The sequence below is a fragment of the Spectribacter acetivorans genome, assembly GCF_031846305.1.
Taxonomy (GTDB): Bacteria; Pseudomonadota; Gammaproteobacteria; order Nevskiales; family Salinisphaeraceae; genus Spectribacter; species Spectribacter acetivorans.
Map to the genome: position 1 here is coordinate 1 of NZ_JAVRHY010000006.1, position 109944 is coordinate 109944.

Sequence of the window (109944 nt, forward strand, 5' to 3'; positions counted from 1 at the left end):
ACCTGACCCGCTCCGGCCCGCGCCCACTTGGCGCCCTCGATCAAGGTCAGATCACCACGGTGAGGGGGCCAATCGTGCGCCTGGGCGCCGCGACGCCTGATACCCTCTCCCTGGTAGCCCTGCACATCCATCGCGGCACAGACGGCCGCTATGAGCCCGCTTACGCGCTATCGGTCCCCATCTCATCGAGGGGTTATCCCACCCCGCTGCCGACATCGGGCTGCCGCACCGCGGCCGGGTTGCTTCGCAGCCTGGCATCCGAGCTGCGTTCAGAGTCCGATCTCTCGGTCGGCATTCGAGCTGCGTATCCTGCCGGCCTCAATGCCCCTTGCGATCTCCAGGTCATCTCGACCGGGAAAGCCATGCCGCTGCTCACCGTGACAGCCACTTCGGATCCGGCTGCCCTCGAACGAGCCAAGACCGACACCTCCCTCGCGGTCTATCTGACCGACCGGGATGCGGAGGCGTGCAGTTCGGCATCGAGCACGGCGCGGCAGTACCGCGATCGCTTCCTCGGCCTCTGTCGAAAGCGTATCCACGCCTCGCTCGGTCGATCTTGACGCGCCATCATCGCGAGTCATAGGTGAAGTCCTTCCTGGCGGCCATCGAGAAATGACCCCTTTTTCAGGGGCACCGTGGCGCTATCCCGGACATCCCCATCCCGGTCGGGCATGGATCGGCGCGTGCCGCAACCCACTGCGGACATGTCTTGTCTTTTGTCTCTTCCAGCCCCATAATGAGTTTGTGGATGCGGAGATTATCCGCCCACCCCCCTAAATCCCAATTACACCGAACTGCCCTATCTCTCCCGAGAGTCGGCTCTGTTTGGGGCGTTCGCTTGAGCGCCTCAACCAGAGCAGTCCCTGCGTCTGGGATCACGGTTTCTCAGCCCTCGTGGCTAGAAAGGCCGGACCGCCTCAAGGTCAGCCATCGTCACCGCGACGCTGGTGTTATCCCAACCGACCCAACCTACCTAAGGGGACTGCTATGGTTATTCGCACTTCGACTGGCCGTAAGACTTTCCGCGGCAATTTTGCCGATGCCTACCGTGTCGCCAAGCACTGGTTCCGGGCCTTGCCCGCAACCGAAGCGGTCTACCTCATTGAGCAAGGCCGAACCCCGCTTCGTTTCGAAGCGGACCAGTTGGTGCCGGTCCCCTCGTTGGGGATTGGCTAGGCACAAACGCGATGGTGGTATCACACCACCATCGCAGCCTTGCCTTCCTGGTTAGTTCTTCGTCAGGCGATCCCGCTTTCCCCCTGACATGCGTCTGCCAGATCTACTGCCTTATCGCCGCCGGCGCCGTCGGTTCTCCGCCAGCATTCTCCTCGCATCTTTGTCCATCGGTCGCGCCCAGCCGGGCATCCCTGATCCGGTCATCTCTCGACCGTCGAGTATGCGGTAGCTACTCACGCCCTTACCCCCGTAGCTGTTGCCGCTGGCAGCGATTACCACGGTATCGAGGACCTTGCGCACTGTCTTCTCGTAGAATCGTTCGTACTGTCCCTGGATGCGACGGACCAGCAGGACATCGCCTGGCGCCACGTCGGACAGCACTGCGGCTTGTTCAGTCGTTGAGCGCCTTTCATCCATTCTGGACTCCCTGTCCTTTCCTGTTGCTCAGGTCGGGCCCTCGCCCACGCGCGATGGTGGCCGCGGCTCGGAACAGCACCGATCGCATGCCGGCATGGATCACGCCGGTGGCATCGGCCAGGTGTTCCAGCTCTCCGCTCGGTCGAGCCTTGCCCGTGGCGGTAGCTGCCCACCAGGCACTGGGGTAGCTCTGTCTGGCCCAGGCGATCATGTCCTGTTTGGACCCGAGGTAGCCCAGCGCGCTCATCTTCACCTCGTTAGGCGGCACCGGGATCACGGTGGCTGGCAGCAGCCCCAGTATCCCCAGGATCACGCCCTGGCTTCGAGCGCTCACCGCCGACTTCGAGCCGGCCGGCAGCTCCGTCATGATCATGTCGTGGCCGACAGCCCAGGCGTGGATCTCGGTGCCCAGTTCCCGGGCTCGCCGCAGTTCGTCCTGCATCACGCGCCCGGTTCGGTTCTGACCGACCTTGGCGCCGACCACTCCCATCGACTCGATCTCGACCGCCATCGTATGTGGATCAATGCAGGCTGACACGAGCCCCCATCGCACGATGCTGGGATCCATCCCCAGCACCCGCAGGCAGCTGGGGTCTCGATTTTCTGGCATTCGTCGCTCCTGTGTGGATCGCGGCCGCCGTCACAGCGACCGTTCGTTCCAGCCTATCCAGAAGCACGGAAATGCAAGGCCGGCCACCGCCTGGCGGCATCACCCCCTTTTTCACAGGCACCCGGGTTCGGCCCGGACACCCCCATACCGGTCGGGCATATCACCGGGCGTACCGCGGCCCGGTCGGACGCCTTTTTTTGGCTTGCTTCCCACGCGCATCGGGGATAATGGGCTCTCCACATCGAGCGCACCTCTATGCCCAACGACAACCCTCGCTTCGCCTTCTATTGCCACGCAATAGACATTACCGAGGACTCGCATCAGCCCTATGCGGATGTGTCGGTGGGTTACACCCTGGACCACCCCGACATGGAGCGCCGAAACGATTGCTGGCTTCGCCTTCGCGTATTCGGCAACCAGCCCTTGCTTGGCCCTCTCGCACTCATTCGTGGTTCTGGCTTCGACCGTGAGCGTCTTGCCTCGGTTTATTGCCTCGGTTTTGATCTGTCGCGTCCCACGGTGGACCTCACAGACAACAACAATGGCCTGGATATCTGGCTTGCACCGAAGGGCTACCTCGCTGTCGATCATCTCGACGGTCTCTTGACCGCCTTTGAACCGACAGATACCCGACCCCCACGGGGTCGCCTTCTCACGCCTCGGCTATCGGTCGAATGGCCACAGGACACCGGCTGGTTTGCCCTTTGAGTCTCGGCCCTTGCGTTCTGGCCAGACGCGGGATACTGGAGTGACCCAATCGGAGCGTTCCATGCACTATCCCAAGATCCTCATCCAGCTCGACCGTGTGATCGACAAATGGCCGCCCAGCGCCCACATGCGCCTGAGCGGGGCCTGCCTGGATCGCGAGATCAAGTTCGTGGCTCAGGTGGGCCACTTGTCCTTCAACAAGCCCCTGATGTCCGCCCTGCCGAAGTCATTGCAGCCCTATGTGGCCGCCATCAGTCTTGCCTCGATCAGCCCATCGCATCAGCTTAATCGCCAGCGGGTTTGTCTGACTCGCGCTCGCAGCGCCCCGCCAAGCTCTGGCCCATCCCACGTCGACCTCGAGCTGTTCGGCGGCACCTTCTGGCACTCCGCCAACCTCCACAACATCAGCGGCCACGCGGTCGATGTCTCGCTCAAACCTCGACGGCCAGTAAAGCGCCGCGTGGCCACGCGCAAATGGTCCTCGCAGGCCTCAGACCTCGGCTGGTTTGCGCTCTGAGCCCTTGCGTTCTGCCATCGCCCGGCATAATTGATCCCATGGACTATCCCCGCTTTCTCATCCAGTTCGATCAGGCCAGCGTTATCCGCACCCCTGCCGGCGCATTTAGGAACCTCGCCCAACTGCGCCTGGGCGGCACGTTCCTGTCCCGCGAAATCCGATTCACCACCGGCACTGGGCGCCTTGGCGATCACCGCGTCATTCAAGACGACGTCCCCCACTACTACCGGTCCTACTTTGAGGGTATCGAGATCGCCGGGATCTCCACCTTCGACCCCCAACGCGTGATCTTTCGGCTCGCGCTCGGCAAGGTCGTGGGCCCGACCCCGGACCTGTGCAATCTCAGCCTGACGCGCGGCACCTTCTGGGCGGGCGAGTCTCTGGCGCGTATTGATTCGCGCATTCACCCGCTTGCTGACAAGCCATCTCGCCGCAACGCCCGTCGTCGGGCGGCAGGCAGCCTTGCGCAAGGCTGGAGTGATCAGGCGCCATCAAGTGGCTGGTTTACCCTATGAGCGGCCCCATGCCTCGGTACATTCTCGAATACCTCGGCCGTGTTTCTCCCCAGCCGACAAGCTCTCCCTTGCGGCTGCGTCTGTCGGGTTCGGCCGTGGCCGCACCGCTGATTTTCTGCGCCCTGCGCGGACCCTTCTCGAATCAACCGGTCTTTGACCGCGTTCTGACCGATGTCGACCGACGCCGCCTGCGCTTTATCGAGGTCGACAGCGCCTGCTTCGACCCCGCCTTCACCCGCAAGAACGGTCAGCTCATCCAGCTTTTTAATGCCAGCACCGGATCTGTCATCCCGATGATGCCCGACGCCTTCATCGCGGCCGATACCATTCCGGAACTCATCGGCCCCGCCCGTCCCAGCCGTGATCTTCCCCACAGCCGCAAGCGCGCGGCCATTGACTGGGGTCAGTCAGGCAGCCCCGGCTGGTTTGCGATCTGAAACACCCTTTTTCACCGGCACCCGCGCCGCCACCTGGTAGCCCCGTTGCGGTCGGGCTTGTTTCCGGGCGTACCGCGGCTATGTCGGACGAGCCTTGATCGAGGGTCAGTTCCGAGTTCTGGTCATGGTTTGACCGGAGTAGTGCCCATCGATGCCGCGGATGCCGCGCGGGACTATTCCCTGGTGGCCTGACGCCCGACACCGGTTGCCCCGGGCTTGCGGTTTGGTGCATCCGTGGATAATTGAGGCATGCCTTATCCCCGCTACGTTCTCGAATACCACGGCAGAGTGCTTTGTGGCGACAAGGACTGGACCTCGGCCCTTCGATTTCGGCTTCATGGCCAGTGTGTCGCCACCCCCATCGACTTTCGCGCGGGAGTCGGCGGGCTGCATCATGCTCTCGACGTCTCCTCGACCTCCCTCGACCCCATTCACCGAGATCAACTGCGCGTGCTCGAGGTCATCGCCGATAACTTCGAGCCCTTTCTTCGGGACAAGCCCGGCCGACCGATCATCTTGCGCCATACCACCATCAACACCATCGAGATGGTCGAAGGCAGTTTCATCGCCGCGGACCGTGTCGCCCAGCTTGTCGGCCCCGGCCTGCCCCTGAGCCGGTGTCCGCAGCCACCGGTGCCGCGGGTGGTCGACTGGACTCAAGCCGACACCGCTGGCTGGTTTTCTCTCTGAGGCCCCCTTTTTCACCGGCACCCGCGCCAGCACCCGGCAGACGCTGTTTCGGTCGAGTCCTTTTCGGGGCGTACCGCCACTTTCTCGGACCGAGCTTGATCGAGCGCCGGCGCCCCGCTCATCTTCGTTTGACCTCGCCGCGCCGATTACCTGTTGATCTTTTCCCCGCGACGAGTCTTAACCGCTGGCATCCTCGCGCACTCTGTCATAATTCTCGTATGGTCTACCCCCGCTACGTACTCGAATATCATGGCCGTATCCCAGGCATCCATGACCGTTGGGCCCCGATATTCCGGTTCAGGCTTCACGGCCGAGCTGTGCGCAATCCCATCGACTTCGTCGCCGGGGTTGCCGTTTTCCACCACGGTCTGCCCGAGGACCCCACCTTGCTAGACCCGAAGGTCCGCCAGCGATTTTTCCCGATCAAGATCCACGCTGACAGCCTTGAGCCTGACTCGCTCTCCAAGCCGGGGCAGCCAATCACCGTTCGCAACCTCTCCCGAAAGACCATCTTCCAGATGCCAGAGGGCAGCTTCGTAGCCGCCGACTTGATTTACCACCTTTGCGCTCCGGCACGTCCCCTGAGCGATTGCCCCCAGCCACCGGTGCCGCGGATGGTCGACTGGAGCGTGCCGGCCACTACGCGGTGGTTTGCGGTCTGATCAATCCGCGTCGCCGCCACTATTAGGCGCGAAGGCGACACCTGCAGGCTTGACTAAAAGATAACCAAAAGATATCTTCACGATATAATTTCGACAGAGCCCGCCATGACCGACGCTTCCAGCACTCCCCGGCGCGTCTCGCCCAAGACCGCGGCAGGGCCCCGCGCGGCCAAGTCCACAAAGAGCGATGCGCTGTTGGTCCGTTTCGGTCAGCCTGAGGCCCGTCATACCGTGTCGCGTGACACCGTGCGGCGCATGAGTCAGGAACTTGGCCTGCGCAGCGAGACCCAGGTGGTCCAGTATGCGTTGGCCCAGCTGCGCGACAGCCTGCTACCGCGTTATGAACCCGATGACGGTCCGCTCTCGGCCCAGCAGCTTGAGGAGCTTCGTGCCAGCGTGGACCAGGAGATTGTCGGCGGGCGCTCGCTCGTTTGAGCGCACCTTCTCCCTGGCTGCCGCCACCAGACCCTGGCGACATTGTCTGGTGCCGGTTTCCTGAGCTCGAAAGCCCGGGCCCCGGCCCCAAGCCCCGCCCGGCGCTGGTGATCACCGTCTCTGACCCACCCGACGACACCGACACCCCGTACCGCGTCAGGGTGATCTACGCCACCTCCCGCTTGCGCGGGGCGCCGCCACCGCCTGCCTTCGACATCGAAACGGCAACGCTTGGCTTTGCCGCGTCCGGGCTCGACCGGACCACTCGCTTCGACTTTCGCCAGGCTGTCGTGCTCAACTACGACACGCTCTATTTCCAGGCTCGACCGACACGCCCCGGCCAGCCCAAGGCCACCTCCCCGGTGATGGGCAAGCTCCACGACAGTCTGCTCCCGATCGTGAAACGGGCTCACGACGCCGCCCAGCGCTGACCCTGGCGGCAAGCCCCCGTTTCTACCGGCACCCGGGTGTGTGCCGGGTAAACCCGATCCGGTCGGGCCTGGTACCCGGCGTACCGCCGCCCTTGTGTTTTTCTCTGGCCCCGGATAATGGACCTGACCTAACCCAGGAATCCCACCCATGTCCGATTCAAACCCCCGTTACGCGTTCTACTGTCACAGCATCGGCGTCGATCCGACCCGTTCCTTCCAGCAGGCTCAGTTTTCCATCGCCTTGCCCCGCGACTATCCCGGTAACTGGCTGACGGTGGACACCCCGCTTGGCGCTTGCCTTCTGGATCAGAAACAGGCGGGTCTTTGGCGCCTCGCTGCCGAGCGCGACGTGATGTCCACCCTCACCTTTGATGAATTCCATGATGGCCGCCTGCCTTTCGTGAGCCTGACCGACGACATCGGCAACCTCACGATCGACATTGCCCCGGGCAATCTGGTCCTGCTCGACGAGCTCGCCGGCAGCCATGAGTCCCGTACCTTGCGAGTGGCCCGCCCCGGAATACCGCTGGGTTTGTCGCCGGGCCAAACCCAGCCGCCGGGGCCGCGTCGCATCGATTGGCCGCAGCACGACGCCAAATGGTTTGCGCTCTGACCCGGGCCTTGCATATCCCCTGATACCCGGAGAATGGGAGTCACCTAACCCGGAGATTCCCCATGTCCTACCCCCGTTTTATTCTCGAATGCCAGTCCGTCGACGCGGTCAACCGCGGTCATGACCTTCGCGCCCGGCTCAGATTGAGCGGTGCGGGGGTACTGCGCACGGCGTTATTCTCGGTGGGCACCGGCCCGCTCATGTTCAGCAATACGCTCGCCAATGCCCTCCCTGAGGCCGATAAGCCGCTGTTCGAAGCGCTGTCCATCTTCAACATCTCTCGTGCCCGCGATTCCTCCAACTATGGCGTCATGATCTACGGCCCCGACCTCACCAAGCCCACCGGCGGGCTGGTCATGCTGGCCCATCTCAAGCCGGGCACGTTCTGCACCTTTGCCGAGCTCGCCGACTTTCCGGCAGCGGCGGTGCCGGTCAAACACAAGCCCCGGCGCCCGGCCACCCGTCGTGCGCGCCGCGCATCCCGCCCGGCCTTGTTCGCCGGCGCTGGCAATGCCCGCTGGTTCGCGCTATGAGTAATCCCCGGACCTTTGCCTTCTACCTGCATGCCCTGCGTGACGGGCCCACCACCGATTACTGGCCCATGGCCACCCTATCCATCGGTCTACCCCGCAACGACGACCAGATCGGCTGGCTGACGGTCAACGCCGAGCTCACCGGCCGTCTGCTCACCGACCAGGACCTTCTCAACTGGCCGGTCGGGGCGGTACGCGAAGCCATGCGCGACCTCTACTTTCAGGAAATACCCAAGAAGCAGCCAACCCCCTATATCCGGATCACGACCGGCAAACGCGCCCCCGGCGACTTCAGTCTGCGCATCGCGACCGGAAACCTCATCGAGCTTGATACGCTCAAGGGGCGTCACACCGCGACCGGGTTGGCCATGTCCCGCCCCCTTCGATACTGGCGCGACACATCCGAGGTATCCAACGCCCCGAGCGTTCGTCGCATCAACTGGCCGGCCACCGGCTGGTTTGCGCTATGACCGCACCTGATACTCCAGCACCTTTTGCCTTCTACCTGGAAAGCCTGCTGTGCGACGAGGGCACCCGTTATCAGGCCATCATGAAATTCTCGATCGGACTGCCCCGCGGCGTGTGTGAAAACGGCTGGCTTCATGTCTCGCGCAGCGAGGGCGAAACGCTCTTGAACCAGAATCTCACCCGCATCTGGCCCGACCCCATGCGGCGGTGCCTGGACAATCTCGTGTGTGCCACCCACCACGATGATGTCTCGGACTTTACCCATGCCCGTCTGTCCGATTTCAACCAGGGCTTCCATCTCACCATCGCGCCACGAAACCTCTTCCAGGCCGATCGCCTCAAGGGTATCCACCAGGCCATCGGCGACCCCCGCAACTTGCCGCCACGCCGCTGGCCGCCAACGCCGGCGGTCCGTCGCCTCGACTGGCCGGATTCCGGCTGGTTTGCCCTCTAGGCCTTGAAAAGGGTCATCGCATCTGATTAGGTAAGGACTCTGCACTGCCGAACAGGCAGCTTAGAAAATCATCGCTTTGTCGGTGAGGTATGTTTACTGCCGAATAGGCAGCTCAGAAAATGGCCCGGGTCAGGACTTCATCCACTGCCGAACAGGCAGTCAGGGCGCCTTCAACGGCGCCCTTTTTTGTGGGCACCGTCATGGGGTACGCCAGCGAAAGCCTGCCGGGGCAAGCCGCTTAACCTCTGCCCTCCCTACCGCGTCTGCTTACACTGGACCGAAGGATGCCAACCCTTCGAGACCTGCCATGACCCAGTCGGTCTACGAGATCCACTACGATCGCGGCCGCCATATCACCCGCGGTGACCAGTCCGTACCCGAGATGACGCTGCGCGTGCGCGGCCCCGGCATGACGGAGCTGGTCGAGATTGTTCACGACGGCGACAAGCCGCTGTTTGACCTGATCCTGGAGAAGGCCGGTGACAGCCCCGAGCTGCGGGCCAGTGAGCTTGCTCACCTCACCCTCGGCTGGGAGGACAACAACCTCTACCTGGTACTCATGGCCAACGACCCTCGGTCGAATCTCAACGGCATGGTCGCTCTGGCCATCGGCCAGGTCTGGCGCGGCGACACCTTTGACCGTGCCAGCCTGCCCTCGGTCCAGGATCGCTTCATCATCGGCACTGGCGTGGGATCGCACGACTATGCCGATCGTGGCCGCCATTACATCCTGCACACCCAGCTGCCGCGCTTTCGTGCTCGCGTGGTCATGCCCTACGACGACCCTGATCGCCTGTCCGATTTCGACCTCAGCGATGGGCAGACCTACCGACGTGCCCATCACAACCCCGGCCATCACCCCTTTCTCGCCGCCATCGAGTGGCAGGATGACCCGGAGGCGCACCTGAATGATCCGGCAGCCCGGCAGGTCCTGCTGCACCTGGCCCTGTCCATTGTCGACCGCACCCTCGGGTACCACCGCATTCATCGGCCCAATGCGGACCAGCCGGGTCTGTTCTTCGACCCGCTGGCCGATGCCGAGGCGCTGGCCGACACGCTCTCCCAACGCACCCCGGCCCACCAGCTGATCACCAGCAAGCAGCTCCCGCCTCTGACCCCCGCGAACTGGGAGGTGGATATCGCCAACCATCAGCTCACCCACACCAGCGGCATCGTCATGACGGTCAAACCTGAACCTGACGGCCTCATTCGCGCGGGGCACTGCCAGCTCCCGCCCGAGATCGGCGAGCACCTCGACGCCCAGGGTTACGAGCCGTTCATGCGCTACGCCTTCTCCTTCGCGATTCACGCCTACATGCTCGCCACCCAGGTCGCCAAGGCCCCGGCCGGGCCGCGCCCTCACTGACGCTGCCTGCCCGGGCGGCCGGGCTTGCGCTTTCCGGCGCCCGGGTGACACTGATCCCGTCAAGGAGATAAATCGACATGGGCATTGATCAGAATCAAGACGGGTGGTTTCGCGGCATTCAGTTTCTCGGCTTCACTCGGCACCAACAGCCGCGAGCCAAGCTTCGTATCTGGATCCCCAGTGAAGCCAGCATGAAGCCCTTTGAAATCCGACCCGACATCCTCTTTTCCGGCTCGCTCGCCCTGAAGCCATTTGCCGGTGAAGTGATGGACCTGTACGGGGACCTGCGGATTACCCAGTTCGATAGCAAGCCGGGAAACCACTTCGTGGTCGTCAACAACGTCAGCGACAACACGCCCAACCCGGACGGCCGACTGATTATCACCTTGCGCGAGAAATCCGCCTTCTTCGGAAACGCGGGCACCGACTACCTGATTGCGCTCAAGGCCGGCGAACAGCGCAACGACATCGACAGCCCGATCCCACCCCGACCGGTGCGTCCGGCCGCAGCCGCGCCGATCTTCGATCAGGTCACGGGGGGTTGGTTTGCGCTCTAGCCAACCCCCGACTGTTATGCCCCGCTACCTGCTGCTTTGTGACGAAGTCCGTGCCACATCGCGCGCACCACGCCGGGTAGCCAAGTTCCGCCTGAGCGGCACCTGTGTGCCCGCCGACCTGACATTCACGTTGGGCGAGGGTCTTCTTGTCGACAGCATTGTGCTTGTCCGACACCTTCCCGAGGCCACTTATGACGAGTTCGATCACATCCTGATCAGGGACATCGTCCCCAACCCTCCCAGCATCGAATCTGTCGTATTACTCTTAGACCAGAACCGTCACAGATCCCTGCGCCTACGCCCTCAGACCTTTGTCGCCGCCGACCGTGTTGAAGATCTGTTTTCGTCCCCGCTCCGGCCAATCGCCGAAAAGCCACGACGTGGCCGCTACGCTTACCCGGTCGGATCGCGACCGAGCCAATCGCAGCCTGCAAACCCACCCTCACTGACATGGGCTGATCGAGCGCCCGAAGGTGGCTGGTTCGCCCTGTAGCGGCCTTGCATTGTCCGGCTCCCGCGGATAATGGATCGGGTATCTCAGGAGACAGTCATGGCCATCATCAACGACGACAACGCTCAAGCCCGTGGCATTGAATTCCTCGGCTTCACCAAACACCGCAAGCTCAATCTGCGTTTCCGCATCTGGATTCCCAGCCTCGGCAAGGCCGTGGCAGCCAACATCCAGTGGCTGGATTACCTTCACCAGTCCCCCACCAGCAACCCCCACACCGAAGAGATTCTCACGGTCTACGGCGTGATTACGCCGGCGCTTGTCGAATGGCCCCGCCAGAATGGCGATCAGCGCGGCACGCATGTCACGATCAAGGATCGGGATGCCTCGCCCCCGCTTGCTGATCATCACGCCAACAATCGCTGGTGCCTGCGCATGGCCCCCGGCGCGACGTGGCTGGGCGCCCCCGGCGAGGATGTCGAGGCCGATGTCGAAGCCGGACAGCGCCTCGACCAGCGCTTTTCCGCCCTGCAAGTGCCCGGGCCGGCGCCACGTCAATGGGCCGATCAGGTGGCCAACGCGGGCTGGTTTGCCCTCTAGCCAGACCCTTGCGGTTTGCCGGCAACCCGGATAATGGGAGACACCAACCCGGAGATTCCCATGCCATTACGACCCAGCCACAGACCCGATACCGGCCGCGACGGCGTCAACGTCCGCAGCATCAGCTTCTACCGCTTTTCCCGCCACGACAAACCCAAGGCTATGTTGCGCGTCTGGGTCCCCAGTCAGGCCAAATACCTCCCGGTACTGACCGGATTCCGCGGCATGCTGCACGACCATAGGAACCTGCAGCCGCATCGCGATGAAATTCTTCGGGTCTACGGCGCGTTGCGACTCGTGGCGTTCACCTACAACGGCCGCACGACTGATGACGGCGATATCACCCTTCAGGCGCAATTGCCCAGCCGCGGGGAGCTGCTTGAGCACAACGAGAATTATCTCCACATCAAGCTCCATGCCGAGTCGGTTTTCCACGGTTGTATTGATCGGGAATACGATGTCGAGGTTCAACCGGGAAAGACCTTTGATGACCTGCTGCCGGCCGGCGGCGCCACGCCGACCCCGGCCCAGCGCCTGTCGTGGGCCGATGAGGTCACCGCTTCACCTTGGTTCGCCCTCTGACCCGAAAGCCGCGAAGACAGCCCCACGGCTTCTCTGGGAGCCCGGCGCGAAATCCGTCGATTACGGGGCTTTTTACCGGCCTTGCCGCTTGTCTCACCGGGTTAGGCTCGATCGAGGCACACAGCGGTTTAACAAGCCATGAATGACACCACCACCGAGGCGCCCGCGAACCCGGCACCGGCCACCAACCAAGGCCAGGAGCAGCACCTGTTCCGCGCCCATGTCGGCCAGATATCCCTGGCGGGCACCTACCTGCTGGTCGCCGGTCTTCTGCTGGCCCTGGCCCTGACCAACGCCCAGATTCCCGATCGCACCTTCACCATCGGCATTCACCTGATCTCCCTGTCGATCACTGGCTGGGCGCTCTACCAGATGCTCTACGCCTGGCTGCATACCTACGAGGCCTCCACCGAGCTGCTCAAGGAAAAGCAGGGTGTGCTCAACATCCGCACCGACCTGCTTGAGATCTACCGGATCAAGGACGTGACCGTGCGTGAGCCGCTGCACTACCGGTTCTTTGGCGCCGGCAACGTCATCGTCGAGTCATCGGATCGGACCACCCCGGTGATGACCCTCAAGGCGCTTCCCGATCCAAACACGATCGCCACAACCCTGCGGGATGCCGCCGAAAGCGCCCGGGTGCGAAAAGGCGTGCGCGAGATCGACTAGACGATGCCCTGTTACACCGGCATCGGCTCTCGACAGACACCCGCCGCGGTGCTCGATACCATGCGCCGTGCCGCCACCCTGCTCGGGCATGCGGTCTGGACGCTTCGCTCGGGTGGTGCGGCCGGCGCCGACGGCGCGTTTCAGGCTGGCGCCACCCTGATCGGCGGCAAGCAGGAAATCTACCTGCCCTGGCCCGGGTTCAATGCTGTCGAAAGCCCCTATACCTCACCCACGGAACAGGCCCTGGCGCTGGCCGGCGGCATCCACCCGGCCTGGTCACGTTGCCGGCGGGCCGTGCGCCTGCTTCATGCCCGCAACGTCCATCAGGTCCTCGGTCCCGATTGCACCGAGCCGAGTCTGGCCATGGTCTGCTGGACACCCGGCGGGCGCATCGCCGGCGGCACCGCCACCGCCATTCGCCTGGCCCATCAGCGCTGTGTACCCGTACTCAACCTCGGGGCGTCAGAGCATCAGGGCATGCGTGGCATTCAGGTCGCCGACTGGGTCAACCGGCGGTTGCGTCGCCACTAGGCCCCGCCACGCCCGGTATATTCCTCGGTCAACCCCGACCCCACCCAGGAAGTTCAATTCGATGATCTCCCGCGCAGCAATCTTCGTGTTCATGCTCATCACCGCGGCCGCCCAGGCGCAGAGCGGACAAAGCCAGGCGCTTGAGAAAGCCCTGCGCGCTGATCCGGACACCACATCACCCCAGCACGACTACATTCAGGCCATTCGCGAGCACCTCCAGCGCCACTGGCAGCGCCCGTCCGGACAGGACACAGCGTCTTGTCGAGTCCGTCTCGAGCAACGCCGTGGCGGCCATATCGTGGCTTTCGAGCTGCTCGAGTCCTGTGGCAGCGACGCGCTCGATCGCTCAGTCAAGCAGGCCATCCTCGCTGCCGACCCCCTGCCGCGCCCCCGTCGGCGCGACGCCTTCGTGCCGGAGCTCATCATCGCCTTCTGATCGGGAACGCTCCGCTTGCATCCGGCCAAGTTGCTGGATAATCGAAGGACAGTCAGGAGCCCAACATGCCGACCAAGCGAAAGATCAGCTTCGATTGTTTTATAACGCCCCCGGGGGAAATGCGAGCACGCCTTTATTTCCGGATTCCGACGGCAAGACTTGACGTGGGTGTTGGCCTTAGTGAAACACGCTCGCTGTCACAGGCATTCGCCGAAGTCATGCCACAGCATCAGGGCGAGGCGCTGGCCGTCTATGGCGACCTTCGTGTGGTGGAATTGAGCCCCCCGACCGCGGTGCCGGGTGAAGGCTTCGTTCGGCTCACCGATGGCACCGCCTTCTCTCCCATCGATCTGATCATGCACCCCGGCAGCAGCCTCACCTGGTCCGGCATTGCCAACGTGGTCGACCGCCTGGCCCCGGGCGAGAACAAGCGGTCATTCCCGGTCCTCGGTACCCGGGAACCCGCCGGCCTGTTTGCCGGCACTCCCGATCAGGGCTGGTTCAGCCTCTGACCGACGATCGCCCCTCACGAGTCAGGCTCGAATAGATCAGCTTGCGTCCACCGCCGCGGCACGACGCGCAGCGTCGGGCCTGTTCGTCGTGGCCGCTGCTTGCCGCAGGTCTGACACACGGGCGCATCGATCGGCCCGCCGGCCGTCTTGAACAGCGGGCAGGTCAGCACCTGTTCTGTGCACAGGGAGAGATCCACATCCTCCGGCTCGCACGCACAGTCACCGTGGGGATCGATCGACACCCCGCAGACCTTGCAGCGATCCATGCCCAGCCGTCACTCGACGGCCAGAGCCGACAGCTTGTTGAATCGCGCCTGGATCAGTCGGTGGATAGAAGGCGCTCTGGCTTCCAGCTGAGCCAGTCCTGAGCCGATACCCGCCGCCGGCCACACCACATCCCGGCCAGCCAGTATCACCTGCTCGAGCCCGTCGAAGGCCTCATGGATCGCCGGCACGGCCTTCTGATAGTCGCGCTCGTCGAAGAAGGCATCCTCACGCAACGACGGCTCCCACTTCGTCGGGATGCCCACGGCATTGGGCTCACCGCGCATCTGCGCGGCCTGCCCGCCCTTGCCCCGCCGGCACATGTTGTCGCCGAACACGTACACCCGGTCCGGGTTTGACTGCAGATCGCCTCGTCGGATGAAATCCTGGCGCAGCAGTTTGCCGCGGGTGGTCATTCCGGCAGACCCCGGCCCACCGGGACGCTCCATCGCATTCGCGAACCTGCGATGCGGCCTTCCTGGTAGACCTGGCCACGGGGCGACACCAGCCGGTACACCCGGTCAACCTGGGCAACGCCATCCAGGAATACGTCTTCCCGAGCCTGCTTCTTGAGCGCCCCGATGTAATCACGTCGTCCGATTTCATTGAACGTCATGCCGGCAATGCTCCGCTGCAGGACCCATTCTGGCGACTGACCGGGACGATGATTGCCATCACTCTTCATCATCACCTCCGAGTCCATCAGTCTCGGCCAGCGGCACCGACAGCCACTCGCCATCCACATACTCCCTGGGCCCGGAATCCTCGAGCCCCACGATCTGGATCATGCCGTCGTCGGCTGAGCTCAAATCGTCGTCCGATACCGTTCGGGCCTTCTTGATCGATCCATCCTCGAAAATAAGCAGATACATGGTTCACCGTGTCGTTGTTGATCGGACCGGGTAACGCCCGGCATGGGGTGACCCGGGGCGGCTAAGCCGCCACCCCGGTCTCCTCGCTGTCGTCCATAACTCGGCCTTCGGTGGCCACCCACCGCGGCACCTTGAGCTCGTAGCGCGCCAGCGCCTTGCCGTACTGGCGAATCGCGCAGTCCACTATCGCCCGCTCACGCCACTCCGGGTGGGTGATCAGATCGTGGAAATCCTCGTAGAAGGCCTGGCTATGCGTGTGCGTGTCATCCGCGCTGCTACTGTCGTGCATATATTCGTGCAGCAGAATCTTGGTCATCCGGGTGAATCCCTCCACCCCCTTGCAGGCATCGGCGACCGCGTCCAGGTCCACGGCGATGTAGGATGCACCGTCCGTCCAGGCAGTCGCGGACTCGCTGCGACCCGCGCGCAAGGCTCGTGAATAGCGCACCTTGCGGCGGATGCTGGCAATCTCGCCCGCCACGCCATCGTTAAGGGCCTTGACTGCCGTCAGCTGTGCCTTCTGGCGCTTCGTCAGGTCCTTGTCTCCGATTATCTCGTGGGTGAAGTTTTGCTCGGCACGCAGGCTCTCCCATTCGACGCCCTGCAGGCCGCGCCAGTGCCTCTCCAGCTTCCATAGCTGTCGCCGGGCTTCGTTTTTCGCCCGACTGTTGACATAGCTCAACGGCCCGAGTTCTTCCTTGATCCGCTCGTTGATCGCGTTGACAAGCTCCTGTCCGTCCTTGACCCCGAACCACTCGGCAATCTCCGGCGCCAGTACCAGCGCCATCTTCGATGCCAGCAGCTTGTCGGCCACCATTGAGCCGCGCTTGTCGGCAATGGCCACCCGATTGAAGCCGGTCACCGCACTGAGCTTTCGCGCCCGACCACGGCCGTCCACCAGCACCGCCTGATCGCAAATCTCGGTGTAGGGGATGTCGCCGGCGATCCAGTCTCGGATCAGCATGCAGCGGCTGTAGTCGTCGAGCCGCTCGCGTCGGGTCTTGGCTTTCAGGCCGGCGGCGGTGCGCAGGCAGTCACGAATCTTCGGCCACACCTTGCACTGGGCCCGCAGCACGTCGTTGCGGGCCATATTCAGCGACAGGGGCTTGCGGCTGACCACGATCCCGCCGATCCCGAACTCATAGGCACTCACCCGGCCCACGAAGATGCCCTGGTTGTAGATCAACAACGAGGACTGGTCCCGGAACTTGAAGTAGGCCTCCTCGGTAGTCTGATCCCACGACTGCTCTGCGGGGTCGGTCGAGATTGCTTCCCCGTTGAAGTAGATGGGGATGCCGGCATACTCCAGCCATTCCTTGAGGGTCCGCGCGACCGTCTGGATATCGCGTGGATCAAGCGGCTCGTAGAACTCGCCCTCGATCAGGCAACCCGGCCGGTGGTCGGCCTCGCGGATATCGTATTCGAGCCCTCGCTCGCGGATGTCGACATCCAGGGCGAACCCGTTCGTGCGATAGGTGGCGCGACAGTAATTCCACAGCTGACCACGGCCAAGCCCGAACTTGCCATAGGTCCGCTGGTTGTTATCGCCGTGATCGAACCCGAAGGTGCCGAAGGTCGCGCGAATCTCCTCCGGGTCTTTCCACCCGCGACCGTCATCCGACACGAAAAGCGTTTTGCCCTTGGCATCAATCCTGATGTCGATCCCGCTTGCACCGGCGTCGATGCTGTTCATCACGAGCTCGAGGATGGCTTTCTCGACCGATCCAGCCTGGGAACTGATCAGGTGCTGGATGATGTGGTTGTCGACGGTGAACTGTTCAGTTGCCATGGTGAGGCGCCGGGCTTACGCCCGGCCCTCCATGGTGATATCCCACATCGGCGACATATCTTCGTCGTAGGGGTTGTGATCGGAAGGGCCGGGGCTATCGAAATCATCCATATCCATCATCTTTCTCCTTGAGTTGAGCGGGTGAATTCACACCCGATAACTCCACGATACGGATGCCCGTGAAACCGCAACCCCAGAATTCGCTCCAGCCCTTATCCCTGCCCGTCTTTCGCCAGTGATACGATCTTTTTACCCCTTCACGGGGAATCCTCAACCGCTTGCGCGGCGCCATAACTGCCCGCCCTGGGCTGACACCAGCTCTCGACCTCGCGTTTAGTAGTTGTCACCACCATCACCGCCGTCAAATGAACCGTCGAGCAGCGCTACCTCGTTTTCCTCGGGACCGTGCCGCAACGACCGCGCGAATCGCAGTGAGCCCGAACCAGTCCCACCGAAAACGGTCAGGCCGATAGCGTCAGCCTCCCGCGCGGCCCGGCTCAACCGCGACGCAATGCTGGCCACCTTCCTCGGGTCCAGCCCGAACTCCCGGCACTTGTCTTCGTTCACAAACATGGCGCACCCATAAGTCGTTGAATTAGGCAGTGCCGGCTCAGCCAGACGTGTCCATGCCACAAAAGAGGCGGTGTATCAGCTGGTGGTAGGGGCACATGAATTGCCTCTCCCACTGATTCTTGGCCATCGCTTCGAGCGTCCCTCCCGAATACCAGGAGTCGGGCCAGGGCATGCACAGCTCACCGGTGAAGCCGTCAGACACACACCCGCCACACCACTCCCCATTTTCGTCTCGACAGACGAAAAGCCGACCGTGCACATCACAGAAATCCAGACAGGTGCACTCAACCATCACCCCATCACCCCATCACCCGGACGCGGCGACGATCTCCTCCAGAGTTGGTAGCGACCGGCACTCACCCAGACAGTGGTCGATGAACGCCTGCCCCTGCTCGCTGCCGACCCAGCGCATGACCTGCGCCAGGATCTCGTAGTCGGAGAATCTCAACTCAGGGTCGCGGGACATGGAGACGCCGCCGTTGTACTCGCAAAGGCAGTCATCCGGGGCGAGCAGATGTTCGATCAGCCGCATGCCGCCGTTGATGATGCGCATCCGTCGGTTCTCTTCCGACAGCGCCATCTCGAATACCGTCTCCCGCGGCGGCGGGTTGCTCACGATCGAGAGCTGCTCCCACAGCGCCTGAGCGCTCGCCAGCAGACCCTGGCCGCAGTTGGTGCCCAGCCACGCCACCATCGAAGCGGCGACCGTGGCGTGTCGCTGGTTCAGATTTTCCGCCACGGCATCCTCGAAAATGCTCACGAAACGCGCATTTGGTGGCGGATCGATGCTGCCGACATCGTCATCGAACGGATCAACGGGCGGCGTTGCCATGAGCTCGACCCAGCAGCGATGGAATACCGCCTCTGGGTGGTTGGCCCGCGGACCGCGCACCGGCGTGTGGTCGAACTCGGGCAGCTTATAGGTGTAGGGGTAGAATTCCATGTTGACTCCTTGCAGCACTGACTCAGTTGCCCATACCGGACAGACTGAATCGCCCGTCCTCCATGTCGGCGGCACACCTCACCCATATCTCGCCGCCCTCAACCGCGCGGTAGAGGTACGCCGGCTCACCCGTCGCCTCCAACCGGTAGACATCCGGCCCGCCAATTATCTGGTATCGCATGCCCTTTCGGTGCACCACCACGGCGCCTACTGGAAAGACGGGGTGCTTAATCAGCGACGGGAGCGACGCCCTCCCTTCCCGCTGTCCGATCTGGCCCGTTTCGTTACTGCCCGTGCAGGCAAACCGGTGGTCCTCGGCTTTCGGACATCGCTTGTTGCCACAGTCGCTGCACACGATCATCTGACAGGCGCTCAGCGGAAGGCCGCCGTCGCCTGTCAGTCCCTTCGCTTCGATACAGTGGTGACACTCGCACTGCCTGCCGTCATTGGCGTTGCCGGCGGGCGTGACCGCGGCATGCCAGTTGGCACAGGCCGCCGCGGTCGTAATGATGTGGTGCTGGCACTTATCCTGATCGCCATACCGCGCCGCCTGGCTTGCCTTGGTTGCCAGGTGGGCGATAAGCCACAGCCACTCATCGGCCGACTTGTTTTCATCATGACCGCCCGGCCAACGCTCGCGTTGATGGGCAGTCTCACGCAGCACTGCCTCGCGAAAGTCGATCAGCTCAGGGGTATGCAAAAGCGCGTGCATTCGAGCCAGCGCATCGGCCGCCTCGTGGCACTCCGGATCGGTGTCCGGGCTTCGGGCGCGCAACGCCTCGATTAACCCAACGATGGCGCCCGGACTACTCATCGGGGTCACGCCCGGGTAGCGGCGAAGACAATGGCTTGGTCGCCTGCTTGGCCTGAATCTGAGGAATCTTGCGCCACACTCGCGCCAGTTCATCTTCGCCGGCGGCGTCCATGTCCAGGCCCTGGGCCAGGCAAAGGGCCGCCAACGTAATCTGCACCCCGCCGACCTCTTGATGCGGCTCACCCACCGGGCGACCAAAGACGTAGTCCACCAGTTGATGGCAGCTCTCCGACGTCGCGCCGCAGGATTGGACCAGCTCGATGGCCTCCTCGAGGAACCGGTAATTTCGCTCTTCCGCGTCGCCGGCGACCATCTCGCCAAAGCATGCTTGCATCCAGGGCGCAACACGGGCCTGGAATGGCTCGTCCTTATAGGTCACGACGCAGTCCCCGCGAAATATGTCGTTCGTAGACAGCGCACACTTTCCAGCAGGCCGCCATCGGCGCCTTGTGCTTGCGCCAGACTGATTCCGACCGCTCTCCCGCATCCGCACTGAGATCCCACAGCGCCTCTGCGAGAGCCTCCCTAGCAGGCCGCGGCAAGCGCCGAAGTCGCTGGAAGGCCGGCAGGCCCAACACCGGATTGCGGACCTCGGCCTGATTCGACCGAACCAGATTGCCACGCGCCGCCATCACAAACCGCCCTTCGATGACGCAACAATATCGAGCGAAATGGCATTGGTGGCTTCCGGATGCACCGCAAGCTTGCCGCGACCAAGTGACCTGATCGTAACCGAGTCCTCCCCGTAGCCAGGGATGATCTCGAAAGCAGGCTTCCCCTCCTGATCGAAGATCAGTACGCGGCCCTCCTCAACAAAAACGCGAGACCCGGTCATGACTCGGCCCCACTCTCGCCTATCACTCCCATGACCGGTTTCCTTGCCGGCATCAGCCGATCATCGATGTCACTTCGATCGACCTTCACCTCAATGATCTCCGCAGCCACGAATTCGTCGCCTTCCAGGTGTTTCTTTCGAAGCGACTCCAGGTACCCGGGGTTCTCGGACATCTCGCCCTCCGACATCACACCCAGGCACTCGTAATCGAACTCGCCTTCGTAGTAACAAAGCCGTTGTGCGAAAAGAACGTGAATGGAATAAGCCATGTCAACTCCTGATCGGTTCACACCAGATTACCCCGGCCCCTGAAACTGCAAGCCCGCAAATCCCCCCGCCGGAATTGCCCTTTACCAGCCCCACTCCCTCCGTCCAGATGGCAGCCTGAAATCGATCTCTGCCCTCGTTTGGGCATCTCGCGCGAGCCATCGCGCACAGCCCTCACCCTGACCGGGTGACAGCACCACCCAACCTTCCCACCCAACCGGCTGGCCGATCTCCCGGCCCGCAGCACTGGAGGTATTCCCTATGGATATTCAGTCTTTCAAGGCGTTCAGCCGCTGGCTGGCAGACGATCTCACCAGCACCGAGGAAATTCTCGAGCGCCGATCCAAACTGGTCTTTGCTGTCGAGCAAGCGCTCGTGCGCGGTGAAACCGACCTCGTCTCGGCGGGCCGTCACTGGTTGAAGCTCATTGACGAGGAGATGGATGTGCGTGAGGAGTTATCCAGGCGCGCATGAGAAAAGGGGCCTCACGGCCCCTTTTTTTTCGGGTATGTGTAACGACGTGGTACAGGTTGGATGACGCATACCCACAATAAAAAAGGGAGGCCCGAAGACCTCCCTTTCACCCAACCCGCAACGGGTCCCACCCCGCTGCGATTCCCTAAGGATCGGTGGACGGTGGCTTAACGCACCGCTTTGAGCCGCCCTCGCGGCTTGAGCTTATCGGCCGCAGCCTCGCGATCGGCAAGCCGGGAAGCCGGATCGATCGCGGCCAGCATCAGCGCCTCGATGTCCTTGCGGGCCTGCTGCCCACCAGAGATCACCTGAAAGCCGCTTCTGCGGTTGTCGCTTGCTTGACTCATGCTATCCATCATACCGAGATTTCTCTCAATGCAAACCCCTATCGGCGGGCGCGTCGGTTCTCGGGACGACCCAGGTTGCAACGTGAATTCCGGTAGGTCATCACGTAGTAGTCCCCCATGCCCAGATAGAAATGAAGCCGCGACAATTTCCCGCTTTCCTCGCGGACGCGATAGTAGGCACAGCCCATCACATCATAACCGGCCAGCTCCACCCGTGTGCGCCAGTCATCCGTTGACTCGCTCGTATGACCATCGACCGGGACCGCAAAGGCCAGCGCCCAGGCGGCCAGCCACAGCAACCAGCCGCGGACAACGCCACTCTGTCGATCGGAATGGGATTCACTCAGTATCGTCTCGGGCATGAAGCTCTCCGGGTAGGGGGCGCCTGGCGCCGATGTCCCTTCGAAGCTATCCCGAGACCGGGAATATGCAACGCCCCAGCCCGGCCTGGCAGCACCCCGTTTCTCATGGGCACCCGGCCGCTGCCTGTTACCCGGAATTTGGGTCGGGCCTTCCGATCAGCGTACCGCCGCCGATCGCTTCCAATACCCCCGCAATAGGCTTTCCACCTCTCCCGCGTTGCGACAGACATGCACGATGTCTCCGCACTCCTGCACGATCACGGGTCGCCCACTCCCCGCCATTTCCATCAACGCGCGCTTCAGCATTTGCTGCTCATGCTCGCTTTGTGCATCGCGAATATGGTCTAGCTCGACGGTGTTCTTATCCCTTTTGTCCATGACGTCTCCTATTCAGGTCATCCGACAAGCGATTCCTGTCGGTTCACCCTCTATTTAGAGATCTGGAGTTTCTGATCACGCCGGTTTGTCGCCAGCGGACTTTCCCCGGGGTTCAGCGGCTGCCGATAACGCCATTCATCGCTTCAACGATCCGATCCAGGGTGTTTGCATCCCACAGCTCCGGCCCATGGACCACCGCCTTATAGGAGCCCACCTGCAGGCTTGCTGACTGCTGTCTGGCTTTTCTCGCCACCTCGATCCAGCTGATGGTTGCCGTGGCCTGAATGTCCTCGGGCGCATAGTCCGCCCAGGCCATGAGAATCGCGCAGTTGCAGGTAAATCTCGTCTCGGGCTGCTTTGGCCGCATACCTGAGGCCAGCAACAGGTCCTGGCTAAGCCATGCCGCCGCAGCGCCGTCGCTACTGCGAAAGCTCAGGCGGGCACTCAACACTGACATCAGGCGCGTGGAACGCTCCAGCACCTCGCAGGGCAGGACCCCTCTCTCGCCGGCGGCAACGAGGAAGATCGATTGGCCATTCAATCGATGGCCTACCAGCTCCGCGTTGGGTTGCTCGTGTACGGCTTCGGCTGGACGCATGAAACCCCTGTCAGTCAGGACTCGACAGGACGCGGACCGATCCAAACTCACAGGAATGCCGCACCCATTGACAAGCATGTTGCCAACCCAACCGCCGCAACAGGCCCCTTAATACCCCTGCAATAGGGCCGCATTTCCACCCAGGCGAGTGCTCGATCAGCAGATATCCATCACCAGTTGCTGGGTTTTCTTGCTGGCGCCTGCGGCGATGTGCCCGCTGGCAACGGCCTCGGCCTGCCAAACCGCCACGCTCTCGTCTGTCACGCCAGGCAGCTTGCACACCGTTCCCATTCTTGTGGCTGCCAGGCGCTGAGCGCGCATGTCTTCGTAGAACAGGTCGGCGCCGATGAAGGATCGCCCCTCACGCTTGGCGGTGGCCGTGGTAGTGCCGCTGCCATCGAACGCGTCGCATACCAATTCGCCCGGCATGGTGTAGAGGCGCACCGCTCGCTCGACCAGGGCGCTCGGAAACTGGGCCGGGTGCCCGGTCTTTTCCGGATGGTTGTGGCCTATGTTGGCGATGTCATTCCACACGTCGGTCGGGTGGGCCCCCAGAGGATGCCCAGAAAGCTGGCCGCGGCGAGGACCCTTGAAGGCGCGCTTGCCCGGCTGCTTCTGCGCGATCCGGGCAGCATTGACATTGAAGTGCGCCGGCTCACCCTTGCTGAGTATCAGGGCCACTTCGTGCCGGGCGGCCAGCCGCCGCCGCGGCGTCAGGCCGTGCCCAATAGTCCAAATCACGCGGTTCTGGAGCGTCAGGCCCATACCGCGCAGGTGCTCCAGCAGCAGGCAGCCCATCGGCAACAGGCGCCCCTGATCGTCCTTTGTGGCGCCGACCTGCAGGAACAGTACGCCGCCCTCGGCCAGCGTCCGCTCCATTCGAGAAGGCAGGACGCCTTCGAGCCCCCGGGTAGGCACGCGAAGCCCCGCGGCGCGGTCCGGAACAGGGGCCAGGTGGTGCCCGTGACACCCGTGATTCGCGCGGGGTTTTGGTGTAGCGTCGGCTTGTATGGGCATACAGCCTGACAGCGTCAGCCCCCGGCTGATCCAGCGCTCGTACAAGTTCCGGTGCTACCCCACGCCGGCGCAGCAGCGTGATTTGGCCTGCCACTTCGGCGCCGCCCGCTGGGTCTGGAATTTCGGCCTTAACGCCCGCGGCAAGGCCTGGCGCCGGCGCGGCGAATCTCGGTCCGGCGTGGACATCTCCCGGTTGTTGACGGTCTTGAAGCGCACCCACCGGTATGCTTGGCTCAAGGCCACCCCGGCGACGGTGCTCAGCCAGTCGCTTCGGGACCAGGATCGGGCCTTCAGCAACTTCTTCGCCGGCCGGGCGCGCTACCCGCGCTTCAAAAAGCGGGGCCATGCGCAGGCGATCCGCTTTCAGCTGGATCAGCGTCAGGTGCACCGGGCCTACCGGCCCGGTTACCTGAAGCTGCCCGGGCTGGGCGAGATCAAGCTGCGGTGGTCGCGCACCCCGGGCGGCATCCCGAAGATGGTCACCCTGCGTCGCGGCGCCACCGGCAAATACTTCGTCACCTTCATGTGCGAAGAAGCCGCCCCGGGCGTCGCCCCGGCCGCCCACGCAGCCGTGGGCATTGATCTGGGGCTTCGTGATCTCGTGGTCACCAGCCGCGGGGATCGGGCGCTGGCACCCCGGCACTACCGGGAGGATCGGCGCCGCCTCAAGCGCCATCAGCGGGCCCTGGCGCGCAAGCGCAAGGGCTCGGCCCGGTGGCACCGCCAACGCCGCAAAGTCGCCGCGATCCACGAACGCATCGCCAACCGGCGCACCGACACCCTACATCAGCTCACCCGGCGATTGATCGACGACAACCAAGTCATCGGCGTCGAGGACCTGAGCGTGCGGGGCATGCTGTCCAACCACCACCTGGCGTTATCGATTGCCGATGCCGCCTGGACCGAGCTGCGCCGGCAGCTCACCTACAAGGCCGCCTGGGGCGGCCGTGAGGTGGTGGTGATTGACCGGTGGGCGCCCACGAGCAAGACCTGCTCGGGGTGTGGCCACCGGATGACCGCGATGCCGCTGGCCACGCGGCACTGGGCCTGCCCCGCCTGCGGGGCGGCCCACGATCGCGACGTGAACGCCGCGATCAATATCCAGCGACTTGCTACCGGCGGGAGGCCGGAATGTCAGGCGCGTGGAGGCCGGACGATCCCGTGTGGTGACGCGGCGGATGCCGCGCTCACTCCGGCGGCCTGCGAAGCGCGAATCAATCCCGCCCCGGATGCCGCGGAACGGACCGCGGTGACGGGGTGAGGGTGGAACTCCAAGTGCTTGCGCCGTCCCAGGCGCACCGCGGGGCTGTAGACCCTTCCGCGCGACACGCCGAAGCGCTGGCTGACCTGCTCGTAGGTTGCGCCGTCCAGTGCCGCGGCCAGGGTCTCGTCGGTAATCTCTACCACGCTACTCATGCGCCATTTCCTCCCGTCGCAATCGATGTCAATGACTGGCCCTGCTTGAAACTGAAGCCACTCCGGCGTTCGATATCCATCAGCGCCGCGGCGGTGTCAGGGCGAAACTCCATGCCGTTCACCAGGTCCTGCCGGCACGCCAGCACGCACATCGCACAGCTCAGGCGGCTGTTGCCCAGGGCATAGGCCGGGTGTGCGCGAAACCCCATTCCCTGTACCCGCTGCATCAATGCAGCGCCGGCAAGCCCCTCGGCCCGCCATGCCCGAACCCGGGACCGCACTTCGGCAAGCTGGTCCGGGGAATAGCCGAGGGTCGACCACACGTCCGACTCGGTCAGATGCAGAATCGGATGCCAGTCGATCACCCGGCGGTTCTTCGTGGGCGCATCCGCCCCCGTCCGCGTCTGCCAGACCGGCTTCCGGGCCCGGGCCGAACTCTCTTCGGCGCGCAGACCCATGGCAACCACGCACGCTTCGCCCGGGCCGATATGATTTCGAATCCACCGGCTGGCCGGATCGCGCTTCCAGCCAGCCGTGCAGTAGCGCGCCGCCGAGCTGGGGAAGGGCGGCGCGTCAGCGCGCCTGGTCATCCTGTCCTCGATGCCACCCAGCAGATCGAATCTGGCATGCGAGACCGTCACCAGCTCACTGCCAAGCTCCGTGACGATCTGCCGGCAATGGCCGTGTGTCTCGTGCCACTCCATGCGACCGAGATCGCAGTGCATGTGCAGAATCCGGCAGCGCCAAGAGCGCGCCACAGCCTGCCGGTGCAGCAGATAGGCCATGGCCTGCGAGTCCTTGCCGGCGGAGTTCTGGATCAGCAGCGTCGTGCTTGGCAAGGCCAACAAGTCGCCGATCTCGTCACTCATCGGTAGTCGGCAGCCACCACCATCACCCCTGACCCGAGTCATTCGCCGAACTTCCGCTCTGTGCGCGCCCGCAGGTAACGCACATACCGCCAGTAGACCAGCGCGAGGACAGCCACCGGCACCGGCGCAAGCCACGGCTGGAAGAACAGCGCCGCGAGGGCCATGAACGCCAAGGGCGTGAAGACAAACAGCGCCAGCCCGTCATCGACGTTGGCGTCCTCGCTGCAGTCCACGCCCAGGCGCTCCAGGCCGGCGATCAGACCACCGAAAAGGCGGCGGGTAACGCTCATGCCGCTTTCGCCGGCTCGATCACCCGGGCCTCGGTGGGGGTGTACTCCACCGCGTAGTCCTGCGCCCAGAGCGTGCCGCAGTCGTCGCAGCTCCACTCCATGCAGAAATGATCCGGGCCATCGGCCGTGATCTCGTGGGATTCGGTGTTCTCGCTATCGCACTTCGGGCAGTTGACGTGTTGCATGGTCGTCCTCCTGTTGGTTGTCACCAGTATCGAACGGGCCGCGGAAAATGCACGCGCCTAACCACGTCCGTCGCCAGACCCGGAATCCATTACGCGAAAAGATCAGCCATCAGTCCGGCGCCGGCGGCGGCGGCCATGGGTTGCGGGACTCTCTCGCCGTGCCACCCGGGAAGGGCATAGGTCCCCGGCCCGGTCCGATCGCAGAAGGCATTGACCACCTTGCGCACCTGGGCCTGCCAGAACTCGTTAGGCGTCGGGCGCTTGCCCTGAAGCACGCCGTAGATTTCCGACAAGCTTGCCTCGCCTCCAAGCTCGACCAGCGCCGCGGCGATCGCCTCGCGCCAGACCGAGCCCTGGGCAGACTCCAGGATCGACCGGAATTTCTCTCGCACCCGGGCAATGCTTGCCGTCTCCTCGTAGAAGGCGAAGCCCACCAGCCTGCGCTCGCGCTCCTTCGTGAACACGGCAAACACCAGCGGTTTACTCAGGCCCGGGAAAAGCGTTCGTGGCAAATGATCCGCCTGGATGCTCCACTGCTCGTGGTAGCGCAGAGTCCTTGAGGGCGTCTGGAACGTGTAGGCCGGCAAGATGAAACCCGCCCGGGCGTCGTCGGGCAGCAACGCATGGGCCCGCTGCAGGACGCAATCCAGAATCGACATCTCGAAGGGTGGATTCCCGATCACACAAGACGGCTGAATACCCGACAGGTTCACGCTGCGGATATCGCCCTCGATCACAGTGGCACCGGTGCGCTCCCGAGCCCTGGCAGCCATCTCCGGGTCGATCTCGACGCCCACCCCGCGTACACCCGCCGGCAGCGCCTGGAGAAAGCGGCCCTCGCCGCAGCACATCTCCAGCGCCACATCGCCCGGCTTCAGATCGGGGAAAAATTTCTGCACGATCAGCTCGGCAGCCCAGGCCGGCGTGAAGTATTGCCCAAGTTTCTTCTGCAGCTTTTCCATGGGATTACGTCCTATCTCCGCTGTAGGAGATAGCATCGATCACGTTCACGGAAACGCAACGCCCGAAAGCCGGCCTTCGAGAGCCCGTTTACCCTCAGCCCCCCGCCTCCACCGATGTCAGAGTCCAACCAGAAACACAGGCAACGCACACAATGTTCGAAACTACCCTGCCCTCGGGCCTACTCACTCTTCTGATCCCCCTGGTTTTGGTTGCCGCGCTGGCTGGACTGGCCCGGCTGGCAACAATACTGTTGCGATCGTCAGGCGGCAGCCCTCTGCCGGCCTATCGGCTGACCGATAGCCTCCTGTCGAAGGCGGAGCAGTCGTTTTTCCGTGTTCTCACCCAGGCCATCGGCGGCGCAGCACTCGTCTTCGCCCAGGTTCGACTGGAAGACGTGATCAAGCTCCAGCGCGGACTCACCCCCAAAGCCCGCGGCCAGGCTCGCGGCCGTATCCAGCAGAAGCACCTGGATTTCGTGCTCTGTCATCCCATCACCTTTCGTCCACTCGGGGCTATCGAGCTCGACGACAAGAGCCACAAGCGCGACCGACAGAAAAAACGGGATCACGACAAGAATTTTGTCGCTGAGGCCGTCGGTCTGCCGCTGATTCGCATCCGCGCCCAACGCGCGTACTCGGTCCAGGACCTCCGCGACCAGCTTTTACCCATCATCAATGCTCGCGAGCCTGTCGAGACAGAACCAGTCGACGACACGCAGGCATTGCCGGCAACGAATCTCAGCAGCCAGAACCCTCACAAATCGCTCTGAGGTCGGATCGAAAACGACCGAGAAGACGCCAGAAGAATTCCCGCTTGCAGTTTCGTGTAGCCACCTAAGATTGACTTAAAGGAGGTTTACACAACATGCGAATCAAAGCGTCTTTCATCACTCACGAATGGGGCATTCCGCCGCGCTGCCGAAAGCCCCGCTGGCAGGAAAAGCACCACACCATCACCGTGGGCATCCCTGAGGCCAGCGTCATCGCCCCCCGGGTACTGGAGTATCAAACCCGTCTCCAAGGCACCATTGCCCTTTACGGCTACGAGGGGAAGCTATACCGCGAAGTCTCTGCGATCGACGTCTCTCCCAGTCGGCGTGGTTTCTACCAGATCGATCCGGGTCAGGAATCCATAGGCTCCTTCGGGCGCGACCCCGAATACCGCAACGAAGCCCCTTTCGACCGGACATTCCAGGACGCCAAAGCTGCGGCCGTCCAGGATATCCAGTCCCGGGCAAGTCAGTACCTCGTGATGGACGATCGATACTGGATCGAGGAGGACGAACCGGTCATCCAGTTCACGCACAACAGCAGCATAACCTGGGACGCCATCGAACTTGATTTCGTGAGTTCCCTTCAATTCTTGCAAAGCCACCCGCGCCATACGTGGCGACTGTCCGACCTTGATAAGGCTCGCGATTATATGACGTCCCAAGCCCGCAAGATTCGATCGGAACTTGGCGACCGAATCACCCTCCTTATCTCCGATAAGGTAAGCGATGCGGTGACGGTTCACCGCCCGGACCTTCTCGCCTACAACCCGATCAAGCATCACCCCCGGGCATCCGAGACCCGCATCGAAGACGCCAAGGAGAAGTTTGCCCCTGACAAGGTGCTGGCGCTGTTGCACCGGTTTATCGATACCGGTGAGATCGATGTCTGGGAATACGGTGGTGCCAAGGCAGCGATTGAGCACTGCCTGGACCTGCATTTCGATACCAATTCGGCGTCCGTGATCGACCAGATGAACTCGGCCTGAACGCCCGGCACATGGCCCACTCAGACAGCACGAAATCCGCGCTCAGCGCGGATACCATCAAGGCGATGGGCTATGCCGAACCTCGCTGGATCAACGAGCAGTTGGGTTGGTGCGGGCTCTCACCCATGTTGTTCACGGTAGGCCTGATCGTGGACATAGGCCCGACCAGGTATTCCCACCGATTTTGCTACCCGGATTACCCCTCCGCGGCAAAAGCCCTTAGAGAATGGGATGGACACGCTGATCCGCCCGGCCCTTGGGTCAAGGAAAAGCCCGCTGGTCGCACCAACCCGCTCGCCGGATATTGGGGGCACGAGTTATAGCCGATTCGGCCGGGCAGGATGCGAACTCATACAGGGCGGGCCAACCAGACCCCGCGAGACCCTGATAACCCCCTCAGTGCACCCGGAATCGCTCGTCAATCGCCGGCCACGGAACATCCCGCCACACCAGTCTGCTTCGGTGAGGGGGTTGGCATTCCTGGTAGATCACGCCGCTACCATCGTCGACAATCGTGCGAAATGCCACAGTGGATCGGATCTCGGGATTGCCCGCGAGGAATTTCTTGCAGGCCGCCTTCGCGCCTTCCTGCGATCGCCAGTTTCGGTCTCCCAGGGTTTCCCAAGGGCTGCCTTGCTTCACCCGGTACTGCGCCAGCCACATGGTTACGAACCCATCCAGAAGGCAACGCACACTGAAGCGAAAATCGCCGGCCCAGTCCAACGCCAGGCCCAGTCATTCAGACGCCCTGTCAGGGCCAGGCTAACCAGGTTCAACCGAGGCAGCGATCGGCGCCCTTTGCCCTTGTGATGGCCCTGTTCGAGCCGGACATAGCCCGAGCGCCAACCCACGTCGTTGATGAACAAGAGCAGCCATAACCGACCACGCTCGTCTCGAAGTCGCAGATAGAACGGCGAGAGCGCCACGCACCCCCGACACCAGCAAGCGCCGCTTATTTCCACCATGCCGTCATCGTGATGCGTAATCGCACCTCTAACACTACGACCCCGAACATGCTTGCCGCAATGCCGGCAGACCACGACCAGCGTTCCAACATGGAGGCGTCCCACCTGGAGTTTGACGCCACCGATCGAATCAGACTCGAAGTACAGCGACCATAGCGCCTGTTGGTCCTGGGCTTTCGGGTTGGCAATCCCGCGAGCGCTTTCTGTTTTGTTTTCGGCGTTATCCATGACGCCAACTTGCCATGAGCCTGACCACATGCAACCGGCTTCTTACCGCCCCCGGCGCCATGCCTTGTGCCAGGCATTCAAGTCGAACTCACCGCCGTTTTCTTGTGCGTCGCGCCAGGCTTCGATACAGCGATCGGCAAAATCCGCGGCCCGGGTTTCCATGCGGCGCGTGATCTCGCCCACCTTCCCAAGGTAGAGGCTGATTCCCCTCGGTCGAGTCTGGCCAGGTGGTCGTACGTGGTAGACCACATAGTGCTGCCGCCCGGCATTGGCCTTCTGGATGCTGCGGGTCCAGTAACGCGGGGTTTTACTCACCGGCTTGTCAGGACTCACGCACCGCTTGATCAGGGCCTTATCCCAGTCCCCACCTTGCTTCATACACCATCGAATGGACGCTCCCCGGGCTTCATTCCGGTGCGCATAGGCGGCATTATCGAATCGTGCTGTCCGTTCACCAACACTGGCATACCAGACACCATCCTTTTCGTAGAAGCTGCCAGGTACGTCCAGCTCATCAATCCGGGTCGGCTTGCCGGCGAACACGAATTGCGTCAGGCATCGCATCGCAATCGGCATCCATTCCTGAGCCGTCATTCGGTGCGACACGCCGTAGCGTGCCACCTCCCACTTCAATCGAGATTCGATCGCCCGGTACAGCGCATGCTCGGTGCCATACTTGGCCGCCGAGAAGGACTCATGGTGTTTTCCCTTGCACCCCCCGCATCCCGCGAGGAAATGAAGCCCCTCCGCTTTGCCAGAACTCGCGCTGCCCAACGTCACCCCAACCACACCGAATCTGGGGTTCTGTGTGAAACGGACCTTGCGGATTCGCGGGTGAGGCTCGCTGTAGGCAGGGGCTTTCCCCTGCGCCCGCGTTGCTCGCCTGGTAGGCGCAACAGGCTGATGCCCCTTGTTGCTGGTTGACGCTCGCGGTTTCGCTTTAGCGGGGCGCTTGCGCGCACTGCCTGCGCCCGTTTTCGCGGGTGCCGGCTTCTTCGCCACAACCGCCTGTTTCTTCGCCTGGCAATAGGCGCTCACGGCCCCGCCGCAGTCTTCATGGAAAAGCAGTACCGCGCTGCCATCGGCCTGAGTGATTCGATAGCCGCTTCGAGGCCCGAACCAGGGCTCCACCCCGTCGATGAGTTCGTTCCCCCAGGGGTCAAGGCTCTGCGATCCACTCATCCCTTGCGACTTTTCTCGATATCGACCATCACCACGGCGCGCTCCCCAATCATTTTCCGCACCCGAGATTCAGCACCCCACCAGCACTCGCAGCCCCACACGACCTGGCCGTTGTCCAGCTCGATCTTCGGATTTTCATGACCTAGCTCGTGCAAGTCCAGACCGAGGAAGCTGACCCCCGGGGGCGGCACTTCATGACCCGCGTAACGGCCGAAGCCATAAAGCCGGACGGTCGCTTCATCGGCGGACATCACTGCGCCCACGCGCTCCCCAATGGCGGCGCTCACCACGTCTCCGGTGCTCGCTGCGGCCGCGGCCCGCCGCGAAGTCGCCTATGCAGGTCGATAGCCGCCCAGATGATTGCCCAGCCGATTGCGCTGGCAACCAGTCCATTCTCGAACTTCAGTCCAAAATAGTCGCTCGCCCCGAGGATCGCCACGGCCACCACGATATTGCTAACCAGCCATCTCATGCAGTTTCTCCAAGTCATGGGCAGGACTCACTGACCAGTGGCGCGCCGGTTACGTCATACACCTCGCCGTCACCAATCCGATCCCCGTTTTCATCAAATTCATCCACGAGCAGCGCCTCGATTTCATCGACGTATTGGACCGACTCCACCTCGGGATAACCGCTCAGCTTGGGCCGCCACTCGTTAAGAACAGGGTCCATCTTCCTCGCCAGGGCCTCTCCCTTTTCCAGCGCCTGCTGCTCGTTGTCCGCCTCGAAGGTCACGCTGCGCACGTTGACCACGGCCTTGACCATCACGCTGAAATGCCTCGTTTGCGCCATCGGTCAGCCCTCCACCGCATCGGTGAAGCGAAGCCCCGCCGCGGCATTCATGATGGCGCCCATCACCAACCCCGGGTCCTCCTGCCATTCGCTCTGGTCCCAGTATTGGTACTCTGACCCATCCGGGCGGCAGAGTCGCACGTATTCGCCGCTTGTCAGGGCATCCGAATCATCGGGCTTATACACACCCGAGCGCAGGCTCCAGCCGTCGGCCAGCGCCACCGAGACCTCATCCCTGTCGCTGAAATCCGCGCTGTTGACAGCATTCGCCGGCAACGCTTTCTCATCCACCAGCAGGCCGCCATCTTCCACCCGCACCCGGTAATGGGGGGTGGCGCTGGGGTCATCCCAGACCTCGAAGGTTGGTTCGCCCTCCTCCCAGTAATCGGGCTCCGCGACGTATGTGCCACCGTCGAGTTCCCGGGCCACCGCCTCGGCAATCATCGCGCGGTCCGTATCCTGAGCGGAATCGTCGATCTCCACAAAGACCGGGCACTCCACTTTCAGATAGGCGACACCGCACACCGCCAGAATGTTCTTTTTACTCATCTATCTCTCCTTGATGGGTGACAGATCGTATTGATCTGTTTCCAGGTTAGTCGCGATTCGCAGACTGCAACCCGTCAGGCCCGGGCTTCCCCGGTCGCCGTCACATCGGTCACCGCACCTTTCAGATACCCCCTCACGCGCAGCCGGACTTCCTTGTGTTGCCCGCCGATCACTTCGTAGGAGACGGCCTTCGCCTGATGGCCGCCGAAGGCTTGGTGAGAAAGCCAGTGAATTGCGTCGGTTCGGCTTCGACGCATCAGGCCGTCGAGGCTGATCTTGCATTCCACGCATCCAAAGCCGGCCTCATCGATCGCCACCTGCCGGCCGTTGTTCAGATGCACATAGCCAGCCGTACCTGCCATTCGCCCCAATGCCTCGCCCGGCTGGACCGGCAAATCGACCACCTGGTGGTAGAACGCGGACAGCGCCTTGGCCAGGCGGGCTTCGCCCGGGCATCCCTCACGGCTAGCGAACGCCAGCGAATCCATCAGCCCCCGGCGGGCAGACTCAAGCATGTCCTGGGTGATCTCCTCGAGGTTGTTCACCCCGAAAAAGGCCTCGATGGATTCGACCACACTCACCGACCGCGGCCCGTCGTGATCAAGCGTCTCGACCACCAGGAGATCGGAGGTCTCCCGGTTGTCCTCCATCGTGATCAGGTCCTCGTGGGACAGACACAGCACCTCGAGGGTTACATCCATCTTCTGCTGGGCGATCTCCATGGCCACATCTCGCACCCACGCCTCCACACTCACCGAGGCCACGATCTGGGGCGGCAACGGAAGCAGGCTCCGCCCCCGCACGCCCTCCAGTCCGTCACCGAAATCCACCCATTTCACCTGACCCGATTCCGTCACCATCTGGGCGATCCCATAGGTGGCGTCCACGGTGTTCTTCACACGGCAAAGCATTTGTTCACTCATGCGCATCGTCCTCACGGTATTTGTTGGCCGGCAGGGCGAGTGATCGCGCCGGTCGACCGATATTGTCTCGTTGGGGGTTGGGGCGGTGGCCGGCCAATGCGCGTCTGATCACGCCGCATTCGCCGGCCCTACCCCGGCGCAGCACTACCAGTCGTAGACCGGCAGGCCTTCAACCGGGTCCGCGTCCCGGTCCAGAATCAGGTCATAAACGCCGCGGAGTTCGACGAAATCGAGCACCGCCTTCAACGGGGCCGGCATCGCCGCCTTGGCTCTGGCGATTTCACTCGGCCAGGTCAGGACCACATAGCGGTATTCATCGCGTAATACCGTCAGGCACAGGTCATTTCGGGTGCCTTCTGCCACCTCATCGAGCACCTGCGCGGTGGCTTCGTCGATGTGGCAGGTGCTCACTTCTGCAAAGGTCTTAGTCTGAATCATCGGTACGTCCTCCTTGTGGCCATCAGAATCGCACCGGTCAGACAAACCGCAAGGCCCGAAATCCCACGAAAAAGGGCGGCCTGAGCCGCCCTGTTATGTCGTCGAGCCCCTATCGGGACAAACGCTGATCAGACCATCGCTGTATGCCGGCCGCGGCGTCCGGATCCATCGGGCATAATCGCGGCACATGCACGTCGACGTATTGTTTCTCCACCCGCAGCAGCAGGTCGAAAAACGGCGGCCACACACTGCCGCGGGCCTCCATCAGGTCCTCGACCGCGGGGATGAATTCCGGATGCCTTGCCATGGCCTCGATCGAGTCAAACTCGGTGGCTTTCGCTGGCAACACCACTCGCCCGATCTTGTGCACCCTCAGTTTCCCGTCGGCCAGGTAACGCCCTGACACTCGCACCACCGTCGTCGCTTCGCCGGCCTGGCGCTCGGCCTGTACCTGCTGGACAGAGCAGCCCGCCTCCCGCAGCGCCGCGGCCCGGTCATCCGGCGTCGCGCCACCCTTGGCCCCGGGCCACGCCTCCCAGTATTCCAGTGGCAGTACGGTCTTCACCCAGTCATCCGCTGTCTCGACCACAACAAGGAAACGCTCAGCCTCCCCGTCATAGATCAGCCGATAGCGATGCGATCTTGACGCGCTTCGCGTCAGCGTCCTATATCGACCGTGGTTGAGTATCGACATCAGCGCGCCATCACTCAAGGTGCTTCTCAGCGCCAGTCGCTCCCTCGCGTGATCGGTCAATCCCTGGATATTCGCCATGGCGATCGGATTACTCGATGCCCATCACGCGATGCGCGCCGACCAGCATCATCCGGTTCAGGCGCCGATACGAGCTGTCCATGGGCTCGTTGCCGCAGAAATCACCGTTATCCGTACTGCCGCCTGCAAACACCACGACCTCTTCCCCGAATTGCCGCCAGGCCTTGTCGTATACCGGGTTATCACACCAGGCGTCGATCCCAGCCTCAACGATCTTTTCGGCCTCTAACGAGATTCGAGCGTCACCCCACTCGTCGATATCATCGAATTCCCGCGTCACCTCGAAGGCCACGTTTTCGTCGATGTTGACCCCACAGGCCTTGCCGTACGCGTTAAGCGCAGACTCGTAAGCGCCATCATCCTGCGCTTTTTCGGCCACCTGAATCGATCGAATCAGCTTCAGATTCGCCGTGGCTGTGGCCACCGCCGGGTCTCGGTCCGCCGGCTTCAATTGCATGGGCCCTTTTAACATCAGGCCAGCCAGGAATACGTCGTACATCGTGTATACATCCTTTTGTTGAGGCGGCCGCAGCCGCAAAGCTTGTTATCGATACAGGGGGAATCGTCGGGCGTAGGCCTCGATCGCCAGTGGATCGGGCTCCCGAGCGCACGCACGAACCAGATCCTCCCGGGTCAACCGTTGCGAAAACTCTCGGTCCCGCCAGGATCGCTCGGGCGACTCCCCGTCACCGGGCTTGAGCCACTTCAGTAGCGCCTCGGCAGACGGGAAACGTCGACTACCCCGATAGCCAAGTTCCCGGTCCACGGTCACGCCTTGATAGAGCAGCCGTTCACGCATGGGCAGCTGTTCGAGCAACACGATCAGCGGGGAGGCCGGGATGTGGCGCCGCGGGTGCAGCACGCGCTCCATGCCAATGGATCGGGCGAAACGTCGGTCCTGTTTTGCCAGGAAAAGTACCGGGTCATGCATAGCGCAAATCTCCTTGTGAGATTCACGTTACGCCGCCTTCGCAGAATGCAAGCCCCATCCGACCACCCAAGATCACGGCACTTGCGGTTTACCCAACACCCTTAGAATAAAGAGAAACCGCCACTTGAAAGGCGATCAAACGGAGACGTAATGACCAAATCCAAGCCACCCTACGAACTGCGACTGAAGTCTGTTTACGCGCTACGCAGCGGCCTGCGGGCATCGATGAGTCTGCGCCATCCGGCCTCCGGACGACTTGAGCCGTTCACACTCAACTTTTTCAGTGGTTCGCTGTTGGAGTGCGACGCCCTCGATGACCCCATGGGGCTCTTCAATGACACCGCCTATCGCGACATGTATGTGGAATCGGTGAACTGCGACCTCCGTAACCCGGAGCGCAGCTACGTCCATATCAACCACATTGACCGCGAGGACTTTCGTCACATCGCCGGCTCATTGACGCTGCACCCGGATACCCGTTGGCAGGGCTATACCCTTGAAGGCGGCACCCACATTGGCGAACCCACGCCACAGATCGTGGCCAAACGTGCGCGTGAAGCCGAGAAGAAGGCGCGCCAGGCTCGAAACACCAGCTGGGGTCAACAGGTCAACAACAATGGTTGGTTCGCCCTCTAAGGCCTATCGCGGCCCCGCCCTGTTCCCGGCGTTTAGCGTCGCGCCAATGCGTCGAGCCTGTCGGCCCCTGGCAGCAAGATGCCAATCTGGTCTGCCCCCGCCTTGATGCCTTCGTAAGCCGAGCGCCACAAACCCTGGTCCCCTCGGTCCAGAATCGATAGCAATCCCGCACACTCGGTCAGGTAGACTCGTGAGAATCTGGGGTCGTGAACCACAATCGACTCGGTGTTGTGGCTGATATCCGCCAGCTTGATGGTCTGGGCCCCCTCCGATGCCGCGGCCATTCGGGCACGATCCATGGCCTTTCGAGCCCGGCGGCTGTAACCGAGCCCACTTGGCACGCCGGTGAGCTCTCCAACCATCTCTGCCACTTGACGGGGAAAATGGCGAGCAATAAAGCCGATACTGTATTCGCTGTCTTCGACCACATCATGCAGCAGTGCCGCGGCAATCATCGCCGGACTACCCCCCACTCTTGCCACCCGTCTTGCTACCTCAAAAGGATGGTTTTCGTATCGCTCGCCGGTGTATTTCCTGATTTGACCAGCATGGGCTACCTGACACAGGACCCGAGCCCGACCCACGAGCACCGTTTCCTCGTTCTTGTATCCACTGAATAGCTCGCACCCTCTGGCCATCTCTGGCTCAGCGGCTTCTGGGACTTCGGTACTCATCTGTTTGTTCATGGCTTGAATTTTCTCCCGCCGCAGCGGGGGAGCGGCAGGGTAAACCCCACCGGCTACCCCCGTCTTTCTGCGCGAATCAGCTGCCGGCGCCATTGCCCTCGTTGACCACCTGCTCGATCACGTCCCGCGGCAGCGCCTCACTCCACACCCGTGCCGGGGAATACTTGTCGAGCCCCGTCACCCGAACCTGACGCACCGCTTTCGAGGCCACCGAGCCCTCAATCACCAGCTCAACGCACTCCACCCGATGGATAGTTGCGTCACCCGGCTCGTCGTCATCTTCCGGCCAACCTGCCGAGAAGGCATAGCGAACCTCGCTGGCGCCATCCTCCTTGATTGCTCGTGCGGCCTTTCGGATGATGTCTTTGGCCTCGTGGTTCAGGGTCACCTCGACCTGACCGGGCATCGACATGAACTCGTCATCGCATTCGATATTCAAGCGGAAAGTTTCACTCATCGTTTTCTCCTTGGATTCATGAGATTAGGGCCAATCGCCCGATCTCCAGAATCCCACGGATCGGTGAAACAGCAAGGCGTTGACAGCCTGATGAAACGAGATGCTTGCCTGCCCTGTTTGGCGGCAATGCCACCCTTATATGGGCACCCGGCAACACGCGGGTTACCCCATAAGGGTCAGCCATCACTATCGGCCTACGGCCACAAAAAAGGCCGCCAGCATTACGACTGGCGGCCCATGGTTGGCGTATTTTCCGGTGCGTGAGTGATTACCAGAGCACCCCGTCCAACCCGGAAGTGCCCTCAATCAACTTGAGTTTGCCTTGCCCGGTCCACACGCCTGAATCATTATGCTATCCCGGCGAACAACTATTGCAAGCCGCCCTCTGCCAGCCCGAATGGACCTTCCGGAATATCGCGGCATCTGGCGGGTTCACCCGCCTTCTCATCCCAGCACCCGTCGATCAATCCCCGATCGAGCAGAAAACCCCTCGGCTGATAGACGATTGGCTCGCCCACGCTCAATGCAGACACCAGCTCACCGTTCCCGCGTTGTCGGTCTATGGCCCTTATCAGGCTTTCCCGTAACTCGGTATTTTGCTCTCGCAGCTTTGTGCCGCTGGATGTCTGGTGGAACCCCAGTCGGCCTCGGTTTGCGACATAGGCTTCCGGCATCATCAATGCCAAAAGTGCACACGCGGAACCGCATGGCCCCGTCACCACCGCCCGCCTGACACCCTCCCCGACCAGATAATCCCTGGTGGACTCCAGGTAATTCAGGGCGCCGCCTTCGTTGGCAGCGAGCTCCAGTATGGACACCCCAGAGGCGCCCTGTATTGCCTTTCTCATTCGCTCTTCAAGATCGGGCGGAACGGCCCCGGAGAGCACGACTCGATTCCCATCGACTTCGATCTCGTGCGTCATGGACAGCTTCAGCATCAGCCCACTACTGCCTGCAAACCATGCGCAGACAGCCAAGAACAGAACCAAGCTGCTGAGCAGGCTTGTTGCTGAAACAACGCACACCACATTCCCATCCCCCGGCCGGACTTTGTCCATCCCGAGAAACACCAGCCCAATGAGGCCAGCCCCCACCCCGAAGCCCATCATCCAGTAAGCCGACTTGTGGTAGGTGTTGAGCATCCATCTCGTGTCGCTCCACGATAGACCGAGGACCTCGGCAATCTCGCCGAAACCCCGGTAACCGGTTGACAGCAAAATCACGCTGCAAACCGTAAACACAACAGAGGCAGCACCGATTACCCATAGGGACGACTTGAAGCTCACGTCATTGCTCCCTCTTCCTTGACTTCGGGATGAGCATTCTCGAAATCGAACCAGCGTCGATGGATGGTCAACCAACCGACGGCTCTTCGGCTATCGGTGCTCGACGCCACCTCTTCATCCCCGTCCAGGAAGTGTCTGGTTACTCCCGAGTCCTGATCTGTCCACCGCATCACCCGGGTCCACTCAATATCGAGTGCCCTGAGCGCGTCCTCCGGGTCTGCCACCCCAGTGAAGAGTGTCGAAACGGCGCCGGGCGCCTCGACAGTGATCGCCCCGACCTTCTGTAACAGCGCTTCTTCGCTACCGAAACGCTCCAGCAGTTTGGCGAGGGTCACATCCGAATCCAGCCGTTTCGCCACCGCCCGCCGGGCCTTGGCTTCGGCTTCCAGCGTCTCGGCCTCACGCTCCAACATCTCGGCCATGCACCCACTGATATTGTCGCTGGCTTCCCAGATGAAATCCTGTAGATCATTGTCCGCCCAGGCATCGTCCTGAGACCGCGAAATCATGTATCTCGCCAGCGCCCCGGAAGGCGTGCGCACCATCACCATTTCACGCCCCTCCGTACAGGGCCCGGTCAACAGTGATTCGACATGCAAGAAACTGAACCCCTTGACCTCATCCATCCACCAGCTCGTGCCGCGCGGCCCGGGTGCTTCCTGGGTTACCGAAGCCCCGCCGGGAATGATGGCATCCAGGCAACCGACCATGAATCGTGAATCAGATCCAGCCGTCGCGAAGCTCTTGAAATAGTCGGCCAGCTCGCCGCAGCGCTTGCGTAGATCTTCGGGCAGCTCTGAGAGGGACATGGGCACGTCCTTGGTTTCGTGGAAGGCGTGCGCATAGGCAATCTGCATGAGTTCGAAAGCGGCCGTCTCGTGTGGTTTCATCCTCGTCTCCTTGTGGTTCATGGCCAGAGCGCCATGCCCTCAAGGTTACGGACCTGTCTGAAACTGCAACCCAAGAAAAACCCTTGCCCCGCAGTGGGTTTACGCCCGTCATCCCCAGCTCAACAACAATGGGCGAATATCTCTGTTAATTTTGGATCGTACGATCCAAAGGAACCAACATGAGTGACGCCGCCAGGCAGTCCACCAGCCAGACCTATTCCGCCCTCACCTACGCCTACGACTATTTCAACGAGCGTCTTTTCGACAGTGCGCTACCCGGCGCCATGCTCACCCTGCAGCGCAAGAAAAAGACCTACGGGTACTTCTGCTCGCAGAGATTCGGTACCCGCAAGCAAGACAAGGCGGATGAGATCGCGATGAACCCCAACTACTTCGGTCTCCGGCCAATCCCGGACACCTTGTCGACCCTGGTGCACGAGATGGTTCATCAGTGGCAGGCGCACCACGGTCGGCCAGGCCGACGCGCTTACCACAACAGGGAGTGGGCCAGGAAGATGCTTGCTGTCGGACTTCGACCGACAGTCACGGGCAGGCCAGGGGCCCCCATGACAGGCGAGAAGGTCACCCACCTGATCGTGCATGAGGGCCGATTCGATCAGCTCTGTGAGGCGCTGATTACCACCGATTTTCGTATGGAGTGGTATGACCGTTTCCCAGACCAGAGAGTCGATCCCGACCTGGTCAATACGCTTCACAAGTTTCGGCCTGACGATCCGGCCAAGCCCGAGGGGGAGGGCGCCCTGCTGTCCGTCGATTACGCCGCCACCGACAGGGGGCCAGTCGTCGTTGAGGACCTGCCGCCGCCGCCGGGCAACGCCGAATCGCTCGATGACATCGTTCAGCGGATCAAGCGCGCCAAGGTCAAGTACCGATGCCCGCAGTGCAAGATCAACGCCTGGGCGAAGTACGGCGTCAGCCTCATCTGCGGCCAATGCCAGAACCCTCTCACCCCCCAGTTCACGATCGATGAGCAAAAGGCAATGGATCAGTTTCACGCTGACCAGCAAGCCCCGACGCCGCACAACGCAGGCACCCCCGAAGCGTCAATCACGCGCCCATGAAAAATGGCCGCGAGCCATGCAGCCCGCGGCCTTCCCGGTCACCCCGACAAGATCAACTCTCGTCGTTTGCGTATTCTTCTGAACTCTCGACCACCGCTTCGGTAGCGCCGCCGGCTGCCGGAGATTCCGGCTTCGACAAGCCTTCAGTCGAGGCCGGGGCTTTCGTGGCCCTATCAATCTGCGACTGAATGAACCCGGCGGTCTCGGCCAGCCCGTGACCTTCCCGCGCTGTATCGATAATCACCGAACCCGGGCCTTTCGAGCACGAGATCAGCGCATCCCGCCAGTCCACGCCTTCGAGTACCCGGATGATGTCAGCGTCATCCAGCCCGGTGACGCGATTTCGCATGGCGTCCGCGGCATCGGCCATACCTTTGGAAATGATTTCGCGTGAGCTGGAGAAAGCCTTGGCCCGCTCCGTCAGTGCTTCGGCATCGGCCCTTGCTTCACCAACTCGCTCGATCCGAATCGCCTCGGCCTTGGCGGTCGCCGCATCCTGCAGTCGTTGTGAGGCGATCACATCGTTGGAAGCCCGTTGGACCTCCTCGCTGGGGGTGGGCTCGTCGATCACCACGTTGTGGATGTGGTAGCCGTTATTGCCCACGAACTCTTCCAGGTCCTCCTTGACCCGTTTTTCCATGCTGTCCTTGTCCATGAAAAGCTCGTCAAGGGTCATGGAGGTCGCGTGCGATCGCACCTCCTTGGCAGCCAACTGGATGATCTGGCTTGACGGGTCTTCTAGGTTGTAGGCCGCCCTGCCCACATTGTCGTTCGTCGACTCGTCCACCTGGTAGAAGATTTGTATCGGCATGTCGACGTATGCATTGTCCTTGGTCTTCACACGCACGTTTTCGACCTGCTGGAGCAGCGCGGTCGCCAGTTCCACGTCTACCTGTTCGATTAAGAAAGGCAGTTTGAAATTCAGACCTGGCCTGCCCGCTCGCACGTACTTCCCAAGTCGGGTGACTGTAGCCACCTTCTTTGGCTGAACGAGATAGACAGATGTGGCAAGGGCCAGGCCAATAATTATCAAGGCAACAAGCAATTCAATGCTCATACTTTCAAGCTCCAAAACTAAGGTTGTGTCTCTGACAGGAAGAATCGGCACCTAGATGGTCTCAAGCCTTATCAAGTGTCCTGGAATTTCCAGAAATGCAAGGCTGGCCTGGGAACCCATATTTTTTCTTCCAGCCAACCCATCTTTTTCGGTCGAAAGAGACACCCTTTTCCTCGGATTGAAGGAACTCACGGCGGCAAGCCATCGCGAGATTCGAGGTGAAGCTCTCCTGCTCATCGGTCACTGAGTCAACCGGCCCGATCTCGAATTCCAAGCGCCGACTCCGGCCATCAACCTTCACCGCGACCCCGTAGGTCACGATCATCTCCCCGGTTTTTGTCCGCCGTTTCAGAAACCGGCTGATACCTCCCTCACTTGGCCTTGTTCGTTGCCGGATGACACCCAACGACTTCAAATGCTCATCGCATCGAAACAACCAGAGCATGGCCGCTGCCCGGGCCACTGGGCTGCCGCCGTATTCCTTCCAGGCAAAGTATTTCGTCCAGCGGCGCCCACTTCGATTCAATGCGGCCTGCCACCCGTTATCCTGTATCTTGTTGATAGTCCCCGGGTGACCGATATTGGACAGCTCCAATGGTCCTGTCTTAGGCCTGCCTGCCTTCACCCCGAAGCTGAGCACCTCAACCCAGTCATCGGTCGACATCAGACCTTCATCACCCCAGAACCGGCGCCCCAGATCTCGACGCGCCTCCACGGCCTGGCGCAAGGCAGCCTGCCAGTTACCGACTTCGACCGGGAAACGACCCGCTGTAAGTTGTTTGCCGGTGGCATCGTAGCCCCACGCATGGAACCCCTTGATTTCGTTCTTGCCGACGATCATCCCGACCCCGGGCTCGTCCCACTGTGGCCGCGGGTCACAACCCTCCCGCTCAGCCACGGCGACAGCTTTTAGATAACGGGGCGGCAGTCGGTCATCTCGCCATGTTGTTGCAGCGCGAAGTGCGACGGCCGGCGCTCCATACTCCCGCACCGCGAACTCGCGCACCGTGGCATCCACGCACTTCGGCATAGCCAGGACATAGGCGGGGTCTGTTCCTCCCCGGAATCGGACGTAGCACTTTTCCGGCGGGGGCTCAGGGGCATCAATCATTGTCGTGGCATCGGTCGGTCATAGCCTGAAAGGCTAAGCCGACGATGCGACTCACTGCGCTCTAAAAGCCCGCCGAATCACGGCCCATACCAACGACTGCCCCGTTATTCGATATGTGTCTTGTGGCACAACAGCTTGATCGGGGTTACGCCCTCAGGGGAAACCACGCCATAGGGGGCAACCTCGGTTTGCCGCGGCGCCAGCCATGCGTCAAGCTCTGCCTGCGAGCCAAACGTGATTTCAACCGGCTTCTTGCCCTCGTACATCGCGTTTGTGAGCGGCTGCTCTTTCATTTCGGTCGGCGGAATCAACGCCCACATTCTTTCCCGGACAACGCTCGGGTCGCTTTCCTTCGACACAGATTCCAGCGTTTCCTGGAGCTCCATGTGGGTCAGGTATGGCTGCCCATCCGGGTTCGTTATCTGATAACCACTTTCCTTCATTCCCGGCCGCCACCAACGGGCTTCAGGGGGATACTCGTACTTCCCCTCCGATCCAGCGTCGTAAGCAACGCCGCAGGCCATGAGAACCTCTTCCACCCGCTTCAGCTCACCCATGTTTGCGCTCGGATCGCCGATCATGATGATCTCGCTTGTGCTCGGGTCGTCATCGATCCAGATGTCACAGGGTAGATCCAGATCAATCACCTCGGCTCGCTCGGCTTCAAATTCCTGCATCAGTGCTTGGACCACTGGCTCAATGGTCAGCGCAAGCCGGTGAAATCTCACCGAGCCATAGAATCGATCGCTCATATTGTTCCGTCTCCTAGCTTGATAGATGCGCCAAATGCGCACCCATCAATGATCCCCCGAACCGTGGAATTCGCAACGCCGCTTGCCATGAAAAGGCCGCCCGAAGGCGGCCTTGATTGAGTCATTGACGGCTATGCCTGCAACAGCCCACCGGCATCAGACCGTCTCGAAGAAGCTGCCGTCGTTTCCGATCTCCATCAGAGCTTCTCGCACCTGGCCATCGATCATTGGTGTGTCGCCAACCCGTTCGGCCAAACCGATCAGGTCACCGTCGTACATTTCCCGGGCGATTTCCCCGAGACTCATGTCCTGCCCGGCAGCCATACCCTTTCCGTAAACCGTCACCAGAATCCGGCTCCGGAATACCGTGTCTTCGCTGGCAGGGTTCAGCGCGATGTTGGTGAAGCGGCCGTCCTCCATCTCCGCGGCATCACGAACCCACTCGACACCCGCCATCTCGCCATAGAGCGTCTCGTACCGATACGCGGGCGTGTTACCAGCCTCCAGCCGGACCTTGTCCGGTGTGCCGGTGATGAGGTACACCTCACCCTTCCGGTGCTTCACCGTGTCCCCGACCTTGAAAAGCGGCTTGTCCGACATCCTCATCTCCTTGACTCGATCGCTCATATTGTTCCGTCTCCTAGCTTGATAGATGCGCCAAATGCGCACCCATCAATGATCCCCCGAACCGTGGAATTCGCAACGCCGCTTGCCACGAAAAAGGCCGCCCGAAGGCGGCCCTGATCGACGCCCTCTCCTGTCCTGATTGAGGCCCCATGCCGGGGCCACAGACAGAGTCACCCGGATGACCGAAACCGCAACCGCTGGCGACTTAGGCGGCCAAGCCGGTCAGGGCGTCGTTTCGCCAGAATCCCGGCTGCCCTTCAAAGCGAGTGCTTCCACCCAGCACGTACTCGCCGTATTGCTCGCAGGCAAGCCATCGCCGACCTGCCAGCTCGGCAGCCTTGGCCACCGACATCGAGCCCGCCATCGGGTCCATCACCAGATCGCCCCGCTCGGTCATGAACTCGATCAGGAATCGACAGAGAGACACCGGCATCGGCGCACCATGAACAGGAAGACCGAGCGCCTTGGCCGCAATCTTGTACGCTTTCTGGTCGGCGCATTGGTGGCCAAACGGCAGGACATTCTTCGGAATCCGACCGGCCGTCTGCCGCGCGTACGACCGGCCCGGCCGCAGCGAATAGGCGCCATCGGAGTGACGCTCATTGCGTTGCTCGCCGCCGGCGGCCATCAGCCTTGTCTGCCGTTCACGATGCGGCTGCAGCACTCTACGGTTATCCGAACGCACCTGGCTGGGGTCGTTTGTAAACCAAAGTACGGATTCGTAGGCTGTGTTGAGCTGACTCCGGTTCAAACTTGCCCACTGGACCGGCCCCGGCGGCTTGCTGTTGTTGAACCAGATCAGGCTGTCCATTTTCGACAACCCGAATCGATCATTCAGTGCCAGAGTCAGTCGCTCCTTGTACAGGCTGCGGGCCGGCGAGCCCGGCTGAAAGATGTCGTTTCCCAGTACAAGCATCAGGCTACCCCCGGGCGCAAGCTTGGCGATCACGCCTTCCAGCGTTGCACATAGCCAGTCTACGTATTCACCCTCTCTCACGTTCCCGTAGGCCCTTGTCTTGGCCAGCGGATATGGCGGCGAGGTCAACACCAGGGTGATGTCGGTCTCGAGCCCACCCACCACGTCGGTGCAATCTCCCCAGACACCGATCCCAAGCCGGGTCGAGAACGCCAGCAACGCCATGCCCTTTACTGGCCGGCGCAGCTTGGCCTTGCCTTCCGTCGTGAGCTGCCAGACCCCGCGTTCCACCCGTTCGAGCAGGCCGTTGACCTTGAGCGTCTGCTGCGCCCATCGGGCATGGCGAGTTGGCTTGCTCGCCTTGGTGCCTTTCTCGCCTACTGGCTCCGCCTCGACGAACAGGTCGAGCTGGACCCCAAGCTTTTCGGCAGTTCGCTCATAGAGCTGCTGGTTGCTCAGTGCTCCGCCGGCCTCGGCGTAGGCCTCAACCACGCAGCGTTCGATGTCGGGTCGGGCCAGCTCCTGTCGTGACGCCGTCATATCCCGTCCCCTATGTGCATCGGATCGACCGACAATGACGCCAGAAACGGCTGGACCCATACCGGCGTACTCGACAGCAACTGGCTCTGCCCTGTCCATGCCAGCAGTAGCGTCTGGCCCATCACCGAAGCAATCGCCGCTGCGGCCTGTGAGGGCACGGCATTACCGATGCGCTCTCGCCAGGCACCATCAGCCTGGCCGGTAAACGTAATCAGCGAGTCCGGGTCCACCAGGCCCTGCAGGGCGGCCAACTCCATCGTCGTGAACGGCCGGTGCCAGGTATTGTCCTCGGACAGGATCACGAACACGCCCCGGTCCTCTGGCGCCGGCTGTTCTACCGGCTGGGAGACACCGATCACGCGCGGATCGGCCACCGAGAAATACCCTCGGTCGTGCTTGGCACTGGCCGTAACCGACCCCGAGCTGTCTTGCCAATTCACCACGCCGTAGTGGCCGCCGGTCTGGTAATTCTGTCGCGTCGCGCCCCATGCCATACGCGGATCGGCCACCGAAATCCCCCCGGAGGTCGGCCCGCCACCGGCGGTCACCGCCGGCGAGGCGTCCTCCCACCGCACCACACGGTAGACGTTGTTGAAGCGTGCGCCCTTGTCACCAATGCGCGGGTCCGACACGCTGAAGCGTCCTTGTCCGGGCGAGCGTTGGCTGGTGATCGTTGGCGCTGCCTGGTCCCACCGGCACACGCCGTAAGCTCCGTAGCCCACGCCGGGCACGCGAGGATCGGCCACCGAGTAGCGCCCGCTGCCCGGCCCGGCCTTGCCGGTTACCGTGCCGCTCGTCTCGTGCCACCCCTTCACGCCGTACTGCCCGTAGTCCCCGGAGAAGCCGGTTCGCGGATCGGCCACCGAGAAACGCCCGCTTGCCGGGCGACCATTGCCGGTTACCGTCCCGGCGTTATCTTCCCAGCCGACCACCCCGTAGGCGCCGGCGTAATACCCTTGCTCCGGCATCAGGCACAGATCGGCAAGCTGTCCATTCTCGACCTTCAGACGTTCAAGCGAGCGCCAATCACCGCCGGCCTCGACCAGCGCCAGGCGCACCCATGTCTTCCACTGCAGTCGTCGCAGGCTATGCATCGGGCCGGCGGCCTCATCCCCCGGCATCGGTAGCGCGCTGAGCACCTCGCCCACGCCGCGCAGCCGGCGCTTGGGCGGCTCATACAGGAAGGGCGGCACTTTCTCTCGGTGACGCGCGACCAGCAGGAAACGCTTTCTCGACTGCGCCAGTCCGCCGATTTCGCCGCAGTCATGGGTGGTGCGCGCCACGGCATAGCCGTAGCTCTCCAGCAGGGCCTCGATTTTCTCAAGCAATGCGGACCCCCGATTCTGGATACGCGGCACATTCTCGAACAGCACAAACTCAGGCGGATCGTCCTGCCAGGCCTCCAGGGTCAGCCACACGCCCCGCAGCGTCAGTTCGTTGAGGGCCTGATAACGTGGGGATCCACTGCGCTTTTCGGGCAGCAGCCCGGACAGCCCCTTGCAGGGCGAGCTCGTGAAAACGATATGCGGACGCTCGTCGCCGGCCACGGCTCGGACATCGGCCGGGGTTACCTCCACCCAGTCCTCCGGCGGCGGGGCCTCGTGCCAGGCTTCGTATTGCGCCCGGCTGAACAGGTCCATCACCGCCCCCTTCACGCCCGTCAGCTTGCGAAAGTCATCCACCGCAGCCGGGTCGTTGTCGATGCCCCCAAGGCAGCGGAAATTCGCCTCCAGCGACCCCACCCGCGCCTGACCGGCATTGAACCCTCTGGCGCCACCGCCAATTCCGCAGAACAGGTGAAAGTGTCGAATCTCCACGCGCTGCCGGCGGTTCATTGGGATTCTCCGGCCAGGCGCACCATGAGCTTGGAGGCGTCGACATCCTTGTGCCGGAAACCACCATCGACGCCCCAGGTCGCCCCGATGACGACCTCGCCTGCCGCGTTGCACACCCCCTCGTTCTTGATATCAACCAGGCCGTCAAACGTGACCACCTTGATGACGGCATCGTCATTACCGCAATCGTCATTACCGCACAGGCAGACCTCAATGGCCTCGCCATTCTCCCGAGCGAATCGACCGACGTACTTCGAGTACGTATCCGCATCCACATCAGGCCAGTCAATCAACAGGGTTTCCGCCTCATCCCCCAGGCTGACGCGAAAACCCTCGTTGCTGCGTTCTGCCAATTCAGCACCGGCATGTTCGCGCTCGTGATAGATCGCATCCGGCGTGATAACGAACAGATCGGCTTCCCCCGGCAGGTTGGCCCCGCTTGCAGTCAGGGTCGGCTCTTCGGCTTCATCGATCAGGGAAAAGGACAGGTCAACCTCCCCGGGGTAGGGTTGGACGCCGATATCCTTGTCGTAGACCCACACCCAGGCCTGGACGTAAGTGCCGGGGTCATCGCCCTTGGATATACTCGCCCCCTCGTCCACTTCGATTTCGCCATCGCTCTGATAACGCTCGCGGGCGGTCTCGATGGCCGCCTCGTAATAGGCCTCGCAGAAGCCGCCGGCCGGATCACTCGCTCCGGCTACTTCGGCCCCGTTGGCGATTTCATCCATGATGTCAGTATTGGCTTCATCGAGCACGGAACGGACCCGGGCCTTGGCTTGCGCGAGGTCGCTGACCTCGATGGCCTCGCCCTGGATTTCGCCCAGAAGAATCCTGACTGCTTGCGTGAATTTCATGCTGCCCTCCTTGTTGCTGGGTCGCGGAACAGTCCGCTTCCTTCCAGACTAAGGAGGTATGCAGATATGCAACCGGCGGGCCACAGTGGGGCTTTGGTCCGGTGTGCTACTCGCAGACGACGGTCTTGCCCGAATCCACGCAGCCATCGATGAGGCCTTGATCGAGTAGCCAGGATTTCTTCGGCCAGTGCATGTCCACCCCCTGAAGCAACCGCTCATCCAATAGGGATCGCGGCACTCCTCGGCCCTCAGACATCATGCCCAGGATCATCGCGCGTACGGTCTCGCGCTTTTCGCCATCCACGCCCACGGTATTGGTCAGATCGTGGTAGCCAAGCCGGCCTTCTCCCTCGAGCACAACCCGGTCGAAAAATCCCGCCAGGAACGCACAGCTCGATGCACATCCCCCATCGACGATGACCTGCTCAACGCCGGCGCCAATGAGCACGGCGTAGGAGGTATCCAGGCTGTTGGCTATGCCGCCTTCATTGCCCCCCAGCCTCAGCGTATCCACCCGATCACTCCTGGACAGCAGCCTCAGCAGACGCTCATCCAGATCCTTGGGCATGGCGCCATCGATACGCACCTGTCCATCCTCGACGCTGATGACGTTCGCCCGAACCAGCTTGAGCTGCGTGTCCACATCGATCAGGTTCGCCGCGCCCGCCGCGTAACCCCCAGTGCCCATCACGGCCACGTACCACATCCACCACACCCGCCGACCCACCAACGGTGCGCCTTTCCCCCGCCAGGCCACGCGGAACATGGACGCAACCGCGCACATCGCCCCCAGCGAAAACCCCAGGACCAGAACCCAGCCCACGCCGGACATCGTCCACTGCAGCCACTGGTAGGCCCCAGGGGACCACTGGCCCACCTCGGGCGACCACTCACGTAGCGCAATCGGGAAAAACCCTGCCAGGCCGAGAAGGGCCAGAAGAATCCAGGTGACCCAGAACCAGAATTGATCGGCGCCCGTCAGGCGCGTGGCGCTCATGCCCGGCCTCGCCGGAATCCGTTGTCCGCGACCGTGACAGTAGGGGTGGTGGCGGCTGCAGGCCGCTTCATCAATTCAATCTGCACGGAGCGATACATCATGACCTGCAATCTGTCTGACGAAATCCATCAAGCCCTATCCGAGTCCATCAATCGGTCCTGCCCAGATCGCCGGAGCAGCGACGCACACATCGCGCTTGCCTTTGCCCTCTCTCGAATAACGGAAGACGTGATATCCGACCTTCTCAGCCATAGCACCGTGCTCGTCCCAGAATGGATCGACACGATGCGATCCTATCGCGATCATCTCATCGAGCTTGCCGAACAAATGGAACGACACGATCACTACCGCGATCGGTACGATCGTTAGGTCGCCGCCGTGAATCGAGCACGCGCCCCGCCTGGCCAGCCGGACACGCTTCTCACCGGCACCATGCGCTCACCCGGGGTCCCCGAATCAGGTCGGGTTTTGTCCCCGGCGTACCGCCGCCACCCTCAGGCAAGTCCAATCATCATGATTGCGGCGACTCCGTTCAGCGTTGACGCAATGGCAGCCCGCATGGGCCGAACTTTCCGCCCCCACAGCCAGTCTTGCACCCCGAATGCGATAGGCATCAGCGCCAAGACACCCATAAGGCAGGCCCCGATGAGGACAACGTGCTCCAAGGTCATGCTTGCAAAATCCATATCATTGATCCTCCTGGTACGGATATGCCCGAACTTACCCCAGCTACCCGAAAACGCAACGTCACTGTCCGATATAGACAAAAAAACCCGGCCGGATTACCGACCGGGTCTGTCGATGCCGCTTGCTCTGGGTGGTTACTGAACCCCGACAAGCACCTGATTGATCAAGCCGCCAGCCAGGGTATCGATAACGATTTGATCCCCGATGGGCTCAGGAAATGCCACGGTTTCGCTATCGTCCACCGGTGCCCCGGCATCCGACAATCCATCGGCGAGCATGTCACTGCTGTTCAGGTCCGACAGAAGATTGGTCAAGTCCGTCAGAAGCATCTGCAGCTCATCGTTCTCCAGCGGGTTTTCCGGCATCGGGATAAGATCCTGAAGATCGTCGATTCCACCCTGATCCGGCAGCAGACTTTCTAGCATTGCCAGAAGCCCCTCCAGCTCACCGCCTTCCAGCGGGTTTCCATCGTCTGGCGCCAGATCTTCGAGCATTCCGAGCAGTTCTTCGAGCTGCCCGGCGTCCAGCTCGCCCAGAAGGCCTTCCAGTGCGTCGGGGTTCAGGCTTTCTGTCAGCGCGGCCAGCAGTCCTTCCAGCTCTCCGCCTTCCAGCGGGTTCCCATCGGTAGGCAGCAGGTCTTCGAGCCCTTCCAGGTCATCAGCCCCGGGCAGGTTCTCCAGCGCATCTTCCAGCGCAGAGGCATCCAGCTCTCCGATCAGCCCTTCCAGCAGCATGGTCAGATCATCCGGCGCCAGACTTTCCTGAATCTGGGCAAGCAGCCCCTCGAGCTCGCCGCCGTCCAGCGGGTTGCCATCGTCTGGCGCCAGGTCTTCGAGCATGCCCAGCAGGTCTTCCAACTGCCCGGCATCCAGTTCGCCCAGAAGGCTTTCCAGTGCCTCGGGGTTCAGGCTTTCCGTCAGCGCGGCCACAAGTCCTTCCAGCTCTCCGCCTTCTAGCGGGCTGCCATCGGTAGGCAGCAGGTCCTCGAGCATCCCGGGGTCAAGCCCCTCGCCCAGCGCGCCCAGCAACCCCTCGAGTTCACTCGGACCCAACGGCCCGCCTTCCTCGGGGATCAGGCCTTCAAGTCCCTCGGTAAGCGGCGCCAGACCGTCCAGGCCATCAAGCAGACCTCCCAGGTCTTCTAGCGGGTTCTGAGCCTGCGCGGTGCCACAACACAGCGCCGCGCCGGCAACCCATCCCATCCAACTCATTTTCAGCATCACTATCTCCAGTTGAGAAAGCCCCGGCTGCCTGAAAGCAGCCGGGGCATTGCCGGTTGTGGCTTACTCGCTGTCAGCCACGCAGACGTTGAACACGTCCAGATTGTCGAGCGCGGACAGCCCGTCGGCGGCCAGCTCCACGCGCACCTGGTTGAAGGCGCCGCTGGTCTCGAAGCCCACCAGGACACCCTGAGGCGGCGCGGTGCTCAACAGATCCAGGCTCAGCGGCGCGCCGCCGATGGCGGTCGAATCGACCACATCCCCGTCGAGCAGCGTGGTCAGGTTCACCACCTTGCCCAGGCCTACCGAGAGCAGGTTGCCCGGATCGGCAATCACCACCCCGACCTCATCGCCGGCGGCAAACTCACGACTGCCGGCATTCACGGTCAGGAACACGCCACCGGATACCGCCACCGCGGTATTCAGGCGCGACGAATTGGCGAAGTCCTCGTCGATGACGTTGCCCGGGTTCTGCACGCTGCACAGCAGACAGCCACCCTGGCTACCACTATCAACGTCAACCATGGATCCGAACACCGGCAGGAACCGATCGGGACCGCAAGCGCCTACCAGCGCGGGGTCACACTTGTCGCCGATACCGTCTTCATTGCTATCCAGCTGACCCGGGTTCGGGGTGACCGGGCAGTTGTCCAGCAGGTCGTCGATACCGTCGCCGTCGCGGTCCTCGTCGCAGGCATCACCGATGGCGTCACCATCCTGGTCTTCCTGCGCGGCGTTGGGGATCAGCGGGCAGTTGTCTACCCCGTCGTCCACGCCGTCGCCGTCGGCATCCGAGTTGGCATCGCAGGCGTCACCCACGCCGTCGTTGTCGGCGTCCTCTTGAGCCGGGTTCGGATCAAGCGGGCAGTTGTCGATGTCGTTGTCAACGCCGTCGTTGTCCGCATCGGGGTCACAGACATCGCCGATGCCGTCGAGGTCAGCGTCCGCCTGATCGGCATTCGGGGTTGCCGGGCAGTTATCCAGCCCAACATCGACCCCGTCACCGTCCGCATCCGCGTCGCAGGCATCACCCATGCCGTCCTCATCGAAGTCGGCCTGATCGGCGTTGGCGATTGCCGGGCAGTTGTCGATATCGTCGGCCACACCATCCCCATCGCCGTCACCAACCGGCTGACAGGCGTCGCCGAATCCGTCCATGTTGGTATCGACCTGATCGGGGTTGGATACCGCCGGACAGTTGTCATCGCCGTCGATGACGCCATCACCATCGGTGTCCATACCCGGCGTGGGGTCACAGGCATCGCCGATGCCGTCGCCATCCAGATCATTCTGGTCCGGGTTGAACGTGGCGGGGCAGTTGTCCTCGCCGTCGGCAATCCCGTCGCCATCCCCATCCAGACCCGGCGTGGCGTCACACGCATCACCAGTACCGTCACCATCGGTGTCGGCCTGATCGGCATTGGCAATGGCCGGGCAGTTGTCATCACCGTCCGCGACACCGTCTCCGTCCATGTCCATCGGAGGCGGGTCATCGCAGGCGTTGCCAATGCCATCCAAGTCGTCATCGGCCTGATCCGGATTGGCCACTGCAGGGCAGTTGTCCGTGGCGTCTGGCGTTCCGTCGCCATCGGTATCCGTGGGCACCACGTCATTGTCACAGGCATTGCCCACGCCATCCATGTCGTCATCGGCCTGATCCGGGTTGGCGACCGCCGGACAGTTGTCGTCGGCATCAGCCACACCATCGCCGTCACCATCCAGACCCGGCGTCGGGTCACAGGCGTCGCCGATACCGTCGCCATCCGCGTCGTCCTGACCTGGGTTGTCATCGACCGGGCAGTTGTCCACGTCGTTGCCGGCGCCATCGCCGTCGACGTCGTCGTCACAGGCGTCACCGCGCCCGTCGTTGTCCAGGTCCATCTGATCGGGGTTGTCGACAAACGGGCAGTTGTCGTCGCCGTTGTTGACCAGGTCACCGTCGGCATCCATGTCGCAGACATCACCGGCGCCGTCGCCATCGAGATCTGCCTGCCCCGGGTTGCTCACCGTCGGGCAATTATCGAGATCGTTGGCAACCCCATCGCCGTCGTCATCCACCCCGTTGGGCGTTGGGTCACAGGCATCACCGATACCATCAAGGTCGGCGTCGTTCTGGTTGCCGTTGGCCGTGTCCGGGCAATTGTCGGCCGCATCAAGAACGCCGTCGCCGTCGCTGTCGTTCGGGTCGACCGGCACGAAGTCGCCGTCACAGGCGTTGCCAATGCCGTCCCCATCCGCATCCGCCTGTTCCGGGTTGAACACCATCGGACAGTTGTCGCCCTCATCGGCCACACCATCGCCATCAGTATCCACCGGGGTCACCACGGTGTCGCAGGCATCACCAATGCCATCGCCATCGCTGTCCGTTTGGTCCGGATTGCTCACCGCGGGGCAGTTGTCATTGTCGTTGGCCAGCCCATCGCCGTCGCTATCAACGTCGCCCGTGAAATCGTCGTCACAGGCGTCGCCGATCCCGTCGGTATCCACATCGCTCTGGGTCGGGTTTGCCACGCTCGGGCAGTTGTCGCCGGCGTTATTCACGCCGTCGCCGTCGGTATCGGTATCGCAGGCGTCACCGATGCCATCGCCGTCGGCATCACCTTGACCGCCATTGGGGACCGCCGGACAGTTGTCGGTGTCATTGTCGACCATGTCCCCATCGACATCGTCGTCACAGGCATCGCCCGTACCGTCGCTGTCCAGGTCGCCCTGGCCGTCGTTACTCACGTTCGGGCAGTTGTCGTCACCGTCGGCAATGCCGTCGGCGTCCTGGTCGGCCGTGGGGAAGCCTCCCCCATCATCCCCGCCGCCACTACTGCCGCCGCAGCCATACAGGCCCAGCGCCAGAGTCGACAGCAGAATGATCAGAAAACGATTCTTCATTGCTGATCTCCGTTCAGTTGATGTCACGCCTGAGGCCGGGCATATCCGGACACGACGCAGTTCCTAAGCAAGCCTTCGCTTGCTATGCCCTATGGAGATAACATCGAACGAAAGAACCGCAACGGCTTCGCCCGCCTCCAACTCCCTGGCAAACACCTGGCTATCCCTGCCCGGCGTATCTCCTACAAGCGCAGCCCTCTGGGCACGCGATGAATCACTTCAACGTGCAGCGGCAGGCAGGGGACGAGGTAGACCCAAACTTCCGTGCACAACGTCGCCGGCGCACTGCCGACCATCAGAACCTTCCGATCCCAGCGGGCACCCAGCACCCAGCTGGAGCGCAGCCACTGAATTCGTGCCTTAACGCGCATCGCCGCGCTCCCGTTGCCGCCGGGCTTGCCGCCAGACCTGCATGTAGTTGTCCACTGCCTGCTGTGAGGGCGCCTTCCAGCCACCGGCGAAACACAGCAGGTAGGCCGCCAGGCTCACCACGGCGCTGCTCGACCAGATGCCCTGCAGCTCTGCCTGGCCTTGGTGCATCAGAAGCTCAAATTGGCTCTGGATCGACGCGGTCCCCAGTCCGGACTCCAGAAAGATCAGGCCAGCCAGCACCATGGCGGGGACCATCAGGGCGGCAAAAACCAGCGCGCGGCATCCGAACATCGCCATGGATGCCATGTCGTGCAGTCGCCAGTCGGGGTGGGTTTGCCGATACCACGCGCTGAAGCGGTCCCGTTCTCGCTCTTCGTCGCGAGACAGCGCCGCTTTCTTTGCATCGCCGCGGTCAATGGTCAGGTCCAGCATGGCGAAAAACCTCGTGGTGTCGCAGAAATTGCGAAATGAAACCCATTGTTTCCCTGATGCTGTCGGGAGCGCGGCCATAAAGCGGCCTTCTTCTGCCGCCTTAAACAGTCCCGTCCAAAAAAAAGCCCGGCGGTGAAGCCGGGCGAGGAGAGGAGACAGTCCATTCAACATCGATACCGAAGATGCCGGCCTCAGAGGCCAATCAGGGAGAACAACACCCCTGAGGCCGGCTCGGTCGTCACAACGAGAAGGGGGAGGACTCGCTGCAGATTCAACATAGCCCGAAAGTGGATATAAGCAAGCGCCTTAAAACCTCAAAAAAAACCCGCTTTCAAGCTCGCCGCCCGACAGCCATAACGCGCCATCATGATCAGAATCCTCGCTCCCGAGACGCACGCATGATCACTCGCCTCGTACTCGCCCTGACCGCCACGTTCACCCTCGGCGCCGCGACAGCCTCCCAGGGAACAATCACCCAGGTCCTCGCCCTTCCAGACTCGGCACAGATCACCCGTAGTCTCGAGCTGTCAGTGGTGAAAGGCGTCAACCCCATCCGTCTCGGGCCTTTTCCGGCCGCCATGGATCCGGACTCTATCCAGATAGAACTGTCAGGAACTGGCTTGTCTCTGGGGTCAATAACACCCCGACGATTGCATCAAGCCGAGTTCAGTGATGCCCTCACCAAGACGCTACGAACCAGGCTCGAACAGGTTCAGCAGGCTATCCAGGCTCTGCAGGATCGCGCCTTGGCGCTCGAGCGTCGGGAATCATTTATTACCCAGATGGCCGCGGCGATCGCCGCACCCGCGGAAGGTCAGCCACTGTTGCCGCCCAGCAACTGGGACGATGCCGCCAACCGGCTTCAGTCCCAGATCGAAGAGGTATACGTGCGCCGGCGCGAGCTCGAACAGAACAAGCAGGATCGCGAGGAGGATCAGGCCAAGATCCAGGCCGAGCTCTCGTCCTATCAGAATCGCGCTCGCAGCGTGCAGGTCGTGGACATCACACTTGATTCTGACGCGCAGCGTTCAGCCGAAATTGTTCTTCGTTATCGCGTCAATGGCGCCAGATGGCAGCCTCGTTATCGGGCCCATCTTGATAGCCATAGCCACCAGCTTCGCCTGGAGCTGATTGCCGAACTCACGCAATCCACCGGTGAAGACTGGCCTGGCGTTTCCCTGCGCGTGGCCACCCAGCGCAGCGACCTTGGCACTCGGCCCCCGAGCCTTTCTCCTTGGCTGGTGAGTGCTGCGCCACGCATCACCCCTCAACAGGCCCTGCGCGAGACCCGCGCCCTGGCCGCGTCGGACTTCGCAGGCAGCCAGCCTGAAACCGCCACGGCCAGCCCCAGACTGGACGGCTTCAGTCTGTCCTATGAGGTGCCCGGTCCTACCGACGTGCGCTCCGATAACGACCCGGTCGGGGTGTCCCTTGCGACCTGGGAACTCGATGCCACGGTTACCCATCGGGCAGCACCCCGCCGCCTCCCCGCGGCGTTCGTGCACGCCCGAACCGCCATGCCGGAAACCTCGGCTCTGTTGCCGGGCCCCGTCGAGCTATATCGGGATCAGAGCTACATCGGCCGAACCCGGATCGAGCAGGCTCAGGACGTGGACGGCCTTTCGCTTTCCTTTGGGGCTGATGACACTGTCAAAGTCACCTACGAGGCTGGCCCAGCCACAACCGAAGACGTCGGCATGCTGCGCCGCCAGCAGCAGGCATCTCGAACCCACCTGATCCGAATCACGAACCATCATGGCCGCTCGATCCGCCTGGTCCTGCTTGATCAGGTCCCGGTCGCCCGTGATGACACCGTCACCATCGCCAACCAATATCAGCCCAGGCCACCGGAGCCCTATAACGAAAAGCTTGAAAACGGCCTGATTGTCTGGCGTGAAACGATAGCCCCTGACGCCTCATTCGAGGCCAAGGTCGACACAACCCTGACCTATGAGCCCGAAGCCAGACTCCAGGGGTGGCCTGATTAAAGCAGCGCCAGTGCCTGCTGGCCCTCGTCGCTGTAGCAATGCCAGTCGTCGTCCGGGTCAAACGAGGCCGCGCCGCCCATTTCGTGCTCGGCGAGAAGCCCCATCAGCATCTCGCCAAGCATGTCGTCGAGCTTGGACTGAGCCTCCTCGTGAACCTCCGCCAGGAATTGCACACAGCTCTCCCGGTCCCAGCCGGGCCGCAACCGCTGAATCTCATCAATGCCAGCTTTCGCAAAAATTGTAGTCACGCTATCTCCTTTGTGTTGGTCGCGCACGACAAACGCCGCGGTCTTTGACTCCACGCTAGAGCAACGTCACGGAATGCAAGCCCCCTCCCGAGAGGAGGAGGTTTAACTCCGGCGGCCGTCCTCGACGCCTTCCTGGCGTTCAGGTATCGCCGCCGCATCGGCCAGCAACTGGGTCTTTGCGATGTTGCTGGCGCCGACCAGGCCAGCCATGACCACGGCCACCCCGAACATCGCCGAGCGCAGGTGTTTCGGCGCGAGCCGGGACAGGAACGCCAGAATGAGGAATACGGCGCCGCCATGGGCCAGAGCAATCAGCAATGAAGTCGAGGCCATGGCCGATTTCCCGAAGAGTTACAACGCAGGCCTAGAGGCCACGTCGCGCCGTAAACCAAACCTTCATGCGGCGCAGCCAGCCCATCTCCGAGCTGGTGAGCACCTCGAACCGGCGCCAGCCGGATTCCATCGAGTACACGCCCATGATGTGCCGCTTGCCCTCGATGAATCCCTCCAGATAGACCGGGAAAATCACGTTGCACGACGCACACCCGCCGGCCAGACGGGCCTGCATACGATCGTCGAGCTTGGCAATGCGCCCCTTGATCAGCGCCGGGTCCACACGCTCACCGCAGCTTACGCAGTTCAGCTCCGGGATCATCATCCGCAACGCACCGCGGTCTTCCACCAGCCCGGCACTGACCACCGGCGAGGCCTCCCAGAAACTCTTGAGTTTCTGAGACCCCCAGTGGAACGGGTTGCCGCGATAAGTCGTGTCACACATGGTCATTGAGGTCCTTGTCGTCGCCAGGGCAGCCTGACTCGAAGCGGGCAACCAGACCATGAGGCCGGCGCCACCTTCTGAGATGATCCTCGCATGGTCACCATAAACTGCAAGTCCTGAAAAACGTCTCGTTTCAGGCGCTTTAATTCCCGCCGCCCGCCGGTATCTGTCTATGCTGAACCGATGCTGGCCCTGCTCTTGATACAGCTGCTGCTCATCGGCGCCCTGGCCCTGTTGTTCATCGTCCCCGCGCTGACGTTTCACGCCGGGCTGATCTACCTGCACAACACCCCTCCGCTGAATCATTACCTGCCAGTTGTGTCAGTCGAAGATCTGCTGTGGTGGTCCTGCCTGGCGATGGCCGCCGCCTACGTCCTCATCCTGCTGCGCTACCTGTTCGTCTCCAATCGCCGGGTCGCCAGGCATATCGCCGGCGTTCATGATCTTGTCGAACTCCCGGACAAGCATGGCGCAACACAGATGGGTCATGCGCTCGCCCGATCCATGGGCATCCGCATCCCGCGTTTCTATCTCATGGCCAGCCCGGTCCCCAATGCGTTTGCGCTGCAGTCAACCGGCCGCGACTGCGTGGTGATCACCGGCGGGTTGGCGGCCACCTTGTCAACGGACGCTCTACGCTGGGTCATTGCGCACGAGCTGGCCCATCTGTGCTATCGAGATGCCGCCATCCGGAGTTTCTGGCTGACGGTCATTCGATCGCTATACAGTCCTTCGATCTTTCTTGCATCGATGAAGCAGGACATGGCGCGTTCTGGGTGGTGGCGGCCCGGCACGGCCTTTGTTCTCCTGCCACTGACGTTTCCGATGGAGGCAAGTGGCTGGCTGGCGACAATCGCTCGCCGGCTTTATCTTGTCCTTGATGGCCCGCTCTCACGTCGCGCCGAATGGAGAGCCGATGCCATGGCTACGCGCTACACCGGTGCCGCCGCCGGCGTCGAGGCACTTAGTTCCCTGAGTTTTGGATTGGAGCACAGCATCGATGTGTGGTCATCACACCCACCCACGCCCGCGCGAATCGCGCGGATCCGCGAACAGTCCAGTCTATAAGCGCCCCGACTTGGCTCGGCCAACCCACCCTTCTTCGACGCCACCCATCAGGTCAGGATTGTATTGCTGCAGCACTGTCACCGCCTCGATCAGTCGTATCTGTGCGGCCATCCAGTCTCCGAAGCCCATCTTGCCTCGGTCCACTCGCTGCTGGGCGTAGTCGCGAAGCGCGACTGACCCGTCAGGCTGGATATCCCATTCGAATACCAGCCGGCTGACCCCGTCCTGTATGAGCTTGCGATCCGTGGCCAGATTGACCTGACGAACGATCTCCACGATCGCGCTACTGGGGACCTGTACACGCGCACCTCGCGTTACCTGCTTGCCATCCTCCGTGGCCGCCTGGGGCTCCACCAGAACCCCCTCGACCATCCCCGGCGAACTGGCATCCGAAACCACCAGCAGGCGAATAGATCGGCCCTCGCAAAGCACGCAAACCCCGTTGCCTGGGAATACCCGCCCGTCTGCCGCGGCTTCCGGCCAATCAAAGCGCAGCACCGGGATCGCGACGCTGTTGGTATTAGGCGGTGCGTCGGCCATGGCGACCATCAGTGGTGGCCGTCCGTCTTATCGTCATTCCTGGCGTCACCCGAATCATCCGCCGCCTCTCGGCTTTGGGTCACCGCATCTTCGTCATAGCGGCAACCGCAGTGATTTATCGAGGTACCGCCGCCGAAGATTTCCCCGATCAGGCTAGGCGCAAGGCGCAGCAATTCGATTGACTGGCTCATGGCTGGCGGGGCAGCCATGCCAATCGCCATCCCCAAAAATACCGCTGCGTATCGACACCTCATGGGCCATTGCCTCCTGAAAGAATAGTCCAGCAGCCCACGACATTTATCGTTCGCTACCGCCCTCAGACCTATCCTCTCGCGGACCCGGTAAACCGCAACCCTTCCTAAAACGGCCGCATTCGCAGGCCACTCCCCCTGGCCTGATCTCGATAATCGGAGTCATCTACCGCCGGTAAATCCGGCATCAGATGCTGGTAACAGCATCACCCAACCGCCCATGGGGCTTCGCGCCCCACTGCGGGCACGTTTGCGTCATGGGTTCCCACCCTAACGGGAGGCCCCCATGTTCGAGACCTACTCGGAATCCGGGAGCGTCAAGCTCCGACCCTTCCACTACCTACCCTTCCACCGGGCTCTCATCGCCCGGGTCAACCGCATCCGCCAGTCCTGGTATGTCCAGGTGCAACGGACACTGGCCAGCTTCATCGTCAACAGCGACACGCTGGCCGGCCCCGAAGCACGGATGATGTTGGGTGAGCATCTCCGGCAATACCTGCCGGCGCTGCATTGCCACAACATTCATCGTCTGGTGGATGAGTGCTTCGAAGGCAAACGTCTTCGACAGCCCGCCAAAACGGCACCCTCTTTCGAGACCGTGCCCATCAACAGCCTTCGGCTGGACGAGCTGGGGTGTCATCTCCAGCTCAAACCGGACTCCCGGACGCTCGTCTGGAAGACCGATCCGGCTAGCTCTCGCGAGTTCGCCGGCTACCAAAACACGTCTGTCGCGCAGGCGCTCTATCTCACCCTCGACGAGGTAGCCCAATGGGGCCCTCGTACCGGTGGCGCCTTCGTTATCGACGCCCATGACCGCGTGTCACACGTCAGCCGCTATTACGGCGGTCTTGGCGTGCACACCGTGGTCGAGATCCAAAACGCAATCACGGCCGCTGCCTGATTGCTCTTTCCGGAGAATGAAAATGGCTGCACAGCTACAAACTGCCCTCATGTCCGACACGGCCCTGGCCTTCCGGACTTGCAAGCATTACATGCCCGACGCCGCCTACATGGAGAGGCAGCAGTTTTTCGGGGATGACGCGGTACTCGCCTCCAACCAATTCTGGGAGCAGCTTCGACAGACGCTGCCCGAGTATCTGGACGGCGGGTTTGCGGTGCTCAGCACCCACCCGTCGCACAGCGAGGTCATTGCCCAGACCTCTGACCAGCTCGATATCGGTTACGCCCATGGCGTCGATCGCTTGCTGGAGGCCCTGAGCTTCGCAAGAAGCCTTGGGCTCGAGGAGATCTGTGTCCAATTCTGATCTGTACAGACCGGGCCCCTGAAAAGGGGCCTGGTCATCACCCCTTTTACCTGCCCCTTCCCGCGGTCAAGGCGCCGATCATGGTGCCGATAGCCCATCCATGGCCATATCCATGTCAGACCTTGTTCGCCCCCGCGTTCGTGATCTCGCCTGTATGGCGGGCCTGCTGATGGGCGCCGCCTTGCTTTTTTCCGGCTTTATCGCCGCCAACATGCTGTTGTTTGCCCGGCTGATCGGCTAGGCGACCTGCTCAAGTAGCGGCGTGCAGGCAGCAATCACACGCCTTCGGTAGGCGTCGAGTGACGCGTTGTTGACGATTCGCTGATCCCCCTCGGCAAATGCCACTCCCGCTTCTGAACTGTGGTTCCAGTTGATGGCCACGTTGCGGGCCGCGTCATCCTTGTCTATGTGCACGATAAAGCCCCCGAGCTGCCTCACCACATCCGCCTCCCATTCGTAGCGAACGTCGCTGAATACCACCCCAGCCCAGCCCTCGGACAATCGTGCCTGCATGTCCATGACGGCACGACGCACGATGATGTCGTCTCCGTATCTCTCACGCAGCCGATCCCCTTCCTGCTGACACAGGTCACGCGCGGTGCAGCCCCAGCCCGGGATTACGACATCCTTGAGATCACGCGCCCAGAGATATTCAGCGGCTACCCGCTTGGTCTGCTTGATATGCAGTTTCAGCGGGTCGGCGAAGGCGATCTTGGCAAAGCCCATCGGCTTGAGAAAATCCGCGAGCGTGTCCTTGCCGGATTCCGCCGGCCCGTGAACCCCAAGCACCTTTGGCTTGGCCTTGCCGTGGGCCAGCGATTCGATCAGAGATGACAACGAAGGGATGTTTGCGAACGACATATTCGACCTCCTATGGCTCCATTCTAGGGAGTCCGGCCGAACTGCAACCCCGTTATTCCAGTCGCTTCAATGCCGCTTTATCGATGAACCCGGTCAGGTGAGAAGCCGAGTGGTACACCTCCGCCCACCCCTTGGCGGCATGCAGCAGATACACGCGATCCCCCTGGTGGAATTGTCCGATACTTGCCTTGGACTGGTCTGGTCCGGGGTAGATGTCAATCACGCTACGATCGACCCGGTATTCACCCAGGTTCTCCAGAAACGTCCGGATGTCCTCGATGGCCTGCTCATACCCCTGCCGTGCTGCGGCCGCATGCCAGTAAACCGCCTCGCTCGTACTTTGATCGAGGCCACGCCCTAACGCATACATCCACCCAAGCTCCGCCTGCGCCGCCGGCAACCCTTGCTGGGCGGCTTTCAGCAGCCACTGGCCGGCGGCGGCGTCATCTTTTTCGACCCCGATCCCACGCGCGTAGGCCAGCCCCAGGTTGAATTGCGACCGAGCAAGACCAGCCTCCGCGGCTTTCTCGGTCCATATCGCCGCCCTGGTTGCGTCTTTCTCAACGAGACGACCCTCGTTGTAGATCGCCCCAAGATTATGAGCGGCTGAAGGCATGCCGGCCGCGGCCGCCGCCTCATACCACCGCACGGCCTTCTCGCCGCTCGGCGCCACGCCATCACCGGCGGCGTAGATGGCGCCCAGCATGGCCTGTGATCGCGCGCTGCCAGCCTCGGCCGATGCCTTGAAAAGCCCCAGCGCCTTGGCCTTGTCCGCCTGCCCGCCCCAGCCGTAGTGGTAATTCATCGCCAGGAAGTGCTGCGCCCGCGCATCCCCCGCCTCAGCCGGCGTGGCCAGCAGTGCCCGGGCCTGCTCGTAATCGCCGGCCTGCATCGCCGCGATGCCGGCATCCACCTCCGATGCCTTCGCCGGCCCAAGGCAGGCCAGACAAAGCAGCAACGCCATCAACGCATGCCGTGACACTCGAGACTCCTGCTGTCGAATCGCGACCACACTCTACAGGGCCTGACTCATCAGGTACTTCTCGGTGCTAGTCACGGAGGCATGACCCAAACGGTCCCGGACGTACAGCAGAGCATCCGTCTGAGCTTTGGCCTGCATCATCGCGTGCAGCGTGTGGGTGGCGTAGGTGTGGCGCAGCACATGGACATTCACGTAGGGGATTCCAGCGGCCTCCCCAGCCTTTTTCACTACGCCGAGCAGCGCTGCGCCATCATTGGCATACGCCACCCCGTCCACCGTCAGAAACAGCGTGCGCTGAGGCTGCCCCGAGATGATCTCTAGGCGATGACGCTCGTGAATCACGTACTGCCAAAGGTCCTCCATGACCGTGCGAGGCACGTCGATCCCGCGCGCCTGTTTCCGCTTGATCGCCATGTCTTTAGGATCGAGATTGACCCGAATGAAAGAGCGATGCTTGGAATAAGTGGCGGGATCGATTACGTACTTCAGCGGGAACGTCGCCAGCTCTTCCCGGCGCAGACCCGTCGTCAGCGCCAATCGAACAATCAGCTTGTGTGTCGGGTTGCTGATGGCGTTAAGCAGGTCCAAGGATTGCTGCTTGCTCAGTACCCGAATCACGGTCCTCGGCGTTTTGAGCATGACGTCTGCCGAAACCCGCTTTCCCCCACTGGCATCGAGGTGGGCAAGAAATCCTTTGGGCTGGCTGACCGTGATCGTTTCGATGTCGTAGGGGACGCTTTGGACCCACCCCCTGTTACACGCATGCCGGTAAAACGCACAGAGTAATCGCAGTCGGGCGTTCACCGTCCGGGCAGCCAGACTTCCTCCTTCTGCACTCAGGTTCCAGTCTCGGAACTCGGCCAGAATGGTGGCTTCCCGATCATTGCCGACATCGCGCCAGTCAATCGCATTGGCTTCGCACCAGCCGAAGAATTGATACAGGGCCTTCCCGTAGGTCACCCATGACTTCTTGGACTCAACTCGTCCACTCTTGATCAGATGGCTGATACAGAAGTCCAGAGCCTCCGATGCGACCTTGCCATCTTTTGTGATGAGGATCGGAAAGCCGGTGTAGCTCTGGCCCTCGAGCTGGAACTTGTCGGTGCTAAAGAAGAGGTCCATATAGCGAGGCTAGCACCGAGTATCACAACTACAATCGGCAATCATCAGTTCCCGGCCCCCTGGTAGACATCAATGTCCTCAGGCGTCAGGGAGAACACTTCGCGGTGCTTGTACTCGTGGACCAGCGACTGGACCATGGGGTTGTAACCCTTGCCCGGGTCACTACCGCGAGGATCCAGCAACCAGAGCTGCCGACCCTTCAGGCCCGGCCGCCGGATCAGCCGTCCCACGGCCTGAGTCAGCGCCAGCATCATCTCCGCGGAGCTGACGTAGAAGCTGCTACTGCTCTTGTCGCCTGGCGTCGCGCGTGGAAACGGCAGCCTTGGGATCACCAGGTCGGTCAACACGAGATCGTCTTCGCTGGACAGACCATGTCCCGCACCGCCCAGGTCTTCGCCCGCCCAGGCCGGTCCGGTTGCGATCCACACCGGCCGTTCATTACGGGTCCCAGCCTCGATGAATTTATCACGGCAACGTGCATAGGCCTGGCTTCCACCCTGCTCTGGCACGACGACCAGACGATCACCGAGACGCCCGATCAGAGATTGACACAGTGCCTGGCATGTCTCGTGTGACGTGCATAACACCAAGGTACCGCCCGTGGCCTCCTGCGCAATCTTGTAGACGGCCACAGATAGCACCGTATGCCATCGCTTCTTGCCCGACCCGCCATGGTGCATCGAGGGCGGCGCAAGCCGCGATTTTTTGCTGATTCCGAGCTTGACCGGAAGCTGGTGAACCCTGACTCCCCCCCGCAGCCATTTCGGCAGAATCCGTCGGCTTTGCGTGGCCAGTTGATCTTCCGGCACTAACAACTTGCGTGCCATGTACGTACCCGACAGCCCGCTGCGGGTGTCCAGGTAGAGCGTGGCCGATGCGAGTATCGCTGCAGGGGCTGCCTCCCAGAGGTAGCTCAGGTATGCCCCGATATTGGGCTGTCCAACCTGGATGCTTGGGCTGTGTCGAACACTGCTGAAGCTCAGCTGGATGGTGGCGTCGCTTTTGTTGTAGGTCTTTCGTGACAACGCCAGGCTCAATACGGTCCGAGCCATGCGTAGTCGCTCGATACGAACCCGATCGCCGGCCTTGATATTGGCCCGGCCGTTTTTCCGCGGAAGCCCCTTCGATGCGTCGGTGAGCAGATCGCGAAGATCTCGGACCATGCGGTGGTCACCGGCCTGGTGGAGATTCAAGACAAGGCTGGCGTATCCCTCACGACGGCCCAGCTCGCCCATTTCCTTTTCCACGAACGCCAGCTCGGCCAGGGCTCGTTCGCATGCCCTTGCAGCCCTTGGCTTCAGGTGCTTTTGCAAGGCCACCAGGTCCGCCCGAATCCCTCCCATTCGGACCTTGCTGGATAGCCCGGTTTCAATGTTGTTTCGCAGCTGATGGGCTTCGTCGACAAACAGGATCGCGCCCTGGAACCCAAGTTTGCCCGGGCGCTCGCCGTCACGGTCCAGTCGAATTCGATTCCTCAGCCTTGCCCGCTCCGAATAGGGCCTGTCCAGATCCGCTTTCTCCAGCGTCACGCTCTCGATCTGGTTGTGCTGACGGATGCTATGCCACACATTCTGAGCGAGCATCGCGTGCGTGATTACGAGAACGTCAACGCGCTCATCCAGCGATTCGAACTGGCGATCATAGGCTTGTCGCCCAGCATCGCTTTCGTCCATGCCGTGGTTGAGCGATACCTGATCCGAATTGAATCCGGGGAATGCCTTGCAGAACTCAGATACTCGCCACCCCCGGGTTATCGTTTGCTCCGCCACCCAGGCACGTAATGCATCCGCCACATCCGACTCCGCGCTGTCGATGAGGTCCGAGACCCGCTCTTCGGATACGAATTCATTCGCCCCGATAGCGCTGGCGATACGCACGGGCCGATCGTTGGCCGCCAGCGACAGACTGGCCATGGTGTCATTCACCGAACGCAGATTCGGTACAGCGATGAGCACGCGCTGCCCCCGGTGAATCGCACAGTCAACCGCTGCCACTGCCATCGCCAGAGTCTTGCCACTGCCCGTGGCCGCCTCCATCAGACGCACCTTTCCATCCTCGACCGCCTCATCGATCAACCCAAGCATGGTTTCCTGCTCGGGGCGGTGTGACTGACCAGCCCGGGCCAGTGTCGCGATCATCCGGTCTACCCCTGCGCCGTGCCAGCTGGCCCTCGGCGAATCAGACTTGTCCCCGCTCTCCACCTCTCGACTGGCTCGCCACCCGGTATGGGCCAGCATCCCCACCACCGTCCCCAGGCGCATCGATGGCGCCAATGACTGGGCGTGACGATAGCGCTCGATCGCCGCCACCTCGTCCGGGGTCAGGCGCAGCGCCACCGGTTTACGAGCCTGGCCATTGCCAATGGGGACAGGCCGGGGTTGCTTGAGCCCCCTGGTGATCCAGTCGCGCAGACAATCCGCGCGCTTGCGCGCCCGGCATGACACCAGCGCGGCCTCCGGGACCGACACAGTGCAGGTATAGAAGCCCTCTTTATCAGGCGGCATTTGCATTTTTAATGAAATCCACTAGAACGAGGTATATCAGGGCGTTGCGAAAGCCGCAAGAGCTATTTTTTGTTGACACTATATTTTTTCTGTGGAACCTTCAGCCCATGCCCACCACCTGGATCACCATGCATAACCCTGAACCCTGCACCCAAGCGGATAACCGGCCCGTCTCGCAGCCAGTCAGCACGATCACGCTGAAATGGGCCAGTGCCGCGGATGAGGTCGTCAACGCGGCGGAAACCCGGCATCAGCTCCAGGTCATGGCCAACCAAGCCAAGATCCCCGAGCTCCCCGATGCCATGTTCCATCACGGACCCGGCGACAAGCTGAAACCCTCGATCATCTGGCGACCGGCCCGGGGCGGGGTTTGCCTGACCGCGGTGGGGGCCACGGCCCGCACCACACTCTTCCAGGCCCTGCCCAACCTGATGGCAGCTCTGGTCGATATCACCGGTGAGCAGATTGATATGGCGCTACCGCCCGGCACCCATGCCGGCGTCACGCTGGTGCGCCGGTCACCGGTGTATGTCGCAAGGCACGTTCTGATTGCCAAGAAACCAGGCCAGATGCAGCGGTGGAAAGGCGCGAGCGAGGATGAGCGAAGAGCCATCCTCCACGAGATGGTCGAGCGCAGCCTCCAGTTGCAGGCCGAGGCATGGGACCTTTGGATGCCCGATCGCATCCCGGGATTGCGACTTCTCAACTACGCAAAGGATATCGGCGGGGCCGACGTGACCCGCTCGGGCGGCGCGGACCGGCAGACCCGGATCGTGGGCACGCGCTGTCCGGCCATTCGATTTACCTGCGGTCTGAAGCTCGCCGGCCCCTGGGCAATCGGACATGGCACGTCCAAGGGATTCGGGTGCTTGCGTGAGCAGATCCGCATGGCGCGCGCAAAATGACCGTCACCGGCCTGCCGCCACACCTGTCCCCCACGCAATTCGCCGTGGAAACATCCGGCCTGATCCCGGCGCCAACCCATGCCCACGACGGGCCGGCTTGCGCCTGTGCCCGCTGCGGCGCCGCCATTGCCACCGGCGACCCCGTCCACGAGCACCTGCTTGGCGCCAATTTCACGGACCACCTGGCCCTGGCCAGTAACGCGCCGGTCGTCTGCCACGGGTGCGCCACGCTCACCCAGACGCATGCCAAGCGTGTCCATGCGCGGGTTATCGCCGCGGTGATCACCCGGGACGGCTGGTATCGCGCCGGCAAGCACACCGAAATGGCCTACTGGCTGTTGAATCCACCGGAAGCGCTTTTTGTCATCCACTGCCAGACCGCCAAGGGCCAGCACACCTTGTGGCGGAGCCGCGTCAACCTCGTGCGCAGCCCGTTTTTCATTCAGATTGGCGCCCGCACCGAACTCGTTCGACAGGAAACCCTGAACCACCTGGTCGAGCTGCTGCTGCCCTGGCAAGCCAAGAACAAGGCGAAGATGCCCATGCGCTTCGACCCCAGCCGAACCCCTATCGACGCCAGTCACATGATGCTCACCCAGCAGGCACAGGGCACCGAGATTGGCCATGCCCTCCTGCAAGCAACCTATGGCGAGGTCTGGGCCCTGGCCCGCATTATTTTCGCCGGCACCAACAAGGGAAAGCTGCCCAAATTCGAGCAGCCTGATCCTTTTCCTCGGCCGCTATTCGATACCTGACACAACACGGAATCAAACCCTTATGACCAACACCACGACCCTATCGATCAATGGCGTGTGCACCCTCACCGCGCCCCTGCATCAAGCCGCCTTTGGCGGCGCTGAGAGCAACCGGAGCGGCATCAAGGTAGCTCGCCAGATGAAGATGCCGCTTTCCCTGGTGATGGCCCCTCGGTCCAACGCCGATCAGGAAAAAACAGCGGATGTTGAAACCGAAGATGATGCGCTCGATGATCTTCGCGAAAGTCTGGATGAAGACGATGAGACGCCCGTTCAGGGTGGCTACACCATCCAGGTGCCCATAATCAGCGGCAACAGCATCCGTGGCCGGCTGTCCCGCAAGGCAGCCGATCGCATCCAGTCTGTCCTGATCGAGAAAGGACAGCAGATCTCCGACCGGGTCTATTACTCGCTTCGAAACGGCCGCGCATCGGTCGCCGGCGAAGCCGGCTTTCCCCGTCTGGACAAGATCCAGGCCGCCCATGACGACCTCAAGGCCGGGATTTTCGGGGTCGAAACCGTTGTCCCCAGCAAGCTGGTTACTCCTGACCTCATTCCGCTACTGGATTGCACGGCCCCGCTGGTCCCTGATCGTTACGCGCACCAATCCGTGCGGGGTATCGAGCCCTGGAAAACCCTGTTCACGAGCACCATTCGCTCGGTTGATGACATCGAACAGGGTGCCGATGTTCAGGCCGCCAACGTCTGGGAAGGCGGTCGCGAGGCGCTTCAGGCGTATATGGCCGACCGTCTTGGTGACAACGATGCCTACAAGACGCGTGACAAGGCAGCGAAACCCGAAGACGATCAGCCCAACAGAAAGACCTTTGCCAACATCATCAACTTCGAGTGTGTTGCCCCGCTCACACCGTTTCTGATGCGCCTATCTTTCGACCGCCTCCCCAGTGAAGCCCATGCCGGATTCGCCCTGCTGATCCTCGCCGATTTTCTCGAGGAGCGGCACCTCGGTGGCATTGGCAGGCTCGGTTACGGGACTTATGACGCATCCCTGGATGTCACCATCAATGGCGAAGAGCACTATGATGCGATCAAGCTCACCGATGCAGGTCTTACCCTGGCGCCGGCACTCGAAGCCCTGATCGAAAAGGGCCGACAGGCACTCGATGGCGTCAATGCGGAAGGTCTATCCAGTGTGCATGGACAGCTGACCCGGCCCAAGGCCACGGCATGAACCATCAGCCTTTTCGCATAGAACTCCGGTTGTCATCGCCGATGGTGGCACCCGAACACCCGATTCATCTCGACGGTGTGCTTGAGGAGTTGCTTGCGGCGCAGTCCGGCTACCAGGTCGAGCGTCCGCTACCACTGCCTCTGTCGACTGAGCAGAGAGATGGCGAATGGGTTTATCAGGCCAGCGCCTTTCAGCTGGTCCGGCATGCCCGCGGCATTCGCACGATCGTGCGCCGGCCAGAACCCGAGATTGACGCTGTGTCAGCCCAGCAAGGGCTAGCCAAACTCCCCAATTCCGTCACCCTGGGCACGGGCCCTAACCGCGCCTACGTGCTCAGCTTCCCCGTGCAGAAAGTCGACCGCGCGATTGCTTACGGCATTGGCGATATGACCGCTGTCCGATCGATTCTGGAAGACCTCAAGGGCCTTGGCGCCAAGCGCCGCCTTGGCTATGGCGAGATTGAACGACGCCTTGTAGAGCCCTGTGAGCCTGATGAATGCGCCTGGTGGGATCGTGCCATGCCATGGTCGTCTTCCGACGAGGCACAGTCCATTCCCATGGTCCAGACGGTACGCCCACCGTACTGGGATCGCACCAATCAACGTCAGGCTTGGCTACCCCTATCCCTGATAGGCTGAACACCGATCTTTAACAACTGAATGGCCGCGGAAACTGCCGCTTATCCGCGAGCGCTCCAGTCGTAGGCAAACCCACGGCAACGCTCGATCTATGTGTGACGGAAGTTTCCCAGGGTTTCGAACAGGTCACCCGGACGGTTTCGTACCCGATCTGGCGACCGCTCGCGGCGCCCTGCAAAAATACCTGGTAAACAGGCTTTTGACGGCACCCTCCAATAACACCGAGCTTCGCGCTTTGTGTTGGTAACGTTATGGCGGGGGACCTGGTTAATTGTCCTAGGGAACCAATAACACCGAGCTTCGCGCTTTGTGTTGGTAACGTATTGCAGCCGCAGCGACTCATAGCGCTCCACCCGCCAATAACACCGAGCTTCTCGCTTTGTGTTGGTAACAGCTCGACACGCTCCATGGCTTTACCGGCTGTGATCTCAATAACACCGAGCTTTCCGTTTGGTGTTGGTAACCATAGTGTGTCACTTCATGCCCACCCGGATGGGATCCCAATAACACCGAGCTTCGAGCTTTGTGTTGCTAACCTCGCATTCACCCTAATGCTCGCTTGTCGGCTCCTTCAATAACACCGAGCTTCGCGCTTTGTGTTGGTAACCAGAACACGGTGTAGCCGCGTCTGCCCTTTCAGACGCCTCAATAACACCGAGCTTCGCGCTTTGTGTTGGCAACCGGTCGGTCAGACCCGTGTCCGCGTATCACTTCCCAATAACACCGATCCCATGATCTGGTGTTGTCCACTTGCATTCTCAGCCCCGGCTATAAGCTGGTGACTACAGCATTTCGCTGTCTTCATCAGGAGAACTCAAGTGACCAATCAGACCGTATGCATGACCGCGAATGTGCCTCGCTTGATCAAGGCCCAGCGCGACACCTTCACCCACTCTTACGCCTTCATCGCCGAGCTCATGCAAAACGCCCGGCGTGCCGGTGCAACCAAAGTCGACTTCAATTTCGACGAGACGACGAACATCCTCTCCATCGAAGACGACGGGCATGGCATCCAGTCCTGGGACAAGCTCCTGTGTCTGGCCGAATCCGACTGGAGCAATCCCGACATCGACGAGGAAAGCCCCTTCGGCATCGGCTTTCTGAGTGCCCTTTTTTCGGCGCAAGTCATTACCATCCGGTCCCGTGATGGGGTGATTTCAGCAGATACCGATGATCTCCTCTCTGGTGAGGCTATCGACATCGAGACCGAAGACTTCTTCGACGGGTGTCTTGTTCAGCTTTGTGACCTCCATCGCAAGCCCACCGCCAATCAGATCAATCACCAGGTGGCCCTGCTTGCTTCCGGCTTTCCCTTGCCTGTGAGCCTAAACGGCATGCAGCTCGAACGGCCTTGCGCGCTCCCCAACCTCGACGCCATTCCGACCGAGATAGGGATGATCCGCCTTCCCGAAAATCCTGAACAATTCAGCTTCCGAGCGCTTATCTATCTCCAAGGGTTGCCTATTTCCCGCATGGGTCGGCTTTGCCACCAACCGAGCAGCTTCCGCGACATGCCTGCTGAGCGTGAGATCCAGAACCAAAGCATCATTCACCTGGACCCGAGCGCTTTCCGGGCTCGACTGCCTGACCGCGATTGTTTGGTCGATGAAAAACTGGCTGTCAACGCCATCCGGGAAGCGATGAAAACCGCTTTTCGCAGCCACGCTGAGCAGATGAAGGCATCACGCCCTGAGCGACTGACCTATTGTCTCGACCAGCTGAGAGACGTCGGTTGCCATGACCTTCTCAACGACGTTCCCTACATCCCTCCTGGCCTTGTCTCGCCACTTTCCGACGAGGATCGACAGCTCCCCAGTAATATCGAGGAGTTCGATCGTCGCTTTTGCGCCTCTGAAAACCAAAAGCCCATCCCGATGGCGGATGTGGTTGACGGCAAACTCCGTCTGGTCGCCCAATCAGACCTGTCTGATCGCGATGAAGACAAGCCCCACCCCTGGGTCGCTCAGCTGGTTAAGCTCGGGTATTCGCGCCTCGAGGATGGGCTTCATGAAGACCACTGGGTCAACCAGCATCTGTTGGACACCGGCGCAATTCGGGTTGACGCCATCGTTCCGGTCAACCCGAAACCTGTCTCTCGCTTCACCGTGGATTACGCCAACTTCGATCTGGTCTACTGCGATGCCGTTCGAGTCGAATCCAGTCTGGGCGTGACCGTCATTAACGATGCCCTGGTGGCCGGGGAAGCAGAACCCTACTACGTCACCGCGAGAGCCCACAGCCACGACCTCGGCGCCGTGCTGTCGTACTTCGACTACGACGACGACAAAGTGGACAACGACCACCGATCCGATTGCGAGGAGCGATTCAGCGCGTGGATGAAAGCCCAGGCAGCGTCTGATCCGGCTGAGCTGCTTCATGGCCTTCTCGAAACGCTCAACCTCTCTGGCTTCTCCGACCTTCGAGGACGCAGTTTCAAGCTATCTGTGGGCGGCGACTACAAGCTGACCGTAGAAGCCGCCTGATCCGACCGATCTCTCCTGCCGGCAAGTGCTTTTCTGCGCTTGCCGGCATTTTTGTGCCCGCTGCAAAAAAGTGGCCCGCCGGGGTGGCGGGCCAGTGGCGCGTAGGAGAAACGATGTCGACAGGATGAAACGAGGAACTGCCGACAAATCCATTCTCGGCTCAACCTGATCGCCAGTGTCGGCATAAAACGCCCGTATTTATCCCGCTTTACGGCTCAAGTCCCAGTCCCAAACGACCGCCTTGCATATTCCCAGGGGCCCGTAATCTGGGAGGCATGGACACGCAAACCAGCCCCCTGCTTGATACAGCAGACGACTTTTTCCCACCGGTCCAGGGCGACGCCGTCGATGCCCTGATCGGCCAGCACAACGCCGCCCATCGCGACATCGCCACGGTTGCTGAGATGTTATCGGGCCCCGCCATGCAGCGAGCCACCGAGTTTTTCATTCAGGCCCATCGCGAAGAGCTGGGGCGAGTACCGATTTCGGTGATCAGGCTCTTTGACAGGGACAAGGCGTTCAAGGCCCTCGACGCGACCTACTGGCAACGCGCCCTTGAGTTGACTGGCGTACTCGACTGGATGCCTCAGGAGCGCCGCCAGCAATGGCATGAGCAGATCCGCAACATGGACACCCCGCCATTCACCGAAGAGATCGTGCGCGACAACCTCATGGCCCTGATGGGTCAGCGCATGGACTTCCTATCGGAAATGGTAGACGGGCTTTTCCGCGGGCTTTCTGGTCAGCATGTCACCAACCGCCCCGAGGGATTCGCCAAGCGCATGATCATCGATGATGCGTTCGACGCCTTCGGCAGCAGTTACCGCAAGGCTGGCTACATCCACGATCTTCGTTCGATCGTGGCCAGGTTCATGCACCGCGAACAGCCCGACCTGCAGGTGACTCTCAAGGCCCTGCAGCACTTTCGCCGTGACACGGGCGTCTGGCACGACATGGACGGCGGGGCATTTCGAGTCCGCACCTACAAGAAGGGCACGGCCCACCTCGAGGTGCACCCGGACTTCGCCTATCGCCTCAATCAGATTCTGGCCCACCGCCACCCCATGGCGATCCCTTCGCATTTTCGCCAACCGCCCAAGCGCAGCAAGCAGACCGTCAAGGTATTCAATCAGCCGATCCCGTTTTCGGTTCTCTCCCTGCTGGCCAATAACGTCCCCTCTCGCCTGCCGCCCGCGGCAGGGAAAGGATGGTCGTTTCAGCTACCCACGTATCAAGTCGACAAGCATCGCCTGCAGGTCGCTGGCCAGGTTCTCAAGGCAATCGGTGGTGTGTTCAACCGCCCCAGCTACCATTTCGACTACGACCCGACCGATGTAATCGGCTATATCGTGGCCACTGGCATGATGCCCGATCAGCGCTCGCATCAGTTCTATCCGACCCCGACCGAGCTCGCCGAGCTGGCAGTCGAGGCCGCGGCGATCGCGCCCGGTCATCGTTGTCTGGAGCCCAGCGCCGGCCAGGGCGATCTCGCCGAGCACATGCCGGCCGACCAGACCTTGTGCATTGAGCTCAGTCAGCTGCATTGTCAGGTGCTCCAATCCAAGGGGCTAGAGACGCGCTGTCAGGACTTCCTGGCATTCAATGAAGGCGCATTCGACCGTATTGTGATGAACCCGCCCTTCTCGGTCGGTCGCGCCCGTGAGCATCTGCGCCATGCGCTTACCCTACTCGCCCCCGGCGGCCGCCTGGTCGCCATTCTGCCGGCGAGCATGGCCGGCGAGCCCCTGCCCCCGGAATTCCAGCCCAACTGGTCGGAAATCCACGCGAATAAATTCGCCGGCACCTCCGCCAAGGTGGTTATCCTCACGGCCGAAGGTTGATCGGGACACCAACTCCATGGGGTATCAAGGGCTAACTCAGGAGCAACTCGCCGTGGTCCACCACGAGCAGGGCCATGCGCGCGTCTCCGCGGTGGCGGGCTCCGGCAAGACGCACACGATGGTACACCGCATCGCGCATTTGCTGGATCGCGGGGTGGACCCTCGTCGAATTCTTGCCCTCATGTTCAACCGCGACGCCGCCGAGCAATTCGCAAGACGCCTTCGTGAGCATGTCGAGCGGGATGTGCGCCTGCCTGAGGTACTGACGTTTCACGCCTTTGGTAGGCGCCTGACCCGGCACTTCGTCGACAACCGATGGCTGCGCCGCGCCACGCTGCAGACCGAAGCCTGGCGCCTGCACCATCTGGCCCGTGAGGTACTGCGTGCCGAGAATGGCGCCAACCCCAGTGCCGATGATCTCGAGGCATTCCTGGGCTACATCGACCTGGTGAAAAGCGACCTGCTTGCGCCTGACATCAAGTTCGACCAGCTCTATGCCAACGACCCGAACCAGGGCAGCTACATCCGCTTCCCCCAGGCGTTCGAGCGCTTCGAGCAAACCCGCACCGACAACCGTTGGCGCTTCTTCGCCGATCTCATCTACGACCCGGTCATGGCCGTCCAGCGTGGAAAGACCCAGCCCCGGGTGCTTGCCAATCGCTATGACCACATCATTGTCGACGAATACCAGGACGTCAACGAGATCCAGCACCACCTCATCCAGTCGCTGGCCGGTGACCGCGCCAGCGTCATGGCCGTGGGCGATGTCGACCAGTGCATCTATGTCTGGCGCGGCGCCAACCCGCGCTACATCACCCATCAGTTCGAGCAGAGCTTTCCTGGGGCGCGCACCTATCTGCTGAGCCACACCTTTCGATACGGCCATGCGCTCAGCCTGGCAGCCAACAACTGTGTGACCCACAACACCTTGCGTGACGACAAGCTCTGCATCAGCGCACCGGCGAACCCACCCACGACCCTGCGCCTCGAGTCCTACGACGACCGCCCAGGGGCTTCCGGGCATTCGCCCGTGCCGGCCCTGATCGACCAGTGGCGCGCCGGGGGCGGCTGCTACCGTGATATCGCGGTACTGGTCCGGCTATTCTCCATGGCGGCCCCCATCGAGATCGCGTTGCTGGAACACGGCATCCCTTATCGGCTGGTCGGCTCTCGATCCGTATTCGAGGCCGAGGGCTATCAGATGCTCACCGGTTATCTGTACCTGGCCACTGGCCGGTATCGAGAACTCGATCCCCAGCAGTGGCGCGAAAGGATCCGGGTGATGCTCACCCACCCCACCATCGGCCTGCACGATGGGCTTGATCCGGTCATCGACAGCCTGGCCGCTGAACCCGAGTCCAGCGATCGTGTCTTCGCTCAGCTCCTTGCTGGTCAACACCCGAGCTGGCGCGCCGACCGTATCGAGCAGCGCCGTGCCCTCTTCGCCGACGCCTACCACGGCCGCCTTGGCGCCCGTGCGGCGGATGTGCTTCGCAACATTGACCTGCGACTGGCCTTGCGAAACTACTATCAGTCCACCTCCGCCAACCGCGATGCCGCCGAGGACCGTTATCGTCTGATCCAGGCCATTACCAGGCTATCCGGCAATGGTCAGCCATCTCCGGCCGGGCTCATCGATTACCTGGCGCCGCTGGAGTCTCGCGATCACCACGCCCCGGATGGCGATGCTGTTCTGATTACCAGCGTGCATCGCGCCAAGGGCCTTGAGTGGCCCATGGTCATCCTGCCCTCACTTGAGGAGGGCGGCTTCCCGGCGGCCTCAGCCGCTGACGATCCTGACAAGATCGAGGATGAGCGCCGGCTGTTCTATGTGGCCATGACCCGGGCTCAGAAGATGCTTTGCCTTCTCCATCCCGTGGATGACCCCTTTTCGTTCATCCACGCCAATTCGCTCGGACGGCATCACCCGGATTCCCGTGTCAGCCGCTTCCTGACCGAGGCGCAGATCGGCGTGTCCGGCCGGGTAGGGGAAGCCATCCACGAGGGGGCAAGCCCCAAAGTCCCGGCTCACAACCCTGCCACCATGGACCGCTATCTTGGCGAGATCGGCCTTGACTGGCGCCTGACCCGGCCCAAGCCCACGGCGTCAGCTCGTAAGCTCTTTGGCCGACCTGACCCACTCACGCCCGAGATGCAGCGCCTGAAGGAGACCGGCTCGCGCTACCCGGTGGGTGCCACGCTCTACCATCCGAAATACGGCATGGGCCTCATTACCGACACGTCGGCGAACTACGTCAGCGCCCGTTTCCCCGGCGAGAAAAAGACCCGTTCATTCCAGATCGAGAAGGCGGAAAAAGCCGGATTGAAACTGGCCTGATGCCTACCGGTCCTCATTGACCCCCGCTCGCACGCCGGCGAGAAAGTCCGACCGGTAGATCGCCGCGATTCGATCCGCTTCGGCGCGATCCTTGCGGTCAAGCACCCCGATGTCACCGGCGTATCGCCCCCGGTAGCCGCCTTCCACGGCCAGCAGGTACCAGGCATAGCCACGGATCGGATCGATGTCCCGACCCTCCCCGTTTCGGTAGATCCTCGACAGGGCGATGGCGCTGTCGATGTGGCCTTGCTCGGCGGCGGTGAACACCCATCGGTAGGCGGCCTTGACGTCGCCCATCTCCCGGTACCATAGGCCCGTCTCGTACTGCGCTTGCGCGACCCCCTGGCGAGCTTGCCTTAACCGCGGCGGGAATCGCCCGCTATCCGAGTAGCGACGATCCAGGTCGGCATTGACCTCTCTGGCCACCTCCACGGGCAGCAGGGGCTCCTCGATCAGGGATTGGGGTACGAGCGCCTTGTCGTCTTGTGCCGGTCTTGCGTCCCTGGCTTTCCAGTAGGTCGCGCCCGCGAGCATCACCGCCACCATAACCATCGCCCCCAATGCCATTTGCACCGGACGCCGCGGCTGCTCCAGGTCGTCAAACACACGCTTGTCACCCATGACGACCATTTTCCCACTGGTTGATTCGGGGGTGTTCCGCCGAAATAACCACCATTTCGCGGGCATTTAACGGCGCGGCCCGCTGGCTATCGCCCATAATAGTTGCCTGGCAACGCTATCGGGGCTCATAATGGAAACCGCCGCGCCATATCAGGTCCAACCGACCCATACCCTTCGTCTGCGCGACATCGCGCGCATGGCCCACGTCACCCGTTGGCACACGGTGCGTACCGCGCGTGACCAGACCCTGGCCGAGCACCTCTACATCGTTACCATGATCTCTCACGAGCTGGCCCGCCGCGTGCTCGGCGACAGGCTCACCGATCAGGATCGCCTGGCTGTTTATGACTGGGCCCTGCGTCATGACACGCCCGAAATCATCACCGGCGACGTCCCCACGCCCACCAAGCACCAGCTTGGGAAGATGTACACCGATCAGTCCCCGCTTGACCTGCTCGAGGAATCAGTCTGTCGAGATTTCACCGAGGCCAAGAATCGTGTCCGCGATACGCCGCTCAAGATCCTGGTCAAACTCGCGGATATCGCCGAGGCGATCGTGTTTCTCAACGTCGAGTCCGTCACGGACCAGGGACGGCGCATCCAGTCCCGACTCCACGACCAGTATCGCCTTCATGTCCAGCAGGCCGCCACGCGCTGGCCGGACCATCACTGGGATGCGGCACTCGCCGCCCTCGACGAGCTGCTGCACGGCGAGGAAACCGCCGAGCTTGACTGGAACTGAGCCGCTTGCATTTTCACGGCTCTGGGTAGACTCCTATCATGGGCCAGCAGACCAGTACCTCACGCAAGGCCAGCGCTGCACCAACGCTGGGCCGCCTCAAGAGCTTCGGCCTTGAGGCGACCTGGCAGGCGGCCTTTCTTCTTCCGAGGTCATGGCAGGATCTCTCTGCCCCGATTTCCGATTTCTCAGCGCTCGTCGCCCACCCGGAAGCCGCGGCGAATGCCAGCAACGGCTTGCTGCTTCGCGGTGAGCTCGATGGCACCCCGGAAGTGCGATTTCGCACGCCACCCATGCTGCTCGGCCACATCCGCGACGCCAACGGCCTCGCCCTGGGTTTCAGCGAGTTCGGCGATACCCGGGAGCTGCAGCAGGCGCTGCAGGCCCACGCCGCTGATCTCATCCTCCATGTTCAGGCCAAGCTGATCGACGACGAGCGTCTGTGGTTGTCCAACCCCACGCTGATCCCACGCGAGTGGGTCGGCCACATGCGCCCGGTCTATCCGGGTCTACATCGTGTCATCAAGCCCGATACCGTGCGAGAACGGGTCCTGGCCTTGCTTGATGACGCCATCCCGGAGGCGGCCAGCTGGCTTCTTGATCACCTGCTGGCACCTCAGTCCAAACTCGACGGGCAAACCACGGCATCGGATCTGGATTGTCGTATTGCCGATATGGCCGTCATTCCCCGGATCATCTACCGCCTGGGCTTTGACCAGAACCCGCCCGACTTCCCCGGGAATCTGGCCGCCCAGCATCGAGCACTTCATCGCCCCTTGTGCGAGCTCTTGCGCCAGGCTCATTTGCCCCGGTCCATGATCGGTGGCCGCCGCGCCCACCGCGCCCTGGATATGCTTGGAGCGCTGGGGACATACAAGCATGCCCTGGCCAACCGGCCGGCCGGGCATGCCCCCAACTGGCGCGCCAGTATCGATCTTGACCATCGGTTGCCGGGACTGCCCTTTCCTCTGACCGAAGAGCAGATGACGGCTTGCCGTGAAATCGCTTCCGACCTCTCCCGCGCCACGCCCATGCGGCGCATTCTTTCCGGCGATGTCGGTACCGGCAAAACGGCAGTGTATGGAATGGCCGCGGCCAGCGCGGTCGACGCGGGCGCCCGCGTGGCGATCCTGCTACCCAGCCAGACCCTGGCGGCCCAGGTTTATCAGGAGCTCACCACCTGGTGGCCAGACTTGATGTCCACCAGTGAACTCGTGATCGCCGGCGCCACCCCGCGCCCGCTCGCCGGATTGCAGCTGCTCGTGGGCACCACCTCGTTGCTGACCCAGCCGGCTGGGATGGTTGATTTCCTGATCGTGGACGAGCAGCACCGCTTCTCCCGTGAGCAACGAGAGGCCCTGGGTGGCCCGACGACCCATCTGCTCGAAGTCACTGCCACCTGTATTCCTCGCACCCAGGCCCTCATGCGATATGGCGTTATCCAGGTCTCGAAGCTCACTCAGTGTCATGTCGACAAGGACATCCGCACGACCCTGTATCACGCTGACGATCGCAAGGCGTTGTTTGACCGCGTGCGGGAAACCCTGGAGCGACACCGACAGGTGCTTGTCATCCATCCCACGCGTTCAGCCGAGACCAAGAAGGACGGGCTGCCCAGCGCCGAAGCGGCATTCCAGAAGTGGGAAGCCCTATTCCCGGGTCAGGTGCGGCTGGTCCACGGCCAGATGGATACCAATGCCCAGTCCCTGGATGACATGCGTCATGGCCGGGCGAATATCCTGGTCGCCACCACGGTGGTGGAGGTGGGCATCGACCTCCCGCTTCTCGAACGGGTCCTGGTCGTCCATGCCGAGCGCTTTGGCCTGACGGCCCTTCACCAGATTCGTGGTCGCGTTGCCCGCAAGGGCGGTGTGGGCTACTGCGACCTGTACTTGCCGCGTGAGGTCGGCGACAAGTCCATTGAACGCCTCCAGGTTCTCGAATCCATGTCTGGGGGCTTCGAGGTGGCTGAAGCCGATCTTGCCTTGCGCGGCTTCGGCGACCTGTCGTCCAACTCGGAACGTCAGACCGGCGCCGACGAGACCTTTCTGTTCGGCCGCGGCCTCGATGTGAAATGCCTGGATCAGGTAATCAGCGTCCTGGCCTAGAACTTCTTCCTCGCCTGCTTGAGTGACGGGATCAGCCGGATGAGCTCCGCATAGGTTCCTTCACAGTGCGAGATCGGCATGACGCCGTCCCGATACCCCACCTTGCCTTCAATCTTGTGCCGCCTGAACAGCCTGGCCATCATCCCCATATACAGGATCATCTGGAATCGAACGTACAGGCTGTGCTCGCGTGGCATCGGCCTATCTTTGTAGTCGCAAACGATGATGGTCTTTCCCTGTCGGAAGACGGCATCGGGTGAGCCGCAGAGCCCGTCACACCGGTAAATCTTGCCTTGTCGTTTTCCCAGATCACAGGAGAGCAGCTTGCTGTTGGCTGCCACCTCGAACATGCCGTGAACCGCCGGGTTTCGTCGTCCGTGAATCCAGGCGGCGGTCCCCGCTGCCATGGCGACCACCAGGACCAGGCCCCACGGGCTCAGTGCAATCTCTACCAGACTCGGCCACACGCTCATGACATTCCGCCTGCGATGGCCACACCTAGTAGCGCCATCAGTGTGATCAGCCCGATCGTCACGGCCCGCCGAAACGCTCTTCCAGAGCCGATACCGTCATGGGCCTTCGTCCCCCGCGCTGAGGCTCTCCGATTCATGGCCCGTCCCCGGTTGTCCTCGAACGCCTGGGGCTGGCTGGCGAAATACGCCAGATCGCTGACCTTCACGTCGTCCTTATGTTTTCTGCCCACTATCTTCTCCTGGCGGCCGACCGCCTTGGCGGTGTGCCTTCCTTTCTACAGGCACCTAGAGCAAGGCCAGGTCTGGCCTTTCAGGTCGGGGTTGGACCCCAGCGTCCCGCAAGACATCAACAATCCCCTGTTTGAACTCGTTCGCGCCCCCATAGGCCGGGTGCCTGACGCAACCCCAGGTCTTGATCTTTCCCATACGCAGACATTTCTCCGCTTGTTTGCCTACCGCCACCACCGCAGCATTCGGGTATAGCCGGCACAGTCGCTTCACGAATCTCACCCCCTCTTCGATCTCCTCGCCTCTGGGGGTGCGGTTGCTTAACGGTTTGTCTGTATGGTGCGGGTGGAACGGAAATGCATTCCATAGCACAGTGTCCTGGGCAACCCCCATCTCGTAGAGGGCGCCCCACACGATCGATGCACTCGGCTCACACCATGATCGCGCCCTGCTACTCAAGCGCTGCTGAGAGGCTGCCACTCTGGGTATCGCCCCCAGCTCCATGAGCTTTTCGGAACTGAACGCCACCCCGGTGATTCGCGCACCCTGATATCCGGGGGCTTCACCGAATAACAGCAGTCGCGCGCCTTCCGGGACTGAAAGGTGCTGAACAAGCCTGGCTCGTCTTGCGTCTGGCCCGTTCCCCCGGGCGTCATCGCGGTTGCGCCCGCGCCAGGGGTTGAATACATCCTTCGACCGCGGCCGCCACCGGCCCAATGCCTTCACGAATCCCTCGATGTCCTGGCTCATCTCAGCCTTGTCGAATCTCGATCCTCACAAGAGATAGTCCCGCACCGCCGGACATTCGCGAAATCCCCGCCAAAAAATCCCCCTTTTCCACCCCATACCCTGGACACGCCGTTCTAACTTGACGGCATGGGGACCAGCGCCTTGCTGCGGCCCCGCCCAACAAACCCCGAATTCTCGCCCATCCGGGCAGAACCGTGCTGGACGGTATCCAGTCGGCCTTGGGGTTCCCCCCCCACGGCTCCCGAACAGGGGTTTTCAAATGGAAGATGCGATTTACTCTCTTCTCGAGCGGGTATTGACCTATGGCGCGCTCGACCCTGATGCGGCCTCACGTCGCCGCCGGCGATCTGCCAAGGCGATGTGGTCATCGGCGAGGTCCGCCCTCGGCGACTTCAAGATCGTGGTCACCAAGACCTCGATCAAAATCGTCTGTGAAGACGACGGCTACGTGTCGGCCATCCGCATGGCGGACATCGAGCCTTTCACGGACAACTACCGGGCGGCCAAATTGATCTTGCACAAGATCATGTTTGGCCAGGTCGACTGGCTCGCTGGAGCCACCGACACCGACACGGTCCAGTGGGCCTGTCGCCCGAAGAATGCGCCGTGCGTGGCCTTCGTGTCCCTCGACGAGAGGGCGATGGCCGGTCGTAGCATCAACCTCGATGTGTCCGACTATCGGCCAATCTCTATCTCGCCGGCATGAACATTCATGCCCGCGTGACCGCCAAGGCAATCGTCTTGGCATCCCTCGTCCTATACGTGGCTGTCGTCATCGCATAGGGCCCCGGACCGCGCATCCGGGTTTTCAACCACGTCGACCCCGCGCAGGTCGGCCAGCCAGGTGGAGGTATAACCATGGCGAAGAAGTCCCTGGTGGAGCGTATCGACGCCTGGCTGACGGTTGCGCTCAAGCTCATCGGCTTGATCGCGGCCCTCATCACGCTGGGCCAGCAGGTGAACACGGCCTTGACCGCCCGAGATGATGCATCTCAGGTGGCCGAGCAGACCGTGGACATCCGCGCCATCGATGGGGTCGATTGACCACCACAACTGGAGTGCCCGCTTAGGCGGGCGCTCTTTTTCACGATTCAAGGGTCAACACGAACACGTTAATCATGAGATGCCACGAGGCAACAACGCGAAATGCCTGCCATGCCGCCAAGCGCAAAGGCAGGCGCCTGCGCGCGCGCTGCGCCGAGGACGGCATCAATCTCACCCACGCCCTGAGTCTCGAGATCATTGCCCGCGCCTACGGCTACGCTCACTGGAACGATTTCGTTGACCGCAAGCCCAAGAGGGCCGGCAACGACATCGAAGCCCACGCCCGTCTTCGCCAATACCTGGAATATCGCTTTGGCGATGAGCGCTCCCGCCTCATGCTCGATGCGGTTGACGGCCTCCTCAATCCCCGGGCAACCGCGTAGTCGCTTGCATTTTTGCAGATGACTGTCTCAATAGGACGATCATGAAATTCCCGAACCACAACCTGGGACCACGACTGCTGGCCATATTGGCTCTTGTGGCAGAGGCGGGTCATCTCGCCCTTGTCGCATCACAGGCACATGCCCTGGGCGCCATGCAGGCAGCCCTGTTGATGGGGGTGGGGCTCTCGGGCGCCGTACTAATCATTGTCAGCCTGGAGCTTCGCATGATCTGGCATCGCCTGACGCGCTCCGGTTTGGTCCTCGGTGCAATCTGGCTGGTCATGATGACCTTGGCGCAATCGGCCGCAGGGTCGTTGACCGACCTTGGCCTGATGCTTCCGATTTACTTGATTGCCGCGGCGGCACTGGCCGTATCGGTGACCCCGCTGACGCAATCGCACTCCTGATTGGCTACCCCTGATATGCCTTGGCAATCGAGATGGCTTGCTCGGACATCTGCTCGATCATTTCGCGAGCCATGGCCTGCCCTGATGCGAACTGTGCCTGACTGAGCTGACCGACCATTTTTTCTCGCTCGGCCTTTGCGGCTTCTGCGCCAAACGCCTGAGCAATCGTGTACCAGGCATAGCTCATAATGGGTTCCAGGGTTGTGTTGAGCCCCAGACGATAGGCATCTCCCACCGCCATCATCGCATCCACGCTGCCGCCCTGGGCCGCCAGCAGCATGGTGTTGAAAGCTTGTCGCCCCGCATCCGGTACCTCATCGCGAAGGAAAACCCCCAGCTCGTAGGAAGCCTCGGCATCGCCGGCCCGGTGCAACGCACTCAGTCGGTCGAACTTGCGCCGTACTTCTGGCGTCAGGCGTTGTCGGATCGTACTGCTGTCTCGACTGCGTTCCGTCCATTCTTGCGCAGCGACCCCGGCATCCTCCTCCATCTCATTCTGGGCTTCTGCCGGACCAACAAGTCCGCCAATGCCTCCGCTCATCTCGATGTCATCATCCGCTAGGATGTCCGGCTCGGTGACAGCCACACCCCCAACGCCACTCTCGTCATCGCGTTCCGCCGTTTCCAGGAACGACTCGCTTGGCGCCAGCAGGCGGCCGATTGGACGACCCTCATCCATGTTCTCCATCTGGCCGGCTGCGCCCTCGCCCATAGGGTCATCCATGACCGTTGGATCAACACCTCCCGGTTCTTGTTCGACAGCAAACAGGGTGTCCGGTAGCTCATCCTCACCTACGGGTTCGCCCTCACCCTCGTCACCGATGAGTGGCTCTTCCAACACCGTGCTCTCGGTCGTTTCCCCGAACCCCTCCTCCATCAGCGATTCCGGCATCAGCTCAGTGACATCATCATCGCCTGAGAACATCCACACCCCAATGCCCACCGCGGCCAGCCCCGCCATCGCGTAAGTCTTCAATTTGCTGTTGCCGCTGGCCTTGTCTTCGCTCTCGGTCATGATCACTTCCTTTGCTGCGATTGCCTCGCGCGTTGCTGGATCTCCGTCACGATTTCCCCGGCCCGTGACTGGCCGTCTTTCATGTCTTCGTAGGACAGATCAGAGGTCAGATCTCTTCGAATCGCCGACGCGTTCTCGACTTTCATTGCCTCGGCCACAGTCAGCCAGGCATACCCTTCAACCGGGTCTTGCGCCGACCATCCGCCCCCCAGGTAGGTTTCACCCAGGGCCAACATCGCTGCGCCATAGCCTTGCAGCGCGGCCTTCTCAAATGCCCTGACCGCCCCGTCATAGTCCTGCCGGCTGTTGAGCAAATGCCGCCCGTGTCGCACGAGGTCTTCCGGGTCTTCCTGGTTGCCCAGCAGCGCGTTGCCCGCTCGCTGCAGGTCTTTCATACGGGAAATAGATCGTTGGCTGGCGGTAAGGTGGTCGCCCCCGGAAATCCCTTGCGCGGCGTCATAACCGATCGTGATCATGGTCAGTAGCAGAATCACCATGGCCATCGACACAAAAACGGCCGGCGATATCAATCGCCGCCGGTAGAACACGATGCCGCTGTCAGACTGCTTCAGCACGAGATCAATCTCCGTATCTGTGCCTAATTGTCTGCCTGCCCTGTTCGGGCGTGGCGGGGTTATGACCGCCTCAATCGCTTTGTTTTCGGGCGATCATGTCCAGGCTATTGAAAACGGGTCTCATAGCGCGTCATAAATGCCCCAGGTGACGGCTCACGCCTGTCATCATCGGCTGAGTGATAAGGATTTCCCCGATATGCCCCTGACCTTGAAAAAGAAACACCAGTTTGTCGCTCGATCGGATAACGTCCTGCGAAGCCTCGAGATTCTTGAGCAGATTGAGGATGATCCCGCAGCTCACCGCCTGGTCGAGCAGGTCCACGACCACCTCGAACGCGAAATCCAACGCTACCAAGACCTCTTCGTCCAGTCCGGATTGGAGCCACACCCCACCAAGGCCGGTGCACTGTATATCCATACGATCAGCCGGCATGCCCAACTTGAGGCCTTGATCAAGGATTACTACGCTCAGACGAAGGGCGACGCCAATACCCGTAACCGCCTCCTGTATCAGGCTCATCGCCAGATCAAACGGCTGGGCGGGCGCCTGCTCGACCTGCGAAATCGTGCCCTACGCGGTGCCAGCCCCAATCAGCCCCCAAGGGTTCGCTATACTGCCTGACCCAGGCCCGCGCACATGAGATGCGCCATGATGATGCTCGACAGCATTAGCCAGGAAAATCGTGCACGCCAGATACTGGCTGGCCTCTATGACCTCGCCTGTCACCACCACATCACCCGGGAACTCTCCGGCGAGGACATCCGCTGGCGATTTGCACTGCTCCGGTCGTTGGCCGATCCGGGTATCCCATATATCCATCCGGGCATGTCCTCTCGTATGCAGCAGGATATCTCCGAGTCGACTTTCCGGCTTGCCGTACACCGATCTCAAGCACGACTTCATCTAACCGATGAACAGGTCGCTAACTTGATAGAGGACTCTGTGGCTCTCGGGGAGGCACTCCGTCGAGACAACGTCATCGATGAGTGGCTTTACGACCATGCTGGCTATGCCGTCGAAATGTTCTTGCGCCACGATCCCCGTGTGGATGGCCAGACGATTGTCACGGGCATGGTCCGCTATTATCTGGCACGCCTTTCGCAGTATCAGAAAGGCCATCAGTGGCAGGATCGGCAAGACCTTCCCCTGGATCAGTGGCTCATCGCCATCGCTTACGATATTGCCACCGCGGTCACCCTGTGTACCGGGCATGCGGATTACGCCCTGCCCGACATGCTTGCTAAGGGAACCCCCAGAGATCGGGACTTTGCCTTGATGGCATTATTTTTCGCCGCAGGCCCTCATGTGAAGGAATACCTGGTCCGATCCAATGCCGATAGCATTGACGGCACCCGTGCGATGTACGCCATCCCCAATCAAATTCTTCTGCGGGTGGCCGATAATCGGGCCGTCGACTACGAGTCTCTGGCCTTGCGACTCGAAGAGATCACGCTATGGGCAAATCGTCAGGACGGCTTTTACGAGTGGAAGCACGCTTCCCAGAACGAGGCCGACCGCCTCTATCCGACCTTTACCCAGATTGGTCGTCATCAGACGATTTACACCAAATGGCTTGACCTCCTGCATCCGCCCCCTGACGTGATAGGACCGAAGCAATCCAATGTCCTCACTTTCCCCCGACATCGATGAGCGCCTTGTTGCGAATCTTCACGCCACGCTGCCCACCTTGGACAGCCAGGGCGTCAATCATCTTCTCGAGGACAGCGAGAAGCTATCCCTGATCCGCTTCCATACCCGGGTGATCTTGCAATCCTTTCACCCGGGGATACAGACCAGCAGCGCATCAACCCTTCTCCAAGGAGCACTCTCTCGTCTTGACTTGTCATCCCCGAGGCATGGGATCCGACTGTCATCCAGCCAGTATCTCGCGGATCATCTGGACCTGTTTGACGAATGGGCCCTGCAGAGCGCCAATCTCACGGCGCGCCTGCTAGCTGGCGCCGACTCGTCCGCGCCCCAGGTATTCACGCTGCACAACCACTGCCTCCATCGTCTGTGCACCAAGCTGGATGCGCGACGGGCGGGAACACAATTCGAAAACCCCTTCGGCAAGCCCATCGAAGTCCGCGCGGCCCTGGGCCTTGATGAATGTCTGCGGTATATGCTGTTGAGCGCCTCATTCATCAACGACACCAATCGCAGCCTCGATAACCAGGCGACCGAAGCGTTTTGCTTGTTGATTTCTAAGCTTATACCCCAGGCAGTTTATGCCTACGCGATGACTTGTGGCGAATCGCCGTTGGCCGCCCGCCATCTCGTTCCGCAGGTTCGCCGCCAGCTTATTACCTGGTGGTCGGATCGTGAGGTTGACCAGGCCTCAGATATCATTGACCGTGTCGCCGATTTTGATGCCGTGATCCCCGGCAACCGCAACTTCCAGTATTTGTTCGGGCCCGCTGTGCCGCTCTACGGGGAGTTCTTCCCTCGGCATTACCATCTCGTCAATCTCGCGATTTCCCTGCGCGACGCCCGCTCTCGCGGCCTCCCCGCTACTATTGGGAGCTAACCTCCCGCATTGATTGGGGCAGCCTTCCGGCCTTCTCGGCATCCGACGCCGCGTCGTCCTCGTAATTCGGCCAATGGCCTATCTCATCCTGCTGCGATCGTCCAAACTCAGGGATAGTCACTTCTTCCGTGGCTTCTGGCGCCGTCCAGCATCCTGACACTTTTATCATTCGCATAACGTCAATATCCTCGTTGGCCTGGGTGATCCACACTACCCCGATCCACAGGATTGCAACTGCCCATGAATGATCCGCAAATCGACCCCGTAGGCGCCATCCGCGGACTTCTCGAGCAAGCATCCGACGCCCAGTGCGAACATCTGTCCGGCACCATCCAACTCTATATCTCCGGGCACCCTGTCTGCGTGACCATCAACCACGGGCGATTCGAGGCCCAGTACGACCAGCACGAAAGCCCCGACACGATCATCACCATGGGCGCTGACACTTTCGACAGACTCCTGAGCTCGGCGGTCAATGCTCGCCAGGCCTTGCAGAACGGGGACGCCACCATTCGCGGCGATCTCTTGTTTCTCTACCGGGTCATGCTGGCCTTCGACCTTCACCACCTGACGTTTTTCCAGCGGTCTTAGCCTCGTTTAACAGGCCAATGCCCGTGGTCCATCCGGCTAGGATTTGATTGTCAGCACTTGCACTTTCCTGAATTCGGGAATGCTGTTGGCCTGCAAGCCAAACCACGGAGCGCCTGATGCCGAGATTTAAGACCGCCCTTATGTTCATGGCCGCGAGCTTGTTCTCGCTGGCCGCCCTGCCCACTCATGCACTGACCATCGCAAGCTGGAATGCCAAGCATTTGGGGTGGGGCGAAAAGAGAAACTGGAGCCAGTCGGCCCAGGTCATTGCCGACTACGATTTTGTCGCGGTCCAGGAGGTTCACGGCGAGGACGGGGTCAAACGCCTGATCAGCGAACTTGAACAAACCACCAGCACGCCATGGTCATACGTCATGAGCCGGAAGTCCGTAGGCCGCGGCCGCTATACCGAGGACTACGTCTTTCTCTGGCAGGAACAGCGAGTCAACTTCGACGGCGGTGCTGTGTTGTATCTCGACCCGGGTGACGTATTCGCTCGCGAGCCGTTTGCGGCACGCTTTTCATCCGAGGATGGGGCTCTGAAGTGGACCGCAGCCACGGTGCACATCATCTACGGGGACTCGAAAGCCGAGCGCATCGAAGAAAACTCCGAGCTCGACGAGTATGCCAACTGGCTCATCGAGTCCGTGAGTGAGGGCACGCCGGTGCTCATCATGGGGGACTTCAATCTTCCGCCTGACTCCCGCGGATTCAACGGCTTGAAAAAGACATTCAGGCCGGCCATCACCCGCGGCGCCACGACCCTGAGCTCCATCGACGGCCGCTTTGCCAATCTCTACGACAATATCTGGTTATCCCCGTCCCAACTAAAACGTGCCGGTTGGCCCAACCTTGCCGCCGGCATCGATCGCTTCCCCCAGCGTCTTGGTCTCACCCATGAGAACGCCCGCAAGCATGTCAGCGACCATGCGCCGGTCTACCTTCGTGTACCCAGATAGCCTCGGGCAAAGATCTCGAACTCGATTGTGTTCGTTGGAGTTCCACCCTCACCCCGTCACCGCGGTGGGTTCTGCGGCATCCGGGGCGGGATTGATTCGCGCTTCGCAGGCCGCCGGGGCGAGCACAGCCGGTGCCGCGTCACCACACGGGATCGTCCGGCCTCCACGCGCCTGACGTTCCGGCCTCCCGCCGGTAGCAAGTCGCTGGATATTGATCGCGGCGTTCACGTCGCGATCGTGGGTCGCCCCGCAGGCGGGGCAGGACCAGTGCCGCATGGACAACGGCATCGCCGTCATCCGGTGGCCGCACCCCGAGCAGGTCTTGCTCGTGGGCGCCCACCGGTCAATCACCACCACCTCGCGGCCGCCCCAGGCGGCCTTATAGGTGAGCTGCCGGCGCAGCTCGGTCCAGGCGGCATCGGCAATCGATAACGCCAGGTGGTGGTTGGACAGCATGCCCCGCACATTCAGGTCCTCGACGCCGATGACTTGGTTGTCGTCGATCAAGCGCCGGGTGAGCTGATGCAGGGTGTGGGTGCGCCGGTTGGCAATGCGCTCGTGGATCGAGGCGACTTTGCGGCGTTGGCGGTGCCACCGGGCCGAGCCCTTGCGCTTGCGCGCCAGGGCCCGCTGCTGGCGCTTGAGGCGCCGTAAATCATCCCGGTAATGGCGGGGTGCCAGCGTCCGATCCCCGCGGCTGGTGACCACGAGATCACGCAGGCCCAGATCAATGCCCACGGACCGGTGAGCCGCCGGCGCCACCGCCGGGGCGGCTTCTTCGCACATGAAGGTGACGAAGTATTTGCCGGTGGCGCTGCGACGCAGGGTGACCATCTTCGGTATGCCGCCCGGGGTGCGCGACCACCGGAGCTTGATCTCGCCCAGCCCGGGCAGCTTCAGGTAACCGGGCCGATAGGCCCGGTGCACCTGGCGCTGATCCAGCTGAAAGCGGATCGCCTGCGCATGGCCCCGCTTTTTGAAGCGCGGGTAGCGCGCCCGGCCGGCGAAGAAGTTGCTGAAGGCCCGATCCTGGTCCCGAAGCGCCTGGGTGAGCACCGTCGCCGGGGTGGCTTTGAGCCAGGCATACCGGTGGGTGCGCTTCAATGTCGTGAGCAGCCGGGAGATATCCACGCCCGACCGAGACGCGCCGCGCCGGCGCCAGGCCTTGCTGCGCGCGTTGAGGCCGAAATTCCAGACCCAGCGGGCGGCGCCGAAATGGCAGGCCAAGGCCCGCTGCTGCGCCGGGGTCGGGTAGCACCGGAACTTGTAGGCCCGCTGGATCAGCCGGGGGCTGCCGTTGTGGGGTTGTATGCCCATACACCCCGACGCTACACCAAAAGGCCGCGCGAATCACGGGTGTCACGGGCACCACCTGGCCCCTGGTCCGGACCGCGCCGCGGGCGCTTCGCGTGCCTACCCGGGGGCTCGAAGGCGTCCTGCCTTCTCGAATGATTTCGTTTCTTGCACGATAAAACCGGGCGCTCCCCAAGCCGGGCACGATAGAGTGGTCACGACGCTGAAAGGCGTCATCCCTCTCCCGCTACATACGGCCGTCGCGTCCTTGGCGTGACGGCCACTTTGTTTCCGGCTTGCATTTTTCACCCGCCAGGCTTCAATGCCAGCCATGATTCCTGAGTATATTCATCATCCGCTGTATCTCGTGGTCAATGTCACCGGGCCTTTGTCGCCCGGTGCTGATCTGACGCGTGACGACATCCAGCGACTGCTCCCCGAGGTATCGCGGCTTTATCCCGAGTTGGCGATCACGTCACTGTCGGGTGCTTCCGGGCTCATGCTCACCTACGAACTGCAACAGCAGGGCATGTTCCTGTTACGCCGATTTCTTCAGGCTCAGCGACAGGGCCCTGCGGCTCTGGCGCGATGCACGCCCCACCGCCCAGAAAAACCGGCGAATGTCTGGCCCAGCTTCTATGTGATGCCGCTCTCGGCAAGTGGCCGGGCCCGCACCCCTTCCCCTCACATGGATGCCGGTGACCAACGCCCGATGGTTGAGGGCCGACGGCTAAGCGAGGGGCTTCGGGATTGCCTGACGGCGCGCCTTGAGCAGACCGTTCAGGCCGCCGGCATACACACACTGGGGAGCTTTCTTTCCGTGCCCATGCTCGACGTCAAGCACTGGCATGAGGCAGGGCGTTTCTTTGCGAGCATCGCTGAAAAAAAATCGGTTCATTTGCACACCCAAAACCAGCTTCATTTGCACTATGACCCTGACTGTTCAGAGGCGGTGCGCATCCCGTTCCATACGCCCGAGCAATGGGCGGGCATGGGCTTTACTCCAAACACCTATTATCAGCTCCGCCGGGAGCTCACCCGCTATCACATGGTGCTGACCAGCCTCTTCGATATTCCTGTCGAGATCCTACGGGCATCGCCCAAAGTCGATTTCAATGATGCAGGCAGTGTGCACGCGCTGGCTCACGCGTTGCGCCTGAACGAACCCTGGCTGACCCAGCGCCGCCCGATGCCGCCGCCCGACAATGAGTCCTGGCTTTCCGTTGCCCCCATGGACTGTGTCGGGGATTTGATGCCCGGCTACGAGCTCTACCAGTCCAATGGCCACCGACGCGATTTACTTGCCTCGTATTACCCGGTGCTTCCTCAGAGCCGTTCGGCGCTGCAGGCTCATTTGCGAGAAGAAGCAAAGCGCCGCGGCCAGGCCCTCGAGTTTCTCGACAGCTGATTGCAAATCGCTCAAGTCGTGGCTTGATATATGCTCATGAACGACCTTTCCTTCGAACCCCGGATTCAGGCTCGCCCTATCCATGCGCCATCGTTTCAGGCCGCCCTGGCGGCGGGCTATTCCCCGCTTCTTGCCCGCGTCATAGCCGGCCGGGCCATGGCCGAGCCCAATGCGGATCTCAAGGTTCAGCCGACCCTGGACGACCTGTCCCATCCGGGCTCATTGCCGGACATCGAATCCGCGGCAAAACGCATTGCCAAGGCAGTTCTATGTCACGAGACGATCGCCATCAATACCGACTTCGATGTCGATGGCTCAAGCTCTGCCGCGGTACTGCTTTACGCGCTCGAGCACCTCTTCGGTCTGCCTCCCGAGCATATCCAGTTCTACGTCGGCCACCGACTCAAGGAAGGATACGGCCTTTCGGACCCGGTCGCCGATCGCATTCTCGAGGCACCGACCCGCCCGACCCTGGTCGTCACCGCCGACCATGGGTCCTCAGATGAAGCGCGTATCGCACGACTTGCCGAGGCCGGCATCGAGGTCATCGTGACCGATCACCACGGCATTCCGACTGACGGCGTGCCCAGGAGTGCCTCATGCGTGGTCTCCCCTGCCCGCGAAGATTCCAGCTATCCCGACCGGACCATTTGTGGTGCGATGGTGGCCTTCTTGCTGGTATGCGCGGTACGCAAGCAACTCATGGCGCTGGGGTACTTTGAGTCGCAGCCGCCACCGCTTGCCTCGCTTCTGGGCTACGTCGGGCTCGCGACAGTAGCCGACTGCGTGGACCTTCGCAGCGTCAACAACCGCGCGGTGATCCTATCGGCCTTGCGTCAGATCAACGCCGGACAGCGCCCGTGTTGGCGGGTATTCAAGCAACGCACTGGCCACGACGACAAGCCGGTGACCGCCGAGACCCTGGCATTCTCGCTGGCCCCCTATCTCAACAGTCGCTCGCGGGTTGACGATGCCACCGTCTCTGTGCGGTTTCTTCTTTCCACCACGGATCAGCAGGCACACCAGTTCTGGGACCTGCTCGAACAGGCCAATAACGAGCGCAAGGCCATCGAAAAGGCGATGAAGTCTCAGGCGGTTGCCGCCGTCGCCCCCACCATCAGCCAGGGCCAGCTATCCATCGTCTACTTTGGTGGCAAAGACTTCAGCGCCGGCGTTCACGGTATTGTCGCGTCTCGGCTGGTTGAGCAGTTCGGCCGAGTCACGGCCTTGTTCTCTCCCGACGCTGATGCCCAGATGATCACGGGCTCTTGTCGCTCGATCCCGGGCTGCCATGTTCGTAACGCCCTGGACCATGTAGCCGCCGCTCATCCGGACATGCTGGTTCGCTATGGCGGGCATGCTGGCGCCGCGGGCCTGAAGATTCGTCGCGCCGATCTTGATACGTTCCGCACCGCATTCGAGCACGCGGTGGCCCAGCAGATCACCACGTCAGACATTGGCCCCCGGCTGTTCACCGATGGTGAGCTCAATCCCGAAGACATTCGGCCATCACTGCTTGACGAGCTCGATCAGCTCGAGCCTTTTGGTCGCGAATTCGAAGCCACGACCTTCGTCGGAGAATTCCGGTGCGATACCGTGAAGCGCATCGGTGACGGCACCCATCTCAAGCTCACCCTCGAAAGCCGCGGGCATCACTTTGATGCGATCTGGTTTCGAGCCCAGAACGAGGATGACCCGCCGGCGATTGCCCCGGGACAGAATGCGAGCTTTGTGTTCGCCCCACGAGCGAATCACTGGCGCGGCGAAAAACGTCTGCAACTCGTCGTCGAGCATGCTGCCGATATCAGCACGCCTGCAGTTGCCAACCCACAGTCAATCCCCGCATAGTCTGAGTGTGATGACCACCACGTCCCTCAACGCACGGGTTTTCGACGCCTGGCTGGCGATGCTGGCGACCTTGGTGCAGTTCGGCCTCCTTCTTGCTCACGGCCCTTCCGTTGGGCTCGATTGGCTTTTAACGCCAGCGATCGCGTTGCTTGTGTTCTGTGCGCTCGTCGGGGCCAACATCACCTGGACGCCACTCGTGAGGCGCTATCTTCAGGTTCTGATCCAGAGGCTTGCCAAGCGGCTGTCCTGGCGCTAAGGTAGAGATCGGCAGTCCCGCTGCCGCCCAAGTCGCTCAATGCCGGCCTCCGGCCCTTACGACTCCCAAGCCAACCCCTGGCTTTTGTATCAACCTCACAGCCACTCGGCTGCCTGAACGATTGCGCCTGGCTATCGCCGGCCACTCCCATATCTTTCAATGTTTCCATAGTCGACTGATCGACCCCTCGGGGTCCCTATTGCCCTCGGGCCTCCCAACGTCTTTCCATTCATTTTCGACAGGAGGCCCACATCATGGGTTGTGAACAACTACTTGAGGTGACCACCGCTGGCGCATTATGGCCGGCCAAGCCGGGTATTGATCCCGCATTCGAGCGTGTCGAGGCAGCACTTTGTCGATACACCATCGAAGACCGTTTCTTCATCCAGGTTCATACGCAAGATCGCCAGCAGATACTCCAAGCGGTGTTCTATGACGAGAGAATTGATCTGACCGTTTGCCAGTACCGGCCCGGCCTATCCACCTGGCTACGGCAGATGCCGCATTACCAGCAACTCACCAGTGCCGCGCGCAGTGCCATCCGCGAATCGCTTCAGCGCTGGATCGATGCTGGCGCGCTTGGTCATCAGAACCAGACCGAGCTGGCCACGAACCTGGCCTACAAGGCGTTGCAGTTCCGTTTGCCGGGACTGACGCAAGATGTTCCATCCCTGCATCTCGGACAGCTCTACTGGCGGATATCCGATCTGGTATTTCAGCAGCAACGATTGGCCGCGCAGCGTGAGCAGTCCACACTTCAGCGATGGGCACACGCGCTGGAATGGGCCTTCTCGGAAGGCCACACCCTGGTGGATCTGGTCACCTCGTATCTTGACGAGGAGATGGCGTCAGAGGCGTCGGTCAACCAGGCGAATCAGGCGCATGGGCAGGCCAACCAGCCACCCCACCACTTTCGTGACGCCAGCCAGGGCAGTCTTCCACACAGCGAAGCCATTCATCGAACGATCGACTTCCCGACGACGGGCGATGGGTTTCGGCCAACCACGCTGCGAGCAGCTGGTCAGGAATGACTCGATGGTCTGATAGGCATAGGTCTCGCACCAATCCGCGCTGTATTCGGCGCCCAGCCTATTGGCGGCGACCTCGCTGGCCCGCTCAGAATGGCTGCCCTTGGCGATGAGGGCAGCCATTTCCTGGGCCATTTTTTCCACGTAGAGGTCGATGAACGCGTCGCTGAAGGTCAATCCATAGGCCTGAGCCCGGGCCTTGAACCTGCTACGAAGGCGCGTGATCACCTCGGCATCGCAAACCACCGCGCTCATTGATCGGCCATGGCCAGCGTTTGGCGCATCACGTCTTCGTAGGTTTGCAGGTTGTGCATCCCGACAATCGGCAGGCCATTGATCACCACGGTCGGCGTCGCGCTCACCCCTTGCTCAAACGCCGCCTGGGATCCGGCATCCACGGCCATCAATACATCCGGGTCTTCCAGGCAGTTGGAAAAATCGGTCGGATTCATGCCCGCCTGCTGTGCAAACTTCTGGACCGAGAACTTGCCGCCCTGGAGCCGGTCCTGGTCGGCAAACACCGCGTCGTGATAACGCCAGAACTCGGCCTCGCCCGATGAGAACGCGCAGTAGGCGCCCACTGCTGCCGGCCGGGCAGCAGGGTGATTGGGCGGCGTCATCATGCGAAACACGAATCGCGCCTGATCCTGGTAACGCTCGTAGAGCCGCGCAATATGTGGCGCGCTCTGCGCGCAGTACGGGCACTGGAAATCGGTATAGATCTCAATGAGCACGTCGGCATTCTCTGGACCGAAGGCGATTTCCCCATCCATCGCCCCATCAAGGTCGCCGGCTCCGACCAGCACACTGGGCTCGGCCAGCAGAAGCTCCAGATCGTGTTTGAGCGCCGCCTTGGCCACGAATGCTTCATGCGCATCCAGCATGCGTTCCCGAATCTGACCTTCTGCCGTTGCCATGGCCTGGCTCTCGGTCATGTTCTCCATGCCCTTTAAATCCGGCTCCAGGCGCACCTGTTTCATCTGGGCATCGAACACCTGCTTGCCCGTTTGCCCAATCGCCTCACCTTCGAGTTCATAAAGCCGCTCTGCCATCGCGCTTTCCAGCAGGCGAAAACGTGTTTCATAGACGCTTCTGAGTCGCTTGAGGTGTTTGCGCCCACCCAACTCATCGAGCTCATTGAGCGTCATCGACCAGTCACCGATGCGCGCCACCACAATGTTGCCCACATCGTCCCGCGTCGTAGCGGACAGCGACGACTGGTATTGCTTGACCACTTCGTCGATCGAGCTCAGACCAGGCGAGAGCGCCGGCGCAACCGTGTCATTGTCCTTAGGGGATTGAGTCTCGGTCGATTCCTGGCCGCCGCAGCCAACCTGTACAAGACCCAGAAGTGCCGCCGTACTGGCGATAGCGAGTTTCGTTTTCATGGGCACGAGTACACCCTAATACCGCTTGGGGATGGGCTGTCATAAGCCGTCATTTTCGGCGCCTTTTTTCATCCTCTTACGCCCATGCGATGCCTATGATCCACCCATGCACGCAATTGCCTCACGAATCGTCCCGTGGATAGTCGGCCTCACGATGGCCTTGCCAGCTCAGGGGGCCATGAATCTTGGGCAGCTGAACCATCTTCAGTCCAAGGCTGCCAACGGCGACGACATGGCCGCCGAGCAGATTCGGGCCTATCTCCATGGCCTACTTGAGGGCCTGTTGCTGGCCGCCAATCGCGCCGATCTGAACATTTGCCCGCCCGACCAATGGTCCACCGACTCACTTCAGGCTTACCGCCTCTTGAACACCTATGTCGCCATGCAAGGTGTAACCGGCGAATCGCTGGCCCGGTACCGCGTGGCCCCGGCCCTGGTCGAAGCACTCCAGGCCCGATACCCCTGCAAGAAATAGCGCCTTAAACCCGACATTCCCCAATCGTGCTCGTTAAGCTGGTGGTGTCGTTCGGTCTCCACGACCGCTCGACCGGGGCGCAAGTTCTGCAAATCCGGCCCCAAAGCTGCCGATCAGGCCACCTGGCGTCGATGCAACTGCGACGGTGTCGCTCGACGCGCTACCCACTCGCTCAAACGCGCTCGCAAATCACTCATTCGGCGTCACCCCTCGGCATGGGCGCGACCGCCACCAGCACGCCTTTCCGGCCTGGACTGGAAGACACCCTTCCCGTCTGCTGCACCGCGCAGCCTTGCATTTCTCCATTTTCATCGACCATGGCAGTGGGGCGGTTGTCCCGCTGCCATGTCGCTGATCCGGATACCGGGATATGAAGCTAGAGTTTTCCACAATTCGTCATGCGGCCAACGGTCATTGGGCCGGGATCTTGCGCGCCCTGGCCCCTTCACTGGATGAGGCGCTGGACGCAGCCAGCCGTGCCGGCCGACCCCGTCACGTCGGATGCCCAGTTCACGGCGGCAACGATGGCTTCCGTTTTTTCACCGACTACGAGCAAACCGGTGGTGGCATCTGCAATAGCTGCGGCGCTTACAAAAACGGCTTCGACGTACTGGAGTGGGTCAATCAGTGGTCAATCAAGCAGGCCTTCGAGGCAGTTGCCGATCATCTCGGACTGGAATCCTCCGACGGCCCGATTGAGCCCCCGCCGCCGCGCACACCCGCAGCGCCCGAGATCGACGCTGAACAGGACAAGCGCCGCCTGCATCTTCTTCGTAGCACATGGGGCCAAACCCTGGCAGCGGATGACCCTCGTGCAGCCCCAATGCTTCGTTACCTGGTCCAGCGCGGACTGACACTCTCTGGCGTGCCCGACGTGCTGCGCTTTCACCCGAAGCTGCCTTATTACGAGACGAATGACGATGACCGGGTGGTGCTCCGCGGTGAGTACCCGGCCATGGTAGCGATGGCGGTCACGCCCGATGACCAGCCCGCCACGCTCCATCGGACCTATCTCACCGAGGATGGCGTCAAGGCGGATGTGCCCAAGCCCAAGAAGCTCATGTCCATGCCCTCCGATCGCGAACTGTCTGGCGGGTCTATCCCTCTGGGCAAACCCGGCACCACGCTCTCGGTGGCCGAGGGCATCGAGACCGCGCTGGCCGTCATGTTGGCAACCAGCATTCCGGCATGGGCGACGATTTCCAGCACCTTGATGGCCAAATTGGTTCTTCCTGAGAGGATCGAAACCTTGTTTATCTGGTCCGATCTCGACCGCGGTCATGCCGGCCAGAATGCTGCCCAGGAGCTCGCCGAGCGCGCCCTTTCCCAAGGCGTCGATGTCCATGTGTTCTTGCCGGACGGCCCCATCCCGATAGAAGCCAAGAGCCGGGACTGGCTCGATGTTTTCAACCAGGAAGGCCACACCGGCTTCCCCCACCGCAAGCTCCGTCACCTGGCCATGGCCAAGAAGCAGGCCCATCAGAATTCCCATGTCATGCCTCCGCATGACAGGAAAGCGGGGTAGCTGACCTCGCGGCGCAAGCCACACCCAAATCAGCCTCCCAAGACCACCCCAACCCACCCAACCAGGAGGAGCTCATGAAGTTCCAGGACGTGAAGGCCGCGGCCTCTGGCCGTTGGCCTGAAATCGTGTCCTCTCTGTCACCGTTCGACCTGCGCACTGCGCTGGACGCCCGAGGCAGAAAACACGTCGACTGCCCGGTGCATGGCGAGTCCTCCAAGAAGCCCTTCAGGGTTTTCAAGGACTTCGCCGAGACAGGCGGTGCGGTGTGTAGCCGATGCGGCAACTTTGCCGACGGCTTCGCGCTGCTCGCCTGGCTGAATAACTGCGACGCAGTCGAAGCCAAAAACCAGGTCGAGGCACACCTCGGCCTGTCGGACCGAAACACGGAGATTTCCGTGCGTCCGGCACCGGCACCGGCATCCAAGCCGGAACCGAAAGCACCAACCGCCAACCCCACCTGGGCAAGGCGACTGGCACAGTGGTGGAGCGAAGCCCTACCACTGACCTCCCCGAAGTCCCGCCCGGCACGCTCGTATTTCCATCGACGTGGCCTGCGCGGCATCACCAACTGGCCCGAGGTCCTCCGCATGCATCCGGCACTCGATTATTTCGAGTCCGATGATCAAGGAAGCCTCACCAAACTGGGCACCTTCCCTTGCATTCTTGCCGCGGTCATCCGACCCAACGGCAAGATTGCGACCCTGCACCGCACGTACATCACGGCGCAGGGCCTCAAGGCGCCGGTGCCCGCGGCAAAGAAGCTTTGCCCCGCTGCCACCGACGAACCCTTGGGCGGGGTTGCAATCCCCCTGGTCAAACCCGGCGAAGTGCTGGGCCTGGCTGAGGGCATTGAAACGGCGATGGCGGTCACACTGGCCACCGGTATGCCGGTCTGGGCGGCTATCTCGGATGCCCTGCTTACGCAGGTGACAATCCCCGATGGCGTCCGGCGGGTCGTGCTCTGGTCCGACAAGGATCAGCCCAGCAAGTCCAAGCCCGAAGGCGCCGGCGCGTATGCCGCGTCCGTGATGAAGGATCGCCTTGGCGCGATGCTGTCGGTGCACATGCCACCGATGGTGATCCCCCCCGGCGAGAAGGGCATCGATTGGCTCGATGTCCTGAATCAACACGGAAGCGGATGCTTTCCGTCGACCACCCAATCCCACACACCCGATAGTAATCGGGCCCATCCACAGCGGCTGTTTCGCCGCGCCAGCTAAGGAGGAGCATGATGCTTCTTTGGTCTCTTCAATGGGGCGGCTGTCTCCTCGCCTTGACCGGCGCGGTGATGGTCGCCTCGAACAGTCGTGTCTCCCGGTTCGGCTTCCTGTTCTTTCTGGCAGGAAATGTCGCCTGGGTCAGCTACGGCATCCTCATCAACGCCCCTGGTCTGGTCACCAAGGAGATTGGTTTCACCCTGATCAATATGCTCGGGGTCTGGAGCTGGTTTCTGCGTGATCGTCTCAGGACGGCCCCAACTGGAGCCCGGGTTTAACCCGGGCTCCGCCCTATTGCGTTTTCTCCAACCTGTGAGATAACTCCGCCCAGTGGAGCTCTACAAGCAGCTCCTTCTGGATGGATCTTCGGTAATGACACAGGCTTATGAAAACAACACCCAGCTAGCTTCAACTCTTGAGCCGACCTCCCAGCCGCAGGCATGCGCCTCGGTCATGGATGCACTCAAGCTGGCGGCCTCGCGCGGGGACGAGCTGCAGATTCGCCGCCTGGTCATGACCATCACGGATACGTCCTTGCGCGACTCGGCCACGCTGGATACCCCGCTGCATGTGCTGGCCAGTCTCTCCGACCCCAGACCGATTGACATGCTTCTCGCTCGCGGCTTCAACCCCGCAGCTCGCAACATCAATGGCTGGTACCCGCATCACTTTGCCGCGGTCTATGACCGCGTTGAGCCCATGGCAAGGCTGGTCCAGGCGACCGATGACAGTGATCTGACAGACTTCAACGGCGCCACCCCCTTGCACTTCGCGACGCAGTATCGCGCGATCAACACGGCGCGATGGTTGCTCGATGCCGGCGCCGATCCTTCGGCGCGTGACTGCAACGCCGATACCCCGCTTCATTTTGCCGCGATGAGCGGCGCCCCCCCGTCCCTGGTTCAGGCCCTGCTGGAGGCCGGCGCCAACCCGGACGCGCTCGACCACTGCCGAGACACCCCGCTGCATATCGCGGTGGAATACAACCGGATCCAGATGGTCAGGGCCTTGTTGCGTGCGCGCTGCAACGTCAATGCCATAAACCTTGACGGTCGGACTCCTGACGCGATGCCCCCTGTCTACCCTTCCATTTGCAATGATGAAGGGGTATTTCTGGTAGGTCATTCGCGCTATGTCCGCCAGGCGTTCGATCGCCGTTCCGCGGCGACATAGGCATGTACCTTTCCAGCCTTGAAGAGCTGCTGCTGGGGCTGCTGAGAAACGCCGACATCCAGGGTATGCGCGCCCACCTGAGCGAACTCCCGTACCCAGATATTCGACCGGACAGGAGCACGCCCCTACTGGCTCTCGCAGCGAAGTTCAGCACTTCCCCTATGATAGCCCTCCTGCTCGACGCCGGGGCCAACCCGAATCTCACGGATTATCGATGGCAGCGCTCTGCCCTGCATTATGCTGCCGATGCCGGCCAGATTGACGGGCTGGTATTGCTTCTCCAGTCAGGGGCCGATCCGAACCTCACCAGCGCCGATGGCAAGACGCCGTTGCATGTGGCTGCCTCGCAGCCAGATTCGAAACTCGCCGATTGCCTTCTCGAGGCCGGGGCCGACCCGATGCGGGTTGACATCACCGGTCATCGACCAGCCTTGCAGGCGGTCCTGCATGGACGGGCAACTGTGTTGGCACGCCTTCTGGATTCGATGGCAGCCCGTTCAGCCAGAATCTCCGACGGCTATGGCCCCGAGCTTCACGCCGCTGCCCGTCTGGGTCACCAAGCCATCACCGACATGCTTCTGCGTGCCGGCGCCGACATCACCGCAGCTGATACGGCCGACAACCAGCTCATGCATCATGCGGTGCTCTCGGGTGATTGGCGATATGCGATGTATCTACTCTCGCAGGGCGCCCAGCACAATCCGGTGAATCGTGCCGGTCTCCAACCCGCGGATCTTTTGCCCGAGATCTCGAATGACCAGCAGCGCCAGGCCATGGCCAGAGCGCTATCCCTGGTCTCCTAGCCGGAATTCAGGCCGCACCCTTGAACCGCGGCGGGCGGTAGCCGCCAGCCGGCTCAGCCGCATCAATGACCTGCGCGAAATCCGGTAGCCCGGTGAGCATGGCCTGGCCATATCGCTTCGTGACCAGCCGCCGATCCAGGATGGTTACCCGGCCCCAATCCTCCTCGGTCCTCAGCAACCTGCCTGTCGCCTGTACCAGTTTCAGCGACGCGTCGGGCATGCTCATGAGCATGAACGGGTTGAGCCCCATCGATTCCAGCCATTCCGCCGCAGTGGCCTCGATCGGCGAATCCGGCACGGTGAACGCGAGCTTGGTGATCACCACATGGGTGCAGGCGGCGCCGGGAAGGTCCAGCCCCTCGGCCATGCTGGCAAGGCCAAACAGGATACTGCCTTGCCCTTTCTCAACCCGTTTCCGGTGTGTTTCCAGCAGCACCTCGCGTGCCGCTTCTCCCTGCATCAACACCCGATCCCGAAGCCCCGGCTCGATGCGATCAGCCACGCTTTTCATTTGTCGCTTCGAGCAGAATAGCACCAGGGTTCCTTCAGTTGGATCGACCAGCTGATTGATGCGAAGCGCCACTTCATCCTCGAACACGTCACCCTGAGGAGGTTCGGCTCGCATCGCCGGGAGATGCAGCATTGATCTCTGTCGATAGTTGAACGGCGAGGCAATCGCCTTCGTGACCAGCCCTTCCTGCTGACCCAGGCCAGCACGCCGAATGAAACGGTCGAACTTGCCGTTGCATCGAATGGTGGCCGAAGTCACCACGCAGGCTGCAAACTTCTCCCACAGGTTTGCCGAGAGCTCACGGGCCGCTGAGATGGGCGAGCTTTCCAGCACGAAGGCCACACTGCGCCCACTGTGTCTGGCGTGGATCCATCGCGCCCGCGGCGGCCCGTTGTCGGCGTCGGCCTGAGCCATGTAGCCAAACAGCTTTTCTTCTCGCTCCAGGCGGGACAGGACCTCACCCATCCCGGCGGCGGCAGTCTCCGCCTCGCCGCGGTCACCCTTTGCCTTGATCACATCGTTGAGCCCCCGGATTTGCCGACGCACGAGTGCCCCAGCAATCCCGAATAGTGACGCGCAGTCCTGCGACAGATCACGAATACCGTCGGGCACGACGCCTTTGGGGAATCGCCAGAAGGCCAGACCTTCGTCATCAGGTGCCAGCGCCGGCGCGGATGACAGGCAGACGTGAAGCTCCTTGAGCTTGCGCTCGAGCCCAACCAGCGCCTCATCGAGGTCCACCTGGTTGGTGGCCGCCTTGGGTGTCCCGATCATCGCGCTGGCACCGCCCGCCGTGCGCCGGGCGGCGTCAATCCACCCGTTCTTGGCATCCACATGCGCACGCGCCTCGAAATGCCTCAGGGCCTTGTCCGGAATCTGATGCCCTTCGTCGAGAATCAGCACGCAGCCTTCCGGATCGGGCAGGATCTTGCCGCCTCCCAGCGCCAGATCCGATAACAGCAGATCGTGGTTTACCACCAGAACATCGGCGGCAAATACGCGCCGGCGCGCTTTATAGAAGCTGCAATCGTCAAAGAAACGGCAACGCTCGCCCAGGCATCCATTTCGATCAGTGGTGACCGGGCGCCATTGTTCGTCATCGATAGCGCCCGGGAAGCTATCTCGCTGACCATCCCACGCTTGCCCCTCGATAGCCTGGCGCATCGTTTCGTAGATGGAACCACCTGAAGCGCCGCCCTTGGCGGCCGCCGGTAAGGCGCCGCGCAAGAGATCGCCCTGGGCGTTGTCGTAGCCGGTCAAGCCAGCCAGTTTTGACAGACACAGGTATCGGCCACGGCCCTTGACCATCTCGAAGTCGAACTCCATGCCGGCATGGCGCTGCAGGTCAGGCAGGTCCTTGTGGAACAGCTGCTCTTGTAGCGCCACCGTGCCGGTGGAGATGATCACGGTCAGCCCATCCGCCTTGGCCCGCGGGATAGCGCCAAGGCTGTAGCTTGCTGACTTGCCCACCCCGCAGGGCGCCTCGAACAGGCCAATGGGACGTTTTTCATTCGACCAGCCAGCGACCACGTCGTGGATATCGGCAATCAACTCACGCTGGGATGGCCGGTCATGAAAACCCGGCAACGATTTGCCCAGATTATCCAGATAGCTTTCGATTTCCTCGTTCAGGGTTTCGTGCATACGTTGAGATACCGGTTCGGTCCCGGCCTTGGCCGGTCAATCACAGATTGATCTCAATCTACCTTGAATGACGGAAATGCAAGACCCCGGTCAACCCCGACTTGCCTGCAACACCACTCGATCACCCCCGGACAGCTGGGCGCGGAGAAACCCCCGTCTGGCCTCCTGTATGGCATCGACCAGACCAAAGGCGCCAGAGGTTTGCGAAATCCCGGCGCTTACCGCCATCCCCTGAATCGCATCTGCCAGCCAGGCGTCGTCCATGCCTTGCGTCATACGACCCAGCAACCCCATGTTCTTCTGCTCACCCAGCAGGGCTTCGGCTTGTGCCGCGGTCTTGCCAGGCAGAAACAGCATCAGCCGATCCAGGCTGACGTGGTGCACCCGGTCTTCGCTATCCAGCGAAATCCGCAAGAAGGACTCAAGCTCGCGCGTAATTCGCAGCATCTCGGCATAACCGATCCGCCGCTGCACCTGGGAACCCTTATCCAGACCCACCAGCGCCACTGCCATGGGCAGCCCCTCATCCTGGCAGCTCTTGGTCAGCAGACTCAGCTCCGGGAACTCCGCATCGATGCGCATGGCGTTATTGAAAAAGCCCGATGACAGCTCCGATCGAACGCCTCGGCTCAGCCTTCCCAGCAAATCGATCGTGGGCACGAGACCTGGGAGCATGAATTCTTCATGCCCCCCATCGGCCATGATGATTTCCACACGAATGAGCCCACTGCGACCACCACTCTGTCGATGCACAACCGAGACCACTGCCGGCCCCGCAATGAATGAGCCAAGTGCTCTGGCCAGATCCTGCGGTTTGTAGCTGCCCAGGGCACCGTCAATCACCATGGCCTCCGGACGCTCGTCAGCGCACATCTCGAGCACTTGCTCTGGCGGGCACACCCGCACCATGAACCGGTCACTCTCGATCAGATCGAAGATGACATCCCGCTTATCCTTGTCGGTCCGATCACTCACTGCCAGGATCCGAAACGGACCTTGCTGGCGCTGCAGGAAGTAGATCCGCAGTTTGTCGAAGATCGTCCGGGCGAATACGGGCCGCAGGAAAAAATCAATGCAGCAATGTCTTGCAGCGAAAACGCGCCCCTCGAGCGTGTCTTCGTCTGCCAGGGCAATCAGATTGCCACCTGCATCGAGATAATCGCGCAACACATCCCGTGTTTCATTGAGCCGGTCGATGCGGACCAGTACGCCCAGTGGCTGCTCCTGGGCAAGGGCTTGTGCTAATTGTTCTCGCGACTTCAGTAGTGCCACGCGACTGCAATACACCTCGAGTTGGTGTTTGAGCACATTCGCCCCAACACCATCCTCTCCCAGGATATAAACGGGCTTGGATGCCGCGGCGATGGCCGGGAAATCATCCAGCATGGGTTGCGACCTCTCTTATCCGGACCAATCTGGTCCTTGTTGGCACCCACGTCCTTGTGGGAATTCAATTCCCGTCCACCCTCGTGATAGCACTATAGTCCGGCGGACCTCTCTCCAAAACCCTCCCGGTCCATATTGGACCGAGTCATCCGACGTATGACGATACACCCGGCTGTTATCGGCGCCAGTCCAATTTCGATGAGATGGCGCTCCAAAACACCATTTCCGGGCTAAAAGCCGGCCGAATGCGCCGCTTAAAGACGCCCCGCCCCGTTTCATTCGCCTTCAACATTGAGATGGGTAGTACCAAACCAAGCGCCCATCGAGGTGCGTTCACAATCAAATCGACCACCGAAGAGGTGAATCATGACCGAAGCAACCACAACTGATGCCACCCAGGTACCGACGACGCCGCCGCTGACCGGCGCGAATGATACGCCATCAGCCGAGCCCCCAAAGAAGTCCGCAGCCAACGGCAAGGCCAGCAAGACCAATGGCGCGGCGAAGACCAATGGCGCCGTCACCCCCGAGACTTCCACGCATCGCGGCAACTCGCGCGCGATCATGACCAAAGACATAACCTTTGGTTCGACTCCCGCACAGAAGCTTTTCGGCCGCCACAACGGCGTGGTCAGCTCCAACCTCTATCAGCTGGGCGTGATGCTGCCGATCCGCACCACCATCGAGGTTGCCGATCGCGTGGAGGGGGTCATCAACGAATACCTGACCAAGGTCGAGGAGGACCTGCAGGCGCAGATCGATCGCATGGAAGAGCTCATGGCCAGCCATAACATCCAGGACACCCCGACCTATACCTCCTCCGAGACCTATCACTGCGAGATCACCACGCCTCACCAGGCCCGTTTCCTGCGCCTGATCTCCCTGCTGGATCGCCTCGTGCTGTTCATCGACGCCCTCTGGCTGGAGGGTGTGTTCAACAACAAGCAGCGCAACTCCGCCATCTACGACAACAATCGTCGCGTGGCGCGCCTGGCCGGGCGCATCCGCAATCTCGCCAACAGCGCAAAGTCCGTGCTCAACAAAGGCAAGGACGCCACACCCGATGATGTGGATGCGTCCGCTCGCCAGAGTGAAACTGCCTCGGATAACGACGACGGCGACGAGGCGCCGGCTTCCGCCTGAGACGAGCCTCAGGCAAACGCGCACTGACCAACTTGTCACCACACCATCTACTCGCGGGGCTAAACCCCGACCAGGAGGCCGCCGTCTTGGCGGCCTCTCATTGTGTAGTCGTGGCCTGTCCGGGCTCAGGCAAAACCCGCGTGCTCCAGACCAGAGCGGCGTATCTTCTCGGCTCCGACCCCGAGGCTCGTGTCGTTGCCGTGACCTTCACGAAAGACGCCGCTCGCGAACTTCGTCAGCGCACGTTGGATTCGCTTTCTGACGATGCGGCTGATCGTGTGGCCGTGGCCACTTTCCACTCACTGGCCAAGCATCAGCTGGAAAAAGCGGGAATGCGCCTGCGCCTGATCGATCCCGCCGCGCAATCGGCGCTGATCGAGCGAGCCCGGGACATGGCCGCCCCCGAGATGGATAACCAGAATGCGGCCGAAACCATCGAAAAGCTCAAATCCACCTTGCAGCCCAATCCATTGAATGATCGGGAGGCCGGGCTCTACGAGATGTATACCAAGCTGCTCAACAAGCACGGCATGATCGACTTCGCCGATCTGTTGCTGTTTGCGGTTCGAGGACTACAAGACGGTAGCGTGCCACCGCTACCCTGCACCCACATCCTGGTCGACGAATTCCAGGATGCCGATGACGTCCAGCACCTCTGGATTTCGGCCCACATCAAAGCCGGCGCTATCGCGACAGTGGTTGGTGATGATGATCAGAGCCTTTATAGCTGGCGACGTGCTCGCGGCTATGAGGGCATGAGCACCTTTCGCGACAACAATCATGCGCGTCTCATCACGCTGTCGATCAACTATCGCTGCCGCGCCGAGATTCTTGACCACGCCGGACACCTCATCCGCCAGAATCCAGAGCGCATCGACAAGGACATGCAGGCCGGCGCCGGACCGGGCGCCATCATCGAGCGGTACCGCTTTGAGGATGCCAAGGTCGAAGCCGCCGCAGTCAGCGAAACCCTTGCCGCAGACCCGGAAGGGTGGGCCGTGATCGCCCGCACCAACAGCGTCATCGACCACATTCAGCGAGAGCTGCAATCCGATCAGATCGATCACCGACGCATTGGCGGAAGCGACTTGTGGTCGGCCCCGCCAAACCGGGCTTACCTTGCGCTTCTTGACAGTGTCGTCACCGGCCGGCCGCTAGGTGCGGAGCAGGCACTCCAATGGGCCAATATCGGTGCCCATACCATCGACCGACTTCATGAATCAGGCCTGCTGGCCGCTCGCCGGCGGCGCCCGCCCCAGCCTGGCGAAATCAATGACGAGAAGGTTGAGACCCTGGTCGCCGCCCTCCCGCGCTGGCGATCTCAGCACGCCAATGGTCGCCATGGTTCCGTGGCGACCTCCGTCTCCGAGTGGGTCCTGGGCCAGATCAGCGGCGCCTCCAAGCGTGCCCAGCGTCAAAGAGAACTCTTCCAGATGACGGCGCAGAGTTTCATCGATATGGGCGGGAGCCTCTCCCAGCGCATGGATTACCTGTCCCGTCGCAAGAAGAAAATGGACGCATCGGTTCCGACGCTGTTGACCATGCACAGCTCAAAAGGCCTCGAGTTCGACAAGGTCTGGATTGTCCGGGCGGAAGAAGGTGTTGTCCCCCACAAGAACAATCACGAGATGGACGAGGAGCGGCGACTCTTCTTCGTGGCCATGACCCGCGCGAAAGCCCGGCTCGTTGTCTCCTCAGCAGCCCCTGGAGAGGTCAGTCGATTTATCGACGAATCCAGGCTGCACCTGATCAACACCGAATCCGAACGATTCATCGCCTGAAGCAGTCCCTCAAAACCCCCTCTTAATTTGGGCGCTTTCGCCCCACTGATGTCGCCATCCCCTTGGCAGGATTAAAGTCAGGCCAACGCCCGCTGCGGCGTTAGCACCCACCTAACGTCACCCACGACGATCCCGCGCGCCGCCCTCTTGGCGTAACGCGCCAGCCGAATCCCACGCAGCGTCTTCGACGCTGCACCAAGGCCCGCTGCGCCCGCGTTTCGTAAAGCAGCTTCCCAACCCCGCCTTATGGCGGACATCCCTTTCGGGGAGAACGCCCCGACTGGGGTAACTCTCCCCGCTCATATCGATATGCGCAAAGGAGGTAGCAATGGCTACTGCTATGGATCATGGGGCCGTCACCGGCCTCGAAGAAGTCGAACTCGGTGCTGGCCGCGTCCATGTGGATGACAAGGCCATCATCAACTGCCGGGCTGATGTGAATCAGCTCGTTCCCTTGAAGTACCAGTGGGCCTGGGACAAGTACCTGAACGGGTGCGCCAACCACTGGATGCCTCAGGAGGTTTCCATGGCCGCGGATATCGCGACCTGGAACGATCCCGAGGCGCTCACCGACGACGAGCGGCAGATGCTGAAGCGCAGCTTCGGCTTCTTTGCCTCCTCCGAGTCGCTGGTGGCCAACAACCTGGTGCTGGGTATCTACAAGCACCTGACCAACCCGGAATGTCGGCAGTACCTGCTGCGTCAGGCATTCGAGGAGGCGGTTCACGGCCATTGTTTCCAGTACATCGTGGAGAGCCTCGACCTTGATGAGGGCGAGATCTTCAACATGTACCGGGAGATGCCCAGCGTCCATAACAAGGCGGCTTGGGCCCTGCAGTACACGCAGTCCCTGTCCGACCCGGACTTCAAGACGGGCACGCCGTCAACGGACCAGCAGTTCCTGCGGGATCTGATTGCCTTCTACGTGATTTTCGAAGGCATCTGGTTCTACGCCGGCTTTGTCCAGTTCCTGAGCCTGGGCCGTCGCAACAAGATGACCGGCACCGCCGAACAGGTGCAGTACATCATGCGTGACGAGTCCATGCACCTGAACTTCGGCATCGACGTCATCAACCAGATCAAGCTGGAGAATCCCCATCTGTGGACCACGGAGTTCCAGGCGGAGGCTCGTCAGATGATTCTGGAGGCCATGGAGCTCGAGGTCGAAAGCGCACGGGACACCATGCCCCGCGGCGTGCTCGGCATGAATGCCGAGAATCTGGCGGAGTACATGCGGTTCATCGCGAATCGCCGCTGCAACCAGATTGGGCTCGAGCAGCCCTTCCCCGGTGCGGAAAACCCGTTCCCGTGGATGAGCGAGATGATGGATCTCAAGAAGGAGAAGAACTTCTTCGAGACCCGCGTCATCGAGTACCAAACCGGTGGCTCCCTTAGCTG

131 protein-coding genes (1 of these 131 only partly in view) are annotated in these 109944 nt (G+C 61.7%); 64 read left to right on the top strand and 67 right to left on the bottom strand.

Features of this window, described 5'->3' with window-relative positions:
• A partial coding sequence (locus RM531_RS07985) for a hypothetical protein (RefSeq protein WP_311658512.1) occupies positions 1–560 on the top strand: 560 nt, incomplete at its 5' end.
• Positions 561–1287: 727 nt separating this feature from the next.
• Here RM531_RS07985 and RM531_RS07990 read toward each other — a convergent pair.
• Positions 1288–1593 carry a hypothetical protein gene (locus RM531_RS07990; protein WP_311658513.1) on the bottom strand — a complete coding sequence of 102 codons (306 nt, stop codon included), beginning with the start codon at positions 1591–1593 and terminating at the stop codon, positions 1288–1290.
• Complete coding sequence (locus RM531_RS07995; RefSeq protein ID WP_311658514.1) at positions 1586–2203, bottom strand: hypothetical protein; 618 nt, start codon at positions 2201–2203, stop codon at positions 1586–1588. Before RM531_RS07995 ends, RM531_RS07990 begins: the two co-directional genes overlap by 8 nt.
• 255 nt (positions 2204–2458) lie before the next feature.
• Here RM531_RS07995 and RM531_RS08000 point away from each other — a divergent pair, with 255 nt between their 5' ends.
• From RM531_RS08000 to RM531_RS08095, 20 genes are all read left to right on the top strand, one after another.
• Positions 2459–2911: a hypothetical protein gene (locus tag RM531_RS08000; RefSeq protein WP_311658515.1), complete on the top strand. Its 453-nt coding sequence runs from the start codon at positions 2459–2461 to the stop codon at positions 2909–2911.
• 61 nt (positions 2912–2972) lie between these two features.
• Positions 2973–3428, top strand: a complete 456-nt coding sequence (locus RM531_RS08005) for a hypothetical protein (RefSeq protein WP_311658516.1) — start codon at positions 2973–2975, stop codon at positions 3426–3428.
• 38 nt (positions 3429–3466) lie between these two features.
• Positions 3467–3943: a hypothetical protein gene (locus tag RM531_RS08010; RefSeq protein ID WP_311658517.1), complete on the top strand. Its 477-nt coding sequence runs from the start codon at positions 3467–3469 to the stop codon at positions 3941–3943.
• 68 nt (positions 3944–4011) lie between these two features.
• A complete protein-coding gene (locus tag RM531_RS08015) occupies positions 4012–4380 on the top strand; it encodes a hypothetical protein (protein WP_311658518.1) in 369 nt (122 codons plus the stop codon).
• Between the two features lie 249 nt (positions 4381–4629).
• Positions 4630–5070, top strand: a complete 441-nt coding sequence (locus tag RM531_RS08020; RefSeq protein WP_311658519.1) for a hypothetical protein — start codon at positions 4630–4632, stop codon at positions 5068–5070.
• 317 nt (positions 5071–5387) lie between these two features.
• Complete coding sequence (locus tag RM531_RS08025) at positions 5388–5732, top strand: hypothetical protein (protein ID WP_311658520.1); 345 nt, start codon at positions 5388–5390, stop codon at positions 5730–5732.
• Positions 5733–5837: 105 nt separating this feature from the next.
• Positions 5838–6167, top strand: a complete 330-nt coding sequence (locus RM531_RS08030; RefSeq protein ID WP_311658521.1) for a hypothetical protein — start codon at positions 5838–5840, stop codon at positions 6165–6167.
• Positions 6164–6598, top strand: coding sequence for a hypothetical protein (locus RM531_RS08035; protein WP_311658522.1), 435 nt, complete (start codon positions 6164–6166; stop codon positions 6596–6598). The genes RM531_RS08030 and RM531_RS08035 overlap by 4 nt, the downstream gene beginning before the upstream one ends.
• A 148-nt stretch (positions 6599–6746) precedes the next feature.
• Positions 6747–7211, top strand: coding sequence for a hypothetical protein (locus RM531_RS08040; protein WP_311658523.1), 465 nt, complete (start codon positions 6747–6749; stop codon positions 7209–7211).
• 62 nt (positions 7212–7273) lie between these two features.
• Positions 7274–7744, top strand: a complete 471-nt coding sequence (locus tag RM531_RS08045) for a hypothetical protein (RefSeq protein WP_311658524.1) — start codon at positions 7274–7276, stop codon at positions 7742–7744.
• Positions 7741–8214: a hypothetical protein gene (locus tag RM531_RS08050; RefSeq protein WP_311658525.1), complete on the top strand. Its 474-nt coding sequence runs from the start codon at positions 7741–7743 to the stop codon at positions 8212–8214. Before RM531_RS08045 ends, RM531_RS08050 begins: the two co-directional genes overlap by 4 nt.
• Positions 8211–8666, top strand: coding sequence for a hypothetical protein (locus RM531_RS08055; protein ID WP_311658526.1), 456 nt, complete (start codon positions 8211–8213; stop codon positions 8664–8666). Before RM531_RS08050 ends, RM531_RS08055 begins: the two co-directional genes overlap by 4 nt.
• Before the next feature lie 307 nt (positions 8667–8973).
• The gene (locus RM531_RS08060; RefSeq protein ID WP_311658527.1) at positions 8974–10032 is read left to right on the top strand and encodes a hypothetical protein; all 1059 of its coding nucleotides are present in this window, start codon (positions 8974–8976) and stop codon (positions 10030–10032) included.
• A 77-nt stretch (positions 10033–10109) separates the two neighbouring features.
• Positions 10110–10589: a hypothetical protein gene (locus RM531_RS08065; protein ID WP_311658528.1), complete on the top strand. Its 480-nt coding sequence runs from the start codon at positions 10110–10112 to the stop codon at positions 10587–10589.
• Between the two features lie 550 nt (positions 10590–11139).
• A complete protein-coding gene (locus tag RM531_RS08070; protein ID WP_311658529.1) occupies positions 11140–11640 on the top strand; it encodes a hypothetical protein in 501 nt (166 codons plus the stop codon).
• Positions 11641–11673: 33 nt separating this feature from the next.
• Positions 11674–12222 (top strand): hypothetical protein, encoded by a 549-nt coding sequence (locus RM531_RS08075; RefSeq protein WP_311658531.1) that lies wholly within the window; start codon positions 11674–11676, stop codon positions 12220–12222.
• A gap of 138 nt (positions 12223–12360) precedes the next feature.
• Complete coding sequence (locus tag RM531_RS08080) at positions 12361–12891, top strand: PH domain-containing protein (protein ID WP_311658532.1); 531 nt, start codon at positions 12361–12363, stop codon at positions 12889–12891.
• Between the two features lie 3 nt (positions 12892–12894).
• Complete coding sequence (locus RM531_RS08085; RefSeq protein WP_311658533.1) at positions 12895–13422, top strand: hypothetical protein; 528 nt, start codon at positions 12895–12897, stop codon at positions 13420–13422.
• 61 nt (positions 13423–13483) lie between these two features.
• Positions 13484–13858 (top strand): energy transducer TonB, encoded by a 375-nt coding sequence (locus RM531_RS08090; RefSeq protein WP_311658534.1) that lies wholly within the window; start codon positions 13484–13486, stop codon positions 13856–13858.
• A 65-nt stretch (positions 13859–13923) separates the two neighbouring features.
• Positions 13924–14370, top strand: coding sequence for a hypothetical protein (locus tag RM531_RS08095; protein ID WP_311658536.1), 447 nt, complete (start codon positions 13924–13926; stop codon positions 14368–14370).
• Between the two features lie 14 nt (positions 14371–14384).
• Here RM531_RS08095 and RM531_RS08100 read toward each other — a convergent pair whose 3' ends face one another.
• From RM531_RS08100 to RM531_RS08150, 11 genes are all read right to left on the bottom strand, one after another.
• Positions 14385–14636, bottom strand: coding sequence for a hypothetical protein (locus RM531_RS08100; protein ID WP_311658538.1), 252 nt, complete (start codon positions 14634–14636; stop codon positions 14385–14387).
• 9 nt (positions 14637–14645) lie between these two features.
• A complete protein-coding gene (locus RM531_RS08105; RefSeq protein WP_311658539.1) occupies positions 14646–15050 on the bottom strand; it encodes a DUF7831 domain-containing protein in 405 nt (134 codons plus the stop codon).
• On the bottom strand, positions 15047–15250 hold the full coding sequence (locus RM531_RS08110) for a hypothetical protein (protein WP_311658540.1): 204 nt from the start codon (positions 15248–15250) through the stop codon (positions 15047–15049). The genes RM531_RS08105 and RM531_RS08110 overlap by 4 nt, the downstream gene beginning before the upstream one ends.
• Positions 15251–15308: 58 nt before the next feature.
• The gene (locus tag RM531_RS08115; protein WP_311658543.1) at positions 15309–15506 is read right to left on the bottom strand and encodes a hypothetical protein; all 198 of its coding nucleotides are present in this window, start codon (positions 15504–15506) and stop codon (positions 15309–15311) included.
• Between the two features lie 61 nt (positions 15507–15567).
• Positions 15568–17295, bottom strand: coding sequence for an ATP-binding protein (locus RM531_RS08120; RefSeq protein WP_311658545.1), 1728 nt, complete (start codon positions 17293–17295; stop codon positions 15568–15570).
• A 333-nt stretch (positions 17296–17628) separates the two neighbouring features.
• A complete protein-coding gene (locus tag RM531_RS08125) occupies positions 17629–17868 on the bottom strand; it encodes a hypothetical protein (protein ID WP_311658547.1) in 240 nt (79 codons plus the stop codon).
• 307 nt (positions 17869–18175) lie between these two features.
• Positions 18176–18811, bottom strand: a complete 636-nt coding sequence (locus tag RM531_RS08130; RefSeq protein ID WP_311658548.1) for a hypothetical protein — start codon at positions 18809–18811, stop codon at positions 18176–18178.
• A 22-nt stretch (positions 18812–18833) separates the two neighbouring features.
• Positions 18834–19625 (bottom strand): hypothetical protein, encoded by a 792-nt coding sequence (locus RM531_RS08135; RefSeq protein WP_311658549.1) that lies wholly within the window; start codon positions 19623–19625, stop codon positions 18834–18836.
• The gene (locus RM531_RS08140; RefSeq protein WP_311658552.1) at positions 19618–20004 is read right to left on the bottom strand and encodes a hypothetical protein; all 387 of its coding nucleotides are present in this window, start codon (positions 20002–20004) and stop codon (positions 19618–19620) included. The genes RM531_RS08135 and RM531_RS08140 overlap by 8 nt, the downstream gene beginning before the upstream one ends.
• A gap of 252 nt (positions 20005–20256) precedes the next feature.
• Positions 20257–20460 carry a hypothetical protein gene (locus RM531_RS08145; protein WP_311658553.1) on the bottom strand — a complete coding sequence of 68 codons (204 nt, stop codon included), beginning with the start codon at positions 20458–20460 and terminating at the stop codon, positions 20257–20259.
• Positions 20457–20729 carry a hypothetical protein gene (locus RM531_RS08150; RefSeq protein WP_311658554.1) on the bottom strand — a complete coding sequence of 91 codons (273 nt, stop codon included), beginning with the start codon at positions 20727–20729 and terminating at the stop codon, positions 20457–20459. Before RM531_RS08150 ends, RM531_RS08145 begins: the two co-directional genes overlap by 4 nt.
• A gap of 259 nt (positions 20730–20988) precedes the next feature.
• Here RM531_RS08150 and RM531_RS08155 point away from each other — a divergent pair, with 259 nt between their 5' ends.
• Positions 20989–21201 (top strand): hypothetical protein, encoded by a 213-nt coding sequence (locus RM531_RS08155; protein ID WP_311658556.1) that lies wholly within the window; start codon positions 20989–20991, stop codon positions 21199–21201.
• 167 nt (positions 21202–21368) lie between these two features.
• Here RM531_RS08155 and RM531_RS08160 read toward each other — a convergent pair whose 3' ends face one another.
• The 5 genes from RM531_RS08160 to RM531_RS08180 all read right to left on the bottom strand — a co-directional run bounded on the left by RM531_RS08160 (position 21369) and on the right by RM531_RS08180 (position 23765).
• Positions 21369–21560 carry a hypothetical protein gene (locus RM531_RS08160; RefSeq protein WP_311658558.1) on the bottom strand — a complete coding sequence of 64 codons (192 nt, stop codon included), beginning with the start codon at positions 21558–21560 and terminating at the stop codon, positions 21369–21371.
• A 26-nt stretch (positions 21561–21586) separates the two neighbouring features.
• Complete coding sequence (locus RM531_RS08165) at positions 21587–21910, bottom strand: hypothetical protein (protein WP_311658559.1); 324 nt, start codon at positions 21908–21910, stop codon at positions 21587–21589.
• Positions 21911–22066: 156 nt separating this feature from the next.
• A complete protein-coding gene (locus RM531_RS08170) occupies positions 22067–22288 on the bottom strand; it encodes a hypothetical protein (protein WP_311658561.1) in 222 nt (73 codons plus the stop codon).
• Between the two features lie 112 nt (positions 22289–22400).
• Entirely contained in the window at positions 22401–22886 is a 486-nt protein-coding gene (locus tag RM531_RS08175) for a hypothetical protein (RefSeq protein ID WP_311658563.1), read from the bottom strand.
• 156 nt (positions 22887–23042) lie between these two features.
• Positions 23043–23765: a DNA-methyltransferase gene (locus RM531_RS08180; RefSeq protein WP_311658565.1), complete on the bottom strand. Its 723-nt coding sequence runs from the start codon at positions 23763–23765 to the stop codon at positions 23043–23045.
• A gap of 130 nt (positions 23766–23895) precedes the next feature.
• Here RM531_RS08180 and RM531_RS08185 point away from each other — a divergent pair, with 130 nt between their 5' ends.
• On the top strand, positions 23896–25164 hold the full coding sequence (locus tag RM531_RS08185) for an RNA-guided endonuclease InsQ/TnpB family protein (protein WP_311658566.1): 1269 nt from the start codon (positions 23896–23898) through the stop codon (positions 25162–25164).
• A 151-nt stretch (positions 25165–25315) separates the two neighbouring features.
• On the opposite strand, the gene RM531_RS08190 is transcribed toward RM531_RS08185, so the two are convergent.
• From RM531_RS08190 to RM531_RS08205, 4 genes are all read right to left on the bottom strand, one after another.
• Positions 25316–26188 carry a phosphoadenosine phosphosulfate reductase domain-containing protein gene (locus RM531_RS08190; protein ID WP_311658568.1) on the bottom strand — a complete coding sequence of 291 codons (873 nt, stop codon included), beginning with the start codon at positions 26186–26188 and terminating at the stop codon, positions 25316–25318.
• A 38-nt stretch (positions 26189–26226) separates the two neighbouring features.
• The gene (locus RM531_RS08195) at positions 26227–26478 is read right to left on the bottom strand and encodes a hypothetical protein (protein ID WP_311658569.1); all 252 of its coding nucleotides are present in this window, start codon (positions 26476–26478) and stop codon (positions 26227–26229) included.
• Positions 26475–26663 (bottom strand): hypothetical protein, encoded by a 189-nt coding sequence (locus tag RM531_RS08200; protein ID WP_311658570.1) that lies wholly within the window; start codon positions 26661–26663, stop codon positions 26475–26477. Before RM531_RS08200 ends, RM531_RS08195 begins: the two co-directional genes overlap by 4 nt.
• 89 nt (positions 26664–26752) lie before the next feature.
• Positions 26753–27625, bottom strand: coding sequence for a class I SAM-dependent methyltransferase (locus RM531_RS08205; RefSeq protein WP_311658571.1), 873 nt, complete (start codon positions 27623–27625; stop codon positions 26753–26755).
• A gap of 152 nt (positions 27626–27777) precedes the next feature.
• Between RM531_RS08205 and RM531_RS08210 the strand changes: the two genes are divergently transcribed.
• Together RM531_RS08210 and RM531_RS08215 are read left to right on the top strand one after the other, a co-directional pair.
• Complete coding sequence (locus RM531_RS08210; RefSeq protein ID WP_311658573.1) at positions 27778–28395, top strand: DUF2726 domain-containing protein; 618 nt, start codon at positions 27778–27780, stop codon at positions 28393–28395.
• Between the two features lie 95 nt (positions 28396–28490).
• Positions 28491–29384: a hypothetical protein gene (locus RM531_RS08215; protein WP_311658574.1), complete on the top strand. Its 894-nt coding sequence runs from the start codon at positions 28491–28493 to the stop codon at positions 29382–29384.
• Between the two features lie 396 nt (positions 29385–29780).
• Here RM531_RS08215 and RM531_RS08220 read toward each other — a convergent pair whose 3' ends face one another.
• The 12 genes from RM531_RS08220 to RM531_RS08275 form a co-directional block, all read right to left on the bottom strand.
• Positions 29781–30047: a hypothetical protein gene (locus RM531_RS08220; RefSeq protein ID WP_311658576.1), complete on the bottom strand. Its 267-nt coding sequence runs from the start codon at positions 30045–30047 to the stop codon at positions 29781–29783.
• 2 nt (positions 30048–30049) lie between these two features.
• Positions 30050–30577 carry a hypothetical protein gene (locus RM531_RS08225; protein WP_311658577.1) on the bottom strand — a complete coding sequence of 176 codons (528 nt, stop codon included), beginning with the start codon at positions 30575–30577 and terminating at the stop codon, positions 30050–30052.
• A 42-nt stretch (positions 30578–30619) separates the two neighbouring features.
• On the bottom strand, positions 30620–31759 hold the full coding sequence (locus RM531_RS08230) for a hypothetical protein (RefSeq protein ID WP_311658578.1): 1140 nt from the start codon (positions 31757–31759) through the stop codon (positions 30620–30622).
• Positions 31756–32046, bottom strand: a complete 291-nt coding sequence (locus RM531_RS08235; RefSeq protein ID WP_311658579.1) for a hypothetical protein — start codon at positions 32044–32046, stop codon at positions 31756–31758. Before RM531_RS08235 ends, RM531_RS08230 begins: the two co-directional genes overlap by 4 nt.
• Complete coding sequence (locus RM531_RS08240; protein WP_311658580.1) at positions 32043–32231, bottom strand: hypothetical protein; 189 nt, start codon at positions 32229–32231, stop codon at positions 32043–32045. The genes RM531_RS08235 and RM531_RS08240 overlap by 4 nt, the downstream gene beginning before the upstream one ends.
• A gap of 14 nt (positions 32232–32245) precedes the next feature.
• Positions 32246–32551: a hypothetical protein gene (locus tag RM531_RS08245; protein ID WP_311658581.1), complete on the bottom strand. Its 306-nt coding sequence runs from the start codon at positions 32549–32551 to the stop codon at positions 32246–32248.
• 3 nt (positions 32552–32554) lie between these two features.
• Entirely contained in the window at positions 32555–33100 is a 546-nt protein-coding gene (locus RM531_RS08250) for a hypothetical protein (protein WP_311658582.1), read from the bottom strand.
• A 74-nt stretch (positions 33101–33174) separates the two neighbouring features.
• Positions 33175–34023, bottom strand: coding sequence for a hypothetical protein (locus RM531_RS08255; protein WP_311658583.1), 849 nt, complete (start codon positions 34021–34023; stop codon positions 33175–33177).
• Positions 34024–34167: 144 nt separating this feature from the next.
• Positions 34168–34461 carry a DUF5983 family protein gene (locus RM531_RS08260; RefSeq protein ID WP_311658584.1) on the bottom strand — a complete coding sequence of 98 codons (294 nt, stop codon included), beginning with the start codon at positions 34459–34461 and terminating at the stop codon, positions 34168–34170.
• Between the two features lie 109 nt (positions 34462–34570).
• Complete coding sequence (locus RM531_RS08265) at positions 34571–35233, bottom strand: hypothetical protein (protein ID WP_311658586.1); 663 nt, start codon at positions 35231–35233, stop codon at positions 34571–34573.
• 10 nt (positions 35234–35243) lie between these two features.
• Entirely contained in the window at positions 35244–35732 is a 489-nt protein-coding gene (locus RM531_RS08270) for a hypothetical protein (protein WP_311658588.1), read from the bottom strand.
• A 45-nt stretch (positions 35733–35777) separates the two neighbouring features.
• A complete protein-coding gene (locus RM531_RS08275; protein ID WP_311658590.1) occupies positions 35778–36164 on the bottom strand; it encodes a hypothetical protein in 387 nt (128 codons plus the stop codon).
• A 150-nt stretch (positions 36165–36314) separates the two neighbouring features.
• Here RM531_RS08275 and RM531_RS08280 point away from each other — a divergent pair, with 150 nt between their 5' ends.
• Positions 36315–36800: a hypothetical protein gene (locus RM531_RS08280; protein ID WP_311658591.1), complete on the top strand. Its 486-nt coding sequence runs from the start codon at positions 36315–36317 to the stop codon at positions 36798–36800.
• A 32-nt stretch (positions 36801–36832) separates the two neighbouring features.
• Here the strand turns inward: RM531_RS08280 and RM531_RS08285 are convergent, their stop codons facing one another.
• From RM531_RS08285 to RM531_RS08300, 4 genes are all read right to left on the bottom strand, one after another.
• Positions 36833–37486, bottom strand: a complete 654-nt coding sequence (locus RM531_RS08285) for an HD domain-containing protein (protein ID WP_311658592.1) — start codon at positions 37484–37486, stop codon at positions 36833–36835.
• Between the two features lie 76 nt (positions 37487–37562).
• A complete protein-coding gene (locus tag RM531_RS08290; protein ID WP_311658594.1) occupies positions 37563–37943 on the bottom strand; it encodes a hypothetical protein in 381 nt (126 codons plus the stop codon).
• Positions 37944–38311: 368 nt separating this feature from the next.
• Positions 38312–39229, bottom strand: coding sequence for a hypothetical protein (locus RM531_RS08295; RefSeq protein ID WP_311658595.1), 918 nt, complete (start codon positions 39227–39229; stop codon positions 38312–38314).
• Complete coding sequence (locus RM531_RS08300) at positions 39226–40119, bottom strand: hypothetical protein (RefSeq protein WP_311658596.1); 894 nt, start codon at positions 40117–40119, stop codon at positions 39226–39228. The genes RM531_RS08295 and RM531_RS08300 overlap by 4 nt, the downstream gene beginning before the upstream one ends.
• A 179-nt stretch (positions 40120–40298) precedes the next feature.
• Between RM531_RS08300 and RM531_RS08305 the strand changes: the two genes are divergently transcribed.
• Positions 40299–41201: a SprT-like domain-containing protein gene (locus RM531_RS08305; protein ID WP_311658597.1), complete on the top strand. Its 903-nt coding sequence runs from the start codon at positions 40299–40301 to the stop codon at positions 41199–41201.
• Positions 41202–41253: 52 nt separating this feature from the next.
• On the opposite strand, the gene RM531_RS08310 is transcribed toward RM531_RS08305, so the two are convergent.
• From RM531_RS08310 to RM531_RS08345, 8 genes are all read right to left on the bottom strand, one after another.
• Positions 41254–42258 carry an SPFH domain-containing protein gene (locus tag RM531_RS08310; RefSeq protein ID WP_311658598.1) on the bottom strand — a complete coding sequence of 335 codons (1005 nt, stop codon included), beginning with the start codon at positions 42256–42258 and terminating at the stop codon, positions 41254–41256.
• A gap of 61 nt (positions 42259–42319) precedes the next feature.
• Complete coding sequence (locus tag RM531_RS08315) at positions 42320–43369, bottom strand: hypothetical protein (RefSeq protein WP_311658600.1); 1050 nt, start codon at positions 43367–43369, stop codon at positions 42320–42322.
• Between the two features lie 104 nt (positions 43370–43473).
• Positions 43474–44121 (bottom strand): hypothetical protein, encoded by a 648-nt coding sequence (locus tag RM531_RS08320; RefSeq protein WP_311658601.1) that lies wholly within the window; start codon positions 44119–44121, stop codon positions 43474–43476.
• A gap of 156 nt (positions 44122–44277) precedes the next feature.
• Positions 44278–44721, bottom strand: coding sequence for a hypothetical protein (locus tag RM531_RS08325; protein WP_311658602.1), 444 nt, complete (start codon positions 44719–44721; stop codon positions 44278–44280).
• Between the two features lie 232 nt (positions 44722–44953).
• Complete coding sequence (locus RM531_RS08330; protein WP_311658603.1) at positions 44954–46156, bottom strand: DNA methyltransferase; 1203 nt, start codon at positions 46154–46156, stop codon at positions 44954–44956.
• Positions 46157–46200: 44 nt separating this feature from the next.
• Positions 46201–48039: a DNA cytosine methyltransferase gene (locus RM531_RS08335; RefSeq protein WP_311658604.1), complete on the bottom strand. Its 1839-nt coding sequence runs from the start codon at positions 48037–48039 to the stop codon at positions 46201–46203.
• Positions 48036–48896, bottom strand: coding sequence for a hypothetical protein (locus tag RM531_RS08340; RefSeq protein WP_311658605.1), 861 nt, complete (start codon positions 48894–48896; stop codon positions 48036–48038). Before RM531_RS08340 ends, RM531_RS08335 begins: the two co-directional genes overlap by 4 nt.
• A 106-nt stretch (positions 48897–49002) precedes the next feature.
• Positions 49003–49893, bottom strand: coding sequence for a hypothetical protein (locus tag RM531_RS08345; RefSeq protein ID WP_311658606.1), 891 nt, complete (start codon positions 49891–49893; stop codon positions 49003–49005).
• Between the two features lie 99 nt (positions 49894–49992).
• Between RM531_RS08345 and RM531_RS08350 the strand changes: the two genes are divergently transcribed.
• Positions 49993–50262 carry a hypothetical protein gene (locus RM531_RS08350; RefSeq protein WP_311658607.1) on the top strand — a complete coding sequence of 90 codons (270 nt, stop codon included), beginning with the start codon at positions 49993–49995 and terminating at the stop codon, positions 50260–50262.
• A gap of 452 nt (positions 50263–50714) precedes the next feature.
• On the opposite strand, the gene RM531_RS08355 is transcribed toward RM531_RS08350, so the two are convergent.
• The 3 genes from RM531_RS08355 to RM531_RS08365 form a co-directional block, all read right to left on the bottom strand.
• Positions 50715–51800 (bottom strand): hypothetical protein, encoded by a 1086-nt coding sequence (locus tag RM531_RS08355; protein WP_311658608.1) that lies wholly within the window; start codon positions 51798–51800, stop codon positions 50715–50717.
• 63 nt (positions 51801–51863) lie between these two features.
• Positions 51864–54683, bottom strand: a complete 2820-nt coding sequence (locus RM531_RS08360; protein WP_311658609.1) for a thrombospondin type 3 repeat-containing protein — start codon at positions 54681–54683, stop codon at positions 51864–51866.
• 360 nt (positions 54684–55043) lie between these two features.
• Positions 55044–55487, bottom strand: a complete 444-nt coding sequence (locus RM531_RS08365) for a hypothetical protein (RefSeq protein ID WP_311658610.1) — start codon at positions 55485–55487, stop codon at positions 55044–55046.
• Between the two features lie 398 nt (positions 55488–55885).
• On the opposite strand from RM531_RS08365, the gene RM531_RS08370 reads away from it, so the two are divergent.
• Positions 55886–57475, top strand: a complete 1590-nt coding sequence (locus RM531_RS08370; RefSeq protein ID WP_311658611.1) for a DUF4139 domain-containing protein — start codon at positions 55886–55888, stop codon at positions 57473–57475.
• Here RM531_RS08370 and RM531_RS08375 read toward each other — a convergent pair.
• The 3 genes from RM531_RS08375 to RM531_RS08385 form a co-directional block, all read right to left on the bottom strand.
• Positions 57472–57648 carry a hypothetical protein gene (locus RM531_RS08375; protein WP_311658612.1) on the bottom strand — a complete coding sequence of 59 codons (177 nt, stop codon included), beginning with the start codon at positions 57646–57648 and terminating at the stop codon, positions 57472–57474. The genes RM531_RS08370 and RM531_RS08375 overlap by 4 nt on opposite strands.
• A 177-nt stretch (positions 57649–57825) precedes the next feature.
• Positions 57826–58056, bottom strand: coding sequence for a hypothetical protein (locus tag RM531_RS08380; RefSeq protein ID WP_311658613.1), 231 nt, complete (start codon positions 58054–58056; stop codon positions 57826–57828).
• A gap of 31 nt (positions 58057–58087) precedes the next feature.
• The gene (locus tag RM531_RS08385) at positions 58088–58501 is read right to left on the bottom strand and encodes a hypothetical protein (RefSeq protein WP_311658614.1); all 414 of its coding nucleotides are present in this window, start codon (positions 58499–58501) and stop codon (positions 58088–58090) included.
• 183 nt (positions 58502–58684) lie between these two features.
• On the opposite strand from RM531_RS08385, the gene RM531_RS08390 reads away from it, so the two are divergent.
• Positions 58685–59569 (top strand): M48 family metallopeptidase, encoded by an 885-nt coding sequence (locus RM531_RS08390; RefSeq protein WP_311658615.1) that lies wholly within the window; start codon positions 58685–58687, stop codon positions 59567–59569.
• Here RM531_RS08390 and RM531_RS08395 read toward each other — a convergent pair.
• Positions 59564–60109, bottom strand: a complete 546-nt coding sequence (locus tag RM531_RS08395) for a hypothetical protein (RefSeq protein WP_311658616.1) — start codon at positions 60107–60109, stop codon at positions 59564–59566. The genes RM531_RS08390 and RM531_RS08395 overlap by 6 nt on opposite strands.
• 8 nt (positions 60110–60117) lie before the next feature.
• Positions 60118–60300: a hypothetical protein gene (locus RM531_RS08400; RefSeq protein WP_311658617.1), complete on the bottom strand. Its 183-nt coding sequence runs from the start codon at positions 60298–60300 to the stop codon at positions 60118–60120.
• A 346-nt stretch (positions 60301–60646) separates the two neighbouring features.
• Here RM531_RS08400 and RM531_RS08405 point away from each other — a divergent pair, with 346 nt between their 5' ends.
• From RM531_RS08405 to RM531_RS08415, 3 genes are all read left to right on the top strand, one after another.
• A complete protein-coding gene (locus RM531_RS08405; protein WP_311658618.1) occupies positions 60647–61261 on the top strand; it encodes a hypothetical protein in 615 nt (204 codons plus the stop codon).
• A 22-nt stretch (positions 61262–61283) separates the two neighbouring features.
• Positions 61284–61625 carry a hypothetical protein gene (locus RM531_RS08410; RefSeq protein WP_311658619.1) on the top strand — a complete coding sequence of 114 codons (342 nt, stop codon included), beginning with the start codon at positions 61284–61286 and terminating at the stop codon, positions 61623–61625.
• A 100-nt stretch (positions 61626–61725) separates the two neighbouring features.
• Positions 61726–61866, top strand: coding sequence for a hypothetical protein (locus RM531_RS08415; RefSeq protein ID WP_311658620.1), 141 nt, complete (start codon positions 61726–61728; stop codon positions 61864–61866).
• Here RM531_RS08415 and RM531_RS08420 read toward each other — a convergent pair.
• The 4 genes from RM531_RS08420 to RM531_RS08435 are packed head-to-tail and all read right to left on the bottom strand — an operon-like array spanning position 61863 to position 67100.
• Complete coding sequence (locus tag RM531_RS08420) at positions 61863–62486, bottom strand: deoxynucleotide monophosphate kinase family protein (protein WP_311658621.1); 624 nt, start codon at positions 62484–62486, stop codon at positions 61863–61865. The two genes, RM531_RS08415 and RM531_RS08420, sit on opposite strands and share 4 nt — an antisense overlap.
• 52 nt (positions 62487–62538) lie before the next feature.
• Complete coding sequence (locus tag RM531_RS08425; RefSeq protein ID WP_311658622.1) at positions 62539–63450, bottom strand: tetratricopeptide repeat protein; 912 nt, start codon at positions 63448–63450, stop codon at positions 62539–62541.
• Positions 63451–63501: 51 nt separating this feature from the next.
• Positions 63502–64590, bottom strand: coding sequence for a tyrosine-type recombinase/integrase (locus tag RM531_RS08430; protein WP_311658623.1), 1089 nt, complete (start codon positions 64588–64590; stop codon positions 63502–63504).
• A gap of 44 nt (positions 64591–64634) precedes the next feature.
• A complete protein-coding gene (locus RM531_RS08435) occupies positions 64635–67100 on the bottom strand; it encodes a DEAD/DEAH box helicase (protein ID WP_311658625.1) in 2466 nt (821 codons plus the stop codon).
• Positions 67101–67201: 101 nt separating this feature from the next.
• On the opposite strand from RM531_RS08435, the gene RM531_RS08440 reads away from it, so the two are divergent.
• From RM531_RS08440 to RM531_RS08470, 7 genes are all read left to right on the top strand, one after another.
• The gene (locus RM531_RS08440) at positions 67202–67999 is read left to right on the top strand and encodes a hypothetical protein (protein WP_311658627.1); all 798 of its coding nucleotides are present in this window, start codon (positions 67202–67204) and stop codon (positions 67997–67999) included.
• Entirely contained in the window at positions 67996–68754 is a 759-nt protein-coding gene (locus RM531_RS08445; RefSeq protein ID WP_311658629.1) for a hypothetical protein, read from the top strand. The genes RM531_RS08440 and RM531_RS08445 overlap by 4 nt, the downstream gene beginning before the upstream one ends.
• 22 nt (positions 68755–68776) lie before the next feature.
• Positions 68777–69946, top strand: coding sequence for a type IV CRISPR-associated protein Csf2 (csf2, locus tag RM531_RS08450; protein ID WP_311658630.1), 1170 nt, complete (start codon positions 68777–68779; stop codon positions 69944–69946).
• Positions 69943–70584 (top strand): hypothetical protein, encoded by a 642-nt coding sequence (locus tag RM531_RS08455; protein WP_311658631.1) that lies wholly within the window; start codon positions 69943–69945, stop codon positions 70582–70584. Before csf2 ends, RM531_RS08455 begins: the two co-directional genes overlap by 4 nt.
• Before the next feature lie 818 nt (positions 70585–71402).
• Positions 71403–73067 carry an ATP-binding protein gene (locus tag RM531_RS08460; protein ID WP_311658632.1) on the top strand — a complete coding sequence of 555 codons (1665 nt, stop codon included), beginning with the start codon at positions 71403–71405 and terminating at the stop codon, positions 73065–73067.
• Between the two features lie 275 nt (positions 73068–73342).
• Complete coding sequence (locus RM531_RS08465) at positions 73343–74908, top strand: DUF4942 domain-containing protein (RefSeq protein WP_311658633.1); 1566 nt, start codon at positions 73343–73345, stop codon at positions 74906–74908.
• A 16-nt stretch (positions 74909–74924) separates the two neighbouring features.
• On the top strand, positions 74925–77246 hold the full coding sequence (locus RM531_RS08470; protein WP_311658634.1) for an ATP-dependent helicase: 2322 nt from the start codon (positions 74925–74927) through the stop codon (positions 77244–77246).
• 3 nt (positions 77247–77249) lie between these two features.
• On the opposite strand, the gene RM531_RS08475 is transcribed toward RM531_RS08470, so the two are convergent.
• On the bottom strand, positions 77250–77867 hold the full coding sequence (locus RM531_RS08475) for a tetratricopeptide repeat protein (RefSeq protein WP_311658636.1): 618 nt from the start codon (positions 77865–77867) through the stop codon (positions 77250–77252).
• 130 nt (positions 77868–77997) lie between these two features.
• Here RM531_RS08475 and RM531_RS08480 point away from each other — a divergent pair, with 130 nt between their 5' ends.
• The gene (locus RM531_RS08480) at positions 77998–78609 is read left to right on the top strand and encodes a YfbR-like 5'-deoxynucleotidase (RefSeq protein ID WP_311658638.1); all 612 of its coding nucleotides are present in this window, start codon (positions 77998–78000) and stop codon (positions 78607–78609) included.
• Between the two features lie 38 nt (positions 78610–78647).
• A complete protein-coding gene (locus tag RM531_RS08485) occupies positions 78648–80714 on the top strand; it encodes a DEAD/DEAH box helicase (protein ID WP_311658640.1) in 2067 nt (688 codons plus the stop codon).
• Here RM531_RS08485 and RM531_RS08490 read toward each other — a convergent pair.
• Complete coding sequence (locus RM531_RS08490) at positions 80711–81187, bottom strand: hypothetical protein (protein ID WP_311658642.1); 477 nt, start codon at positions 81185–81187, stop codon at positions 80711–80713. The two genes, RM531_RS08485 and RM531_RS08490, sit on opposite strands and share 4 nt — an antisense overlap.
• 285 nt (positions 81188–81472) lie before the next feature.
• On the bottom strand, positions 81473–82165 hold the full coding sequence (locus RM531_RS16135; RefSeq protein WP_432280507.1) for a uracil-DNA glycosylase: 693 nt from the start codon (positions 82163–82165) through the stop codon (positions 81473–81475).
• 259 nt (positions 82166–82424) lie between these two features.
• Between RM531_RS16135 and RM531_RS08495 the strand changes: the two genes are divergently transcribed.
• From RM531_RS08495 to RM531_RS08510, 4 genes are all read left to right on the top strand, one after another.
• On the top strand, positions 82425–82871 hold the full coding sequence (locus RM531_RS08495; RefSeq protein ID WP_311658643.1) for a hypothetical protein: 447 nt from the start codon (positions 82425–82427) through the stop codon (positions 82869–82871).
• A 152-nt stretch (positions 82872–83023) separates the two neighbouring features.
• Positions 83024–83209 (top strand): hypothetical protein, encoded by a 186-nt coding sequence (locus tag RM531_RS08500; RefSeq protein WP_311658644.1) that lies wholly within the window; start codon positions 83024–83026, stop codon positions 83207–83209.
• A gap of 74 nt (positions 83210–83283) precedes the next feature.
• Positions 83284–83592: a glyoxalase superfamily protein gene (locus RM531_RS08505; protein ID WP_311658645.1), complete on the top strand. Its 309-nt coding sequence runs from the start codon at positions 83284–83286 to the stop codon at positions 83590–83592.
• 41 nt (positions 83593–83633) lie between these two features.
• Positions 83634–83999: a hypothetical protein gene (locus RM531_RS08510; protein ID WP_311658646.1), complete on the top strand. Its 366-nt coding sequence runs from the start codon at positions 83634–83636 to the stop codon at positions 83997–83999.
• Between the two features lie 4 nt (positions 84000–84003).
• Here RM531_RS08510 and RM531_RS08515 read toward each other — a convergent pair whose 3' ends face one another.
• Positions 84004–85014 (bottom strand): SEL1-like repeat protein, encoded by a 1011-nt coding sequence (locus tag RM531_RS08515; protein ID WP_311658647.1) that lies wholly within the window; start codon positions 85012–85014, stop codon positions 84004–84006.
• Positions 85015–85016: 2 nt separating this feature from the next.
• Positions 85017–85589, bottom strand: coding sequence for an SEL1-like repeat protein (locus RM531_RS08520; RefSeq protein ID WP_311658648.1), 573 nt, complete (start codon positions 85587–85589; stop codon positions 85017–85019).
• Positions 85590–85785: 196 nt separating this feature from the next.
• On the opposite strand from RM531_RS08520, the gene RM531_RS08525 reads away from it, so the two are divergent.
• From RM531_RS08525 to RM531_RS08545, 5 genes are all read left to right on the top strand, one after another.
• A complete protein-coding gene (locus RM531_RS08525; RefSeq protein ID WP_311658649.1) occupies positions 85786–86211 on the top strand; it encodes a hypothetical protein in 426 nt (141 codons plus the stop codon).
• Between the two features lie 27 nt (positions 86212–86238).
• A complete protein-coding gene (locus RM531_RS08530; RefSeq protein ID WP_311658650.1) occupies positions 86239–87240 on the top strand; it encodes a hypothetical protein in 1002 nt (333 codons plus the stop codon).
• Positions 87212–88117 (top strand): hypothetical protein, encoded by a 906-nt coding sequence (locus tag RM531_RS08535; protein WP_311658652.1) that lies wholly within the window; start codon positions 87212–87214, stop codon positions 88115–88117. Before RM531_RS08530 ends, RM531_RS08535 begins: the two co-directional genes overlap by 29 nt.
• A 240-nt stretch (positions 88118–88357) precedes the next feature.
• A complete protein-coding gene (locus RM531_RS08540) occupies positions 88358–88708 on the top strand; it encodes an SCP2 sterol-binding domain-containing protein (protein ID WP_311658653.1) in 351 nt (116 codons plus the stop codon).
• Between the two features lie 116 nt (positions 88709–88824).
• The gene (locus RM531_RS08545; RefSeq protein WP_311658654.1) at positions 88825–89667 is read left to right on the top strand and encodes an endonuclease/exonuclease/phosphatase family protein; all 843 of its coding nucleotides are present in this window, start codon (positions 88825–88827) and stop codon (positions 89665–89667) included.
• Positions 89668–89715: 48 nt separating this feature from the next.
• Here RM531_RS08545 and RM531_RS08550 read toward each other — a convergent pair whose 3' ends face one another.
• A complete protein-coding gene (locus RM531_RS08550; protein ID WP_311658655.1) occupies positions 89716–90984 on the bottom strand; it encodes an RNA-guided endonuclease InsQ/TnpB family protein in 1269 nt (422 codons plus the stop codon).
• A 307-nt stretch (positions 90985–91291) separates the two neighbouring features.
• On the opposite strand from RM531_RS08550, the gene RM531_RS08555 reads away from it, so the two are divergent.
• The 4 genes from RM531_RS08555 to RM531_RS08570 all read left to right on the top strand — a co-directional run bounded on the left by RM531_RS08555 (position 91292) and on the right by RM531_RS08570 (position 95503).
• Entirely contained in the window at positions 91292–92368 is a 1077-nt protein-coding gene (locus tag RM531_RS08555; RefSeq protein WP_311658656.1) for a hypothetical protein, read from the top strand.
• A gap of 36 nt (positions 92369–92404) precedes the next feature.
• Positions 92405–94216 carry a single-stranded-DNA-specific exonuclease RecJ gene (locus RM531_RS08560; RefSeq protein ID WP_311658657.1) on the top strand — a complete coding sequence of 604 codons (1812 nt, stop codon included), beginning with the start codon at positions 92405–92407 and terminating at the stop codon, positions 94214–94216.
• A 10-nt stretch (positions 94217–94226) separates the two neighbouring features.
• Positions 94227–94472 (top strand): hypothetical protein, encoded by a 246-nt coding sequence (locus tag RM531_RS08565; RefSeq protein ID WP_311658658.1) that lies wholly within the window; start codon positions 94227–94229, stop codon positions 94470–94472.
• Between the two features lie 254 nt (positions 94473–94726).
• On the top strand, positions 94727–95503 hold the full coding sequence (locus tag RM531_RS08570; protein ID WP_311658660.1) for a hypothetical protein: 777 nt from the start codon (positions 94727–94729) through the stop codon (positions 95501–95503).
• Positions 95504–95751: 248 nt separating this feature from the next.
• On the opposite strand, the gene RM531_RS08575 is transcribed toward RM531_RS08570, so the two are convergent.
• Complete coding sequence (locus tag RM531_RS08575; protein WP_311658661.1) at positions 95752–96888, bottom strand: DsbA family protein; 1137 nt, start codon at positions 96886–96888, stop codon at positions 95752–95754.
• A 178-nt stretch (positions 96889–97066) separates the two neighbouring features.
• On the opposite strand from RM531_RS08575, the gene RM531_RS08580 reads away from it, so the two are divergent.
• The 6 genes from RM531_RS08580 (at position 97067) to RM531_RS08605 (ending at position 102081) form a co-directional block, all read left to right on the top strand.
• Positions 97067–97363 (top strand): hypothetical protein, encoded by a 297-nt coding sequence (locus RM531_RS08580; RefSeq protein WP_311658662.1) that lies wholly within the window; start codon positions 97067–97069, stop codon positions 97361–97363.
• Positions 97364–97733: 370 nt separating this feature from the next.
• Positions 97734–98888 carry a DUF7146 domain-containing protein gene (locus RM531_RS08585; protein ID WP_311658663.1) on the top strand — a complete coding sequence of 385 codons (1155 nt, stop codon included), beginning with the start codon at positions 97734–97736 and terminating at the stop codon, positions 98886–98888.
• Positions 98889–98962: 74 nt separating this feature from the next.
• The gene (locus tag RM531_RS08590; protein WP_311658665.1) at positions 98963–100108 is read left to right on the top strand and encodes a DUF7146 domain-containing protein; all 1146 of its coding nucleotides are present in this window, start codon (positions 98963–98965) and stop codon (positions 100106–100108) included.
• An 8-nt stretch (positions 100109–100116) separates the two neighbouring features.
• On the top strand, positions 100117–100383 hold the full coding sequence (locus tag RM531_RS08595) for a hypothetical protein (protein WP_311658666.1): 267 nt from the start codon (positions 100117–100119) through the stop codon (positions 100381–100383).
• 94 nt (positions 100384–100477) lie between these two features.
• Positions 100478–101278, top strand: coding sequence for an ankyrin repeat domain-containing protein (locus RM531_RS08600; RefSeq protein ID WP_311658667.1), 801 nt, complete (start codon positions 100478–100480; stop codon positions 101276–101278).
• 2 nt (positions 101279–101280) lie between these two features.
• Positions 101281–102081, top strand: a complete 801-nt coding sequence (locus RM531_RS08605) for an ankyrin repeat domain-containing protein (RefSeq protein WP_311658669.1) — start codon at positions 101281–101283, stop codon at positions 102079–102081.
• A gap of 7 nt (positions 102082–102088) precedes the next feature.
• Here RM531_RS08605 and dinG read toward each other — a convergent pair whose 3' ends face one another.
• Together dinG and RM531_RS08615 are read right to left on the bottom strand one after the other, a co-directional pair.
• Positions 102089–104236 carry an ATP-dependent DNA helicase DinG gene (gene dinG / locus RM531_RS08610; protein ID WP_311658670.1) on the bottom strand — a complete coding sequence of 716 codons (2148 nt, stop codon included), beginning with the start codon at positions 104234–104236 and terminating at the stop codon, positions 102089–102091.
• Positions 104237–104326: 90 nt separating this feature from the next.
• On the bottom strand, positions 104327–105622 hold the full coding sequence (locus tag RM531_RS08615) for a hypothetical protein (protein ID WP_311658671.1): 1296 nt from the start codon (positions 105620–105622) through the stop codon (positions 104327–104329).
• A 366-nt stretch (positions 105623–105988) separates the two neighbouring features.
• Between RM531_RS08615 and RM531_RS08620 the strand changes: the two genes are divergently transcribed.
• The 3 genes from RM531_RS08620 to RM531_RS08630 all read left to right on the top strand — a co-directional run.
• Entirely contained in the window at positions 105989–106765 is a 777-nt protein-coding gene (locus RM531_RS08620) for a hypothetical protein (RefSeq protein ID WP_311658672.1), read from the top strand.
• A 32-nt stretch (positions 106766–106797) separates the two neighbouring features.
• The gene (locus tag RM531_RS08625; protein ID WP_311658674.1) at positions 106798–108546 is read left to right on the top strand and encodes an ATP-dependent helicase; all 1749 of its coding nucleotides are present in this window, start codon (positions 106798–106800) and stop codon (positions 108544–108546) included.
• 328 nt (positions 108547–108874) lie between these two features.
• A protein-coding gene (locus RM531_RS08630) for a ribonucleotide-diphosphate reductase subunit beta (RefSeq protein ID WP_311658675.1) crosses the window boundary here: on the top strand, positions 108875–109944 show its 5' portion. It continues 7 nt past the right edge of the window; the window shows 1070 of its 1077 coding nt (coding positions 1–1070); the start codon lies at positions 108875–108877; its stop codon lies off the right edge, out of view.

Coding starts and splice junctions, on each gene's coding strand:
- RM531_RS07990 (WP_311658513.1), bottom strand. CDS start 1,593: ATGGATGAAAGGCGCTCAACGACTGAACAAGCCGCAGTGCTGTCCGAC.
- RM531_RS07995 (WP_311658514.1), bottom strand. CDS start 2,203: ATGCCAGAAAATCGAGACCCCAGCTGCCTGCGGGTGCTGGGGATGGAT.
- RM531_RS08000 (WP_311658515.1), top strand. CDS start 2,459: ATGCCCAACGACAACCCTCGCTTCGCCTTCTATTGCCACGCAATAGAC.
- RM531_RS08005 (WP_311658516.1), top strand. CDS start 2,973: ATGCACTATCCCAAGATCCTCATCCAGCTCGACCGTGTGATCGACAAA.
- RM531_RS08010 (WP_311658517.1), top strand. CDS start 3,467: ATGGACTATCCCCGCTTTCTCATCCAGTTCGATCAGGCCAGCGTTATC.
- RM531_RS08020 (WP_311658519.1), top strand. CDS start 4,630: ATGCCTTATCCCCGCTACGTTCTCGAATACCACGGCAGAGTGCTTTGT.
- RM531_RS08030 (WP_311658521.1), top strand. CDS start 5,838: ATGACCGACGCTTCCAGCACTCCCCGGCGCGTCTCGCCCAAGACCGCG.
- RM531_RS08040 (WP_311658523.1), top strand. CDS start 6,747: ATGTCCGATTCAAACCCCCGTTACGCGTTCTACTGTCACAGCATCGGC.
- RM531_RS08045 (WP_311658524.1), top strand. CDS start 7,274: ATGTCCTACCCCCGTTTTATTCTCGAATGCCAGTCCGTCGACGCGGTC.
- RM531_RS08050 (WP_311658525.1), top strand. CDS start 7,741: ATGAGTAATCCCCGGACCTTTGCCTTCTACCTGCATGCCCTGCGTGAC.
- RM531_RS08055 (WP_311658526.1), top strand. CDS start 8,211: ATGACCGCACCTGATACTCCAGCACCTTTTGCCTTCTACCTGGAAAGC.
- RM531_RS08060 (WP_311658527.1), top strand. CDS start 8,974: ATGACCCAGTCGGTCTACGAGATCCACTACGATCGCGGCCGCCATATC.
- RM531_RS08065 (WP_311658528.1), top strand. CDS start 10,110: ATGGGCATTGATCAGAATCAAGACGGGTGGTTTCGCGGCATTCAGTTT.
- RM531_RS08070 (WP_311658529.1), top strand. CDS start 11,140: ATGGCCATCATCAACGACGACAACGCTCAAGCCCGTGGCATTGAATTC.
- RM531_RS08075 (WP_311658531.1), top strand. CDS start 11,674: ATGGGAGACACCAACCCGGAGATTCCCATGCCATTACGACCCAGCCAC.
- RM531_RS08080 (WP_311658532.1), top strand. CDS start 12,361: ATGAATGACACCACCACCGAGGCGCCCGCGAACCCGGCACCGGCCACC.
- RM531_RS08085 (WP_311658533.1), top strand. CDS start 12,895: ATGCCCTGTTACACCGGCATCGGCTCTCGACAGACACCCGCCGCGGTG.
- RM531_RS08090 (WP_311658534.1), top strand. CDS start 13,484: ATGATCTCCCGCGCAGCAATCTTCGTGTTCATGCTCATCACCGCGGCC.
- RM531_RS08095 (WP_311658536.1), top strand. CDS start 13,924: ATGCCGACCAAGCGAAAGATCAGCTTCGATTGTTTTATAACGCCCCCG.
- RM531_RS08100 (WP_311658538.1), bottom strand. CDS start 14,636: ATGGATCGCTGCAAGGTCTGCGGGGTGTCGATCGATCCCCACGGTGAC.
- RM531_RS08105 (WP_311658539.1), bottom strand. CDS start 15,050: ATGACCACCCGCGGCAAACTGCTGCGCCAGGATTTCATCCGACGAGGC.
- RM531_RS08110 (WP_311658540.1), bottom strand. CDS start 15,250: ATGACGTTCAATGAAATCGGACGACGTGATTACATCGGGGCGCTCAAG.
- RM531_RS08115 (WP_311658543.1), bottom strand. CDS start 15,506: ATGTATCTGCTTATTTTCGAGGATGGATCGATCAAGAAGGCCCGAACG.
- RM531_RS08120 (WP_311658545.1), bottom strand. CDS start 17,295: ATGGCAACTGAACAGTTCACCGTCGACAACCACATCATCCAGCACCTG.
- RM531_RS08125 (WP_311658547.1), bottom strand. CDS start 17,868: ATGTTTGTGAACGAAGACAAGTGCCGGGAGTTCGGGCTGGACCCGAGG.
- RM531_RS08130 (WP_311658548.1), bottom strand. CDS start 18,811: ATGGAATTCTACCCCTACACCTATAAGCTGCCCGAGTTCGACCACACG.
- RM531_RS08135 (WP_311658549.1), bottom strand. CDS start 19,625: ATGAGTAGTCCGGGCGCCATCGTTGGGTTAATCGAGGCGTTGCGCGCC.
- RM531_RS08145 (WP_311658553.1), bottom strand. CDS start 20,460: ATGACCGGGTCTCGCGTTTTTGTTGAGGAGGGCCGCGTACTGATCTTC.
- RM531_RS08150 (WP_311658554.1), bottom strand. CDS start 20,729: ATGGCTTATTCCATTCACGTTCTTTTCGCACAACGGCTTTGTTACTAC.
- RM531_RS08155 (WP_311658556.1), top strand. CDS start 20,989: ATGGATATTCAGTCTTTCAAGGCGTTCAGCCGCTGGCTGGCAGACGAT.
- RM531_RS08160 (WP_311658558.1), bottom strand. CDS start 21,560: ATGATGGATAGCATGAGTCAAGCAAGCGACAACCGCAGAAGCGGCTTT.
- RM531_RS08165 (WP_311658559.1), bottom strand. CDS start 21,910: ATGCCCGAGACGATACTGAGTGAATCCCATTCCGATCGACAGAGTGGC.
- RM531_RS08170 (WP_311658561.1), bottom strand. CDS start 22,288: ATGGACAAAAGGGATAAGAACACCGTCGAGCTAGACCATATTCGCGAT.
- RM531_RS08175 (WP_311658563.1), bottom strand. CDS start 22,886: ATGCGTCCAGCCGAAGCCGTACACGAGCAACCCAACGCGGAGCTGGTA.
- RM531_RS08180 (WP_311658565.1), bottom strand. CDS start 23,765: ATGGAGCGGACGCTGGCCGAGGGCGGCGTACTGTTCCTGCAGGTCGGC.
- RM531_RS08185 (WP_311658566.1), top strand. CDS start 23,896: ATGGGCATACAGCCTGACAGCGTCAGCCCCCGGCTGATCCAGCGCTCG.
- RM531_RS08190 (WP_311658568.1), bottom strand. CDS start 26,188: ATGAGTGACGAGATCGGCGACTTGTTGGCCTTGCCAAGCACGACGCTG.
- RM531_RS08195 (WP_311658569.1), bottom strand. CDS start 26,478: ATGAGCGTTACCCGCCGCCTTTTCGGTGGTCTGATCGCCGGCCTGGAG.
- RM531_RS08200 (WP_311658570.1), bottom strand. CDS start 26,663: ATGCAACACGTCAACTGCCCGAAGTGCGATAGCGAGAACACCGAATCC.
- RM531_RS08205 (WP_311658571.1), bottom strand. CDS start 27,625: ATGGAAAAGCTGCAGAAGAAACTTGGGCAATACTTCACGCCGGCCTGG.
- RM531_RS08210 (WP_311658573.1), top strand. CDS start 27,778: ATGTTCGAAACTACCCTGCCCTCGGGCCTACTCACTCTTCTGATCCCC.
- RM531_RS08215 (WP_311658574.1), top strand. CDS start 28,491: ATGCGAATCAAAGCGTCTTTCATCACTCACGAATGGGGCATTCCGCCG.
- RM531_RS08220 (WP_311658576.1), bottom strand. CDS start 30,047: ATGTGGCTGGCGCAGTACCGGGTGAAGCAAGGCAGCCCTTGGGAAACC.
- RM531_RS08225 (WP_311658577.1), bottom strand. CDS start 30,577: ATGGATAACGCCGAAAACAAAACAGAAAGCGCTCGCGGGATTGCCAAC.
- RM531_RS08230 (WP_311658578.1), bottom strand. CDS start 31,759: ATGAGTGGATCGCAGAGCCTTGACCCCTGGGGGAACGAACTCATCGAC.
- RM531_RS08240 (WP_311658580.1), bottom strand. CDS start 32,231: ATGAGATGGCTGGTTAGCAATATCGTGGTGGCCGTGGCGATCCTCGGG.
- RM531_RS08245 (WP_311658581.1), bottom strand. CDS start 32,551: ATGGCGCAAACGAGGCATTTCAGCGTGATGGTCAAGGCCGTGGTCAAC.
- RM531_RS08250 (WP_311658582.1), bottom strand. CDS start 33,100: ATGAGTAAAAAGAACATTCTGGCGGTGTGCGGTGTCGCCTATCTGAAA.
- RM531_RS08255 (WP_311658583.1), bottom strand. CDS start 34,023: ATGAGTGAACAAATGCTTTGCCGTGTGAAGAACACCGTGGACGCCACC.
- RM531_RS08260 (WP_311658584.1), bottom strand. CDS start 34,461: ATGATTCAGACTAAGACCTTTGCAGAAGTGAGCACCTGCCACATCGAC.
- RM531_RS08265 (WP_311658586.1), bottom strand. CDS start 35,233: ATGGCGAATATCCAGGGATTGACCGATCACGCGAGGGAGCGACTGGCG.
- RM531_RS08270 (WP_311658588.1), bottom strand. CDS start 35,732: ATGTACGACGTATTCCTGGCTGGCCTGATGTTAAAAGGGCCCATGCAA.
- RM531_RS08275 (WP_311658590.1), bottom strand. CDS start 36,164: ATGCATGACCCGGTACTTTTCCTGGCAAAACAGGACCGACGTTTCGCC.
- RM531_RS08280 (WP_311658591.1), top strand. CDS start 36,315: ATGACCAAATCCAAGCCACCCTACGAACTGCGACTGAAGTCTGTTTAC.
- RM531_RS08285 (WP_311658592.1), bottom strand. CDS start 37,486: ATGAACAAACAGATGAGTACCGAAGTCCCAGAAGCCGCTGAGCCAGAG.
- RM531_RS08290 (WP_311658594.1), bottom strand. CDS start 37,943: ATGAGTGAAACTTTCCGCTTGAATATCGAATGCGATGACGAGTTCATG.
- RM531_RS08300 (WP_311658596.1), bottom strand. CDS start 40,119: ATGAAACCACACGAGACGGCCGCTTTCGAACTCATGCAGATTGCCTAT.
- RM531_RS08305 (WP_311658597.1), top strand. CDS start 40,299: ATGAGTGACGCCGCCAGGCAGTCCACCAGCCAGACCTATTCCGCCCTC.
- RM531_RS08310 (WP_311658598.1), bottom strand. CDS start 42,258: ATGAGCATTGAATTGCTTGTTGCCTTGATAATTATTGGCCTGGCCCTT.
- RM531_RS08315 (WP_311658600.1), bottom strand. CDS start 43,369: ATGATTGATGCCCCTGAGCCCCCGCCGGAAAAGTGCTACGTCCGATTC.
- RM531_RS08320 (WP_311658601.1), bottom strand. CDS start 44,121: ATGAGCGATCGATTCTATGGCTCGGTGAGATTTCACCGGCTTGCGCTG.
- RM531_RS08325 (WP_311658602.1), bottom strand. CDS start 44,721: ATGTCGGACAAGCCGCTTTTCAAGGTCGGGGACACGGTGAAGCACCGG.
- RM531_RS08335 (WP_311658604.1), bottom strand. CDS start 48,039: ATGAACCGCCGGCAGCGCGTGGAGATTCGACACTTTCACCTGTTCTGC.
- RM531_RS08340 (WP_311658605.1), bottom strand. CDS start 48,896: ATGAAATTCACGCAAGCAGTCAGGATTCTTCTGGGCGAAATCCAGGGC.
- RM531_RS08345 (WP_311658606.1), bottom strand. CDS start 49,893: ATGAGCGCCACGCGCCTGACGGGCGCCGATCAATTCTGGTTCTGGGTC.
- RM531_RS08350 (WP_311658607.1), top strand. CDS start 49,993: ATGACCTGCAATCTGTCTGACGAAATCCATCAAGCCCTATCCGAGTCC.
- RM531_RS08355 (WP_311658608.1), bottom strand. CDS start 51,800: ATGCTGAAAATGAGTTGGATGGGATGGGTTGCCGGCGCGGCGCTGTGT.
- RM531_RS08360 (WP_311658609.1), bottom strand. CDS start 54,683: ATGAAGAATCGTTTTCTGATCATTCTGCTGTCGACTCTGGCGCTGGGC.
- RM531_RS08365 (WP_311658610.1), bottom strand. CDS start 55,487: ATGCTGGACCTGACCATTGACCGCGGCGATGCAAAGAAAGCGGCGCTG.
- RM531_RS08370 (WP_311658611.1), top strand. CDS start 55,886: ATGATCACTCGCCTCGTACTCGCCCTGACCGCCACGTTCACCCTCGGC.
- RM531_RS08380 (WP_311658613.1), bottom strand. CDS start 58,056: ATGGCCTCGACTTCATTGCTGATTGCTCTGGCCCATGGCGGCGCCGTA.
- RM531_RS08385 (WP_311658614.1), bottom strand. CDS start 58,501: ATGTGTGACACGACTTATCGCGGCAACCCGTTCCACTGGGGGTCTCAG.
- RM531_RS08390 (WP_311658615.1), top strand. CDS start 58,685: ATGCTGGCCCTGCTCTTGATACAGCTGCTGCTCATCGGCGCCCTGGCC.
- RM531_RS08395 (WP_311658616.1), bottom strand. CDS start 60,109: ATGGCCGACGCACCGCCTAATACCAACAGCGTCGCGATCCCGGTGCTG.
- RM531_RS08400 (WP_311658617.1), bottom strand. CDS start 60,300: ATGAGCCAGTCAATCGAATTGCTGCGCCTTGCGCCTAGCCTGATCGGG.
- RM531_RS08405 (WP_311658618.1), top strand. CDS start 60,647: ATGTTCGAGACCTACTCGGAATCCGGGAGCGTCAAGCTCCGACCCTTC.
- RM531_RS08410 (WP_311658619.1), top strand. CDS start 61,284: ATGGCTGCACAGCTACAAACTGCCCTCATGTCCGACACGGCCCTGGCC.
- RM531_RS08415 (WP_311658620.1), top strand. CDS start 61,726: ATGGCCATATCCATGTCAGACCTTGTTCGCCCCCGCGTTCGTGATCTC.
- RM531_RS08420 (WP_311658621.1), bottom strand. CDS start 62,486: ATGTCGTTCGCAAACATCCCTTCGTTGTCATCTCTGATCGAATCGCTG.
- RM531_RS08425 (WP_311658622.1), bottom strand. CDS start 63,450: ATGGCGTTGCTGCTTTGTCTGGCCTGCCTTGGGCCGGCGAAGGCATCG.
- RM531_RS08430 (WP_311658623.1), bottom strand. CDS start 64,590: ATGGACCTCTTCTTTAGCACCGACAAGTTCCAGCTCGAGGGCCAGAGC.
- RM531_RS08435 (WP_311658625.1), bottom strand. CDS start 67,100: ATGCAAATGCCGCCTGATAAAGAGGGCTTCTATACCTGCACTGTGTCG.
- RM531_RS08440 (WP_311658627.1), top strand. CDS start 67,202: ATGCCCACCACCTGGATCACCATGCATAACCCTGAACCCTGCACCCAA.
- RM531_RS08445 (WP_311658629.1), top strand. CDS start 67,996: ATGACCGTCACCGGCCTGCCGCCACACCTGTCCCCCACGCAATTCGCC.
- csf2 (WP_311658630.1), top strand. CDS start 68,777: ATGACCAACACCACGACCCTATCGATCAATGGCGTGTGCACCCTCACC.
- RM531_RS08455 (WP_311658631.1), top strand. CDS start 69,943: ATGAACCATCAGCCTTTTCGCATAGAACTCCGGTTGTCATCGCCGATG.
- RM531_RS08465 (WP_311658633.1), top strand. CDS start 73,343: ATGGACACGCAAACCAGCCCCCTGCTTGATACAGCAGACGACTTTTTC.
- RM531_RS08470 (WP_311658634.1), top strand. CDS start 74,925: ATGGGGTATCAAGGGCTAACTCAGGAGCAACTCGCCGTGGTCCACCAC.
- RM531_RS08475 (WP_311658636.1), bottom strand. CDS start 77,867: ATGGGTGACAAGCGTGTGTTTGACGACCTGGAGCAGCCGCGGCGTCCG.
- RM531_RS08480 (WP_311658638.1), top strand. CDS start 77,998: ATGGAAACCGCCGCGCCATATCAGGTCCAACCGACCCATACCCTTCGT.
- RM531_RS08485 (WP_311658640.1), top strand. CDS start 78,648: ATGGGCCAGCAGACCAGTACCTCACGCAAGGCCAGCGCTGCACCAACG.
- RM531_RS08490 (WP_311658642.1), bottom strand. CDS start 81,187: ATGAGCGTGTGGCCGAGTCTGGTAGAGATTGCACTGAGCCCGTGGGGC.
- RM531_RS16135 (WP_432280507.1), bottom strand. CDS start 82,165: ATGAGCCAGGACATCGAGGGATTCGTGAAGGCATTGGGCCGGTGGCGG.
- RM531_RS08495 (WP_311658643.1), top strand. CDS start 82,425: ATGGAAGATGCGATTTACTCTCTTCTCGAGCGGGTATTGACCTATGGC.
- RM531_RS08500 (WP_311658644.1), top strand. CDS start 83,024: ATGGCGAAGAAGTCCCTGGTGGAGCGTATCGACGCCTGGCTGACGGTT.
- RM531_RS08505 (WP_311658645.1), top strand. CDS start 83,284: ATGAGATGCCACGAGGCAACAACGCGAAATGCCTGCCATGCCGCCAAG.
- RM531_RS08510 (WP_311658646.1), top strand. CDS start 83,634: ATGAAATTCCCGAACCACAACCTGGGACCACGACTGCTGGCCATATTG.
- RM531_RS08515 (WP_311658647.1), bottom strand. CDS start 85,014: ATGACCGAGAGCGAAGACAAGGCCAGCGGCAACAGCAAATTGAAGACT.
- RM531_RS08525 (WP_311658649.1), top strand. CDS start 85,786: ATGCCCCTGACCTTGAAAAAGAAACACCAGTTTGTCGCTCGATCGGAT.
- RM531_RS08530 (WP_311658650.1), top strand. CDS start 86,239: ATGATGATGCTCGACAGCATTAGCCAGGAAAATCGTGCACGCCAGATA.
- RM531_RS08535 (WP_311658652.1), top strand. CDS start 87,212: ATGTCCTCACTTTCCCCCGACATCGATGAGCGCCTTGTTGCGAATCTT.
- RM531_RS08540 (WP_311658653.1), top strand. CDS start 88,358: ATGAATGATCCGCAAATCGACCCCGTAGGCGCCATCCGCGGACTTCTC.
- RM531_RS08545 (WP_311658654.1), top strand. CDS start 88,825: ATGCCGAGATTTAAGACCGCCCTTATGTTCATGGCCGCGAGCTTGTTC.
- RM531_RS08550 (WP_311658655.1), bottom strand. CDS start 90,984: ATGGGCATACAACCCCACAACGGCAGCCCCCGGCTGATCCAGCGGGCC.
- RM531_RS08555 (WP_311658656.1), top strand. CDS start 91,292: ATGATTCCTGAGTATATTCATCATCCGCTGTATCTCGTGGTCAATGTC.
- RM531_RS08560 (WP_311658657.1), top strand. CDS start 92,405: ATGAACGACCTTTCCTTCGAACCCCGGATTCAGGCTCGCCCTATCCAT.
- RM531_RS08565 (WP_311658658.1), top strand. CDS start 94,227: ATGACCACCACGTCCCTCAACGCACGGGTTTTCGACGCCTGGCTGGCG.
- RM531_RS08570 (WP_311658660.1), top strand. CDS start 94,727: ATGGGTTGTGAACAACTACTTGAGGTGACCACCGCTGGCGCATTATGG.
- RM531_RS08575 (WP_311658661.1), bottom strand. CDS start 96,888: ATGAAAACGAAACTCGCTATCGCCAGTACGGCGGCACTTCTGGGTCTT.
- RM531_RS08580 (WP_311658662.1), top strand. CDS start 97,067: ATGAATCTTGGGCAGCTGAACCATCTTCAGTCCAAGGCTGCCAACGGC.
- RM531_RS08585 (WP_311658663.1), top strand. CDS start 97,734: ATGAAGCTAGAGTTTTCCACAATTCGTCATGCGGCCAACGGTCATTGG.
- RM531_RS08590 (WP_311658665.1), top strand. CDS start 98,963: ATGAAGTTCCAGGACGTGAAGGCCGCGGCCTCTGGCCGTTGGCCTGAA.
- RM531_RS08595 (WP_311658666.1), top strand. CDS start 100,117: ATGATGCTTCTTTGGTCTCTTCAATGGGGCGGCTGTCTCCTCGCCTTG.
- RM531_RS08600 (WP_311658667.1), top strand. CDS start 100,478: ATGACACAGGCTTATGAAAACAACACCCAGCTAGCTTCAACTCTTGAG.
- RM531_RS08605 (WP_311658669.1), top strand. CDS start 101,281: ATGTACCTTTCCAGCCTTGAAGAGCTGCTGCTGGGGCTGCTGAGAAAC.
- dinG (WP_311658670.1), bottom strand. CDS start 104,236: ATGCACGAAACCCTGAACGAGGAAATCGAAAGCTATCTGGATAATCTG.
- RM531_RS08615 (WP_311658671.1), bottom strand. CDS start 105,622: ATGCTGGATGATTTCCCGGCCATCGCCGCGGCATCCAAGCCCGTTTAT.
- RM531_RS08620 (WP_311658672.1), top strand. CDS start 105,989: ATGACCGAAGCAACCACAACTGATGCCACCCAGGTACCGACGACGCCG.